This is a genomic window from Chryseobacterium carnipullorum (genome assembly GCF_900142785.1).
GTDB classification, from domain to species: Bacteria; Bacteroidota; Bacteroidia; order Flavobacteriales; family Weeksellaceae; genus Chryseobacterium; species Chryseobacterium carnipullorum.
On record NZ_FRCD01000004.1, the window covers coordinates 173,014 to 288,356 of the forward strand.

Genomic DNA, 115,343 nt, shown 5'->3' on the forward strand with positions numbered 1-115,343 from the left:
CAGTAGGCTTTATCAATATATTTCAATTTATCCTGAAAAAAGTCTCTTCTTTCCTGTTCCAAAAACATGCTTCCCTGAGCCGGGAGATGGAATATCATGCGGATGCCGTTTCTACTTTTCTTACCAACCCTGAGGAGCAGATCTCTTCTTTATTAAGGATAGCATTAAGTGATTCGGCTTTTTATTATTCCTTTAATTTTTATACTCAAAGTGAGCAGAAATACCTTCCTCAAAATCTTTATAAAAATCATGCTTCTTTACTGAAAATTTTCAGTGAAAGAAACAATCATCCTTATGTTAACGGACTTCCAAAAGTAGATGAAGGGGATCTGACCCGTTATAATAAAACAAAAATTGAAATCCAGGACCAGTGGGCTTCTCATCCTGACACAGCAAAAAGAATTGAAAGAATCAGAAATAACCAGACCAGAAACATTCCGGAAAATCACGAACTGGCAAAAAATATCATCAGAGGATATGATGAGATCTGTGAGGTGATGACCCGAAAATATCTGACCCTGCATCAGGTGAAAAATGTAGGTGAAGTTATAGACGATGAAAAATTCATCGAACTTTATATCGAAAAATATCCCTATCAGTATTTAAGTTCAAATTTTAACGGATACTATGAAGCTCACAATCCATTATTAGAGAATATCGAAACTATTATAGCAGGTTCCGATACCGTTATAGACGATGAAGATCTGTTCAGTGACACCAAAGTTTCTTTAATTTATGAAAAAGCAGGAATTGAAAGTGATCTGCAAACCCTTGCTTATTTAAAAGCTAACCCTAAAGAAATTAAAACATTCAGGTACGGAGAAAATCTGTACAAGGCTAAAGATGCCACCAAACTGATTCCTGAGCTTGAAAGTGAGCTTTTAAAAGTAAAAACAGAGCTTATGAAAAATGATGAAGACATCTTCCGCTATTATTTCAGCAAGGCTGATCAATACAATCAATCGATCTTATTGGGGAAATATAAAAAATTTGGAGTTATAGACAAAGAGTTTGACAGATTTCAGGAAGCACTTACTGAGTTTGTTGGATACCTTCAGTTTATGACTGTTACTTTGCCTTTTGAAGAAATCCGTAAGCACAGAGCCAAACTTTTAAAAGCGGAAGCCACTTTCAAAAAAAATCTGAATGATTTTATAGAAAACTCAAGTTATAAAGAATCATTGACAGAAGAAAGCAGATCTATCCTGAAATCATATGCAGACGCTTCGTACATTTACTTTAATCATGACAAATACCTTGAAAATGAAGTTGGATCCGTATTTGCTGTGGTTAATGAATTCCAGAAAACCCTCAATGAATATTATCTTGAACTAAAAAAGGATTTATTAGGTTTTCAGGCAGACTTAGACAAAGCATCTTAATCTGCTCCCGGGAAATCATAGGTTTTTGTAGGATGGTCCGTACCGTCGATATTGATGTTTAAGGCCAGATAGATAAAGTGAAGGTTTTTATTACCTTTAGCTTCAAATTCACGCTGCCACAGATAGCCCGTCAGGATTCCGAAATGGTCATCGATCTGATATCCGAAACCTCCGTATACCCTGTTTCTTGCGAAAGTAGGCTTCATCGGACTTACCAAAAAGATCTCGTCATAAGCATTGGCGAAGACCGTTCCTTTTTTGACTGTTTTTGCATTCAGGGGAACGCTGATGTTCAGACGGTATCTGTAACGCATTCTCTGGGAAGCTTTATCGGTTGCAGGTTCATAGAACCAGCTTTTCTCTGCACGGAAACGGTTTTCAAACTTCACGATTCCTTTTTTCAGATCGATCACGTCCTGAAGCCACACCCTGAATTCTTCTCTGCTCAGGCTGTGTTCTTTATAGTTCACATACCTCCCAAGACCTACGAAAGGTTTGTGATTTTTGGTCAGATTGTAACCTACCCCTCCTTTGATCTCGTAATAATCAGGGTAAGTATAATCTTCGTTACCTCTGAGCTGTCCTTCAGCATAAAGAAAAAATTTCGGATGAAACTTATAGGTTAGAGTCACTGCATTGAAGCTGGAAATGTGTTCCTGTGCTTTTAAAAAGGTTATACTCAAAAGTAAACTCAGACTTAAAAAAAGTTTCATAAAAAATTTTTGCAAAAATAAATTATTTAACAATTTGTTAATATTAACTTTCATTCATTTCGAATTAACATTTACTTAATATTGATCGTATACGAGAAGCCTAAATGGAACCATCGCTGAGGCATTTCGACCCCAAAAGCTTCGGTATATTTTGTATTGGTCACATTGTTAATCAGGACATATACAGAGAAATCTTTTTTGGCAAAACTCAGTTTCTCATCCAGTAAATTATACGTCCCCAGATTCATCCTTTCATTATACCTGTATACCAATTCATTCGTGAAATATTTCAGGAATCTGGTTTCAAGTTTGGCCACAACCTGATGCTTCAGATTGTCCAGGATATACCTTGAAACAAAATCATCAGATTCTTTTATTTTACTGTCCAGATACGTGTATCCTGCGGTATATTTCAGCCAGTCAAAGACTCTGTGGCTCAGCTCTACTTCAATTCCTTTTGTGTCGATTTTACCTACATTCTGGGCATACCACACCGGATCAGTCAGGCTTTTTTTAACCCAGTCGATAGAATTATTGGAATTTCTCATAAACCCGCTCACTTTTGCCAGAATTCTGCTGTTCTGGTACTGATAGCCCACTTCTGAAGAAACTGCATTTTCAGGAAGCAGATCAGGATTTCCCTGCTCCGTTTTGCTTACATAATAAAGATCTGTAAATGTCGGAACTCTATGAACTCGCGCAATGTTTCCATAAATTTTATTATTCTGATTGAAATTGTATCCAACGTCCAAACCAGGATAGAAAAAGTTCCCCTCCTTGGAATAATTGGCCCATGAAATGCCCGGACTGATGTTTAGTTTTTTATCCAGTAATGAAAAATGATGCTCAAAGAAAACCTGCGAAACAAAACGGTTTCGCTCGCCTAAATTATTACTCGCAAGAAACTCCTTTCTCAGCTCCACACCTACACCTGTAGTCCCCAATCCCCATTGATAGCTTGAATTCACTTCTCCACCCACATTATTCCCGATATGCATATTTCTGTAAAAACCAGGATTGCTTCTTGTATAAACATACATATCTTCACCTCTTCTCCAGTATACATTAGAACTTAGTTTTAGAGCCCCAAAGGTCTGCTGATGTGCCAGACTTACAATAGAAGCCTGTGTTTCCTCATATTGTTCCTTTGCATCTTTAGACGCATAAAAGCCATTGGCTCCGAATTTCTTTTCAGAAAAACCGGCCTGCAGTTTAAGATCCCCGTTTTTAATATTCAGTTTGCTCTGGTAGAAAACATTTCGGATCTCATAGTCTGTATTGTACATATACCCTTGTGACGAAGCAGAATTAGCCTGAAGAGCATTAGAGAATTTTTCATTTCCCAGCTGCGCATTGAAACCGAATCCGTAGGTTTCAAAATCTCCGCCTTCCGCACTTATTTTTACCCGTTTTCCTGGTGTTGTTTTTGTAATAATATTAATGACTCCTGCATAGGCATTCTGACCAAACCTTCTGGCAGCAGGACCTTTGATGATTTCTATTCTCTCCACATCATCCATATCTACAGGTATATTCATAGAATTGTGTCCCGTTTGCGAATCATTCATTCTGATTCCGTTCAGCAGCAACAATACCTGTTCAAAAGAACTTCCTCTGAAACCAATATCACTCTGCACCCCATTGGCTCCTCTCCTTCTGATATCCATCCCGGGAACCTGCTGAAGAACCTCATCAATGCTTTTTGCAGGAGAATGGGCAATATCTTCCTTGGTAATCACTGTAATATTCTGATTGGCATTTTTATATGGCGTGGAGATAAATTTACCCTGAAATTCAATGCTTTCAATATCCGTTGTCTTTTCCTGGGCATAGGCGCAGAGCATGGATCCCAATAAAAATATGCTTCCAACCTTCTTGATCATAGTAGTCCGAGTTTTGTTCTAAATCAGTTTCTTTAATAATGGACCCAAAAGTAAGGGAGTTCCTGAACACAGGCAAATGATAGTTATCATAAAAAAAAGATGCAGTATTGAACTATACTGCATCTCTCATGGGAAGTAACCTTTTATCTTTTTCTCATTAAATGTGTAACAAGATCTCTGAATAACTTTCTCATTTCTTTATTACCTATTTATGAATACAATTTTAAATAATTTTAAAATACAAAACAAGTGGAAAAATTAAAAATATAATAAAAATCATAAATTGATTTAAAAAACAATACTGATCTGACATTAATATAATCTTATAGTTAGCAATCATCTACTTCTCATTGATGCCTGAGTTCAGATCTATAAGTCTTCTTTTTTGAGTGTGATCCGTGAGAATATATTTGTCGTGAGTAAATATATTAAACGTATTATTTTCACCAAAAATTCGTAATTTTGTGGGTCTTAATTTTTTAAGATGCGAACAATCTTTTTCAAAGATAAAACATGGCTAAAACAATAGAAATAGATATAAAAAAACAGATCTTCGTTAAGAATGCACATCTTAACAATCTGAAGCATATAGACGTTCTGATCCCGAAAAATAAACTGATCGTGATCACGGGAGTTTCCGGAAGCGGAAAATCTTCCCTGGCATTCGATACTATTTATGCAGAAGGACAGCGAAGATATGTAGAGAGTTTGAGTTCCTATGCCCGTCAGTTTTTGGGTAAATTAGAAAAACCAAAGGTAGACGATATCAAAGGACTTGCACCCTCTATTGCTATTCAGCAGAAAGTAATTTCTTCCAATCCACGTTCTACCGTAGGAACTTCTACAGAGATCTATGATTATATGAAACTTCTTTTTGCAAGAATCGGGAAAACCTATTCTCCGGTTTCTGGCGAAGAAGTGAAGAAAGATTCTGTTTCCGATGTAATTGATTTTATCAAAGCTTCCAAAAAGGATACTTCATTTTTACTGACGGCTCCACTGGAATATGATGCAGATAATTTCAAGGAAGCACTGAACGTTTTAAAACTGGCTGGTTTCACGAGACTTGAAATAAACAGTAATGTAGCAGGCATTGAAGACCTGGAAAGCTTCGGTTTTACTCCTGAAAAAGGAATGATCATCAATCTTGTCATCGACCGTTTCTCTTATGAAGAAGATGAAAGTTTCCTTCAGAGATTGGCAGACTCTATTCAAATGGCATTTTATGAAGGCCACGGATACTGTGCATTGAAGAATGCGGATACCGGAAAAGTAAAAGAATTCTCCAATAAATTTGAACTGGACGGCATGGAGTTCCTTGAACCGAATGTGCATTTTTTCAGTTTCAACAATCCTTACGGAGCATGTCCTGCCTGTGAAGGTTATGGAAAAGTAATTGGCATCGATGAAGATCTTGTTGTTCCCAATAAGACCTTATCTGTTTACGAAGATGCCATTGTTTCATGGAGAGGAGAAACCATGAGTGAATGGAAAAAGTCATTCATCAAAAAAGCAGAAGACTTCCCTATCCACAAGCCTTATCATCAGCTGACCAAAGAACAGAAAAATTTCCTTTGGAAAGGAGACGGAAAAAGCAGCTTCCCTTCGATCAATAATTTCTTCAAAATGCTTGAAGAAAACCTATACAAAATTCAGTACCGCGTTATGCTTTCCAGATACAGAGGAAAAACACTCTGTTCCACCTGTGAAGGCCTGAGGCTTCGTGAAGAAACAACCTGGGTAAAGATAGACGGGCATAATATACAGTCCATGATCGAACTTCCTCTGGATGAATTATATCCTTTAATAGAGGGACTGAAACTTTCTGAACATGATCAGGATATTGCCAAAAGATTGTTATACGAGATCAAAACCCGAATTCAGTTTTTATTGAAAGTAGGTTTAGGCTATTTAACCGTCAACAGAACCTCCAACACCCTTTCCGGTGGTGAAAGTCAGAGAATCAACCTTGCGACAAGTTTGGGAAGTTCACTGGTAGGATCTATTTATATTCTGGATGAACCTTCTATTGGTCTTCACTCAAGAGATACGGAAAACCTGATCGGAGTTTTAAAGAATCTCCGTGATCTCGGAAATACGGTCATTGTCGTTGAGCACGACGAAGATGTGATGAAAGCTGCGGATTATATTATTGATATCGGTCCTGAAGCCGGTTATCTGGGTGGTGAACTGGTATTTGCAGGGGATTATCATGATCTTAAAAATGCAGATACGCTGACCTCAAAATATTTGACCGGAAGAATGGAAATTGAAGTTCCTAAAAAGCGAAGAAAAGCGAAGGAATGGATCCATATTAAAGGAGCAAGGCAAAATAATCTTAAAAATATAGACGTAGATGTTCCTTTGGAAAGCCTAACGGTAATTTCTGGAGTTTCCGGAAGCGGAAAGTCGACGCTAATGAAGGAAATTTTAACCAATGATATCCAGATCCAGCTTGGAATGGGTGGTAAAAAAGGCGATTATGACTCTGTAGAATTTCCCAAAAAACTCATTAAGAATATCGAGCTGATCGACCAGAATCCGATTGGAAAGTCCTCCCGATCCAATCCGGTTACTTATCTGAAAGCATATGATGATATCAGGGATCTTTTTGCCAAACAGAAAGTATCAAAAATGATGGGCTATAAGCCGAAACATTTTTCTTTCAACGTAGATGGCGGAAGATGTGACGAATGCAAAGGTGAAGGAGTGATCAATGTTTCCATGCAGTTTATGGCAGATATCGAGCTGGAATGCGAAGTGTGCAAAGGTACCCGTTTCAAAAGTGAGATTCTGGAAGTAAAATTCGATGAGAAAAGCATTTCCGACATCCTTCATATGACAGTTGATGAATCTTTAGAATTCTTTAGAGACAATAACGAAGAAAAAATAGTTACCAAACTGAGACCGCTTCAGGAGGTTGGACTAGGATACTTACAGCTGGGACAAAGCTCTTCTACCCTTTCCGGAGGTGAAGCACAGCGTGTGAAACTGGCTTCATTCCTTGTTAAAGGAGTTACGACAGACAAAACACTATTTATCTTTGATGAACCCTCTACAGGACTTCATTTCCATGACATTCAGAAATTACTGAAATCATTGCAGGCTTTGATTGATCTCGGACATTCGGTAATTGTTATTGAACATCAGCCGGATATTATTAAAAGTGCGGACTACATTATAGACATTGGCCCTGAAGCCGGAAAATATGGTGGAGAAGTGGTTTTTGCCGGAACACCGGAAGACCTGGCGAAAAACAAAAAATCGCATACCGCAAAATACATCAAGGAAAAACTTGAAAACTAGATACCAATAGAGAGCCCAATGGCTCTCTGTTTTTTTATTAAAAAAAATAAATCCGGGCATTATATAAAAACGGACTCTGCTTACTGTAGGTTTAAAAGGTAATCAATATATTTAAACAAAAGTAGATAACTCAACCGCATCTTTAAACTCTTTTTTTTATCTTCGAAAAACAATCATTCCCATCACCTTCATACCACTCTATCTTTTTAACATCTAAAATCATGAACTGTAAATTTCTATTCACTTCCTTTACTATTGTATTACTCTGTAACTGCACATCCAGAAAGATCACAAGTTCAGAAAAAACATTCAACGTTAAACTTGATACTCTTACCCTGTTTGATCAAAGTAGAAATCGTAAAATTCCGGTGGCTTTTTACAGTCCGAAAACCAGTCAAAAAGTGTCAGGGCAACAGGTCGTTATCTTCAGTCATGGCTACGGAGCCAATAAAGGAGGTGATTATTTAGTGTATTCTTATCTCACCGAAATGCTGGCTTCAAGAGGATATTTCACCGTAAGCATCCAGCACGAACTTCCGACTGATGAACTGATTCCTATGGAGGGAAAGCCGCAAATTGTAAGAATGCCGTTCTGGGAACGGGGTACAGAGAACATTTTATTTGTCTTGAATGAACTTAAAAAGACCAGACCAGATCTAGACTATAACCATCTGACACTGATCGGACATTCCAACGGTGGAGATATGACCGCTTTGTTTGCTGCCAAATATCCAGATCTTGTCTATAAGATTATTACCCTCGATAACCGGAGAATGTATCTTTCCAGAACCTCAATGCCTAAAATATATACCCTACGCTCCAATGATTATCCGGCTGATGAAGGAGTACTTCCGTCGTTTGAAGAGCAGAAAAAATACCATATTACTGTACAGTCTACTTCTATCAATCACGGACATATGGATAACAAAGGAAATGATGACGAACATAAAATCCTGAAAAATTACATACTTAAATACATTGATAAACAATAGCTTACAAACTTATCCACATTAAATTGTGGATAACTTGTGAATTTTAACATTAAATTCATGTTTCGTATTAAAAATAGTACTACATTTACTATGTAATACAACTGAAATGAAATCATTTTTTGCTTTTTTCAGCTTTGAAATTGCAATTAAATTTGAAATAAAAATTTAAGCACAGCATTGTCGGCTGTGCTTTTTATTGTTGTCTAATTAAAAAAATGAGATGTTTTTATCTACTGGATCCGCTCCTAAAGAGCGGATTCTTTTATGCACCACTCCACACAGTTCAATATCTTGTTTCTCTGTTTACTTTGCCTTCTATATTTTAATCACAAATTAATCCAAGAAAAAACTATAGTAAGCACGGTCTTTCTGGCAGCCGGAACTTTACCCAGGCCTAATTACAAAATCCTGATTTGAACAAACTAAAAATAATCTTCCTTCAGCAAGAAATCTGCTTTTAGCCGTTTCTTATGAAATGGACAGAACAGGAAAAGAATATAAAGAAAAAATCCAGCCTGATATTTCTGTGACACCTTCCGAAAACACTAGTATTGACGCTGAATTGGCTGCGGCTATCCAATGGATCAAGGAATAGTTTCTTCTACTTCATCAGATCCCTGAACCAGATATAAGTATCGGTCTCATTTGGAATGTTAAGTTTCTTTCGGAGACGATACTTTTTGGTTTGGACCGTCCGTACCGATGTATAGGTGTAGGCTGCAATATCTTTTGTAGAGAAATTAAGATACAGAAAGGCACAAAATGCAATTTCCGAATTTTTAAGGTCGGCCGCCTTCACCAGTTTTTCTGAGAAACCTGGACAATAATCATTAAAACGGGTTAAAAACTCAGGACTGTTTTCTTTGGCCAGCGTAGTAACCTGTTCAAAGAGATCGTTGTTCCGTACGGGAACAATTTCTGTTGGTACAACATTGATAGATTTTCTTTTCTTGAAATAAAAAAAGTAGAGAACAATGAAAGCCATACTCAGCAGCAGAGCAACACAGAGATAAATCAACTTATTCTTTTCCTCTGTTTTCCCACGTTCTTCCGCCGCCTGTTTTTCATCTAACAGATCTCTCTGGACTTTATTTTGAGCATCATTGATACTTTGCACCGTAAGTAACTGTCTGGAATAATAGTCTGCACTGTCTTTCTCTCCCATTTTCTCATACAGATTGATCAAGTCACCGATCACTGCTTTCTGATAATTTTCACTTTTATAATAATGAACTGCTATACTTTTACAGATCCACAGGTGATGCTGTGCTTTTATCAGGTCGTTGGCTTTGAAATAATATTTGGCCGCATAGATAGAGGTAATATACTGAATTCCTTTTTCGTCTATCTTTTTGCCATTGCGCAACGCCTCTTCTATATAGATCCTGGCAGAATCCATCTTTCCCATTTCCAGATACATTCCGGAGAGATAAGCTGTGGGCTTATAACTGTTGGCTAATTTATTTTTGCTCTTTTCAGATTCACTATGGTAATTTTCTCGATATTTTTTTGATTCCAGGTAGGCTTTTTTATAGGCCTCTAGTGCTTTATCTTTTTCATTCATTTCGTTGTAAATCCCTGCATACTGCCATTCAAGCAAATATTCAAAATAGGGCTTACCTTTGGCCCGGACCGCAACTTCATCCAGCAGTTTGAGAGCCTTGATTCGCTCTCCCAATTTCTGATGCAAAAGAGAGCGGATGGTGTGAAAATAAAAAACAGCTTCAAAATCGGTATCTGAAGTGATCAGCTTTTTCTTTTCAACAAGATCAGTATAATAAAAAGCTTTTTTTATATCATTGTTCTTATTGTAAATATTGGCAATTTTAAGATATCCGAATACTTCACAATCTTTGTAATTTTCTCTATGGCATATGGAAATAATACGGTCTATCTTTTTAATTTCATTGCTGCCGGCTGTAGAAAAACCGATATCAAAAATGATATTTTTAAGGCTTTGCTCTGTGGGTTGCTGAGAAAATGAATAAAAAAACAGAGAAAAGAAAAACAAACAAGAAAGGAATTTTGTAATCATAATATTCTTTGGGTATTCTAAAACCTTAATCGGGTTACTATGTTTGACATCTACAGAATAAAAGCTACGTATTAGATACTACTCTTTGCCTGACAGTACTTTTAATCGGTTACGGAAGCAAAATAATTGCTAATTTCGAAAATCTTTACAAAAAACAACATGATCACACCATTAATATATTCTTTGCAATATTAACAATATTTCACTACTTTTTATATAACTTTCCACACAGATATAAATTTTATCAATTAAATATTTTTTTATGGAGAAAAACTACCTTTTATTATTACAGGCATCTGTCCTGTTGATTTATTCAGAATATGAAAATGTATTCTCAATCGGAATAGCCAAAACGAAACATTCATACTAGTTATTACAGTTCCATGGATCTGCTTTTTTGCAGTCCATGGTTTTTAACTGATTTAAAAATTAATTTTAATGAATACTATGATTAAAAGTATACTGACTCTGATCCTGATTACCCTTTCTACTCTGCTTTTCGCACAGTCTGATCCTGTTTTGTTTATTGGTAACAGCATGACCTATTTCAATGATATGCCTGTTCTTTTTAAGGACCTGGCCGCTTCCAAAGGAAAGAATGTTGAAGTGACTTCCTACACTGTAGGGGGTGCGGGATTTGTAAATCATGCCAATGATAATGTTCTCTATCAGACCATAAGATCAAAAAACTACAAATATGTGGTAATGCAGCCGGGAACTGCCGAATCTGCAGGATACTCATTCCCGGTTTCCGTAACCGCTGAAAGAGGTAAAAAGCTCAGAGATTCTATCAGAAAATACAGTCCGTGCGCAAAGATTTTCCTGTACGAAATTCCCTATGGAGTTCCTTCTCAAAATGAGTATGCAACCTATTTCAATTTACAGAAGACCATTAAAGATTCTATCACAAAGATGTCAACTCTGATGCAGACTGAAATGATTCCAGCGGGAGAATCTGCAAGAGCTCATTATACAGCAACACCGGATCTTGCCTTGCACAGTACGTATAACGATATTCATCCGGGGCCTCAGGGCAGTTATCTTGTCGCAGCTTCAGTGTATGCAGCTCTTTTTCAGGACAGGATTTTTCCGTCTTCATTCTACAGCGGTATGACACAGAATAAAGCCGAATATTATCAGCAGCTGGCAGACGGAACCTTTTTTAATAATCCCGCACAGTGGAACTCGAATGTTTTTCATATCCACTCCGGCTTTTCTGTAACAGGGAACGGCCAGAACATTTCTTTTTCCAATTTATCAACAAATTATGATATGGTTTTATGGACATTCGGAGACGGAACGACTTCAAGTTCGGTGGATCCTGTTCACTTTTATGCTACATCAGGAACTTACACCGTAAGTCTTACCGTAACCAGGAATTCCTGCTCCGAAACCTTCACAAAAACAGTAAATACCAGCCAGCTTTCAGTATCCGAAAATGTTGTGAAAAGTTTTCAGTTTTACCCCAATCCTGTTTCGCATCAAGGTTTTCTAAAAACAGGAAAACAATTTAAAGAACTTGAAATTTATACTGTTGACGGCCGAAAAATTCAGACCTTATCCAATTTGTCAACCTATGATACAACCATTGATTTTTCAGCTTACATCAAAGGAACTTATGTGATAAGAATTCATTTTGAAGATGGCAGTTTTGAAAAAGTAAAAATAATGAAAGACTAAACCGGAAATGTCACATTGGTTTATAAAATGAAAAGACTTTGCAGCAGCAAAGTCTTTTTTTTATTTCAATAAATTAGTATTTTTATTCCTTTTAAGGCCTCATAGTTCAATGGATAGAATAGAAGTTTCCTAAACTTTAGATCCAGGTTCGATCCCTGGTGAGGTCACAATTGATCTTGGATCATTATTAAAATTTTAAAAAAAATGGTCTCATTATACTACCCTTTCATTTTCAGAGGATTAATTAAATAACTGTCTGTAGCTTAAAGGCGTTTCATCCGTTTTCTTTTTAAACAATTTATTAAAAGACTGTGGATGCTCAAAACCTAAAGCATAAGCCACTTCTGATACCGAAAAATTGGTAGCCGTAAGATATTCTTTAGCCTTTTCAATGAGTTTCTCATGAATGTGCTGCTGTGCATTCTGTCCGGTAAGATTCCGGAGCATATCACTTAGATAATGAGGAGACAGATGAAGTTGAAAAGCCAGAAACTCCACTGTGGGAATACCACTTTTTAAGGTCTGCTCCTGATTAAAATAATCTTCAAGTACAGTATCCATTTTAGACAGCAGATCACTGTTGACCGCTTTTCTTGTGATAAACTGTCTTTTATAAAAACGATTGCTATAGTTCAGCAAAACGTCGATATAAGAAACAATAACATCCTGACTCACCTCATCGATGGCTGTATTCAGTTCATTTTTGATATTGTCCAACAGTCCCGTGATGACCGTTTTCTCGTGATCAGACAAATGCAGCGCTTCATTGGTATCATAGGAAAAGAACCCAAATTTCTTAATATTTTTTGCTAAAGGATAACTCCGTATAAAATCGGGATGTACCAGCAGTGAATATCCGCAGTATTCTGCATCCGCGTCTGTAGAAAGAATCTGCCCCGGAGAGGTAAACATCATTCCACCTTCATTAAAGTCATAATAGCCCTGCCCGTAGCCCATTTTTCCATGCTCAGAAAATTTATAGGAGATCTTATAAAAATTGAGATGAAAACTTCTGTTCAGCAGCTCTTTATTAACAATCATTTTGGTATTATCCACCAGGCTCACCAGAGGATGAAGCGGTTTAGGGAGCTTCAGCAGATTGTGAAGTTCCGATATGGACGAAATTTTCATAGGGGTGGTATCTTTCTTTTCCATACTATAAATGTATTGAATATTTAGATTAAAAGACAGCATCAATAAAATCTACTTATGCTGCCTTTATATTTCAATAGCTTAGATAAACTGTTTTCCAAACTGTTCTCTGAAAAGTTCATCGCCTAACTCAAGACGCTGTGCATACAATGCTCTGGCATCTTCTCCCGCTACATATCTTAATTGCTTTTTACCATCGGTAGCAGCTTCATAGACTACTTCAGCAATCTGTACCGGTTCTGAAGCAGCTTCCATCATTCCTTCCATTTTGGAGAACAAAGAATTGGTCATTTCTTCATAAGCGGGGCTTGTGGCAGCATCTAAGGAACGGCTTACAAAATCTGTTTTAATGCCTCCCGGAGACACTGTTTTAACGTCAATTCCGAATGGGTTCAACTCATAAGCCAGGCTTTCACTCCAGCCTTCCAGTGCCCACTTGGTCGCATGGTAAGTAGAGCCCAAAGGAAATGCAATTAATCCTCCAATGGATGTGGTAGAAATAAACATTCCGCTTTTTCGTTCTCTGAAATACGGGATAAATGCCTTTGTGACCCGAATCACTCCTAAAAGGTTTGTATCCAGCTGTTTTAGGATCTGCTCATCTGCCAAAGCTTCCAAAGGTCCGATAAGACCGTATCCTGCATTATTAAAAACGACATCAATACTCCCTAATTCAAGGGCTTTGCTGACTGTTGATCTGATCTGTTCGAGATTGGTTACATCCAATGGAAGAAGGGTAACGTTATCTAAACCGTTGAGTTCTGTATCTGCTTCCGGGTTTCTCATGGTCGCAATAACTTTCCATCCTCTGCTTTGAAATAATTGGGCAGTCGCTTTTCCTAGTCCTGTTGAAGCGCCTGTTATAAAAATTGTTTTCATTTTGTTCTGTATTAAATTAACAGGACAAAGGTGAGCATTAGAAAAAAAGCTGGAGTTGCCAAATTGGACTATCGTGTAGCCAAAACGGATTTGAATCTATAAATATGTAAATAAAAAAGGCTCAGATCATAACAATCTGAGCCCTTTTCTATAGAAGAGAAGTTAAGGTGAACACTGAGAGCACCACCCTCGTTTCTTATATTATGAGTTAAAATTTATAAACAAATGAATTGATATTCATCCCTGCCCCTACAGAGGCAAATAAAACAACATCCCCTTTTTTTATTTCGTGGGAAGGCAGTTCGCCATCTAAAATCATCGTAAGCAAAGTAGGAATTGTCGCTACACTGCTGTTTCCCAATTTAGAAATGACCATCGGCATAATATTTTCCGGCATTGGAAGATCGTACAGCTGATAAAAGCGTTTTACGATCGCCTCATCCATCTTTTCATTAGCCTGGTGGATAATAATTTTGTCAAGCTGATCAATAGTATATCCGCTCGCATCAATACATTTCTTCATTGCATCGGCTACATTCACCAGCGCAAATTCATAGATCTTACGGCCATCCATCTTGATGTATTTGGTATCAGGACAGCTTTCGTTGTTGTATGACTTTCCAAAAAACAGAAAGTCTTTTTCGTTTAAAGTATAAGAGGCTGATAAATGGGACTGTATTCCACTGTCGTCATCACTGGCTTCCAGAATGGCAGCTCCTGCTCCATCGGCATAGATCATACTGTCTCTGTCGTGGATATCCACAACTCTTGAAAGTGTCTCTGCTCCAATCACAAGACAACGCTTTGCAATACCTGATCTGATGAATGCATTGGCCTGGATCACTCCTTCAATCCATCCGGGACATCCAAACAGAACATCATAGGCCACACAGAAATTATTTTTGATCTTCAACAGATGTTTTACCCTTGAGGCAAGACTTGGAACGCTGTCCGACTGAACAGTTCCGGAGCGTACGTCCCCAAAATTGTGGGCAAATATAATATAATCCAGTGTTTCAGGATCTATTTTAGAATTTTCTATTGCTCTCTGTGCTGCGATCAGTCCCAGATCTGAAGTCACCTGATTTTCAGACGCGTACCTTCTTTCTTCGATGCCGGTAATTTCTTTGAGCTTTCTGGCAATAATATCATTCGGTTCCTTTAATGACTCTCCGTTTTTATTAATAAAATGATGCTGGTCAAAAAATAAATTTGTAATTGTCTCCGGCGGAATATAATTGCCGACTCCTATAATCTTGCTTGTCATTAAAAAAAAATTATAATCTTCTTAAATTCATTTTGTATTTTTTCGTGAATTCAAATATTCTACAATAATAACGATAAAATATCTATTAATCGTATGATAAAATAGAATTGAATATTTATATTGGTATTCAGAGCATACAATAAGCCTTTAACATCTATTGAAACGCGCTCTACCATTGGTTTTCCAGTTCATCCTCAATACCTTTGATTTTTGTCATGGTTTTTCGTAAATTCGCCTGCTTATGGCAGCATATATTCTTGAAAATAAAAGCATCACGACGCTTTCTGTTTATGATCTTTTAAAACACACCTCAGGGAGTGCATTTCTGGAGATCAGAGATTTTCATGAAATTTATCCTACTGCCATTGAAAACAATAATGCGGTTTTCACAAAAAGCTCTCCTTTAAAGGATTTTCCAGATGTTTCGGTAAGCCAGATCGGCAGTTCTATAGTAAGTACCTGCAGCTGCAACAGCGCCAAAGACCAACTTTGTGAGCATCAGACAGAAATTATCCATTGTATTCTGGAAAATAAAAATTTCAGGACTTTTTTTGATCCGTTTCTTCGCAAAAAGCTGTTGATGGCTAAAGCCAAAAGTTATGGCTTAGAAAATGAGCCGGATCTTGACATGTATTTCGAACTCGAATATGCTGACGGTAAAGTTGAAGTACGTTCTAAGATCAAGGAAATGCTACCGATAGATGAGGAAGTTTTAAAACAGCAGCTTCTTCCCCAGCGCTCTTCAGTGATTGAAGAACTGGCGCTACTGGAAACCGGAAAAAGAAAAATACTGGTTATCGGAAGGCACCGGTATTACAGTCACCTGAACTTTTCGCTGATGGAAGCTGATGCCACCCAAGCCGGAAAGATCAAGAATCCGGTCACTCCAGTTGATGCCATGCAGCTGATCTGGAAAGCGGAAGAACCACAGCATATTAAATTCTACACGGCCGTTTCTGCTTTTCAGAATAATTATAATGAAGAATACAATACAGCAGAACTTGAGGCCATGAAGCTGATTGTGCAAAACCCTCTCGGTCTCAAAACATACTACCATGACCGGGAATTATCAGAAACCGTTTCGGCGAAATCTCTTGTCCCCGTAAACCTTGAAATTTTACAGGCTGAAATACGGCTTTCTGTATTTAAAAAAGATCCATTTTACGAAATAACGGGCGAACTTGAATTCAATGATATATCTGTTCCTTTTAAAAATGTGGTCATCAGGAATGAGTACTTTATCTACAGCCGGAATACCTTCAGTTTTGCAGATGATCCTGATATGCTGCGGGTCATTAAATTTTTCAAAGCCAATAACGAAATTCTGCTTGTGCATTCCTCAAAATATGAAGCATTTATGCAGAATATTTTAACTTCACTTGAACATCGTATCCAAATTAATTACAACTATATAGAAACTGCAACTCCAGTACAGCTTGAAGAAGAAACACACAGAAATGAGAGAATCATTTACCTGCGGCAGCAGGGAAATTATATTGCCGTAACTCCGGTTATGAAGTATGGGCAGGCGGAGGTTCCTGTCTATTCCCGAAAGCAGCTTTTGGGTACAGATCACAATGGAAATGTATTTAAAATTGACAGAAGTGATGCTGAGGAAGCGCGTTTTACCTCTCTTATAATGAAGCAGCATCCCGACTTTGAAGCACAGATGGACGGCTATGATTATTTTTATCTTCACAAAGATAAATTTCTGGACGAAGACTGGTTTCTTCACGCTTTTGAAATGTGGAGAAATGAAGGCGTTATCATTCTGGGATTCAATGAACTTAAAAATAATAAACTCAATGGGCACCGGGCTAAGATCAATATACAGATTACCAGCGGCCTCGACTGGTTCAATGCTAAACTGAAGGTGAGTTTCGGACAGAAAGATGCTGCTTTGAAACAGCTTCACCGGGCTATCCGTAACAGGAGTAAATTTGTACAGCTGGACGATGGTACCCTTGGTGTTCTTCCGGAAGAATGGATCGACAGAATGAATGAGTTTTTCCGGATCGGCGAAATTGATGCAGAAGATCTTAAAATTCCGAAGATCAATTTTACTGAAGTCTCCACTTTGTTTGAAAAAGAAATTTTAAGTGAGGAAATGCAGGAAGAGCTTTCTTCCTACTCTGTTCAGTTTTCATCTGTTAAAGATATTCCTCAAATCAATATTCCCACCGGATTAAATGCAGTATTGAGGGATTATCAGCATGACGGACTGAACTGGCTGGACTTTTTAGATGGTTTCAATTTCGGGGGCTGTCTGGCCGATGATATGGGACTTGGAAAAACGCTTCAGGTTATTGCTTTTATTCTATCTCAAAGGGAAAAACGGGGACCTGCGACCAATCTTGTGGTAGTTCCGACTTCCCTTCTCTTCAACTGGCAGGAAGAAATTGCCAAATTTGCGCCTTCTCTAAAGGTGATGACACATTATGGAGCAGACCGGTTGAAGGATTCAGCGCATATGTCTGAGTATGAAATAGTGCTTACCAGCTATGGAATGCTTCTTTCGGATATTCGTTTTCTGAAAAACTTCCGTTTCAATTATGTCTTCCTGGATGAGTCGCAAACAATAAAAAATCCTAATTCGGAAAGGTATAAAGCCGCTAGCCTGTTACAGTCGAGAAACAGGATCGTTCTTACCGGAACTCCTATTGAAAATAATACGTTTGATCTTTACAGCCAGCTTTCTTTTGCGTGTCCCGGGCTTTTGGGGAGCAAACAGTATTTTAAAGACATTTATGCGGTTCCTATTGATAAATTTGAATATGGTAAACGGGCTCAGGAACTCCAGCAGAAAATAAAGCCTTTTATTCTCCGCAGAACCAAGAAACAGGTGGCCAAAGAGCTGCCTGACAAAACAGAGATGGTGATCTACTGCGAAATGGATGGGGAACAACGTAAAATTTATGATGCTTATGAAAAGGAACTCCGTGAATTTATAGCCGCCAATGATGACGATGACCTGAATAAAAACAGTATGCACGTCCTCACGGGTCTTACCCGACTCAGACAGATCTGCAATTCTCCGGTCCTTTTAAAAGAGGGATATTCCAATGAGCATGCCGTGAAAATAGAGATACTGATGGAACAGATTCAAAGTAAAGCTAAAGATCATAAAATCCTGGTCTTCTCGCAATTTGTAGAGATGCTGGACTTACTTAAAGCTGAATTTGAACGTAAAAAGATTCCTTTTGAATACCTTACCGGACAAACCAAAAACAGAGGCAAAACCGTCAAAAATTTTCAGGAAAATGAGGAGGTCCGTGTATTTCTGATCAGTTTAAAAGCCGGCGGTGTGGGGCTCAACCTTACGCAGGCTGACTATATTTATCTTGTAGATCCATGGTGGAATCCTGCTGCCGAAAATCAGGCTATCGACCGAAGCTACCGGATCGGACAAACTAAAAATGTGATTGCTGTCCGGCTGATCTGTTCGAATACTGTGGAAGAAAAGATTTTAAGTCTTCAGAAAAGGAAAAACGAATTGGCTCAAAATCTGCTCCAGACCGACGGAACAGGTATTCAGAAGCTTTCAAAAAATGATTTACTGGGCTTATTGGAATCCAAACCATCATAAAAGTCTATTCCTTTCAAAAAAAGAAAGAAGCCGTCTCATTTTCCTTGAGGCGGTTTTTGTTTATAAACTGTCAATATTATTTTTTTAGGATGATTTTTTTGATTTGGAGTACCTTTTTATGCCACTTTCTTTCTTAAGTTGTGTGCTAAAGCATGTAAACCGAACTCAATTTCTACTTTTTTCAGTGATTTTAGCATAAATCGCTTAAAATGGTGATTGTGTTTGAGGTTGGCAAACACAGGCTCTACATCGTAACATCTTTTTTTACGTTTTTCTATCCCTTCTTCACTTTTCAGTCGCTTTCGTGTGAGTTCTTTATGACGTTCCAGATTGTGATTTCTCTCTATGCTTCGGTTTTCTTTGGATTGATGGCACATGCTTCTTAATGGGCACCCTTGGCAGTTTTTGACCTTGTAATGCGATAAGGTCTGCTCAAAACCGGTCTTGGTAGTTTTGTTGCTTTCGTGGGTTTTTTCCATCCGTTGTCCCATTGGACAAACGTAAAAGTCTTTCTCCTGGTTGTAGTGCAAATGCTCTTTGCTAAAGGTTTTGTTTTTACTCTGATAGTTTTCGTCCTGTTCTTTATCAAACGTATTGTACTTTACAAAAGCCTCTATTTCAAGTTTCTCTAAAAGCTCATAATTCTCTTCACTTCCGTAACCTGCATCGGCGGTAAGGGATTCTATTTCGTAGAATTTTTCCTGGCCTATGTTGTCTTTAAAATTTTCCAGATGGGAAGCTAAAGTATTAGTATCGGCAGGGGTTTGATGAAGCGTATAATTCAGAATAAACTGGTTCTCGGTGGAGATTTGCGTATTGTAAGCAGGCTTGAGCTGTCCGTTCTTCATGTGATCTTCCTTCATCCGCATAAAAGTAGCATCTGTATCGGTTTTGCTGTAAGAGCCACGCTCTGCGAGAATCTCTTCCTGCTGCTGGTATTTATCAAGATTCTTTTCAAAATTATTCCTGATGTAGTTCAGCTTGGCTTTAGCTTTAGCTCCCCCTTTCTTATCAGCGATTTTACTTCCTTTCAGTTTCTGGTTGATGCTTTCTACCGTTTTTTGGATTTTCTCTTTGTTGATTTCTCTGAACTCCGGAGGTTCGGGATCTTTATCTTCATCCGAAGCGATGCTTTGGGCATACTTCCATAACTCTTCCAGCTGCTTTAGCATTTTTTCTTTGTTGGTTTTGATCGATTTCCCCCACACAAAGGTATAGCGCCCTGCCTGCGCTTCAATCTTAGTTCCGTCGGTATAGATTTGCTTTAAAGTTATCAAACCTTCTTCCGCCAACAGCAAAACCACTTGTGTAAAGACATCCTTAAATGCAGTTTGCAGTTTCTGGCTCCGAAAACGGGCAATGGTATTATGATCGGCAATATTCATATTGGAAAGCCACATGAACAAAACATTTTCCCGCATGGCCTTTTCTATCTTACGGGAGGAATAAATATTTTCCATATATGCAAAAACCATCACTTTGAGCATCATCAAGGGATGATAGCTAGGGTTGCCTTCTTTGCGGTATGCATCTAATAAGGTGCTGATGTTGATCTTATCTAAAACTTCATTTACAATCCGTACAGGATGATCCATAGGAATCAGATCGTCAAAAGTATGCGGAAATAAAACCAGCTGATTTTGATTATAATGCTTAAAAGCCATACATATAATTGATTACCAAATAAATATACAAAAAAAACAAATCAAAATATATAAAAATTATTTACTTTTTAAAAAGAAAAAAACCGCCTCAGTTGTGAGACGGCTTCCTAAAAAAAACAAAAATTGATATGGATATGATTAGATAAGTGTTCTTATTTTTTAATGATCTTTTCGGTGGTGATTTTTTGATCTCTGGTGTGAAGCTTAATCAGGTAAGTTCCGGACGCCAGACTTTGCATATTAATAACATCCGACGTTCCTTCTGCAAGTTTTTGTCCTGCCAAATTATAAATCTCATATTTTTCCAATCCAGCCTCCGTCTTCACATATACAGAATCTGATGTAGGATTAGGATATATTCTGGAAGAAGATCTTTTTACCACTTCCGATGTCGCCAGATTTGAAGCTTTTACATTTAAAGTATAATCTTCAACCTGTCCAATGAACCATCCTGAAGGGCATGGACGATTTTCGAGAGTTCCCATCCATGAACTGGATTCATAGGCTTTGACAATTCTGAAGCGGGTCTCTCCAAGCATAGCATCGGCAGGAATTTCAATCGTTCCGGACGTTACTCCGGACTGTCTGCCTGGAATAGGGTCAGAATTATCCAGATAGCCTAAATTAAATACTTCATTCACATCAAAAATATTATTGTGATTAAGATCTATGTAAGCATAAGCAGAAACGGTGGTTTGCCCCTGAGTTCCTCCTGTAATAGTTATCGGATAAGAATTTCCTCTGTTCACATTGAAAACAGTACCTGTAAAATTCTCGATCGCGTCTGAGTTTCCGTCGATAGTACTTTCTCTGGAAATTCCTGCAAACTCTACCTTTGTTATTTCACTGACAGTAAGGGTGGTCACATTTTCAGGTCCACAATAGGGCGACGGAAAAACTACATTATTACCCGTAATATTAACCGTATAATCTTCTGCCTGTCCTGCTCTTAAACCAGTATCACAAGCTGTATTGATAGAATTGGCGGCATTTGGATCAGAATAAGCAGCGGTATTGGTATTTTTGAATACTCTCATTCTGGTGGCACCGGATGCTGCATTGGCAGGAATTGCTATCATTCCGGTAATCGTCATTGCATTGAAAGGATTAGCGGCTCCCAGCCTTCCTATATTGAAACGTTCTCCCGCATCATCAAAATTCCCGTTTTTATTAAAATCAATAAAAACAACAACATCACTTGGAAAAGTACTGGATGGACCTTTTACAGAAATCTGATAACTGTTACCAGCCTGAAGATCTGTAGACATCGACGTGAAATTTTCGTATATCTGGGTGCTTCCGGACTGAGAAGATGATGTATTATTGATCGTTCCTAAACTGACATTAGTGATCATATTGCTGTCGGCTCCATATTGAAATGCCGGATTACAATACTGCCCATTCATCATCATGTAGAATACAACAGCAGATAGAGTAGATAATTTCTTCATTTATTCCTTATTTTCTTGAGACAAATTTATATTTATTTAGAATTAATAAAAATAAGAAACGAATGATATTTGTCACTTTTTGAAGAATAACACAAAAATAAAATAATCAATATGGGATAATACACTGATAATACGTCAATTGAATCCGCGATATCAAAATGAAATTACCTACAGTATTGAGATTGTTATACCGGATGTATAAAAAAAATTATGCTCTGGAAAGCTGATCGAGTTTTTTCAGAAGGTTTGGTATGCGGTACAAACCAGCCATTTGTTCTACTTTATGGAGTATTTCATCAACCTCTGCGCCTTTTGCCGTAAGAAACAGCGGTGTTTTGCTTTCTCCCCTCAAAATACTTCTTCTTTGGGAATCCGGTGATGCAAATTTGTTCTTGGCAATCCCTATTATCGGATATTTCTGATCCAAAGCTTCATATAAATAGCCTCCAAGTCCCATTTTCCCGTCGTTGTCAAGAGTAACATAGCCATCTACTATAATAAGATCTTCTTCTTTTAGTTCGATCTTCTTCAGCAGGCTTAAAATGCAGGGTAATTCCCTTTTATAGAATGTACCACTCTCATAGTCAGAGGTGATGTCTGTTTTTTCAATAAAAATTTCAGATTCTTTTTCGGAACTCCAGTCCTGAAATGCGATACACGCGGTATTCGCATAATCCTCGTAATAATAGGTGTCAAAAGCGTAAATCATCTCTATTTGTCATTAAAAAAATTCTCCGAAATGCCATAAAATTCCGGACGGATCATGGACAAAACATTCCTTTCCCCACTCCATTGTCCTTACAGGGGTCAACCTTACCCCTTTATATTTTTCAGGAAGCTGTAACGTCTGAAGTTCGTTCCAGAAATCATCCGTATCGTCTACTTCCATAAAGATCATCGTATTGTCAATCCAATCTTTAGCATAGTAATCCTGAAGATAAAACCCTGTTTCCTGTCTTCTAAATAATGACAATTTAGGTTCAAGAATAACTTCCTCAAATCCCAGGTCTTTGTAAAAACTTCTGCTTATCTCGAAATTTTCGGCTCCGATAAACGGTCTGATCGATTTTACGTTTTGTTGCATGATTTGATATGTTTCCAGTGATTAAAAGTCATTTCAAACCTGATCTCTTTTCCATGCTTCCCGGTTTCCTCCCAGCCGGATTTTTGATAGAAGATTGCGGCTCTTGTTCCCGGCGCAGTTCCCAGCCACACCTTTTCTGTAGTCTGTTCAAAGTACCAATCCAGCATGATATCATGAAGCTTTCTTCCTATTCCGAGTTTTTCAAAATCAGGATGTAAAAAAAGGGCCCAGATGTTATGTTCTTTAAGGTCTGCAATAGAGAAACCTACCATCCGTGATTCTATTTCGCATACCCACCCTTTTCCTCTTTTAAAAAGGAATTCTTCACAATCTGCATCAGTTACCAGTGCAGGATCAGAAAGTGTATTTTCTTTCACGGAATTTCTGACTACCTGAATTTGCGGAATATCTTCCTTTCTGGCTTCACGGATGATAATGTTCATTGATGTCTTGGATTAGAACCGTATGTTTTTGGTTGTTTTTTTATACAATGGGCTAAAGTCTGTTTATTCTGAATATATAGGTTGGTGAATGCAAAGACGGATTTTATCTCTGAAAAAAAATCAAGTAAAAAAAACAATCAATTGATTTTAAAATCATTATGACTTATTATTTAAAGTAATTTTCTCTACACCTTTGCATTAACCAACACCATACATTATTTCTTGTCTACCACAATTCTCTCTGCTCTGTTGGCAATTTCCCATGCCGTCGCAAAAACAAGCTGTGTCCTTTTCTCTAATAACGGATAATCTATTTTCTCAGGATCATCTGTCGGCTTGTGGTAATCTTCATGGATCCCATCGAAGAAAAAGGCTACCGGAACATTATTTTTCGCAAAATTATAATGATCTGAACGGTAATACAGCTGCTCGGGATCTGCAGGATCATCATATTTGTAGTTTAATTCCAGATTGTTCGTTTTCTTATTGGCTGCCTCATTGATGACTTTAAGCTGTGAGCTCAACATTTCGGAACCGATGACATAAACGTACTGCTTTCCTCTGTTTTCGGCATCATCACGGCCAATCATGTCAATATTCAGATCAACCACGGTGTTCGCAAGTGGAAATACAGGATTACTGGTATAGTATTCGGAACCAAACAGGCCATGTTCTTCTCCTGTTACATGAAGGAATAAAATTGATCTTTTCGGTCCTTTTCCTGCCTTTTTAGCTTCCTGAAAAGCTTTTGCGATCTGCATAACCGCCACAGTTCCACTTCCATCATCATCAGCTCCATTGTACACTACTCCATTTTTGGTTCCCACATGATCGTAATGGGCAGAAACTACTACTATTTCTTCAGGTTTTTCGCTTCCTTCGATAAAAGCCAGTATATTTTCAGAATCAGGAAGGTTTCCACCCCCTCTTTTTTTCATAAATTCAGCGGGAACCTTCTGGTAATAGGATCCTAATGCCTTTGGTGGAGTAATTCCCAGGCTTTTATAATAATTAATCATATACTCACCCGCTCTCTTCTGTCCCGGGCTTCCTGTATCTCTTCCTTCCATATCATCAGCAGCAATGACATATAAGTTTTTCTTTAACTCATCTGCCTTAATCGTCTTATAGGCAGACAGAAAAGCTTTGTCAGCTTTTGCTACGGATGATGACTGGGCTGAAGCTCCTTCGGAAGTTTTCGCTGTTCCGCAACTGACCAGTACAGTCAGGCCCAACAACGGGATCAGTATTTTTTTCATATGATAATAATTTGCTTAAAAATAACAAATTTTATTGAATTCGACATGCAATATTACACTGGCTCATTGCAATTGATGGTTTTTCAAAGCCTAGTCTGAAAATAAAAAAATCCTAACTCTATCCAGTCAGGATTATAAAATTGTAGACTTTTAAATAATCAGGTTAAATTATACTGTTTTGATTTCAAGTTGTCTCAAAGATTTTGTTCAGCGTTTTTCAAAATTTTTATCAGTTCTTTCATTTCATCTTTACTAAATTCATTTAAACTCTGATTATATGGAGCGGAAGGTATTTTTATATAATTGATCCAGCTTTTTTGCTTTTCACTGTAAATACCTCCAAATTCAATATTACTCATTGTCAGAAATTTATATTTTGTTTCCTGATCCAATTTAGTTTCATTTTCCTTTTGTTCTAAAGTTTGAAGAGATTGGATTAATTTGGATAATTCGGACTTTTCGATGGTTAATGTTTTTTTTGAAACCGTATCAAAGGTTTCGTATTCATACATTATTCCAAGAACACTTTCTGCAGAACTATCGGACATATCCTTTGTTACGATTTTTTGAATATTCAAATTTTTGAATTTAGCCAGATCAAAAATTCGCTTTTCAATGAGTGTTCCTCTTCTTGAATTGATTTTCAAGCCATTGGTTGTGGTTAACGGATTTTTAATTATTGGAGGGGAAGTCTGTGCATTTATTAAGGTGCAAAAACCGAAAGAAAATAAAAGAATGTTTTTTTTCATTTGTATGATCGTTTGTATAGCATTTAAATCATTGGTAAAGATAAAAAATTTCAATATTTAACAAAGTAAAAACGTATTGAAATCAGGATTCGTTAAACGAAATAATATATTTTCAGATAATAATTTAACGAATGTCTAATTTTATTATATTTGATATAATTGCAAAATAGATGGAAAAAATTTACGGATTTACACATTATTCCTTTTTCACGGAAATGTCTGAACTTGCCACAAAACATCATAGCTTCGATCTTTCGCTGGGACTTCCCGATTTTGATATTGACAGGCGTCTTACTTCATTTTTAAAAGAAGCTGCAGATCATCCATGTCATCAATATGAACCACTTGCAGGAAATCCTTTGCTGATCAAAAATATCATGGGATACAATGCCAAAAGAGTTAATGGTATAAAGCTCCAGGAAAATGAAGTCACCATTATTCCATGTGCAACTTTTGCTTTATATACGGCCCTTAAATCTATTTTAAATCAAGGAGATGAAGTTATTATTATTCAACCTTCCTACTACACTTATGGGCCTTCTGTTGTTTTAAATGGGGGCACTCCTGTATATTATGACCTTGAACATGATTTCACCATCAACTGGGAAAAGTTTCAAAATTGTATCTCTGAAAAAACAAAAGCCGTTATCGTCAATTCACCCCAAAATCCTACCGGAACGATTCTTACGCGAAGTGACTGGCAACAGCTGTATGAATTGATACAACATCAGGAAATTTATCTGATTTCTGAGGAGATCTATGATACGTATTGCTATGACGGACTTGAACATTACAGTTCTTTTCTACATCCTGAACTGAAAAACAGAACTTTCTGTATTTTCTCTTTTGGAAAAATGTTCCATACATCCGGCTGGAAAGTCAGCTATCTTCTTGCTTCAGAAACTCTGACTGCAAAATTCAGATGTCATCAGCAGTATATTTCTTACAGTGCGAATGCACCTGCCCAATATGCTCTGGCCAGATATCTGGAAGTTTTTGATCCCTTTGAAAACAGGGATATCATGGAGCGGAAAAGAGATCTATTTAATGAAATGATTGCCTTCACGCCACTGGAAGCAACAAAAAAAGCAGAAGGAAGTGTATTTCAAATCGTTAATTTCAGAAATGTTTCTAAAACAATGACCGATGTAGAGTTTTCAAAATGGCTTACAGTAGAGAAAAAAACGGCTTGCCTTCCCCTTTCTGCATTCTATAACTCCCGGCAAAATTCTGATTATATCCGTTTCAGCTTTGCTAAAAAAGATGATCTGATCATCCATGCTCTTGAACATCTGCAAAAAAATCTGTAGGCGTGAAAAACAATCTATTCATCCTACAAATTTTAAAGATAATCCCTATTAATTCTAATTTATTAAACCGAAAAAAGTTGATATTTATAAAAAAGCACCGCCTGAGGCGGTGCTTTGAATATCTTACAAACTGATTTGGTTTTAAAGAGTCAGGACTCTTACATCAATTCTTCTGTTTTTTGCTTTACACTCATCGGTATCATTGGCTTCACACACCGGATGCTGCGAGCCGTAGCCTTCGGCTTCTACCCGGTCTGATGAAATTCCTAATTCAAGAAGTTTCAGTTTGGCGGTCTGAGCTCTTAGGTTTGATAATTTCTGATTGCTTTCTTCATTACCGGTATTATCGGTATAACCACCTAATTTTATTTTTAAATCAGGATACGCATTTAAAATTTCGGCAAGATTATTCAGCTGTAATTCAGAACCTGCTTTCAGATCACTTGATCCTGTCTGAAAATAAAGGTTTTCCAGCGTATACCAGTTATTCGGATCAATTATGCTTTTATCTTTTTGATTCACCGCATTGTACAATTGGAACAATCTGCTTCCTTCACCCAATGTGATGGTTTTTCCTCCTTTCAGTTTTATTTCCTGAATAGCCCCGGTCTCATAGACAAAATCTCCGTTTTCATTGAGCTGTCCTTTAATCTCTTTTGTAGAAACGGGAGTTGCCTGAACTCCTGCATACGCTTTAGATGAACTGGCATTATAAGCTTTTGTGAGGCTTTCCAGTTTAGCCTTTCTATTGGCTTCAATTTTATCTTTATGGATCACTGCCAATGTGGGTGCAATGACTAATGAAACAATAGACATTAGTTTGATCAAAATATTCATTGACGGTCCTGAAGTATCTTTAAACGGATCTCCCACTGTATCTCCCGTTACGGAAGCTTTATGAGGCTCAGACCCTTTGTAATACGTCTGACCATTGATGTCAACGCCTTTTTCAAATGACTTTTTAGCATTATCCCAGGCACCTCCGGCATTATTCTGAAACATTCCCATCAGAACGCCACATACGGTTGCTCCTGCCAGAAATCCTCCCAAAACTTCAGGTCCAAAAATAAAACCGACTAAAATTGGGGAAATAATGGTGATCGCTCCGGGAAGCATCATTTTTCTGATGGAAGCATCGGTGGATATGGCAACGCACTTTTCATATTCAGGCTGTGCTTTTCCTTCCAAGATCCCCGGAATTTCGCGGAACTGCCTTCTTACTTCTTCTACCATCGCCATCGCTGCCTGTCCTACTGCTGTAATGGCCAGTGACGAGAATATGAATGGAATCATTCCGCCTACAAACAATCCTGCCAGAACATCTGCTCTGTAAATATCAATACCGTCAATCCCTGCAATGCCTACAAAAGCAGCAAATAAAGCCAATGCTGTCAACGCAGCAGAAGCGATGGCAAATCCTTTTCCACTGGCTGCTGTAGTATTTCCAACGGCATCCAGGATATCTGTTTTTTCACGGACTTCTTTTGGAAGCTCACTCATTTCAGCAATTCCTCCGGCATTATCTGCAATAGGTCCGAAAGCATCAATCGCGAGCTGCATGGCAGTGGTAGCCATCATTCCGGCTGCGGCAATGGCCACTCCGTAAAGTCCGGCACATAAATAAGATCCATAGATACCCCCTGCTAATACGAGGATCGGAAGCAATGTAGATTCCATCCCTACTGCAAGACCCCCGATAATATTCGTTGCATGTCCTGTAGAAGACTGTCTTACAATGCTGGAAACAGGTCTTTTACCCATGGCTGTATAATATTCCGTGATGATGCTCATCAAGGTTCCTACCACCAATCCTACCATTATCGCTCCGAAAACTCCCATTTTAGTAAATTCATGTCCTCTGAGTGTCATTTTCTCCGGAAGAAGATAGTTGACCAGGAAATATGAAGATATGGCTGTAATCACGATACTTCCCCAGTTCCCCAGATTCAGGGCGTTCTGTACGCTGGAAGTAGATGAGCCTTCATTATCATTAATTCTTACAAATAAAGTTCCTATCATAGAGAAAATAATCCCTGTCCCGGCGATAAGCATCGGAAGGAGAATAGGAGCAAATCCTCCGAAAGAATCATCAGACATCGTTTCTCTGCCCAAAACCATTGTGGCCAACACCGTGGCAACATATGAACCAAACAAATCGGCTCCCATACCTGCCACATCTCCTACATTATCTCCTACGTTATCGGCAATTGTAGCAGGGTTTCTCGGATCATCTTCAGGAATTCCTGCTTCCACTTTTCCAACCAGGTCAGCGCCAACATCGGCCGCTTTGGTATAGATCCCTCCACCTACTCTTGCAAAAAGGGCAATGGATTCGGCACCCAAAGAGAACCCGGTGAGAATTTCAATCGTTTTTTCCATTTCATGGGAATCTACTGTAGCGTCGGGAGCAAAGATCTGTTTAATGATCAGAAAGAGAGATCCCAAACCAAGAACGGCCAGTCCGGCAACCCCCATTCCCATCACGGAACCTCCGGTAAAGGAAACTTTCAAAGCCCTGGACAATGAAGTTCTTGCAGCTTCTGCGGTTCTCACATTGGCTTTTGTCGCGATTTTCATTCCTATAAAACCTGCCAGAGCTGAAAATACGGCTCCCACGGCAAAAGCAAGACCAATACTCCAGTGAGAATTGGAATTGCTGGATCCCATCACTGCAAGCAGGATAGACACTACGACCACGAAATAGGTTAAAATCTTGTACTCAGCCTTCAGAAAGGCCATGGCACCGTCAGCGATATGTCCGCTGATTATTTTCATTTTCTCATTTCCGGCATTCTGCTTACTTACCCAGTTACTCTGCAGGAAAGTATATACTAAGGCGATGACGCCAAAAACCGGAATTAAATAGAACAAATCCATAGTTTATTATTTTTATATTAATAAATAGTAATTAGTTTTATAAATATAATAAAAATTCCATGGTTTTATTAAGCCTTGTGTTATAATATCTTTTTTCGTAAATTTAAAGAACACCACAAAACAGAATATAGTATGAGAGTATTAATTTATTTAGTCTTTTCAGCATTTCTTATGGTCAACTGTCAAAACAGAATGCCTAAAGAAAAAGCAGATGTTCTTTATTTCGGAGGAACTATTTTAACCATGGAAGATGCAACACCTGAAGTAGAGGCGATTGCTTTAAAAAATGGCAAAATACTTTTTGCAGGAACTCAGGCAGAAGCAGATCGTTATAAAGGCGATCAAACAAAGGTCTTTGATCTTAAAGGTAAAGTTTTACTTCCCGGTTTTATTGACGTTCATGGACACTTGACTTCACGGGCAGGAATGATGCAGGCTATAGACCTGTTTCCGGAACCTTACGGGACCGTCAATTCCATTCAGGACCTTCAGATGACCATTAAAAAATACATTAAAGATCATTCAACCCCGAAAACCCAGCCGATTATAGGGAATGGCTATGATGATGCGATTATGACGGAACATCGGCATCCTACCAAAGATGAGCTGGATGCGATAAGTATGACTAATCCAATTATAGTTATTCATACTTCCGGACATGCCAGTGTAGCAAATACCGCCATGCTAAAGCTTTTGGGAATATCTGACTCTTCAAAGGATCCTGAAGGCGGACATTACGGAAGAGATAAAAAAACAGGGAAACTCAATGGTAAATTAGAAGAAAATGCCAGTTTTAAAGCCCTTCTTGCGCTCACAGAAAAGATGAGTAAAGAGGCAGGTAATTCGCAGGATCAAGCCATTAAGAATCTCATGAAAGCTCAGGATGAATGGTTGAGTTACGGCCAGACTACAATCTGTGACGGTAGGACAATGGGAGAAAGTGTAGGTCTGCTGGAAAAAGCTGCTTCTGAACATCTTTTTAAAGCCGACATTGTCTATTTCCCGGATTATGAATACTTCAAAAAGGATCTGAATATTTTTAAGCCCAAGTATATGAAGTACAACAATCATCTAAAACTTGGAGGCTTCAAATTTTCGGACGACGGCTCTCCTCAGGGTAAAACCGCATGGCTCACAAAACCTTATCTTGTGCCACCTGAAGGTCAGTCTGCAGATTACAAAGGCTTTCCTATCTTTTCTGATCAGGTTTTATATGATGATCTGAAGACTTTGTTTCAGAACCATATTACGGCACAGCTTCATGTGAATGGTGATGCTGCGATTGATCAGGCATTACGGGTGATTGGAAAACTAAAAGAAGAAAACATTTACAAACCTGAACTGAGGGCTACTCTTATTCATGTTCAGAACAGCCGCCCGGATCATATTCAAAAGATTAAAGATATCGGTCTCATCCCATCTTATTTTTCTACTCATGTTTATTTATGGGGTGACTGGCATTACTCCAGTGTTTTCGGACCGGAAAGGGCTTCATTTATCAGCCCCGCCAATTCTGCATTGAAGGCAGGAATTATTTTCACGATGCATCATGATGCTCCGGTAACTCCTCCTGATCTGATTACAGCTATGTATTCGGCAGTCAACAGGAAAACGCGTTCGGGAAGAATTCTCGGACCAGATGAAAGAATCACCCCTCTTCAGGCATTAAAAGCAATCACCATCAATGCAGCTTATCAACTTCAGGAAGAGGAAACAAAAGGCTCCATTAAATCAGGGAAACTCGCGGATCTTGTCATCCTTGATCAAAATTCGCTGACTATTAATCCGGAACAAATCCGAAGTATCAAGGTATTAGAAACTATCAAAGAAGGAGTTTCTGTTTATCAAAGGAAATAAAATTATTTTCTGTTTTTAGGATGACTCTTATGCTTTCATAACTGAAAATGATCGTTGTACCGTCTATATCTTAATCATTGGCCAATAAAAAGGCAGATGAAAATTCATCTGCCTTTTATAATTATTTAGGAATGCTGTTTCTTAGCCTCCGAATTTTTCTGCGTAATCTTTTTGAGAAGCTACAATCACTTTTCTGGCGTGCTCAGCTCCGTATACCTCGTGAATTCTGCATTTTGCAGGCTCATCCGGTAAATTTTTATAAGTTAGGAAGTAGTGCATTAATCTTTTAACCTCTGCTTCAGGAAGCTCAGCGATATCTCTGAAATGTCCGAATGCGTGGTCACCGATCATTACTGCAACGATTTTATCATCAGCTTCCCCACCATCAATCATTTTGAATCCACCGATTGGAATCGCTTCCATTAATAATCCTCCGGAATGGATATTGTGAGAGCTTAATACACAAATATCAAGCGGATCATGATCTCCTTCCGTTACATCATCAGCTCCAGCTTCAACAGCCAGTTTCATTACTTCATTGTGGCAATAGGTTCTTGGAACAAATCCATATAAAGCGGGGATGATATTGGAAAATTTCTGAGGTCTGTCTACCTTTAAAAATCCTGTTTCTTTATCTACTTCATATTTAATGGTATCTGAAGGAACGATTTCCACGAATACGTTGACAACATTTGGCGCATCTTCTCCTGCAGAAACCCCATGCCATGGATGTGCTTTAAAATTTGGAATCATTATTTATCTGTTATTTTTTAAGTTATAATTAAAATTTCTCTTCTAAGGTCTTCTATTGTGGCAGCAATATAGTCATCGCTTTCCATATAATTCATGATGAAAATGGTTTTGAATTCTTCAAGATCGGCATTTCCATTCAGTCCGTCATAAGTTTTGTGAAGTAGGTCTATTAAAGCATTCTTAGAATCCACAATGTTTTTCCATGAAGCTTTTGTAATATACAGCTGTTGTGAAGAATTGTATTCAAACTCATCATTGATAGTCTTTTCGGTCAGAAAGATGAATTCATGAGCTGCAAGATCTTTATCAAACTTCTGAATAATATTTGACGGTTTTATTCTTTCTAAAAAGAGCGTCATCCTTTCATAGGAATGGGCCTTATTTTCAGCATTGGATTTTACAGAAAGAAGCTTGATCTCCTGATTTTTAAGGGTAATGTAAGAATGTACAAATTGTCTGAGCAAAACCAGAAAAGGTATTGCGATAATCAATGCAAAAGCATACGGTAAATATCCTGAAAAACTAGTCATAATTTTAGACCGCAAAATTACTAATTATTTTCCGGCTTCTAAAGAGTTTTTAAATATATCGGTCTTAGAATTCTGAATGTAGATGAGAGACAGTATAATGATGAGATAAAAACCAATCATCATCCTGTTCGCCAAACTGGGAAAAACAAGGAATCTTAGAAATACAGAGGCATAAATGGCACCGAAAAACAGACATTGCGCCCAGCTTTTTTTACTGCTCACTGAAAATTTATTAGCTAAAATAACGACAATGAATAATAGCAGTAACGGAAAATAGGAACCATTGAAGTCAAGCATTATAGTCTTCTTGATAAAATTGAAATAGTCCGGAAAATAAAATGGATCGGGATTCGATATTGGATAAATCTGAACTTTTGTAAACTGATTCATAAATAAAGTGGACCAGGAAATCTGGTTGAAATACTGGATCAGAAAGAAGGAAAGAAAAACATAACCATAAGATAGAAATAGTTTTACCGTTGTAATCTGAAGGCTGTTTTTAAAAAAATAAGCCAGGATATAAAAAAATGAGTATAAAATGAAATATTCAGGTCTTGTTAAAATACACAGCATGGCAAAAACCGTAGCAGCAAGATGATTCTTTCTGACCATAAACACATATAAGCTTAGTAACAATAATAAACAGGATAAACTGTCTGCCGAAGCATGCCTGCTGGCTTCCAGAAGAGGTTTGAACAGGGAAATTAAGATCGTTATGATGAATGCTAAAGGATAATTTTTTATCGTTTTAATCAGGTAACAGAATACTAAAATCAGGATCAGAACATAAGAAACAATTGAGGTTAAAAATACGGAAGTTGTAATTTTAAAACCTAATTTAAAGAACATCAGATTAACAAAATTATAAAAAGGTTTTACAGAAAACAGCTGCAGTTCTTCTCCGTAAGCTTTTGGATTTTCTGAAAGAACTTTATAATAGGTATTCTCGCCTTTTGCAATTTCTTCATCCTGAGGAGTGATGCCGAAAAGTTTGGGATTGGTTCCTTTCAGTTCATTATATACCTTTTTGTGGATATCCTCTATTTTCATATCGGGATATTCTGCTTTATAGATTAGACCTGCATAAGCCTCAAGATCTACATTGTAATACTGATGGGTATACAAATACCACGACATCACACATAAATAGATTGAAAAAATAAAAACAAGAATATTTCTGTTTTTCATTTGCATTTTTGTTTTGTTCTGTAAGAATGCAAAAGTAAAAAAACTATTTGTTCAGCCGTTATTATTATTCAACTTATTATTTTGCGAGAAAAAGACAGGCATTATAACTGGAATAATGCAGGTCGCTGAGTCACTTCATGATAACATACACTGTTTTCATCAAAAAAGTGATATACCAGACTTTTCCTTGTTTTGTTTTTATCTGTATGAGGCTCGCCACCGTGAAGGATATTGGCGTGCCATATGAGCATATCTCCTTTTTTAGCCCTGAAAATCTCTTTTTTTAAACCCAGTTCCTTTACCTTACCATCTAAAAATTCTTCATAAGCCCGATAGCTCTTTTTTCCAATCCTCAATGCGTCCCCTTCATTCTCATAATCAGAATTCAGAAAATAAGGAAGTTTATGACTTCCTGGTATATAGTGAAGTGCACCATTGGTCTCATCCACATCTTCCAAAGCAATCCATACTCCCAGAAGTCCGCCAAGCGGATAGGTGGTCATATGAATACTGTCTGAATGTGTTTTTTGCTGGCTTCCGTTGATAAAATTAATACTTTGAAAAAGCTTCGCCTGACCATCCAATAGTACGGAAAGAAAGTCCAGAAGGTTTTTATTGTTTCCTATATTTTTAATAATCTCAGAATGATGGATGGCAAACATGAGTTTTCCGCCATAAATAAATTTCAGCGTCCCATTTTGCATAAGCTTTTCAATTTCATTATTGATCTTATCTGCATCATCTGTACTGATAAAATTCCTTAAGATCATATATCCGTTATCATCGTAGTGTAAGGCACTTTCTTTATTTTCAGCAGTTAAACCTTTGAAAAATTCGGTATTAACCATTTTTTCATGAGTAATGGTTCTTTCGGAAGCCGGAAGATGCGCAAAATCAGAACTGGAAATACTGGAAAAGTATTTTTTGTTGACTCCATATTTTTTGTATAAAGGAATATTATGCTGTAACTTTTTCTTGTTAAAAAAATTATAAATGATATAGGGCAGTTTATAATGACGGATCTGCTTTAGCATGGCTGAAATGTTAGTATTAAATACTTGATAAAGGTAACAAATATTATTTAATTAAAACCATTCTAAATAACGGTTTACATATGATAATAATCCTAAAAAAACTTTCCTCTCATCATAAGTGATGCAAAATTTTTGACAAGAGCCTTTTTTGAGTTATCAATTACCGCATAGGGCTTCAATTCTGGTCTGAAACCTCTAAAAAACTCTTCAATACTTGGAAGATTTCCTCCTTCAAAATCAAAAATATAGTTTTCTATATTTTCTTTGATGACATGGTCTATCAGTGTAGATGCCCCTGCCATCTTAATATATTTTTTATCATTAAATGTTCCTAAGAGAGCAATCGTATCATAATCTGAATAGGTGGCGATCATATTCGTAATTTCATTGTGAAAATAAAAAGCAAAGAATTTCAGATATTTTAATGAATAGAATGCCTCCAACGTTTTCAGTAAAGCGACTGAATCATGTTCCTTATCCAGTCCTACTACATTTTCCCTTATAAACTTTTCTGCTTTCGGATAGCTTATCTCTTTTATTGCTGAATTTTCCAGTACTTCATCATCCAAGCGTAATTTTCTTTTTCTTTTTGGCGAATACTTAGCAAAAACTTCAGTATAATTACCCGGATATAAAAGAAAATTTTTCTTGGTGTCTAATTTGGATTCAAAGCTGTTGGTTTCGTTAAAATAGTAAACTTTGACGAGATAGTTTTTTTGAAGAAAGTGAAGGAACCTCTCATTCATCTTCTGATCATCTTTTGCTGAAAAGACCCCAAGTTGCTGGCACATCAGAGGATTGTGGACTATTTTGATCCTTTTTTTGGAGATAAAAGGAACAGGCATTACCGCTTCATAGTCCTTGTATACTAAAACATCCCATTGTTTATTGGCTGTCACATCTAAGAAATCTTTTGATGCTGAGTATTTTCTTTGTTCTGAATTTTCGAGACAGTCAGCATATTTCTTAAAATCGATCTCTTTATATTTCAATCTTCTAATCATAATAATCCTTCATCTGAGAAACTAAAATAGGTGTCGTGCGTAACAATCACATGATCCAGAAGCTGGATGCTTAATGTTTTTCCGGCTTCTTTTATTTTTTGGGTAATTCCCATATCTTCTTTGCTGGGTTTCAAACTTCCTGAAGGATGATTGTGGGCAATGATAATTCCAGTAGAGAAATGATCCAGAGCAGTTTTAAATAAAACTCTCACATCTACTACAGACTGGCTGATCCCGCCTTGTGTCAACTGTGAGACATGAATCACTTTATTGCTCTGATTCAGAAACATCGCCCAAAACTCTTCGGTCCTTAAGTCTGAAAGTTTATTTTTAAGGATAAAATAAACATCCTTGCTGTTGGAAATAACGGGTTTCTCAGGGATTTCCTGAACAGCTCTCCTTTTTCCTATTTCTAATGCTGCAATAATAGAAAGAGCTTTTACTTCTCCTATTCCTTTGAATTTCATCAGTTCTTTACTGGAAAGAAGGCTCAGCTGATGCCAACTGTTATTTACTGATGATAGAATTTTTCTTGCCAGCTCCAATGCACTCTCCTCTCTGCTTCCGCTTCCCATAATAATTGCCAGAAGTTCAGAATCAGAAAGTGAACTTTTACCTTTCTGTAAAAATTTCTCTCGGGGTCTGTCGTCTTTAGCAAGTAATTTTATGGTCATCTTTTGGAGATTAGAGATTAAGTTACAATTATATAGATTTTAAATCATTTGGATAAATTTAATAAAATGCATACATGATAACAGGCTGTTTTGAATGGTCCAGGTATTGAGCCGTTTGAATCAGTGCATTATGAGAAAGCATAGGACATCCTAAACTCAAACATGCAGGATTTCGTGATTCCTGATCCGGAACACATCCTAATGAATGCAACACGATGGCACGCTCCATAGCATTACTGTTCCCGGTATCCAGCCCCCTGAGCCTGTAAGCTTTTCCGAATTTCCCGTTATAACTATTCAGAATTTCATACTTTCCCAATGAAGACTGATAGGAGCCTTCTGTATTACTGAACTGAAGAGCATCTGAATTCTTAATCACCGAACCTGAACCATGAGAAACAATTGCCTTTTGTAATAGTTTATTATTTTTCAGATCATACACAAAGTATCTGTATTTTCCAGAATATATTTTAAAATTAATAAAAACAGCGATATCCTGATTGTAATTTTTACCTTTTAAAAAATGTTTAAGTTCCAAAACTTTTACGGCCGGAAGAATCTCAGACAAACTGTTTTCCTGGGACTCAGCTTTAGAGCAGGAAATAATAAAAAGGAACAGGAAAATAAACTTTTTCATTAAGGTTAACAGGGATTTATTCGATGATCATTCCATCTTTCATCACTAGTTTTCTGTCCGTGATTTCTGCAAGGTTCGGGTTGTGTGTTACAATGACAAACGTCTGGTTATATTTATCTCTCAGATCAAAAAATAATCTGTGAAGATCATCCGCATTCTTTGAGTCTAAGTTTCCCGTAGGCTCATCCGCAAAAATAATTTTTGGAGAATTGATCAAAGCTCTTGCTACTGCTACCCTTTGCGCTTCCCCTCCTGATAACTGGTTGGGTTTATGGTTCAGTCTCTGCTCTATTTTAAGGTCTTCAAATAAAGCATAGGCTTTCTCTAAGGCCTCTTTTTCATTCGCTCCTCCTATTTTGGTAGGAAGCAATACATTTTCTAAAGCGGTAAACTCAGGAAGAAGCTGATGAAACTGAAATACGAAACCAATATTGTGGTTTCTGAATTTTGAGAGCTCCTTATCATTCATATTAATGAAAGATTCTCCTGCAATGCTAATTTCCGTATTATACTTACTGGAATTGCTTGGATGATCCAAAGTTCCTAAAATCTGAAGCAATGTAGACTTTCCTGCTCCAGATTCGCCTACAATAGAAACCACTTCACCTGTTTTAATGTGAATATCAACTCCCTTCAGTACTTCTAAATTTCCATAAGATTTATGGATATTACTTGCTTTAATCATGATTCAAAAATAGTAATTTGATTTTAAAATTCAGTCATAAAACTGATATGTTGGCAATATTTTTAAGCAGCATAAAACTACACAAAGAGGGTATTTTAAAAGGAGTAATGTTTAGATAGATTTGAATATCGTTATAACGGAAGTACAAAATTTTACATTCCAACTAAAAAACAGAAAATAAAATGCTAAAAACAAATTTCGAAACAAAAATTGATTTTACGGAAAGAAAAATTCAAGAGTTTCTTTTTGACAAAAACCAACAGAATTACCAGAGGAGTCCAACTGCTAAAAGCGGATTTTTTTATTCCAATGATAAGGTTGCCAATGATCATACGATTAATGCATCCTATAAACAGAAAGTAAAATATTCTGTACGGGAATTCTGGTGTGTTATACAAAATAATATATCGGTACAAAATAATCCGATCACTATTGTATACGAGCAGGAAGTAGATATTAATCCTGAATATCTGATCTATTTTAAAGAAGGAATGAGCGATGAATCCATTGCTTATGCCAAAAACATTATCAGTCAGTATCGTTTTGATACCGGAATTGACGTTGAAGAATGGATAGAATCGAAGCTAAATATTTTATTAACAGAGGATATGTTCTATATAGAAACCTCATTAAATATCACAAAAACAGGAGATAGAATAGAGTTTAATACTGATCAGCGCTATGCATTTTTACGGGTATATCATCTCATTGATGAAGATCTTGAAAAGCAGAAACCTGTAAAAAGTCAGGTTCATATCATCGATGACGGAGATCTTTCACACTGGCAAAAAGAATCTAAAACAAGGCTTGAAAAATTAAAATATGAAGAATTAATATTAGGTATTATTGAACCTAAGCAAGATCCTGCCATAAAAGAATACCCTGTAAATACTGCTATTCCTGAAGCGCAAAAAATTACTGACGTACTCTCTGCTATTTCAAGTTCACTGATTCCTTCAGATTGTGGAGTGATGAATTTTAAGACCATAAAATTATTGACTCTCTTTAATTTTCCTGAATTTAAAGTTGAAATGATCGACCATAGAATTAGAATCGGATGTTCGGATATTATTATAAGTCTGCCTGTGCTAAGGATAAGAAATGCCCAGATTGTTTTTTACATCTATTATTCGGTTCCTGATGATATCACCCAGGTTTTATTAAAAATAATGACTGTCTGTGCAACAAGAGCTGCCCTTGAAGCTGCTGTTTTAGGTGTTATAACCAGCAATCCTGCGGTGGCCATTGCTGTATTTAATAATCAATTTAAAAACTGTATTCAGCAGGAAGCCCTAAAATGTATAAATCCTGGGATTATGACATTGAAAGAAACCGACGAATGGCATTAAGCCATCATAATCATTATATTTTTCAACACAAAAAAACCTCTCAAAATGAGAGGTTTTACTATTTGTATAATCCAGATTGTTACAGCAACAAAGTTAATGGACTTTCCAGATATGTTTTTAAAGTCTGTAAGAACTGAGCTCCGGTAGCACCGTCTACCACTCTGTGGTCACATGCTAATGAAAGCTTCATGATATTTCCTACTACGATCTGACCGTCTTTAACAATCGGTTTTTCAATGATTGCTCCTACTGAAAGGATCGCAGAGTTCGGCTGGTTGATGATACTTGTAAATGTTTCGATTCCGAACATACCCAGGTTTGAAACCGAGAATGTAGAACCTTCCATTTCATTGGCTTTAAGACCTTTATTTTTCGCTCTTGTCGCCATATCTTTTACCGCTGCAGAAATCTGAGTGTAGTTCATCTGATCTGTATTTTTAAGTACAGGAACTACTAATCCGTCAGGAATAGCTACTGCGACACCTACATTAATATTTCCTCTGTGGATCACCTTATCTCCTGCCCAGCTTGAATTCACCTGTGGATGTTTTCTTAAAGCCACTGCAGTCGCCTTAATGATCATATCATTGAAAGAGATTTTAGTATCCGGTAAAGAATTGATTTCTTTTCTGGCCTCAATCGCTTTATCCATATTGATCTCTACCATCAGATAATAGTGAGGAGCAGAGAATTTACTTTCAGCAAGACGTTTTGCAATAATATTTCTTACCTGAGAGTTTGGTGTTTCTGTATCTTCACCCTGAACAAAACTCAATGCCACCTGAGCTGCTGCCGGAGCAGAAGCTGCTGGCTGAGCCTGTGCCTGAGAAGGTTGATAGTTTTCAATATCTTTTTTAACGATTCTTCCGTTTTCTCCTGATCCATTCACGCTGTTGATATCAACACCTTTGTCCTGAGCCATTTTTTTAGCCAATGGAGAAATAGCTACTCTGTCTGAAGATGAAGAACTTACAGCAGGAGCTGCCTTTTCTTCTGCTTTAGCTTCGGTTTTCTGTTCTGCAGGCTTTTCAGTAGACTGAGCCGCTGCTTTTGGAGCACCTACCGCAGAAACATCTGTTCCTTCCGGACCGATAATCGCCAACACTGAATCTACAGGAGCCGCACCACCTTCTTCTACCCCTTGCTTCAATAGGATTCCATTGAATTCAGATTCGAAATCCTGAACTGCTTTATCTGTTTCGATTTCAGCAAGAAGATCACCTTCTTTTACAGTATCGCCAACATTTTTATGCCATTTCGCCACTTTACCTTCTGTCATTGTATCAGAAAGTCTTGGCATGGTAATAATTTCTACACCTGCAGGAACTTCTGCACTAGTCTGCTCAACACTGGTAGCGTTATTTTCTGTTTTCGATTCTTCTTCAGATTTTTTTTCTTCAGAACCTCCGGTAGCAGGAGCAGCAGCCCCACCGGTTAATCCTGAAATATCTTCCCCTTCATTTCCGATAATCGCTAAAACAGAGTCTACAGCAGCAGCAGATCCTTCTTCTACACCAATGTATAAAAGAGTTCCGTTTATCTCAGATTCGAAATCCTGAACAGCTTTATCTGTTTCAATTTCGGCTAAAATATCTCCTTCTTTTACTTTATCTCCTACGTTTTTATGCCATTTCGCCACTTTACCTTCCGTCATAGTGTCGGAAAGGCGGGGCATCGTAATTACTTCTGCCATAATTTATTGTATTAATTTGTTAATGTGATGATGTGATGATAAGAACAGTGAACATTGAGTTAACACATCATCTATCATCGAATCAGCAAATTATTTTAGTTTTCTAATTGATCTAAGAACGGGTAATTTTCCTGAGCATAAACATATTCATAGATTTTGTCTGTATCCGGATACGGAGAGTTTTCCATGAATTCAATACACTCATCTACAAAATCTCTTGATTTGTTGTCGATAGCTTCCAATTCAGTTTCGGTAGCCCATCCGTTTTCAAGGATTCTATGTTTTACCAGTTCCATTGGGTCATCATTCTTATGAATGGCTACTTCTTCCTTGCTTCTGTAAGGTTCAGCGTCAGACATAGAGTGCCCTCTGTAACGGTATGTTCTTGCTTCAATGAAGGTTGGTCCGTCTCCTCTTCTTGCTCTTTCAATTGCTTCGTAAGCTGCCTCAGCAACTTTCTCGGGATCCATTGCATCTACAGCAAGGCAAGGCATTTCATATCCTAAACCTAATTTGTAAATATCTTCGTGGTTAGCGGTTCTTTTCACAGAAGTTCCCATGGCATACTGGTTGTTTTCAACCACAAATACGACAGGAAGTTTCCAGTTCATCGCCATATTGAATGTTTCATGAAGCGATCCCTGTCTTGCAGCTCCGTCTCCGAAGAAACAGATGTTTACTGCTTTTCTGTCAAAATACTTATCTGCAAAAGCAATTCCAGCTCCCAAAGGAATCTGTCCTCCTACGATACCGTGTCCACCATAGAAACGGTGTTCTTTGCTGAAAATGTGCATAGATCCACCCATGCCTCCGGAAGTTCCGGTAGCTTTACCGCAAAGTTCAGCCATGATTCTCTTAGGATCTACTCCCATCGCCATTGGATGGATGTGGCATCTGTAAGCAGTAATCATACTGTCTTTTGTTAAATCCATTGCATGCGTGAAGCCGGCAGGAATAGCCTCCTGACCGTTATACAAATGTAAAAAACCTCTGATCTTTTGTTTTAGATAAAGAGAACGGCATTTGTCTTCAAACCTTCTCCACATTGTCATATCTTCATACCACTTCAGGTATACCTCTTTAGAAAATTCTTTCATGTGCTAGCTCTTGCTTTTTTATGATGAATATTTGAGCAAAATTATAAAAAAAACTTTGTTTTTATCGTATACATACTAATTGTTTTTTTGCTTATAGTGTTATATTTGAATTTTAAACTTGAACATGGAAGAAAAACAGCCTTCAATGGTACATAAAATTTCAAGAATCATCTCAGATTTTTTCAATCCACTTGTTTCTTTATTTATTTTTTTCGTTTACATGAGTATAAGAGAAAACTCATATAAAAACTCTATCCTTTACTTTGCCCCTATATTATTGATAATTATTGCTCCGGTAGTGATCTGGCTGGTATGGAATGTAAAAACCGGAAGATATACCAATATGGATGTTTCTGATCGTGTTCAGAGAAAAAGTCTGTATCTCTTTATTGCTGCCTGCGTGATCACTTACCTGATTTTTAATTATGTCAGGAACGGATATATTGATCTGGTGATGCTCTTTATTCTGATTTTGGTTTTCACAATGCAAATCAGTAATTTTTTCATCAAAAGTTCGATGCATACAGCCTTTAATATTTTTGTGGCAGCCTTATTTTTCACCCTGAACTGGAAAGCAGGGCTGATCTGGCTGGGAATTGCTGCTTTAGTGGGAATTACAAGAATTATTTTAAAAAGACATACGGTAAAGGAAGTATTTATGGGTGCCGGAATAGCATTTATGGTATCTTTTATTTATCTTTATTGCAATATACAATTTCAACATTAAGAATTCTATGAAAATAAATCATCTTACCGCTGCTGAGGAAAATTTTATGAAGCTGTTCTGGAAGCTTGAATCTTTTTATCTGAAAGACATCATGGAGCAGCATCCTGAGCCGAAGCCGCATCAGAATACCGTTTCTACCTATTTAAAAATATTAGTGGAAAAAGGCTATATCACGACTCAAAAAGAAGGCAGAATCTTTAAATATACTGTAGTTGTTCCCTCTGAAGAGTACAGAAAATTTTTATTAAAAGAGCTTTCTCATAATTTTTTCAATGATTCAGGGAAGGAAATTCTGGACTTTTTATTGAACGAAAAATTAATATCTCAGGATGATCTGAAAAATTATTTTGATCTTAAAATCGAGACTGTTCCTTCGAAAATTGAAGAACCGAAGTTTGAATATGCAGAAGAAGTCTTAAATCCTAAGAAAATTAAAAAAGTCAAAACAAAAGAAAAGGATAAGGAAAAAGATAAAGACAAGAAGAAAAAGAAGAAAAAAGATTAAACATATCCATTCAAGTAGATGGAAAGCTATAGAGTATTATATTGTCATATATAAAGGATCATTCTCTTCTATCCAAAGTATCTGTACATCATCTAACAAGTAAACCTGACCGCTTATCCATTGTATTCTGATTTCCTCAAATCTCAGTTTTATCCAGTAATAAGCTGCTGTTCTATAATAAAATATCCCTTTTTAAAAAACTGAAAAACCTTCAGTCTGTTTAAAAAGGGATATATAGTGCATAAAAAAAGCGGCTAAAAAGCCGCCTTATATTTTTACCAACGATTTCCGCCGCCGTTACCACCACGGTTGTTTCCACCACCGTAGCCGCTACCGCCGCCTCTATTGTTGTTTCCTCCGTAACCACCTCCTCTGTTGTTGTCAAAGCTTCTTCTTGGCTTTTCTTCTCTTGGCTTAGCTTCAGATACGTTTAACTCTTTTCCGTTAAATTCTTTCTGATTAAGAGCTTCGATAGCTTGCTTTCCTTCTTCATCTCCCATTTCTACAAAACCGAAACCTCTTGAACGGCCAGTTTCTCTGTCTGTAACGATTTTAGCTGATGATACATCACCAAATTCTGCGAATAGATCGTGCAACTCATATTCTTTAGTTGCGTAATTGATGTTTGAAACAAAAATGTTCATTTTAAATAAAAATTAAAAATTAATAAAAATTTGGTATATAAAAGAAAAGCAACATAAATTAATGAACAAATATTGATTCCAAATATAAACGTATGCAAGATACAATTTAAAATTTTAAATCAAAGCTTTTTTTAAAGTATTTATCACTGTCGTAAGATGTCAGAGTCATATATTATCGATTAACAATAAATAAATATTGTTTATTATAAAATTTTTACTGAAATTCGCTTAAAGTTAAAATTAGTTAACATAAAAAATCACCCAAATAAGCCTGCACAGAGGCGACAAAAAGACAACTATAACACTATGCCTATTATAATAAACCTTGACGTGATGATGGCCAAAAGGAAAATGTCTTTGAACGAGCTCTCAGAAAAGATAAATTTGACATTATCCAATGTATCCAACCTGAAAACGGGGAAAGCAAAAGCGATCCGGTTCAGTACGCTTGATGCCCTGTGCAAAGCACTGGAATGTCAGCCCGGAGATATTCTGGAGTATCGCGAATCATAGGACATGAAAAATTCACTGATTATCTTTAAATGTTCAATATTCTTCACGTAATATATATATATGATACACACCACCAATTACATCAACACTTTTATTGAGATTGCCGATGACTGCACCATTTCACATGCAAAGACGCCACCTGAAAAGAAAACAAAAACACTGGCAAGTCTTCAGTATGAGCAGATTAAAAAAAATCCTTATCTCTATCCTTCCGATGACATTATATTTGAATGTTATGCGATCAAAAATAATATTTCTGAAAGTGAAAAGCAGCAGGAAAAAATACAGTTTTTTTCTAAAGGACAACCCTGCCTCCGATCGTCTCCTTTAGCCAAACGCTACAGATTTGAGATCCATCATAATAAGGAAGGAAAAGTGGCTATTTTCGCGGTTGACAGCAAAGAATACCAAAACTTTTTAAGTGATGACACGATAAAAAAGGTAAAAGCGATGCGCTCCAAGAAAAAGTGATTGAGAAAATGAATCATTTCCTTCAGATCAGTAAATACCGTTTCCTTGATAAACCCAGTTTTTAACACTAAATTTGTGAAACAAATTATTAAAACATGAACTACCATACGAGAAAATGGGTAAAGCCCGAAGATCTGAATCCTAACCACTCTCTTTTTGGAGGAAGACTTTTACAGTGGATCGATGAGGAGGCAGCTCTTTATGCCATCATTCAGCTTGAAAACACAAAAGTGGTGACGAAATTTATTTCTGAAATTAATTTTGTAAGCTCAGCCAAACAGGGTGATATTATAGAAATAGGGATTGAGGCATCACATTTCGGATCATCATCCATTACCTTGAAATGCAATGTACGAAACAAGATGACTCACCAGACCATTATCACCGTTGATAAAATTGTAATGGTCAATCTGGACAGTGAAGGAAATCCTGCACCACACGGAAAAACACAAATTGAATTTGTAAAAGACAGACTGAACCAACCATGAAAATTTTTGTAAAAAACATGGTGTGTAACCGCTGCATTTCCGCAGTGGAAAAAATATTCAATGAGGTGGGTGTAATGATACATTCTGTCTCTTTGGGCGAAGTAGTAACTGAAACTGATGTTCCGGCTGAAAAAATGCTGGCGATAGAAAAAAAATTTCGAGAAACAGGCTTTGAAAGAATTATGGATTCTACCCATCAGCTTGTTGACAAGATTAAAAATAAGATCATCATTAAGATCAGTGAACTCGATATTGATGAAAATTTTCTTCTTTCTGAGTTTTTAAGTTCAGAGATTCACAAAGACTACAGTTCTCTTTCCAAAACCTTTTCTCAAAACGAAAATATTACACTGGAACAGTTTTTTATCCTGCATAAAATTGAAAAGGTAAAAGAACTGCTGCTTTATAATGAATTCACCCTTACGGAAATTGCTGGAAAGCTTGGCTATAAAAGCGTTCAGCACCTCTCATCCCAATTCAGGAATATTACCGGATTTACTCCCACAGAATTCAAGAAACTGAAAGACCATCAAAGGAAGACACTGGATAGCTTATGAGTTGGAGAGTTTGAGTATGGAGGGGCTTGAGTATAAACGCGTGCTAAACTATTCAAATATGTTAATAGGATAATCAAAAATCCCCATTCTTAAAATCTTCACCTTATACACCCACTTCTACTCTACAACTCTCCAATCCTCTCATACTCCTACCAAAAAAACTCTAACACCTACATCCCAAATTCTGTAACTATTATCCCTAAATTTATAACAGCCTTTCCAATTGATTTTGGACATTTGCAGTATAAATTCAAGGATCATGCAAAGACAATACAATATACTCGGAATGACCTGCTCCGGATGTCAGAAGAAAATTTCTGAAAAACTCAACAGCGTTGAGGGAGTTACAGCCGATGTCAATCTGGAAAACAATACAGCAACCATCACTTCCGATCAGGAAATTGAACTTTCGGTTTTAAATAATGCATTGGGAGAGAAATATAAACTGGAAGACCCTAAAAAACCTGATACTGCATTTGTAAAACCTCAGGACAGAGTTTCCCCTTCTTCAGTCTATTATTGCCCGATGGAATGTGAAGGAGACAAAGTCTATTTCAAACAGGGTGAAAGATGTCCGGACTGTAATATGTATCTTGTTCCTATTGAGGAAAAGCATGCTAAAGATCCCAATCACAAACCCACCTACTCCGCTTCCAATCTTCCTTCAAATTTCAAAGACAGTGTAGGAAAACACTACTGTCCGATGTTCTGTGAAGGAGATAAAGTCTATGATGAAAAAGGTGACTGCCCTGTTTGCCATATGCACCTGGAAGAAATTACAGAAGATCTTGCCAAAAATGCACCTTCTCACAATCATCAGCATTCTCATTCCCCTACTCATGACCACAGCCATCATGAAGCTCCGAAAGTGACCGATGATATGGCTGGAAAATATTACTGCCCGATGTACTGCGAAGGAGATAAAACCTACGACTCTAATGTAGGATGTCCTGTATGCGGAATGGATCTGGTAAAATACCCCGAAAAGAAAACGGCAAAATATACCTGCCCGATGCATCCGGAAGTTATTCGTGATGAGCCCGGAGACTGCCCGATATGCGGAATGGATCTGGTAAGAATGCCAGATAGTAACGAGGATGAAGAAGATGAAACCTATCACATTCTGAAAAAGAAATTCTTTATTTCCCTTGCCTTCACGATTCCGGTTTTTATTCTTTCAATGGGTGGGATGATGATTAATTTCCCTTTTTCTCACAAAATACAGGGATTTATTGAACTCGCACTTACTCTTCCGGTGCTGTTTTATTCCGGGTGGTTCCTGCTCAAAAGAGGCTGGGTTTCGTTCAAAACATGGAATTTAAATATGTTCAGTCTGATTGCTTTAGGCGTTGCAGCTGCTTTTATTTTCAGCATTGTAGCTTTGGCTTTTCCAGATATCATTCCTCACGAAATCAGAGGTCACAATCACGAGATTCCATTGTATTTTGAAGCGGTCTGTGTGATTTTGACGCTTGTCATCTTAGGACAACTGATGGAAGCTGCTGCTCATAAAAAAACGGGAAATGCCATCAAGGAACTGATGAATCTTTCTCCTGATGAAGCTAATCTCATCGTGAATGGAGAAGAAAAAAGAGTCTTGCTTTCTCAGGTGAAAATCGGAGATCTGCTGAAAGTAAAACCAGGCGAAAAAATCCCTGTTGACGGAAAGATCACCGAAGGAACTTCTTTGGTGGATGAAAGTATGATCACAGGAGAACCCGTACCAGTAGAGAAAAGTATTGATGACAAGGTTTCTTCAGGAACGATCAACGGGAATAAAGTTTTCATCATGAAAGCTGAAAAAGTAGGTGATGAAACTCTTCTTTCACAGATCATTAAAATGGTAAATGAAGCCAGCCGAAGCAGAGCACCAATACAGAAACTGACGGACAAGGTGGCCAAAGTATTTGTTCCGGTGGTGATTCTTATTGCTGTTCTTACTTTTGTTTTATGGCAGTTTTTCGGACCGGAAGGAAAAAGAAGTCTATTTGCTTTCGTAAATGCAGTTGCCGTCTTAATTGTTGCCTGTCCATGTGCATTGGGTCTTGCTACTCCAATGTCTCTGATGGTAGGAATCGGGAAAGGGGCTAAAAGTGGTATTCTGATCAAAAATGCAGAAGCACTGGAACAAATGCATAAAGTGAACGTTCTGATCACGGACAAAACAGGAACTTTAACGGAAGGAAAACCCTCTGTAGAATACATTGAAACTTCAGGAATCGGAGATAAAAACGAAATTTTAAAACTTGCTTTTTCCCTTAATCAAAACTCGGAACATCCGCTATCCAATGCGGTGATCAAAAAAGCGAAGGAAAAGAATTTAACGGTAGAAAAAGTGAATGAATTTGAAAATATTTCTGGAAAAGGAGTTCAGGGAAATATCAATGGAAAAATAGTTTACTTGGGGAACGAAAGCCTTCTAGCCTCCAACAACCTATCTGTTCCACAGGCGTTAAAAGATAAAGCTATTGAGGTACAATCCAAGGCCCATACCATCTCTTATGTAGCACAGGATAAGACCGTATTAGGTTTCATCAGTTTTACAGATAAAATTAAAAACACTTCCAAAAAAGCGGTTCAACGTCTGATGAGTGAAGGAATTGAGGTGATCATGATGACCGGAGACAATGAACATACGGCAAAAGCAGTTGCTGATGAATTGGGAATCAAACATTATAAAGCAGGCTGCCTTCCGGAAGATAAATTGAACGAGGTTAAAAAACTTCAGCAACAAGGAAAGATTGTCGCGATGACGGGAGACGGCATCAATGACTCCCCTGCCCTCGCCCAGTCTAATGTGGGAATTGCAATGGGAACCGGAACTGATGTCGCGATGGAAAGTGCTGAAATTACTTTATTAAAAGGTGATATTTTAGGCGTGGCAAAAGCCAAATTACTGAGCGAAAAACTGCTTAAGAACATCAAAGAAAACCTTTTTTTTGCATTTATCTATAATGTTTTGGGTATTCCGGTAGCGGCAGGATTATTGTATCCTTTCTTTGGAATATTATTATCACCCATGATCGCAGCCGCTGCAATGAGCGTCAGTTCACTGTCTGTCATTCTGAATTCATTGCGCTTAAACTCTGTAGATCTGGATGCAGACATAAAATAAAAATCATGAAAAAAGGAAGTCTTTACATTGGATGTTCGGGATTTTATAATAACGACTGGAAAGGGTCACTATATCCTGAAAATGCCCAAAGTAAAGACTTTCTTGCCTTATATTCCCTAGCTTTCAATACAGTCGAGATCAATTCTACCTTTTACAGAAAACCTACCGCCAAAACGCTTTTAAAATGGCATGATGAAACGCCTGACGATTTTAAATTCTTCATTAAAATTCCGAAAGCCATTTCCCATGAAAAACGTCTGAAAGAATCTAAAAAAGACATTTCAGAATTCTGTACGCATATCCAAACCCATTTAAAAGAAAAGCTTGCCGGGTTCCTGTATCAGTTTCCACCATCTTTCAAAAAATCACAGGAAAATATAGATCTGATTTTGGCCAACCTCAATTTTATTTATCCCAACGTCATTGAATTTCGTCATGAATCCTGGTGGACAGAGGAAGTTTTCAGTCTTTTAAAAGAAAACAACATTGTGTTTTCAGGAGTAAGCTTTCCGGGAAATCTTCCTGAGGATGTGATCATCAATCATCCTGATATTTTGTACTTCAGGCTCCATGGAAAACCTGTTCTTTATAAATCTGAGTACAGTTCAGAGTTTATAGATACTCTAGCGGAAAAAATCAAACATTCAGAAAGAAAAGCCTTTATATTTTTCAATAATACTTGGGGAACTGCTGCGATTAAAAATGCACTGTATCTCAAGAAAATTTTAGATTAAGGATTTACTTCTCTACTAAAACATCCACATTTATAGAAGGTTCTCCTGCCGAGAACTTTTTCCATTCTCCAAAATAATTTCTGTAATAGGTGTTTTTAGAAAACGCAAAAATATTTCCTCCTAAAAAAAGTTTCCCTTTAAAATCTTCAGAAGCCCTCACGGAAACAAAGAAATCCCCATTCAGCCAGATACTTTTATCATTCACATCAAGAGAGATCGTATTATCCCGGATATCTTCTTTTGCTATCGTAAGTTTCAGGGTTTCATTCACAACCGATTCTCCCGGAAAATCGCCTGCAGATTGCTGAATATCAAAAATCAGAGTAACAGGCTTCTCAATGGCGAAAAAGGAAAGATTAAGATTGATCTTTTTTAATTTTACTTTCCTGCTGTTTTTAATCTTAATTGCGTATTCCCTGAATATTTTCTTCAGATCTTCAGAATCATATCCACAATACCCTCTTTTTGAATTTGTGGTTCCAAAGTTTTTTGAAACATATTTCTTTGGAATAATATTTACATTTTGAATTTCAATCAGTTTTTTATTGAGTGAAATATCATATTGATGTAATGCTTCAAAATCTGCAACCTTCATCTGAAATGACTCATATCCGTTTACATCTACTTTCAATATCCTGTTTTTATCTAATCCCGTAATATCAATGAGATACTTCCCTTCCTTATCTGTTATATTACCAATGTCTTCATTCTCGATTCCAATTCTCGCATCCGCAACAGGCAGATGTTTTTCAGAGAAAATGGTTCCGGAAATCCGTTGTCCTGATAAATTGGCGGCAGTGAGAAGAATAAATAGATATTTAAGATTCATCAAATTAAAATAATTCCCGAATATAGGAAGAATAAGGAAATTTCAATACAAATAAGAAAAGTAAAAAGATTCCACATGAATAAATGTTAAAATTAAAGAATACGAAAACATAATCTACAGACCTTCATTCTATTCAAAATATACTTTAAAATAAAGTCCTTAAAATAAAATTAAAAAGTAAAAATTTAACAAATCATGGCATATAATTTGTTAACATTTTAGCAATATTTTAACGATTTTTAACTCTTTAAATCTCCATTATCTTTATGAAAAAAAAATTTGGGGGGAAGTCAAGAAACATGACTTTTCTTGGGATGACTGCATTGATGAGTGCGGCCTCAATTGTATTCAACAGCTGTAATGGCAAAACCGATGTGAAAGAATTTGAAAAAATAACCTCACAGGAACATCCCACCACACAAATGGTCCCCAAAATAGATGATGAGAGCGTAGAAACCGATAAAAGAATTATCTATCTTACTTTTGACGACGGCCCTAATCAGGGAACTGAAAATCTTCTTAAAATTTTAAACAAAAGAAACGTTTGCGCCACGGCATTTCTGGTAGGAAAACACGCCTATGGAAGCAAAAGACAGAAAGATGATCTGGAACTTTTAAAAAGCAACCCACTGATCGAACTGGCCAATCATAGTTTTACGCATGCACATAATAAATACACAGATTTCTATAAAAGTGCTGATGCCGTAGTCCGTGATTTTGATATTGCCAAAGACAGCCTTAAACTTTATGACAAGATCGCAAGAACTCCGGGCAGAAATATCTGGAGACTGAATAATATTAACGTCACCGACATTAAAAGTTCCACCGACGCAGCCAATGGTCTTAAAAAAGCAGGCTATAAAGTCATCGGATGGGATCTAGAATGGAGACCTTCGCAAAAAATGACCCTGAAAGGCAGCCACGAAGCCATGATTAAAAAGGTAGACAGTATTTTTCTGAATGATCTTGAAAAGACCTCGAGACACCTTGTTTTCCTTACCCATGACCAATATCTGAGAGATGCAGATTCTATCAATGAGCTGGACATGTTTATTGAAAAACTGCAGAAAAGCAACAAGTTTGTGTTCAGAAAGATTTCTCAGTATCCGAAGATTAATGATATTCTGAATTAATGTAACAATGTAATAATCTAACAGTGTAACAATGGTATCAGTGTAACAATCTATCAGTTTAAAAATCTAAAAGTGTAATAATTTAACAATTTAATGAGGCAGGGAATAAATTATATTGCGGATACACTGGCAACAAACATACACAAGCAACCATCAACAAGAATTTTACAGATTCATTAGTTTTTTACTTTTATAATTCAGAAATTTGCATTTATGGATCTTAAAGAAAATTATACAGCGATAAAAAATCAGCTTCCATCAGGCGTTCAGCTGGTGGCCGTTTCAAAAACACATCCGGTTGAAGCTGTTCAGGAAGTTTATGATCTGGGGCAAAAAGTCTTTGGTGAAAACAAAGTTCAGGAGCTTATGGAAAAATACCCTCTCCTGCCCAAAGATATAGAATGGCACCTGATCGGGCATTTACAAACGAATAAGGTTAAATATATCGCGCCGTTTATTGATACCATCCAAAGTGTAGACTCTGAAAAACTTCTTGCAGAGATCAGTAAAGAAGCGGGCAAGAACAGCAGAACGATCAAAGTACTGCTTCAGGTCAAAATTGCTGCGGAGGAAAGTAAATTCGGGCTTGAGATTGATGAGGCAAAACTGTTATTCCAAAAATACATTGACGGTGGATTTCCGAATATTGAAATTACCGGACTGATGGGAATGGCTACTTTTACGGAGGATGAAGAGCAGGTAAGAGGAGAATTTTCCTTTTTGAAAGGGCTTTTTGATGAATTGACTCAATTAAAAACACTGGAAACTTTATCGATGGGAATGAGTGATGATTTCCCCGCTGCCATTGAATGTGGTGCCAATTCCGTAAGGGTTGGATCTGCTATTTTCGGCAGAAGAGATTACTCAAAATAGTATATTTAGGTATAGTTTTTGCTAATAATTGAATCAAAAAATCTAAATTTGCAACTATGCAAAAAATCCTTATTGTAGAAGACGAAAAAGCAATCTCGGGAGTATTACACAGTATCCTTTCTGATGAACTTACCGAATACGAATTTGTTATCGCTGAAGATGGCCTTGAAGGCTACAAACAGATAGAAAAAGAAGATTTCGCATTGGTGATCTCTGATATCAAGATGCCTAAGCTTTCAGGAACAGAGCTTTTAAAGCAAAGCATGATGTTGAAACCTGAAAGCACATTTATTATGATCTCAGGTCACGCGGATATTGATTCTGCTGTTTCCTGTTTAAAGGAAGGTGCATACGACTTTATTTCCAAACCTATCGACATCAACAGACTGATCACCAGTGTAAAAAATGCTTTAGCCAAAGAAAGTCTGAAAAAGGAAAATAAAAATCTTCAAACTGAAAATAAGACCTTAAAAAGAAAGGTCAACAAAAAATACCAGATGATCGGTGATTCTCCTGCTTTGAAAAAAATTCAGGATATGATCGAAAAAGTAGCCGTTTCCGACGCCCGGGTTTTAATTACAGGACCGAACGGGGCGGGAAAAGAATTGGTAGCTCATGCAATTCACAACCAAAGTGAGCGCGCAAGAGGTCCGATGATTGAGGTGAACTGTGCGGCTATTCCGTCTGAACTTATTGAATCTGAACTTTTCGGACACGTAAAGGGTTCTTTCACCGGAGCGATCAAGGATAAGCAGGGGAAATTTGAGCAGGCTACCGGAGGTACTATCTTTTTGGATGAGATCGGAGATATGAGTCTTATTGCTCAGGCTAAAGTCTTGAGAGCGTTGCAGGAAAGCAAAGTTTCTCCTGTGGGAAGTGATAAAGAAATAAAAGTTGATGTAAGAGTAATTGCAGCAACCAATAAAAACATGCAGAAGGAGATTGAGGAAGGAAAATTCAGGGAAGACCTTTACCACAGGCTTTCTGTGATTGAAATCTATGTTCCGCCATTGGATGACAGAAAAGATGACATCAAATTATTAGTGGATCATTTTTCCGGTATGATTGCCGATGAGCACGGTACTGCTGTGAAAAAATTTGATGATAAAGCGATTGATGCGCTTAAAGTTCTTTCATGGACTGGAAATATCAGAGAACTGAGAAACGTGGTGGAAAGATTAATTATTCTTGGCGGAAATACTGTTTCCGAGGAGGATGTTGCAAGTTTTGTAAGGAAATAATTTAATTGAACATTAAATATATGATAACAATTTGCAGTAGCCTTACTGCAAATTTTTTTTTGCTCTATTTTTAAATATTAAACTCTATATGAATCATAAACGATTATGAACTTTTTAAACAAAAACTATACGAAAGAATGCCTGACGCTGGCTCTTCCTGTAATGCTTACGCAGGTTGGGCAGGTCTCGGTGAATCTCTTCGACAATATTATTGTCGGAAAACTTTTAGGTGCGGATGCTCTTGCTTCCGTCTCATTGGGAAATGCAGTATTTTTCTCAGTGTTTGTATTGGCGCTGGGATTTTCATTTGCGATTCCACCGCTGGTTTCTGAAGCTCACTCCAAGCAGGATCACGGAACGATCAATTCTGTTTTCAGCCATGGATTTGTCATCAATATGTCTGTAGGTATTATTTTAATGGCGCTCTTGCTTTTAGGGATGCCTCTGCTCTATCATTCCGGACAGCCGGCGAAAATCATTCCCAATACGGTAGATTTTCTGGGTATTATGGCCATCAGTATGATTCCGTTTATGGCTTTTCAGACGCTTCGTGAGGTTTCTGAAGGTCTTTCCTATACTATAGGCGTTACCAAAGCTACAATCATTGCGAATATTATCAATATTGTCCTGAACTATGTTCTGATCAAAGGAATCTGGATCTTCCCTGAGATGGGCGTAAAAGGATCTGCTTTAGCCACACTGATCTCCAGAATATTCATGGTCGTATTCCTGTATGTTGTATTGGTAAAAGAGAAAAAAACAAGAAGATATATTAAAGACTTTTCTTTAAAAATCCAGGTGTTTTCCAGAAATATGTTCGATAAAATGGTGAAACTCGGACTGCCTACCGCTTTACAGATGTTCTTTGAAGTAACGGCTTTCGCTGGAGCAGCATTTATTTGTGGGCTGATCTCTGCTCATGATATTGCGTCTCACCAGATTGCCCTGAGTATGGCTTCATTTACCTTCAACCTGTGTGTAGGATTCAGTGTGGCTTCAACGGTGATGATCGGAAGAAAGCTGGGTGAACAGAACTTTGTTGAACTAAGAAAAGTGGGAATTAATAATCTGAAAATAGCTTTTATTTTCATGTGTATCTGTGGATTGGTCTTTATTCTGGGAAGAAATATACTCCCGACTTTCTTTACTAAAAAAGAGGAGGTTGAAGTGATTATGCTGGCTTCAAAATTAATGATCATTGCTGCTTTATTCCAGCTTTCAGATGGGGTTCAGGTAACGGCTTTAGGAATGCTGAGAGGTCTTCAGGATGTAAAAATACCATCCATCTATACCTTTATCGCTTATTGGGTGATTACCATTCCTTTAGGGTATTTCCTGTGTGTCACTATGGAAATGGGCGCTCTCGGAATGTGGATTGCTCTGGGATTAGGACTTACCATCTCTGCGGTTTTCCTGGTGAAACGATTTTTAAATATGTCTGCGAAAAGAATTACGCAGAAACCTTAATTAAATAATAAAAATTTGGCAAAAAACTGCGCGAAGTCTTCGACTTCGCGCAGTTTTTTTTTATTTTTGGTCCCGCTATCAACAGAATCAATAAAAAACATGAAAAAAATTATATGCCTGCTCGCTTTGTATGCAGGTTCATTTTATCAATCTCAGACCAACCAATTTGTTTATGAACTTCAGTACCGGAAAGATGCTTCGGATGAATACAGAAAAGATCTTATGAATCTTGACATCAGCCCAAAATCTATAAAGTTTTATGATAGAAAATTTGCGGAATATGATTCTATCAATAAAAGCGCAAACAGATCTGTTTCCAGATACAGTACAAAAACAGATCAAGTTATTGAAAGAGCACCCAATTCATTTAAAAATAAATGGTACAGAGATTTTTTTGAGTATTTTGTAGTGAATACCAATGACGAAATGACATGGAAACTACTTCAGGAAACGCAGCAATACAATGGTTATAAGCTTCAGAAAGCGACTACCGATTTCGGAGGAAGAACATGGAATGCATGGTTTTGTAATGACGTGAATATTAAAGAAGGTCCGTATAAATTCAGAGGACTTCCAGGTCTGATCTTTATTCTGGAAGACACGGATAAAAATTTCATCTATAAACTGATCAGCAATAAAAAGCTGGACACAGAATATGATACCAGAGAATTCGTAGAAACTCATTATGGAAAGTCTGCTATTCCTATTTCCAATGAGAAATTCAACAAGTATATAGAAGAATTTTACGAAAACCCGACAAGGACGTTAGCAGAAAGCATAAAAAACGGCCAGAAAACCTCTTTTAAGAACGAAAGTATAGAATCTGTTGAAGAACTTAATAAAAAGAAATCAATGCTCCAAAACGGCATAAAAAGTCGTTATATCTACATTGAAAAGGATAAGGAGCCTTCTTTTAAAAGTAATTAATACCGAAAGCAGAACTGCAGGACAGTTTTTATTAATTTTTCGCTCCCCTAATAAACTATCCCGAGGCAAAGTATCCGGGAAATATCCTTATCAAGATTTAAAATCTTGACAAGGATAAAAGTAGTTACGAACCTTCCTCTTCGAGCGATCTAATGTTAAAATGTAAATTATCCAGAATAGATCTATTCCTTACAAATTCGGCGAAGTCTTCGACTTCGCCGAATTTAATTTATATCAATTACCCAACTCTTTTCCCTAAAATACTCAAACTCCTTTCTATTCCATCCAGAACCGCTACATCAGGCAAAACTCCCCATTCTTCAAATCCGAAATTCCTGAAAAGTTTTAGGCTGGCTTCATTATGAGAAAAGATAAATCCGAGAAGCGTTTTAATTCCTAAGCCGGATGCACGATCGATACAGTATTCCATTACTTTCTTTCCATATCCTTTTCCTCTGCAGGATTCATCCAGATAGATACTCATTTCAACCGTTCCATTGTACGCAGGTCTTCCATAAAATGAAGAAAAACTTACCCATCCAATAGTTTCATGATCATTTTCAATGATCCAAAGTGGTCTTGTTTCAGGATTGTGTTCTCCAAACCATTCTTTTCTGCTTTCTACAGAGACATTTTCTGTATCTGCGGTTACCATTCTTGATGGGATAGTAGAATTGTAGATCTCAACTATCTTTTCTAAATCTTTCAGATCAGCGTTTCTGAATTGTAAGTCTTGCATTTTTATTAGCTCGGTTTTATTTTGTGCAAAAATAAGAAGTAAAAAACTTTTAAGTATAGAGATTTAATCAATAATTGCAATTATTGTCGGGATGGAAGCTGGAAGAGGAAGGATGGAAGTTACTATTCGGGTTTTATATAGCCTTGTCAAGGTTTTGAACCTTGACAAGGCTATTACTCGAAATTTTTACGGTAAAAAGAAGCAGTCCAACTGTTTTTGTTTGAAAATGTAGCAGCTATCTTTTCACATTCAATGACTCCCCTCTTCCATCCTCCATCTTCCCTACTTTATTTCCCCAGATTCTTCAGTGTTCTGTTCAGACTTCTCACCGTAATTCCCAGGTAAGCCGCCATATCTTCTTTTGACATCTGAATATCCTGCTGTACCTGCAGTTCAAGAAGCTGTGTCAAAGTATGTTCTGCGGCATACAACTGCTGATAAGAGGCTCTTCTGGAGGTATTGACAATACGTTCAGCAAAGACCTCCAGCAGATGATTATTCAATGAAAGATCATTTTTGATCAATGATTTGAAATACGGTATAGCCACAGCATAAACCGTGACTTCCGTTACTGCCTCAATACTGCAAAGACAGGAAATACTCCGGATCAGTTCTATTTCTCCGATGATTTCCCCTTTCCCCAGAAACTCAACAATGTATTCTTTATCATTTTCTTCAACAAAAAAACATTTGGTAATGCCTTCTTTAATCAACATTACTTTAGATGGGGTGGCATTCTGGGTTAATATTCTTTCTCCTTTGGAAAATGATCTTATGATGATATCTTCTTTACGTTCCTGCTTTTCGTAAAGATCTTCTAAATAGTTTAAAAACAACTGATTGGTCCGTAACATATCTTATCCGGGACAAATGTCCTTTGGTGATTGAATTTTTATCCTGAATTTTGTCGGGAGAAAAATACAAAAGTAAAATGAATAATCACATAACGACGATCGCCTTTGATGCAGATGATACGCTTTGGATCAACGAGCCCTATTTTCAGGAAGCGGAGAAAGAATTCTGTGTGCTTCTGGAAGATTATCTGCCACAGCATTCTGTATCTCAGGAATTATTTAAAACCGAAATGCAGAACCTACATCTGTACGGTTACGGTGTAAAAGGGTTTATGCTATGTATGATCGAAACGGTGAGCAGGGTTTCAGGCGGTACAGCATCGATGCAGCTGATCAACCGGACTATTGAAATCGGCCAGGAACTTCTTCAGAAACCGATAGAATTGCTTGATGGAGTTACCGAAACCCTGGATGCTTTAAAAGGAAAATACCGACTGGTAGTTGCCACAAAAGGAGATCTGCTGGATCAGGAACGTAAGCTTAAAAACTCAGGATTGCAGGAATATTTTCACCATATAGAAATTATGAGTGATAAGAAAGAAAACGATTATCAAAAGCTGTTGAAACATCTGGATTGTCGACCTGAACACTTCCTGATGCTTGGAAATTCTATCAAATCAGATATTCTGCCTGTACTGGAAATCGGAGGTTTTGCCGCACATATTCCTTACCATGTGACGTGGAGCCATGAACAGCATGAGTCTAATTTGGAGCATGAAAATTTTATGGAACTGAAGAGTATTGATGAAGTGTTGAAGTACTTATAAAAATGCCTGCTCAAATGAGCGGGTTTTGTTTTACTCTTTAGTATAGGTTTTCTACTTCAATATTATTTTTCCATCCTCCGGATTTATACATTGAGATAATAATCATTTTTTCAAATTCAGCTAATGTTCGCGAACCGCCATTTACCGTTGCTCCTTTCCACGGAATCTCGTTGTCCGGAATTACATACTCGATCCTGTATTCACCATAATAGCTAGACTTAAACGCATTGATAACTATATAATAATCTGAATCCTCATGATCGTTATTAAATAAAAGCAATGATGCATGAGAAGTTAATCCATATAAAACAGTTTCCTTAAACATGGTATTGATGGATTCCAGAACTTCCAGCATTGGAGTTCCGCCATCTCCTATTTGATCTTCAGGTTTTGGGATAAGCTCTTTGTAAAACTCTTCCAGTGTTAACTTTTTTTGTTCAGAACGTCTAACTATTGGCATGGTAAAAATTATTGGCGGGAAATTAAAAAATTATAGCATTATTTTCATCAGACTATTGACCGCTAAACTTCAAGTATTTCTTTATCTCTTCAGAATTATACTTTTTTTCGAAGTAAGCCAGTTTATCATGATATTCCGGATGTTTTCTTTTTATGAAAAAATAGGACTCAGTAATCAGTTCTACCAAATTCTGTGGTGAAGACGGATTATCAAGTACTATCCTGTCAAATTTTATTAAAACTGAATCAATTTCCTTCATGGTCCATTTTGATTCCTTAGCATCAAATAGCTGGATGAAATTTGAAAGCTCATGCTCAGTTTTAATACTGGCTTTATGCTTCCTGTAAACCTCTGTCGCTTTTATATTATCTTTTTCCCAAAAAACCATCTTATAAAGTTCATCTGCTAAATGTGAATTTGATCCTACACAACCTTGAATGATACTAATGGGTTCATTATTTTTCAGATAAGAGTCAAACAGTTGATCCAATATTTTAAGCTTTCTATTAAAAACAGAATATGAACCATACGTCTTAGCTACAGGATTTCCATTAAAAGCAATATATTCCACTTCTTTATCTGAGGCCTTTTTATCAATCTCAACAAACAATTTATAGACTTCGCTTTCAGATCCTCCATACCCAATGGCAGCCGATTCAACCCGCTTACTTTTTGATAATTCGTCATACAATTTGTTGATTTCAGGAGATAATTGCCCAAAACAAAAAGCAGGAATAAAAAATAATAGACCGGTTATTTTCATCATGGTTATTATAGAAAAGGAATTAAAAAGCCCGTTCCAATCATGAACGGGCTTTCTATAAAATTATTTTATTTCTTCAGACACTTCTCAAGGAACTGATCCTGTTCCCATAAAAGGTGTAGAATATTTTCTTTAGCTACATAGCCATGGGCTTCTTTTGGAAGAAGAACCATTTTCACAGGAGCTCCCAGGTTTTTCAGAGCCTGGAAATATCTTTCGGTCTGCAAAGTGAAGGTTCCCGGGTTGTTATCGGCATCACCATGAACCAAAAGCATTGGCGTTTTCATTTTGTCCGCATTCATAAATGGAGACATCTTGTTATAGATTTCCGGAATATCCCAGTAATTTCTCTGCTCGCTCTGGAACCCAAATGGAGTCAGCGTTCTGTTGTATGCCCCACTTCTTGCGATACCACATGCGAAAAGATTAGAATGGGTCAATAGATTAGCGGTCATAAAAGCACCATAAGAATGTCCTCCTACAGCTACTTTCTTTTTGTCGATATATCCTAACTGGTCAACTGCATTGATCGCCGCTTCAGCATTTGCTACCAACTGTGGAATAAAAGTATCGTTCGGCTCTGTTTTTCCTTCTCCAATGATCGGGAATGCAGCGTCATCCAGTACCGCATATCCTTTTGTTGTCCAGTATACGAAAGATCCGTAGTATGGGAACGTAAAGTCATTCGGGTTCTGAGTATTTTGTCCTGCTGTATTTTTATCCTTATATTCTGTAGGGTACGCCCAGATCAGTAAAGGAAGTTTTTCTTTTTTAGCTTTCCTGTCGTAGTTGGCAGGCAGATAAAGCGTTCCTGTTAAAGTAACTCCGTCATTTCTTTTATACGTAATTACTTCTTTGTAAACATCTTTAATGCTTTCAAAAGGGTTCGCAAATTGGGTTACGGCTTCTGCTTTATTAGATTTAATATTCTTTTTAAAATAGTTCGGATAAAGGCTTGGAGACTGTTGAGTCGTTAAGATTTCACCTTTCGAAGCATTTAAGATATCAATAATCTCTTCTTTACCATTCTTAACGTTGGAAGTGTAGAGTCTTTTCTTTTTAAGTGACTTTACATCCATTTCGTCGATGAAAGGATGCTGTCCATCTTTTGTAAATCCGTCTCCGATCAGGTAGGTCTTCCCTCCTTTCATATCGATAACATATCTTCCATACTGGTTTTTAGCAGTATTGAAATTCCCCGGATCACTGTATACATCCTGATAATTTCTGTCATCAATCACTTTTGAATCCCCATTATTAAGATCCACCAAATATGATTTTGTATTCCTTGTGTCGTACCAACCTTCAGAAACTACAGCATAATGATCATTGGTCCAGCTTACACCTTCATATCTCTGTTTTGTTTTAAAGAATGACTTTGGAGCGGCCGTAAAAGGAGCTTCCCACGTAAAGATCTCATCTCTGTATTCTGCGGTTTTAGACTGATCTCCTCCATCCAATGCTTCAGCAAACAACAAAGTTGCCGGTGCATCACTTCTCCATCCCATACTTCTTTTTCCTTCTCTTACCGATGAAAATCCTTTCGGCATGATTTCATTCAAAGGAACATCGTTCACTACTTTTACCGCATTTCCTTTCATATCATAAACAGTAGCTGTCAGCGGGAATCTGCTTAACGGAACGATATATGAGAACGGTTTCCTGATCACTGTAGTCATTAAATAATTTCCGTCCGGAGAAAAGCTAAGACCGGAATACATATCCTGATCTTTTACTTTTTTAAGAGTTCCGTTCAGGTCTACATTATAAATTTCAGAAGCGGTAAGAACCTCAAAGTTCTTTTCATCCTGAGGATTTTTTAAAAGATCCTGGTAAGTTCTGTTTTGAGAAACTTTACCGTCAGCTGTAGAAACAATAGGACCCGTTGGAAGGTCTTTGCTGGCGTCAATCAGCGCAGGTCTGTTCTGAGGAAGTTTTCTGATCAACAAGCTTTGTGAATCGTTGTACCATACGTAAGGTGTTCCCAGGTTGGCATTCAGGTTATCTTCAGTAATTTTTTTGGCGGTTGCCGTTTCCATATCCACCAACCAAAGTTCTACTCCCTTGCTGGTTGTATTGGTAAATACCAGTTTCTTTTCGTCCGGTGAAAATGAAATGTAGGTAATTTTAGCATTCGCAGGCAGATTTTTAACCTGTATCTCATTTTTATCATTGATCTTTCTGATCTTCAGATTATTGGAATAAGTGACGCTGCTTGAAATATTAGTAACCGGATTGATTCTTAATCCTGCCAGTTTCATTTCCTGCTGATTAAGATCTTCCAGTGTTTTATATGTAGGACGGTAAGTAAAAACCACCCAGTCTTTTTTGCTGTTCATCAGAACGCTTGGAGGTCTTTCATAATCTGCCAGTTTTAGGATTTCTGCAGATGGCTTCTGATAAGTAATATTCTCCTGTGCATCATAGAAATTGAGAAATGCCAAAAGGCAAATGGTCAGTTTTATCTTCATATAAATTCATTTTCTACGAAAGTAGTGATTTTTGTGATATAACTAAAACAGTTAATTTTAATACCCGTTACTGTGATATAAATTAAAAATTCTATATTCGTATAGATCAAATTAATTCAATATTCATTATGAAAAATTTAAAGAAATTATCCAAGAGAGATCTTAAAACGATCATTGGAGGGCAGGTACCTTCATGTCCTACAGGATACAAGCCATGCGTGGCCGGAGTAGATGAAAACGATATCATTACATGGACCTGTGTTTGGTCTTCGCTGCCTTGTAAACCTTAATAAAAAACAAAAAAGAGCATTAGTTGTCTAATGCTCTTTTTTTATATTTTCTTGACTGATTTACCAGTCTGAAGCTCTTTTTCGCTTTTCTATCATATGATCTACAGATACTTTACCTGCGCCAAAAGCCATCAGGAGAAGATATACTGAAAGATAGATGAGACTCATTTCTCTTTTCTCAAACGGATCTGCTCCGTGAACTACAAAAGCAGCGATGATCATGGTAAAGATCAGAAAACCTAACGAAATCCTGGTAAACAATCCTAAAATAAGAAGTATTGAACATACAAATTCAGCAATAACAGTAAGAACAAGAGATACTAAAGGCCCTAATCCTATAAAGTCAAAAAACTCAATTTTACCGCCCTCCAAAAGCATCTGAAGTTTTGGAAAACCGTGAGAGAGCATAGCAAAACCTATAAATACTCTCACAACGAATAAAATAATATCTTTAGGTACTGAGCTTGAATTTGAATTGAAATAGTTCATTTACTAAAAATTTAAATTAAAGGTAATAAAAATCTTTTAATAGAACGGAATCACGAGCGTTTTTAGTCTATCTGTACCCGAAATTTTTCAAATCTCTGTCGTTTTTACGCCAGTCTTTTTTCACTTTCACAAAAAGGTTCAAGTGAATTTTCTTGGAAAAGAATTTTTCCAGATCGATCCTGGCTTCTGTTCCTACTTTTTTGATGGCATCTCCTTTATGACCAATGATAATTCCTTTCTGGGTATCTCTTTCCACATAAATAATAGAATCGATGAAAATGATCCCTTCTTTTTCTTTAAACTGCTCGGTTACGACCTCTACGGAATAAGGAATTTCTTTCTCATAGTTTAAGAGGATCTTTTCACGGATCGCTTCGTTCACGAAAAATCTTTCAGGCTTATCTGTGTACTGCTCCTTATCATAATAAGCAGGACTCTCCGGCAACAGAGATCTTAATTTGGGCAGAATGATATCTGTATTGAAAGCATTCAAGGCAGAAATAGGAAGGATCTCCGCTTTTGGAATCCTGTTGTGCCATTCTTCTACCAGTTTTTCAAGTCCTTCCTGAGTGGTCTGGTCTACTTTATTCAGTAAAAGTAAAACCGGAACCGGAATCTTGTTCAGTTTATCTATTAAAAATTCTGAAGGTTCAGCTTTATCCGTGACGTCTACGATGAATAAAAATACATCGGCATCCTGTAAAGAATCCTTTACAAAATCCATCATTTTCTCCTGAAGGCCATATTTCGCATCCAATACTCCGGGAGTATCTGAAAATACGATCTGTAGGTCTTCCTCATTATAAATTCCAAAAATTCTGTGGCGGGTTGTCTGTGCCTTCTGCGTTACAATAGCTAGTTTTTCTCCCATTAATTGATTTAATAAGGTAGATTTTCCAGCATTGGGCTTTCCGACTATGTTTACAAATCCAGCTTTATGCATATAAATAGTATTACGAACTGCAAAGTTAGTAAAACAAAACTGGTCTTCAAGGTTTAAGTCTACTTTTAGAAAATAAAAAAGCTTAATTGCTTTAAAAAAATAGAATGCTCCTCTTTAATTCAATCATTGATCTGTCTATTTATCTTCTTACTTTTGAAAATTAAACGAAATACAGTTGTATTGCATCCCATAAAACCAATACTTTTGACCTTATTAATTGACCTTATGGATATAAATCAGATCCTTGACCGTATAGATGTACTTCCTGATGCCTCTAAAGCTTCATTGAAAAAACATATCACGGAAGTATCCCACCCCAAATACTTCTGTCTTATGGAATCGGATAAGATCATTCCCCATATTTATTTTATAAAAAAAGGGATTGTACGGGCTTATGCTTCTACCGCCGATAATGATATTACGTTCTGGTTCGGGAGCGAAGGGGAAACTATTGTTTCCATGAAGAGTTACGTAGAAGATCGGCCAGGCTATGAAAGCATAGAACTTCTGGAAGACTGTGATCTTTACATTCTGGAAACGGAAAGTCTCAGAAAACTCTTCAATGAGGACATCCACATCGCGAACTGGGGAAGAAAATTTGCAGAAAAAGAACTGGTAAAAACAGAAGAGCTTATTATTTCAAGGCAGTTTAAAACATCTTTGGAACGATATAAAGATCTGATGACCAATAAATCAGATCTGCTAAAAAGGGTTCAGCTGGGTCATATTGCTTCTTATCTGGGCATTACACAGGTAAGTTTGAGCAGGATCAGGGCAGAGATAAAATAAGAAGGCTGGAAGCTTCTAATGGTCATTCACTTTAATAGTTTCTTTAAATAAATAATGTTTGACTGTCATTGAACTTGTGGTTCCCTGTAATTTATCTTTCCAATCTTTAAATTTCCCAACCTTATAAATATTCATTTTTTAACAAATGTAAAATCGTTTCTCCTTTCAAATCCTGAAATTTGCAGAAGAGAAAATTATTAAAAATGAATTGGATTATTTTAATCATCGCCGGATTATTTGAGGTGGCTTTTGCCTCGTGTTTAGGAAAAGCCAAAGAAACGTCCGGTTCTGAGATGTATTACTGGTATGCCGGCTTTCTGGTGACCATGACGATCAGTATGCTGCTGCTGATCAAAGCTACGCAAACCCTACCTATCGGAACGGCTTATGCAGTATGGACAGGAATAGGAGCTGTAGGAACTGCTCTGATGGGAATGTTCTTTTTTAAAGATCCTGTAAGCTTCTGGAGAATATTTTTCATCTCCACTTTGATTGGTTCAGTAGTTGGGCTGAAATCTGTTTCTCACTAAAATCAACAACAATTTCTATCTATAGTAAAACAAACCCGTCTTCGAATCTGAAGACGGGTTTGATGTTGCTTTTATTTTTTGAAAACTACAGGCAGGATCTCATTTTGTCTCAAACCGTATTTTCTGATTTCTTCTTCTGAAAAATTCTGGGAATAGAAGTTAGGTTCTGTTTCAAAACCGGCTTTCCTTAGTCGGTCAAAATAATCCAGTCCGTACCAGCGAACGTGGTCATACTGGCCGAAGTGTTTCTGGCGTTCTTTTGGATCTTTGATGGAAAAATCTTCATACGTTTTCTCCAGAGCATTTCTCATCGGAACCTGAAAAATCCCCCAGCCTCCGGGTCTCATGACTCTGTAAAGTTCGCTTATGGCTTTTGCATCATCTTCTATATGTTCCAGAACATGGTTACAAAAAACAATATCAAAACTTTCATCCGCAAAAGGTAAATCCAGAATATCCGCTTTCACATCCACGATGGGAGAAAAAAGATCTGCGGAAATATAATCCAGATTTTTCATCATTTTAAACTTTCTCAGAAATTCCTGTTCAGGAGCGATATGAAGAACTTTAGCATTTTTAATGAAAAAATCGGTTTCATTTTGAAGATACAACCACATCTGGCGGTGTCTCTCCAAGCTCAATGTTCCCGGAGAAAGAGCATTTTCACGCTGCTTTCCATACCCGTAAGGAAGAAATTTCCGGTAGGATTTTCCGTCGATAGGGTCATAAAACTGGTCTCCCTTGAATAACTGGTAAATCAGTGGTCTCGCCCAGATACTCATTTTAATAAGCATCGGACGTGGTAATGTATTGAGTAAAAGTTTAGCTACTTTTTTCATTAAAAATCCAATTGGAATGGCTTCTCTTCATCGCTTACAATGCCTAAAGCTTCGTAAACGTATTTGAAGGTGGAAAGCAATACCGGTTTACCATTAATAACGGCTACATCATGCTCAAAGTGAGCAGAAGGCAGATTATCAAGGGTGGTAACTGTCCAGCCGTCATTATGGAATTTTACTTTTTCAGTCCCCATATTAACCATTGGTTCAATAGCGATCGCCAGACCGTCTTTGATCACCTTTCCGCTTCCCTGTTTTCCGTAATTCGGAACCTGCGGATCTTCATGCATCTTTCTTCCAAGACCGTGTCCCACAAGCTCTTTTACTACGCCGTATCCTTCTTTTTCACAATGGGTCTGGATGGCATGAGAAATATCCCCTATCCTTTTTCCTCTTATACACTGTGCAATTCCCTTGTAAAGTGATTCTTTGGTAACCTGCAACAGTTTTTTAACCTCAGGTTTTACTTCACCGATCTCAAATGTATAGGCATGATCTCCTACAAAACCGTTCAGAATAACGCCACAGTCTACCGACAGAACGTCTCCTTCCTGTATAATATCATTATTGGGAAAACCGTGAACTACCTGATCATTTGGAGAAATACATAAAGAATTCGGAAAACCGCCATATCCTAAGAAAGCTGGTTCAGCCCCGTGATCTTTAATAAAATCATGGGCCAGTTGATCAAGATATAAAGTATTAATTCCCGGTTTTATTTCTTTAGCAAGCATTCCCAGTGTTTTAGACACCAGATGTGCACTCTCCTTCATGAGGCGGAGTTCCTCTATTGTTTTTAATTGAATCATTGTATTAATTTACCAATGTATTAATGTACCAGTGTAACAATTTCACTAACGGTTTATTGCTACATTGTTATACTATTAAATTGTTGTATTATATATTTTACCAGAAAAGTCCTTTTTTCTTTTCTTTTTTAAGTTTTGAGTAGGCAAGAACTTCTTTTCCTTCTACACGGAATTCTATTCTGTCCTGGATAATATTGTAAATTTCGCCCCATCCAGGAAATCCCCCTAAATTTCTGTCATCGATGAACCAGTCTGCATCCAGTTTTCTGGATTGATTTTCAGAATCGAAAACTTCACCTTCAAAGCTGGAATTGATGGCGTAAAATTCAATGCCGTTTTTCTTGCAGAATTCCACTGCTTCATCTAAAGTCTTTCCATGTCTGTAAGTCCATAGGATCAACCTGTACCCTTCTGCCTGAAGTCTTCTTAATGTTTCGAAAGCAAAAATTTTCGCTTTTCCAATTGCAGGATAGGCATCATCAACGATCGTTCCGTCGAAATCCACAGCAATTTTTTTATTATTTAACATTGTGTACCATTTTTTAGCTTTGCAAAGATAAGAAATAAAAAGAGTGCCTAAAACGATGGCACTCTTAAGTTTTTATAATTTAATGATAATCTGTTATTAACTCTTCACCCATTTAAACTCGAACTGAAGATCCGGTGTAGAAATCCGGTCTGTAATTTTCTGAAGTCTCGAAGGAAGTTTCATTAAATATTCCTGCGCTTTTTCAGCTTTCTCAGTAAGTCCTTTTACATGTTCAATCTTCCATTCATCCAACAGGTCTGATAAAATATTGATATAATCATTTCCTGTATACACCATACATCTCTGGGCTGCATCTGAGAAATGTCCCCAAAGTTCACCTGCCTTCTGACCAGACTGTCTCATCATGTGAGCAGGCATTACGATCTTCTTACGCATCATATCCTCAAAAGCAAGGATCATTTCTGATGGATCTATTTCTAAAATTTTAGCAACGAAATGCTTATAAGCTTTGGCATGTCTGGCTTCGTCTGCGGCAATAACCCCACACATTTTAGCCAGTTTTCCGTTTCCGGACTGTTTTGCCAATGTTCCTACTCTACGGTGAGAAATGTTGGTAGCCGTTTCCTGAAAACTTGTATAAATAAAGTTTCTGTAAGGATCCATACTTGTACCCAGATCAAAACCGTCATTAATTAAATATTGAGTGGTAACTTCCAGCTCTCTCATGTTCACTCTTCCACACAAATAAAGATATTTGCTTAAAAGATCTCCATGTCTGTTTTCTTCACCGGTCCATGCTCTTATCCAGTTGGCCCAGCCCACTTCATTCTTCTCCTGATCAATTCCGTCTACTCCCATCAACCATGACTCATATGAAGGCAGAGCTTCTTCTGTGATACAGTCTCCGATCAGCGTTACAAAAAGGTCATAAGGCATTTCACGGGCAAAAGTCTGAATTTCTTCAAGATCATATTTAAAATCAGAGCTTGATGGATCCGGAAGATAATCAGAAGGCTGCCAAATCTTTTCAATTGGCGTTAAAAATTTATCCAGAAAAGAACCTACCTCCTTTTCCAATATTCCCATTACTTCTTTTCTAACAAGCTTTTGATACATTTTCTTATATGGATTTAATTTACAAAGATATGATTTATTTATTATTTGTCGCATAATAACATATGCAACCCATACCATGACTGACATAAATCATACAAAAATGCCGCCATCTATACTATAACGGCATTTTTATGACATTATTATTGAATTTTAGCTAACTAAAATATCTCCTGTCATTATTTCCGGAATTTCCACTCCCATTACTTTTAAAATAGTTGGGGCTACATCTCCCAGTTTTCCAGGTTTCAGATTCCATGTATGGTCCTTATCCATTACAATAAATGGCACAAGGTTCGTAGAATGCTGTGTATTTGGGGTACCATCCGGATTGATCATGACATCTGAGTTTCCATGGTCTGCCAGAATGAATACGGCATATCCGTTCTCATAAGCGGCAGTGGCAACTTTTTCAATGCACTGATCTACTGTTTCAGCGGCTTTTACAGCGGCTTCAAAAACGCCGGTATGGCCTACCATATCTGTATTGGCAAAGTTCAGACAGACAAAATCAGCCGTTCCGTTTTCCAATTCCGGTACGATGACATTCGTGATGTCATAGGCAGACATTTCGGGCTTAAGATCATAAGTAGGAACATCTTTCGGACTTGGACAAAGAAGTCTTCGTTCACCATTGAACTCCTCTTCTCTACCTCCGGAAAAGAAGAAAGTGACGTGAGGGTATTTTTCTGTTTCAGCAATTCTTATCTGCGTCTTACCATTTCTTTCAAGAATTTCTCCCATGGTTTCCTTCAGTACTTCTTCATCAAATACAACCTGTACATTCTGATAGGTCTTATCATAATTGGTTAACGTGATGTAGTGAAGGTTAAGTTTACGCATAAAGAACTCAGGAAAATCTTTCTGGGTAAGAACTTCTGTGATCTCACGTCCTCTGTCGGTACGGAAGTTGAAACAAATGACCACATCACCGTCTATAATTTTGGCTACCGGTACTACATTTCCTGTTTCAGTGGTCTTCACCAGAATAACGGGCTTTAAGAACTCATCGGTTACGTTATTATCATAAGAAGATTTAATAGCAGCCAGAGCATCTGTTGTTTGCAGTCCTACTCCTTCTACCATAGCATCGTATGCCAGTTTTACACGCTCCCATCTTTTGTCACGGTCCATTGCATAATATCTTCCAATTACCGTTGCAAGCTTACCTACTGTAGTTTCCATGTGACCCTGAAGCTCCTCTATAAATCCAAGTCCTGAATGCGGATCACAGTCTCTTCCGTCTGTAAAGGCATGAACAAAAACATTTTCATGAAGTCCGAACTCCTGAGCGGCAGTTAATAAACCTTTTAAATGATTGATATGTGAGTGTACTCCTCCATTGGAAACCAATCCGATGAAGTGTAGTTTTTTATTTTCTCTTTTAGCATAATCGAAGGCATCCTGGATGATCTGCTGCTGTCCCAAAGTTCCGTTCTCAACGGCCATATTCAGTTTCACAAGATTCTGATAGACCACTCTTCCAGCGCCTAAATTCATGTGCCCAACTTCAGAATTCCCCATTTGTCCTACAGGAAGTCCTACAGCCAGACCACTGGCTTCAAGTGTTGTATGTGGAAATTTTTGATAACAGCTGTCTATAAATGGAGTGTTTGCTTTTTCCAGGGCAGATACCTCTGGATTTGTTCCCAGTCCCCATCCGTCAAGGATTGCTAATATTGCTTTTTTTGACATTTCTATAACTTTTTGTTACACAAATTTACCTAATTTCCGATGAATAGAAGAATTTGAAAGGTTTATTTTAAAAACATTCTGGTAAAAATAGTACATATTATTAGTATAGAATCTACGAATGATTTGCTTTTCTGTTCTCGCGCGGATTTCGCTGATGGGGCAGATTTTTAAATTTTATTCGGTTCGAATGATTCTGGTTATTGGTGGAAATTATTTGTACGCTGTAACTAAGTTTTGTTTTTTTTGCCACAGATTGCAGAGATTTTCACGGATGATTTAGATTGTTGATGTGAATGATTGGTGCTATTTGTGAAAAATTATTTGTGATATTTGTGTTTAAACATTTAATTTTGCTTTATGGATTTACGAGATCAGTTAAAGAACCTTTTTCCTGAACATGAGGAAAAGGATTTTGAAATGCCTAAGGAAGAATTTAAGCAGCAGGAACCGTTGGTGTGCAAATTTGAAAAGAAGGGCAGAAACGGAAAGCCTGTAACGATTGTGGAAGGCTGGGAAGGAAGTGAAGATGATTTAAAGAAAATTTCAAAAAAAATAAAAACCACCTTAGGAATAGGCGGTTCAGAGAAAGATGGAACGATCATTATTCAGGGCGATAATCGTGATAAAATAATGAATATCCTTAAAGAAATGGGATATAAAACCAAAAGAGTCGGCGGATAAATCTAGAAATAGATCTGGGTGTCCGGCATCAGGTTTTTTAATCGTTCAATCTTAGTTTTTTCAATTGGATTTCCTGTAAGAATAAGGGTTTTCAGGTTTTTAAGCTGTGCTATTTCTGCAGGAAGATCTTTTAGGTCATTGTTCGCAAGATTCATACTGACGATATTTTTGAGCCCTTTTATTCCGGACGATATTTCTGTAATGTGATTGTCGCTTGCGTTTAAAAATTCAAGATTTTTAGCTTTAAACAAGTTTTCAGGAAGTTTTACAATAGTATTCTGCTGCAATTCCAGATATTTCAATTGTTTAGGGAAAGATAGATTTCCCAGATCACTGATCTGATTTTCAGATAAATTGAGGAATTTTAAATTTTTGATTCTGTCTAACCGGTCCGCAATGATGCTGATCTGGTTTCCCTGAAGGTTAATTTCTTCCAAAGCAGGAATTTCCATTAATGCTTCCGGAAACACATTCAGGTTGTTGGCATCCAAATGAACTGCTTTTAAATGTTGAAGCAGAGCAACATTCGGATTGATGCTCGTGAGTCCGTTAAGGTTTATTGAAAATGTGTGCAGCTTTTTCAGATTTCCTATTTCATCAGGAATGTATTTTATACTGTTTTCATTAACATTTAAAATCTCCAGTTCAGTAAGGGTAAAAATCTCCTGGTCCATTTTTTCAAGTTTATTTCCCATAATGTTCAGAAAAAACAGAGCATTCAGTTTCGAGATTTGTGGTGGCAGATTAAAAAGCCCTTTTTCCCTGAAACTCATGCTGTAAACAGTCTTCTTACTGCTCAATGCTTCGTCTATATTGGTAAACGTAGGATATTTTACGGGATCGATCTGTGCTTTCGCGTGACAGATCGACAAAATAGAAATCAATAGGACAAGTTTTTTCATAGTGATAAATTTCGGGCGGCGGCAAAGCCGCCGCCCGAAATTGGATATTAATAATTTACTTTTTTAATAATTTCACAGTCTTCTGGAAACCACCTTCTGCTTCGATATTCAGAACCAGAATACGCGATGTTTCCAGCTGGTGAGTGAAATCAAGATCCAATGACCTGTTCACACCGCTGAATCTTTTCGTATAAACAATCTTTCCATCCATGCTGTAGGCGGTTACTGAAATATCTTTCAATCCTTTTGGCGAATTGATTTTAACCATTCCTGAAGTAGGATTCGGAGCGACCTCAACGGTATTTTCTGCATTGTGACTGTCAACAGTTCCCAAGGCTCCGGCTGTTCCTAAGTTTTGCTTTAAAGCAATAACAATCGTAGCTGATTTTCCTCTGTAGTCGATTGTGTTTCCTGTAGCATCAATATCCGTGGAAATCGTAGAATCAGGATGCTGAATAGAGAAGAAACCAAATTTATGATCCGGGGTAAATGTCAGTCCCGTAGGTTCTGATCCTGCCGGCATAGAAGCGAAAAGTCTCACTTTAGGATTAGCCTGCGTATGATCCGGAGCAATTACCCAGATGTAATTTTTTCCACCATCCTGAAGAACCCAAAGGTTTCCAAGTTCATCAAACGTAAGGTTGTCATTTCCATCACCCCAAGCTTCAGTTTTCATTCCCTGTGGGGTATTGAAAGAATAAGAAGTAGAAGCCCCTCCTACAAAAGTTTCTACCTGAGAAGCTGTTGTTCCGTTATCCTGAAGACGGTATACTTTGTCTAATCCTTTTGCGGTAAAGTAGATCTTTCCGTCCAAAGGACTGATGTCTACGTCTTCTACTCCATTAAATCTTGTTCCTCCTAATGACTGGGCAAGAGCGGTTGTATTATTCTGGTCTGCCTTTACTTTGTTCGGAACCTGAATCCAGGTTGCGGTGGTTCCTACAGGATCCCCGGAAGTACTTAATCCCTGATCAAGTTTTAGCACATAAAGATTTCCTGAAGCCAAGTTGTTCGGTGTATCCATTACATATTTATATACCATGTGAGTTCCACCATCTTCTCCGTAATAGGCTGTGGTTCCTGCATTATTTACCACCACATTTTCGTGATTCATGATTCCCATCTGCCAAAGCTTTCCTTTGGATCCGTCTGTATTTTTGGAAACGACCTGCGCAGTCGCTGGATCAATCTCTACCAGCCATCCGTAATCTTTATAACCATCACTGTTGACATCATTGGAGGTAACAGATTCTTCCGCTGTCACAACAGTTCCCCAAGGCGTAACTCCACCCGAACAGTTTCTGATCGTTTGAACCAAACTTGGATCTGAGAAACTTACTGCTCTCGATCTTGTCAGCTGCCATAGTTTTGTAGAAGAATTGTAAGTAACCTCAGCCATTGTAACACCTCCGGGATTGGTTTCATGGTTTACCGAAAGATATCCGTTGGTACTGCTACCTGTTTTGGGAACATAGGCTGTAAAATCATTCTGACCTCCTACCATTCCACCTCCTTCGGTGTAGTTGTCGCCTTCTTTTAAAATAAGCTGATATTTATGCTCTGCCGGAATGATCAGTTTATTGGTTTGGGCAGTAGGAACAATGGAAGTAAAACAACTGATGTGTGTTCCTGTACATGCTGCAGGAGGCGTAACAGTAGTTGTTGTCTTTAAATAAGCATCGATTCTGAGGTCTGAGCTGGTTCCGGTTCTGTTGTGAAGTTCTACAGAAATCCTGTTCGTTCCGTTTACAAATTGAGACTTGGGAATAGAGAAAATATTATAAACACTTTCCGCAGCACCATCAATCGTTGTACTGGAAGGTGTATTGAAAGCAATAGTTCCCGCAGGCATATTATCTCTCACCACCTCAATTCCGTTAAGGTAAACAACAATTCCGTCATCTCTCATCACTCCCAGTTCCATATTATCTGAAAGGGTTGATAAGTCTACCGTAAAATCTTTAGCAAAATATGCTGCGGTAAGACCTGAGCTGATGGTAGTGGTGACAGGGTCTCCATATCCCAGAGGCCCGTTTCCAACTGCCCATGTTGAAATATCAAATGTCTGACCTTTCCATGGATCTGCCAGGGCCTGATTGTTGTCTTTATATCTCCACGACGAGTTTTTGTTGAATAAAAAGGTCTGCGCTTTCACACTAAACCCAGCGGCCATTGCCAGCGCCGCAATTGTAAGTAATTTTTTCTTCATTTTTTATTGATTTATTAGACCCTGCAAAACTATTTTTTTGACGCTGAACCTCTGTTAATAGGACTTTAAATATAGATCCGGGAATATTAATTAATCTGAAACCTAATGTTAAGGGAATTAAATAATTGTTAAATAATGAATGATACCATCAATGATAGATAGATAGATAGATAGATAGATAGATAGATAGATAGATAGATAGATAGATAGATAGATAGATCGTACTATACGATTCACCATTTCAGCAAAACATTGCCTTGAACCTGTCATCTTAAAAACTATTTTTACATTCAAAAATTCGAAACCCTTAACGCTTCTTACTTCGCTTTGCTAATGTCCGTCAGTGAATTCAGGAATGCGATAACCTGTTTGATCTCCGTTTTTGTCAATTCCAGTTTATCCGGTGGCAAGGTTTGGTTTTTCACCTTTAGCCCCAGACCTTCTCCTCCACCTTCATTGTAAAAATCCATTACTTCTTCCAGCGTGTTGAAAGCTCCGTTATGGAAATAAGGCTTTGTAAGGGCAATATTTCTTACCGTAACCGTTTTGAAGGAGTAATCATAGATCCATGATTTTTCTTTTTTCACAGGACTGTTGGCTCTTCCCAGATCGGAATCTAACTCCACAGGAAGCTGGCTGACAGGTTTCTTCGTTATTCCTAAAACTTCAGATTCATTTTCATTAAAAAACGGAGGTACCAAACCTGAGAAATGAGGGGCAAAATGGCATGTGGCACAGTTGGCTTTGCCCATAAATAAATTATAGCCTTTCTTAACATCATCTGAAACATCTTTCTCATTTCTCATAAAACGGTCAAAATCACTATCAAAAGAATACAGGGAAGCTACATAAGAGCTAAGGGCTTTGGAAAAATTTTCTTTGTTTATTTTGCCATCTCCAAAAGCTGTACGAAAGGCTTTTTTATACTCAGGTTTTGTTTTTAATTTTTTGATGATGTCTTCATAGCTGGTATTGAACTCATCATTATTGTAGATCACATGTTCAGCCTGCTGTTCCAGGTAAAAAGCACGAAGGTCATAGAAAAATCTTTTGGCAAAGACTGCATTATAAAGAGAGGGTGAATTCCTTAGTACTGTTTTTCCCTCCACATTGCTCGGCGATTTTGCTTTAAGATCCGTAAAAGCATTTTCCTGAAGATGGCAGGCTGCACAACTCACTTTACCGTTTTGACTTAAATTCTGATCATAGAAAATAGATTTTCCGAGATTCCGGAGATCTTCATTATCTTCCGGAGATTTGAGCAGAGTATAAAAATAAGGATCTAGAAAATCACTGCTGAATAGATTCTTACTCTTTATATTCCAGCCGGAAAACTCTTTAAGATCATCTTCTCTTCCGTCCCACTTTCCGAATTCTTCATACAAAGGCTGAATATATTTTTTATAAAATTCAATTCTGTCAAAAGTTGCAAAATCTTTATTGGTTGCAAGATAACTGATCCCTTCAGTAAGAATCTGATTGGCTTTCTGCACATTATAGTTTTTAAAATAGGAATCGCTATTGAGGTATTTTTTAATTCCTGTAAACGCATGTCCGGCTTCCTCAGAACTATTCAGGGAACCGGGTGTGTCAAAACCTGTTACTCCAAGAGTGTAGATTCTTATTAACTCGACTCTTAGAGGCAGTGTCTTGTTATTTCCGCGGCTTAAACCATTCTTTACAGCACTCAGGTAAAAACTTGAATAAGAATTGTACAGAAAGTCTGTAATAGTCTTGATCTTTTCTTTTTCGTCTCCGGCCTCATCTGAAAATATCAGTTCATCTAAAACCTGAAGTCCCTCCGGTGGCAAAGTGTAAGAGGACGTTCCTGCTGCTTCTATATGAAAAAGCGGAGCCGCATTAAGATGGGTTTTTGTAAATTCCGGATAATGGTAAGCAATATAGAATTCGACTTCTTTAAATGAATTTCTCGTAGTGCTTAGGGAATTTCTGAGTTCTTCAACAGTAATCTTATCTTCTGAGAATTGATAGACGTCTGATTTCAGCTGTTCAAGCCTGTTTTTAAAATCGGACAACCCTTTATTGACAAAAGTATTTTCATTTTCTCCTCCTTTATCAATGGGGTTAAAAGACATGACAGCAAAACCTATCAACACAATCACAGCTAGCAACGGATACAATCTCATGAATTTTTAGCGGCAAAAGTAGCGTTCCCATGTTATGTTAAGTTTAAGGCCAGATTAAAAAATGTTTATATTTTACAGTAAAATAGAGGCTGGAACTTATTTTAGACGGGAATTTATTGAAGTCAACGTAAAATTTGATAAAACGAGCACTGAAAGAAGAAAAAATTCCGTGACCCGCTCTGCTTTTGGCTTCCATCATTTTCAACGACGATCTTCATGCTGTCATCCATAACAATTAGAAATATTTTTATTAATTTTAAACCCCGAAATCAAATTCATTATACCTAAAGAGGACTGACTTCTTCATGCCGGTTAAAAAAATGATGACGAAAGATATTGGGAGAGGATTTTTTTTAACATCAATTTCAGCAGATTAAAACAAAATATTAATATGAAAACAAAAGTATTATTTGCTTTTGCGGCAGGTTTTCTTTCCATCTGTGCCTATTCGCAGAAAAAAGAAATGGCTGTATATGCAGAAAAGAAAGGTAATGATTATTACCTGATACGGCTTGAACAGGATCAACCAATCCCCAACGTTTACGTCTATTCCAACGGAGTGACAAAACCCTATAAAAAATATACAGATCTGAAAGACGTTGTAATGGACTTTCCGGGTATGATGGATTCCAACAATTCCACGAAAGAAGAAATGGTTTCTGTCCTTAAAAAAGGAGACAAGTTTTACGAAATCACCACCCAGAGGAAAGATCCTAAAAATTTCGAAAAGACGATGATTACGGTCTATGAAATATTTCAGGGACAAAAAAGAATTGTAGAGGAATATGACACCATCTATGAATTGGCCGGGTCACCTTATAAAGACGCTATTTTCATTAATTAAACAAAAAAAAATATAAGTTATGCTAAATAAACTTGCTGCCTCAGAACTGGTTCTGAATGATGACGGAAGTGTATACCATTTAAATCTTCTGCCTGAAGATATTGCTGATAAGATCATCCTTGTGGGAGATCCGGACAGAGTGGCAAAAGTTTCAAAATATTTTGATAAAGTAGACATCAAAAAAAATAAAAGAGAATTCTATACCCACACCGGAACATTGCGTGGAGAAAGAATTACCGTAATGTCTACAGGTATCGGAACCGAAAACATCGACATTGTCATGAACGAGCTTGATGCTTTGGTCAATATCGATCTTAAAAATAAAGAATTTAAAACAGAACATAAGGCACTTGAATTGTTCCGTATGGGAACCTGTGGAAGTGTTAACCCTGACGTTCAGGTTGATAATATGCTGGTCACCCAGAATGTTGTGGGTCTTGACGGACTGATGCATTTCTATCAGGACTATAGCTTTGAAAACGAATTTTCAAAAAACTTCATGGAGAAATTCCCTTACGCAAAGATCAAGCCGATGCTTTACTTCTCAGACTGGGCAGAAGAAATGGGAGAATACTATAAAGATGCCAAATACCACGGAAATACAGCTACTTTCCCGGGATTCTATGCTCCTCAGGGAAGAGAACTTCGTTTAAAAGCATTTGATGATAAGTTTCTGGAAACATTGAATGATCTTGGGGTAACTAATTTTGAGATGGAAACCTCAGCGATCTACGCACTTTCAAAACTGTTGGGACATAAAGCTATTACGGTAAACAACGTTATTGCGAACAGAAGACGAGGAGAATTCTCCGCAGACCATCATGCTTCCGAGAAAAACCTGATCGATTGGGTATTGGACAGAATCATTAAATAAAAATTTAACCCCAACCTTACAGCTTTTAAAAATTTATAAGGTTGGGGTTTAAAAAAAGAGACGATAGATGATTCCTGAAAATTGATTCACCCCATCGATTTTCATGAATGAAATTCCCGCGGATCCGGATGTTTAAATACAAAATTTAATTCTGAAATTAATTTTGTGGGCAGTATTATTTTGCCCTCACCTACTGATTCATCAGGAGACGGCAGATTTTTCTGAGCGTTGATCACCTGGGCTTTCGACGGATGCTGTGGAGCAGTCACATTATAGAGTTTCCCTTCTGATCCTGTTTCGATCATTTTTTCAATGACGCCCGAAATATCTTCATAATGAATATGATTTACCGGAGCCTGCAGATTTGAAATGCTGTAATTTTTAAGAAGCCTGTTATCTCCCATCAGCCCGGACAACCTCAAAATATTAACCTGCGGATATCTGTTTCTGATCATTCTCTCCCCCGGAACCTCATCAGAAGAAAGACTTTCTTCACTGTATTCTCCGGCCATATCCGGATAAACACCTGTAGAGCTCATCACAAATATTTGTCCATCAAAATCACCGATAAACGAAAATAAATGCTGTACTCTATTGTACAATGAACTTGCGCAGCAGTTTTTTCCTGAAAGTGGAATGGTAATGATCAGAACATCTATATCCTTAATCTCTTTCCATTGCGCGATTTTTTCTTCTAACTGAAAATCAGGAAAACTTGCCAGGGAGGCATTGAATCCTTTTGCAGAAAGATCCTCCACTTTATCTTTTGTAGTTGCAGTAGTATATATTTGATATTGTCCCGACATCGAAGCGGCGATCCTGGATCCCAGCCAGCCGAAACCTATAATTCCAATTCTCTTCATAAATTTCAATTGTATGTTCTAATTTTCCTTCTACTATTGATCTTGAGAACCAAAGTAAATTGTTAACAAAATTAAATGAATTTACAGGGGTCACAATAATTTTATTTTTCTGACCTTCATTTTTATTAAATTAAGATCAAGAATTGGAAGATACAGGAATAAAAATCTGGCTAATATTTCTTATGACAATAACCTTTCTCCCGAATCAGCTTCCTCATTTTAATCTTTCAGCCCGATTAAAGTTTAAACTATCATACACTTTCTATACACGAAGATGAATGAATACATTATTTTCTGTCTCATTTTAAACCTAACAATTGTTAGTAGTAGAAGTACGACAAAAAGTAAAATAGTCTTTCAATTTTTTCTGATTAGGATCACAGCTTCTTATATTTGTTTCACATCGATGTGATTTTAACACCAATATTACCAACTGTATGTCAGGATGTTAAATTCACAAAAACAAAATGTTAATTATATCTTAAAATATATACAGAAAGGGATTTACCGATAAATAATGCAAAAAAAAGAAGGTTAAATTACTTACAAAAGAGATTCAATACTGACTTCAAACAGAAAGTATTTCCATCTGAAGTGAGTGATAAAAAAAGGATACAGACCGGTTAATAAGGCGAATGTTTACCTACACTAATCAGAAAAAAATATGTTATGTTTCAGGACAATCAATCATCCAAAAACCAGATTTCAAAATCTAAAAAAAATCTGGAAAGTATAGACCCTACAGACCTGGCCAGGGAAACTGTAAAAAAGGCTGATACAATAAAAAAAACAGCACAGACCGTCGGACAGACAGCTTCCTATGCTGACAATTTCATGAATAAAGTTGCCCAGAATAATACAGCACTGGTTTCAGAAAATAGAATCTGGACGGAACAACCTACCTCCAAAATCCACAATGCAAGCTCTATTCCCACAAGCGAACTTTTAGGCATCAATCGTGTTGTCAAGCTGGAAATCATTATTGAAGGCAAAATCATCAAGCATTTCAAGCATTTTAAACTGACTCAGAGTGCTGTTAAGCATCATGAATTCAATTTAACGCTTGCCCATGATACTCTGGGAGACGCAGAAAATCACAATCTTGAGCAGGCCCAGAATTTTCTAGGGAAGAGATTGACTGTAGTCTTTAAATATAAAGATGTAGAAGAAAGTCCGGAAAGAAACTTTGTAGGGGTCATTACAGAAGTAGGATTCAGTCAGGACAAAGGCAGTCTTGGAAATATTGTCCTTACGGGAAACAGCCCTACTTTGCTCCTGGATGCAGCACCGCATATCCAGAGTTTTGGAGGCAAACAGGAGATCAGCCTGAACAGTATTGCAGACTGGGTCATCAAAGAAGGCCTTGGTTCCAATAAATTCGATTTCAGAGTAGATTCCCAGCATGGCAATGTTTCCTACAGCTCGCAGTATGAAGAAACCCATTACAACTATCTCGCAAGAATTGCAGAAGCCTATGGCGAACAGTTTTATTATGATGGCGAAGTTCTTCATTTCGGAAAATTGCCACCACAGGAAAAACCTGTACAGCTGGTGTATGGAAGCAGCGTTCATGATATTAAAATTAAAATGAAAGCGCAGCATGTCAATCCAAGCTTTTACGGCTACAACAGCAGTAAAAATGAAAAACTCACGACAGGAAGTTCAAAAATAAACCATTCATCAGATATTGCGAAAAGGGCTTATGAAATATCCCAAAAGACATTTACCACACCTTCTTTAAGGATTGCCCCAATCAAGGCATCCACCTTTATGGATATCGATGCCTCACAGAAAGGGACAGCAGGAAGTAAGGCGGTGAATGTATTTATCACTTCGGGAACAACCAGCGTTCCATTCTTATACCCGGGATGTACCGCAGATGTAGAAATGCGAAAGTCTGAAACCAATCAGACGGCTTATTTCACCAAGCTTATGATTACGGAGGTGAGTCACGAGGTGGATGGAAGAGGCTATTATACCGGGAACTTTGAAGCCATCGCCGCAGATACAGGATTTATGCCCCGTCCTGAATTTGAAATGCCAAAAGCAGATCCTCAGTTTGCTAAAGTTATTTCAAATACCGATCCTTTAAATCAGGGGCGTGTACAGGTTCAGTTTGACTGGCAAAACGGACCGGATACTACAGAATTTATCCGGGTCATGACTCCTGATGCAGGCGGAAGCGATAAAGTAAGTAAAAACCGTGGTTTTATGGCTATTCCTGAAATTGGAGATCAGGTAGTTGTCAATTTTGTACACCAGCATCCGGACCGGCCCTTTGTAATGGGAGGAATGTTTCATGGTGGAGTTGGCGGTGGCGGCGGACAAAACAATAACGTTAAAAGTTTAAGCAGCCGAAGCGGTAATAAACTGGAATTAGATGACGGTGCAGGATCTGTATTCCTGACCGATCAGGGAGGAGCGAATATGAAGTTTGACGGAGCAGGAAATGCAACAACCAACGCCAATAATAATAAAACAGTCACAGTAGGAAATAATAACACGGTCAATGTGGGCAGCGTAAGTGCCATTAACGTAGGCGGAAAAGAAGGTGGAGGGGCTAATTCTATGCTTAAAATGGACAGTTCCGGAAACATCACGCTGGAATGTGACACTACCATCACCATTAAAACAGGGAGCAGTTCCATCACCATGACCACAGGAGGAGATATTACAATAGAAGGACTGAATGTGAAAGTTGTTGGTAAAACGACAACCGAACTTGGAAAAGCCGCTGCCAATCCCGGAATTAAGATCGATAGTGATATTAATATCAATGCAGCAAAAATTAATACTTCATCTTCAGGACCTACCAATATCAAAGGGGCAGATGTAGAAATCAATAAAGGATAATGATGCAGACTACTAAAGAAAACAGAGGAGAACATCGAAAATATACTTTTCTCAGAGAAGAAAGGTATCAGTTTCAGGGGCTCAGAAATGAGAACTTTATTGAAGCTGAACTCAAGGTCACCCTAACTTCTCTAGATTATGAAAAGCCTGTTTTTACAGTTGAAATGCCATTTTATAAACAATCCAATAAAGAGGGAATGTACAAATGGATCGGAGACCTGCATCAGCTTAGAGAAAAGATTGTCTGCACTCTGGATGAAAACGGACAGCTTGGAACGATTATCAACCTGGATGATATCCGGAACCAATGGAAAGAATTAAAGCCCAAAATAATTCTAAGACACAGGAATGAACACTATCGTGAGATTTTTATTAAGGGTGTAGAAGAACTTTTGGAAGATGGTGAACGCCTTGCGCAAGCCTTACGCTTTGCAATGCCTTACCAGCTGCTTTTCCCCGGCATTCATTTCAGGGAGTTTAAAAAGAATGAGATCACTAAAGGATATCGTGAACTTCCCAACTTTATTGCCGCTAAAAGTGTTCCTATTACTACAGAAGAGAGAATTTCAAAATTGGAAGACGGAAGATACCAGATCGATGTGAAAGGAAGTATTGATGAAAACAATTTTGCACAGGATAAAGTAACGGCGATGATCCGTATTTTAAAGAATCGTCCCCGGGTTCCAACTCTCCTGCAGCTTAATTACATAGAACGTTATCTTCTGGAAGAATGGCCCTGGTCTGAACAAAGCATGTGTATGAGCCTGGCGCAGATTCCCGGCACATTGTATCGTGAGGAAAAAAACATCTTAAAAGCGATAGCTCATGACCATTCCCTTGCTTGATATTGTATTCCAGAACGACCGGTATTACCTTCTTTTTGATGACGAGAGGATTCTGGAGACTTCGGTTTCCAAAGAATGGTACCTGTATGCGGACGGAAACTACGTATGCTCTATCGATAATTGTAAAGTTTCGGAACTATTGAAAGTTCCGGGTAAGATTTTTCTGGAAACCCGGGAAAACCTTAATCAACTGGAAAATAGTTTCAGAAGATTGAAAAATGTAATGCTAAGCTCAGATAAAATTAACCTCTAAACCATCGCATTATGGCAAAAAAATACGTACCCGAAGGTGCCTTTTTAGCTTGCGACAAAGGAACAAGCCCCTCTACCTTGAGGGTAAGCAACAATAAAAACACGACCATATACAGTGTTCCTATGGCATCGGAACTGGATTTTCTTCCCTTTTTCAATATTAAACCGATGGGACTTTGCACCAATCCTTTGAAATGGGCAACAGGCGCTTCCTGCCTACCAACCATTGTTACCGGATGGCAGGAACCAAAAGATGGAGTAAAGATCAATGGCAGCCGCATGCTGTTGGAAGATTCTTTTTGTAATTGTATATTTGGTGGAAAGATCAATATCTTCTTTGACAGAGCTGCTGCTGTATCCTATGGCGTTGGAGAAGGAAAAATGCCTTCCGACTATATCAAGGAAGGATTTGACTGGATTGCCGAGCAAAACAAAAAAAACCGTGACATGCGTGATCAGATGCTTCCGGACTGGATGAAACCGGTAACAGGTGTAGGAGATTGGTTCAATGACCTGGGGGCTGGGCTGGTAGAAGGAGCTGTAAACGGTGTCGTGGGGCTAGGCGAAACACTTTATCAGGTGGGTCAGGACCCCGTGGGTACTGCTGAAGCATTGGGTGGAATGGTAAGTGATGGATGGAATGCAGCTACCGAAGGTGTTGGAAATGCCTGGGACTGGGCCAGCAAGGGAGACAACTGGAGCAATGCGGCAGAAGGAGCCTGGAACTGGGCCAGTGACGGACAAAACTGGGCAGATGCCGGAAGCGCCGCCTGGGAAGGAACCAAAGATGCTGCAAGCTGGGTTGCTGAAAACCCCAGAACCATAGGTACTACTGTTGGGGAATTTATTCCTGATGCCGCTGCTGCTGTTTATACCGGGGGAACCTCATTGGCTGCTACAGCCGGAAAGACCGTTTTAAAAGAAGGAGCTGAGGCAGTGGTAGAAAAAACAGTTAAAGAAACTGTAGGGGAAGCTGTAGAACAAGGTGTGAAAAAAGGTGCAGATGATGTGGCAGAAGCAGGAGCCAAAAGAGGGATTGCAGAGACCATGGAACAGCTCGCCAAAAAAGAGGGGGGAAATATTGCTAAGGTTACAGATGGAAGTATAGATGAAATAGCTGAACAAGTAGTAAAAAAACCTACATATAGAATTGGAGAAAGTGATGGTGGTCCTGGAACGTGGGAAAATAGACACTCCCCCCAAAAGGGAGCAGACTATCAGAAAAAAACTACTGGAGCACCAGATAATACAGAATATGTAGTCAAAACCGACAAAATGAAAAGTGGAGAGAAAAAATTTGACGGATATGATCCTGAAACAAATACTCTTCAAGATTCTAAAGATTGGGATAAATGGCCACCTAAAGGAGATAGCGACTGGGCCAGAAGGAGAAGACAGCAAATGTTAGATTCTGCCAGAAAAGATGCTGAAATTGCTCAAGAAGCAGGCTCAAAACTTGAATGGCATGTTCCTACCCAAGCAAAAGCAGATGAACTAGCAGACTTATTTGACGATGCTAATATAGATATTGATGTTATTGTTGTACCAAAATAAATTAAATATGGAAAAAATCAAAGTAATTACCCGTTTGACCAATAGAGAAATGTCTGCTCATGACTTTATCAATTATTGCAAAAACATTGTTGTCAACCTAAAAAACATATTCAGTGATCTGAAAATGGTTTCAATATGGGATGACAGCACCAATTCCAAATTTTATTTTGAAAATAACCTCGCTAACTTCAGTGTCCAAAATCTTGATAAAATATTAATATATAACCCGGAAGAGGACGTTTTTCAGAATGATAATGAACAGGATGAAAATTTATATGAAAATTCAAAAAGTTGGATAGGATTTAACACGCTACTCTACCTGAGTAAAGATAAAAGTGAAGCAAGTGATCTTTCTATCAACATCACTCAAGGAGCATCTGAAAAAAATAAAACGGCATTAATTAATATTGAATTTTCTGATGAATTTCTTAAAACGCTCACAAAAGATTTTTCTATAAAACTAATAGAATCTTTAGAAAAGTCTGGAGATTTAGTCTACGCGGTCGTTATTTCAAACGAGTTCAGAAGAAAAGTTAAGACAAGCGGACAAAATTTATGGATTGGTTACCTGACCTATTTTCAAGATAAAAATATAAAAATTCATCTTCCTGATAGCGTCAATAGTATTAATTATGATAAAGGAATATTAATAGATTTAGGGGAGAAAATTGAAATCTCAGACGAGGCCGTAAACAAAGCGGTGACCATAAGAAATATCCTGGGAGATGAAGCACTCAACTACTCTTCTTAAAAAATTTTAAATAGGTAAGATTAAAAGCAGGTCCCATCTTTGACAAGATAGGACCTTAATTTTTATACATTCATTGTTTTCACCTGTCAACTGTAGATAGCACAACATACATTATTAATAAAATCTGTGGGACAAACGGAGAAAACTGATGTTAGAGATAGATTTGATGAACATTTAAAATCTGAAAATACCAAAAAAATAGATAGAGCAGAGTGGAACAAACATTATGATATTCGGGAAGTCCATTCCGGAAATTGGGATCCCTATGAAGCTTCTGTTTGGGAACAGCATTATATGGAGAAAAACGGTGGTAAACCTAACTTAGAAAATGGGCGAAATGAGATTACAAAAGCCAAATTTGATAAATATAAAAATTTACATAATCCTTGTTAAACAATGAAAAAAGACATTAAAGTAGGCGATATTTTCGCTATTAAAATTGAAAATTCAACCGAGTATTATTTTGGAAGAGTATTATTTGACGTAAAAAACCAGTATAATGGAAGTGGACAAATGCATAATTATTTAGATTGGCACAAGGAAAGTGTATTGATAGAAACATACAAATATATTTCTAGTGAATTAGTTATCAATAATTATGAAACCGCAATACGTTCAACCTTTATTTCAAAAAGAGATTTGTTAAAACAAGATATACAAATTATTGATAATATTTTGGTTAACCCTGAAAAAGTCTCTTTTCCGGAGACTTTAAAAAACTTTGAAAGTACTTGTTTTTTCACAGTTGGGGAATTAGCTATTAAAACCAACTTATCTACAGAATATGCTTACGATAAAATTAAAATTTTTCCAACTTTGGGGAAAATTTACTATTTAGAAATAGCAACCTTAGACATTTCTAACAGAAAAGATTTAATATCAGATAAAGATGATATAATGGATAATTATTTCAAATTCTCAGATATTAGAAGTTTACCGCTGTTACAGAAAGAAATTTATCAGACAATTGATGAAAATCCAGATGTATCTTATTATGAATTAGCATTAAAGTATGGCTTTGATTTAAAACGTTTTTATAAGTAATTTATGGAATATCAAAACAAAATTTCACAAAATATACTTTGGAATTTTGGTAAGCAAAAATTCTTAACAATTGAAAATTTCAGATTAGCTTTAAAAAATTACAATGAGGAAATAAGAGGAGAATTTTTTTCTGAAGATTTAGATTTACCAATTCTTAAAGCCAATAAAGTTGCGATACAATACGAATATTGGGACCAAAGTATTGAAGATATCGTAGAACCTGATTTTCTTTTAAATGCAGATAACGGACAATTTTTCACAACTGCTGAACTCTTGTTTAAAATTCATAATCAGGTCCATGAAAAATTGAAAGATGACGACCATCAATTTTTTGAAGGATTAGAGTTATGGACGGGAGAAAACCCCAATTATCCTGACACTCCGTTATATTTTTTACAGCAAGGGAGCTAGTATGAGATTATACTCAAACCAAAATAACGTCTTAACTGGTAATTTAAAACTGGGATCCATTATTCAGTAGGATGATTAATGCTTTGGGTGCTTTCATTAAGGGTTTTATTGGAAATATCAAAAGATGCAGTGTTTAAGAACGGTTTAAATAACATTTAGAATGAAGAAAGAGATACAAAGCCTGAGAGGCTGTAAGTAGATATTGGAAACATTATGAAACACCTGTCCGGGAACAATATTATTGATAAAATAGAAATTAAATATTGAAGGTGTAGGAAAAGGTGTTGTAAGCTACAATGGAGAATATTTTACGGATAATAATGAAACAAAAAACATATCCGTAAGAAATATTTCCAGAGAGATTCGAAATTGGATTAGAGAATTACATGATATTACAACAGAAGGAGATAGTAATAAATAGAATAAAGCCATTTTTAATTTAAATGCTCAAGGCAAATTCAATATGGAATTTATCTGGGATCAGGAGCATCATGATGAAGTAGTAAAATTATCAAAAGAAAAAAGGTTTCAAATTGAAACCCTTTTAAGTTTAGCAAATAATTACTGGAAGCCTAAACAAAAAAGGTAGTAAAAACCTCACTGCAAATTATACTTCTTTAAAAAATTTAAACATTATGACATTTGGGAAATCCATTCCGGAAATTGGGATCCCTATGAAGCTTCTGTTTGGGAACAGCATTATATGGAGAAAAATGGCCATAAACCAATAAAAAAATATGAGAACTAGATTTAAGAGCACTGAGTATTTTGAAAACTATATCACATTAAATAATGAAGATATTGAATTTTATGAAGATGGATTAAAATCCGGAGCCACTAAAGCAGATAGAGTCCTCGCTGTAGACAGACAAATCTTTACGACAAGTATTCATACTATCATTGCAAAATATTCTGCCGGAGCTCCTATTCAGGAAATGCAGAATGACTTCTTAAAAGTTATTGATAATTTAAAAACCGGGTGGCAGAGTGATACTCCTACTATTCAGTTTGATGATTATATATTAATGCTTTGGATGCTTTCATTAGGTATTTTACTGGACATTTCGGAAGATGACTACAAAAAAATAATAATGGTTCTGGATAATAGTAATCACAGAGATTATATATATGATATAATGATTTCGTCCAAAATATCCGACAGAAATATAGATTCAAATATGTATTATCCTGACGAATTTGGTTTTTTAAAAAATCTTTATAAAGAAAAAAATATTGCCATATTAAAAGATTATTTAGATGATAGCTGGTACAAAAAAATGAAATCTACCTATTGGTATGATAATGATAAAAACAAAAACGATGTTTTCTTTGGATACTGGAGCTTTGAAAGTGGAGCTTTTGTGAAAATCTTAGGATTGGATGATTCATCTTTGAAAGAACAGCACTATTACCCGTACGATCTGGTTCATTGGAAATGATAATATATGGAAAAATATGTAGAAATTATTAAACTCCTTGTTTCAAACAGAGACGAAATGAATTCTATTATTGATGGGCTTATTGAAATTAAAAGTAACCCTTCATTGTATGAAGATACTTTCTTCAGAATGCCGGATGATAGTCAAGATATAACGTGGCTGGCAATGGTAGATATACTTATTGAAAGCGGATATGCATTTGAGATCGATTGGAAAGAGGATTACAGCACAGCTAAAAACCAGACAGAAATACTATTAAAAAATAAAAGTGTATCCATAGACATTGAAAAAGATCAGGATCTCTACCATTTGGAAGCCGGATCCTTTTTCCCCCTTCTTAATGAAAAAATAGAAAAATCCGGTTATCAGCTTTTAAACTTAGATATTGACAGCGACAGTTATGTTAGCATATTAGTCAATAATGAAAATATCAATAAACTTTTATCTTTAGATGACCGAATAAAGGAATATCGATGAGATTTACCATACTATTTACATCAAAAGGTTTCAGATTGAGACCTTTTAATTTTGACATACACAGACAATCATCCTGAAGGCTCAACACTGGAATGACCTATGTCTATACCCAAGCAAAAGCAGATGAACTAGCAGATTTATTTGATGATGCTAATATAGATATTGATGTTATTGTTGTACCTAAATAAATTAAATATGGAAAAAATCAAAGTAATTACCCGTTTGACCAATAGAGAAATGTCTGCCCATGACTTTATCAAATATTGCAAAAACATTGTTGTCAACCTAAAAAACATATTCAGTGATCTGAAAATGGTTTCAATATGGGATGACAGCACCAATTCCAAATTTTATTTTGAAAATAACCTCGCTAACTTCAGTGTCCAAAATCTTGATAAAATATTAATATATAACCCGGAAGAGGACGTTTTTCAGAATGATAATGAACAGGATAAAAATTTATATGAAAATTCAAAAAGTTGGATAGGATTTAACACGCTACTCTACCTGAGTAAAGATAAAAGTGAAACAAGTGATCTTTCTATCAACATCACTCAAGGAGCATCTGAAAAAAATAAAACGGCATTAATTAATATTGAATTTTCTGATGAATTTCTTAAAACGCTCACAAAAGATTTTTCTATAAAACTAATAGAATCTTTAGAAAAGTCTGTAGATTTAGTCTACGCCGTCGTTATTTCAAACGAATTCAGAAGAAAAGTTAAGACAAGCGGACAAAATTTATGGATTGGTTACCTGACCTATTTTCAAGATAAAAATATAAAAATTCATCTTCCTGATAGCGTCAATAGTATTAATTATGATAAAGGAATATTAATAGATTTAGGGGAGAAAATTGAAATCTCAGACGAAACCGTAAACAAAGCGGTAACCATAAGAAATATCCTGGGAGATGAAGCACTCAACTACTCTTCTTAAAAAAATTTAAATAGGTAAGATTAAAAGCAGGTCCCATCTTTGACAAGATAGGACCTTAATTTTTATACATTCATTGTTTTCACCTGTCAACTGTAGATATCAAAACGTATCTTATTAATAAAATCTGTGGGAAAATTAAAACGCATCAATGAATCTCAAAGGAAAAATTCATCATGCACATTCATCCATTTCAATGGATTGTGTAAATCTCATATTTTTCTGCTAGAACTCATTAATCATCACATAAAAATGTCCCGAGTACAGGCTTTCCGTATTTCCAGAGATATTGGTAAGATTGATGGTCACACTTGAAGTAGACGTCATCCTTGGATTGGATATCGAAAAAGAAGTATTTCCTGCAAAATCTCCTGCCGGAGAAACCACGATCGCAGCTCTTGCAGAACCAGGCTGCAGATTAGCCGGAATAGCAATCTCCAGGGTTACAGATTTTCCAGCAGCTAAGTTGTTTACAGAAACCGACGGCCATGCTTCAAAGCTGATCTGGTTTTTTTGTACACTCCCCTTTTCACCCAGTTTATATTGTCCGTTGACATCTATTTTTGCTGAAGTATTAGGTATTGCGGTCCCAATTCCCACGTTGGCATTATTATTTCCAATAACAATTGCATTGGCCTGTGAAGTGACAGCTCCGTACCCTACTGCTGTCGAAAACTGGCCCAGAGCATTCGCTCCCGATCCTACTGCCGTTGAATTCTGGTTGTTCGTTACTGTATTATATCCTACGGCTGTTTCACTGTTTGTATTCGTCTTTGCATTATATCCTACGGCTGTGGACTGAAATCCTGATGCTGTTGAGTTTTTCCCTATAGAAGTGGCGTCATTGGTCGTTGTCTTAGCATTATATCCCAATGCCAGAGACTGGAATCCAGAGGCATCTGCATTATTTCCTACAGCTGTGGCTTCATTCACCGTTACTTTCGCATTATAACCTACTGCTGTTGACTGGTATCCTGAAATTTTAGAATTAGCTCCCAGCGCTACTGATTCATTGGCGGTAACCGAAGTATTGGTCCCGATCGCAATTCCCTGATAAGCACTGCTCGAATTCCCTAAAGCAATACCATTCTGTGCCGCATTCGCTGCTGTTCCAAAGCTTATAGAATTATTTACCCCTAATCTTCCTACCGATGTAGAGTTAACTTTAAAAACAAGGTCATCAGACGTGTTGGTTCCCAAAGACAGATTGGTATTCACTCCTCCGGAATTTCCGCTATTGGTGGCTGAACTATTCCAAACCGACATTGGACTTACTCCCCCATTGGTTCCGTTACCACTATTGGATGCAGTAGTAGAAATCATATTCCATTTTGATTTGCTCCAGTAGTAAAAACCCGTTTCTGCTAAAGTTCCCGATCCATTGTTCCAAACAATCAATCCTTCCGCCGGATTTTGAACAGTTATCTGATCTGTGGATGATACTAAGGCAACACTGGGAAGAAGCATTCCTTTATTTTTTGAATTGATTTGTAACATAGCCGATGGATCGGGGTTAGGAGTACCAATCCCAACCTGTGCGTGAATTAAAATAGTAAATCCTGAAAGAAGAAGAATGAGTTGAGCTTTAATTTGTCTTAATAACATGGTATTGTTGATAGTCTATTTTTAGAGGGTGCAAATATACGAATTTTTAACAAAACACCCTATTTTTTTATCATATCCATAAATAAATACACTTAATAGTGATTAAACAAGCCTTTAGTCACTATTAAATGAAACATTTTTCCTCTATTAACTAAATATTAAGTCCCTCCCATAGCGGTATTGCGCGTATTCAAATGAGTAAGTCGTAAGTTACAATTACACTATTTTTAAAAAACATCACTTAAAATTGAATAAAAAATAATTTATAAAGGATCTGGCGAAAAAGGTTTTGACATGATCATTAGCTATTATAAAGGCTAGCAGAGATGAGTAAAATTATGGCAGATGGCATGAATCAAAAAAAAAATTCCATATCTATATGATAAAGCATGTGAACTATTTGTATTGAGCCTTTCAGGACCCTTTTACTTCAAAATAGTTTATTTATAATATCTAATTCCTGAACTGTTTTTACTAATCCTTCTGTACAATTCTTCACTTCCTGATCATCTCTGTCTTATTTCCTGATCATACTATACTTATGTACAATGAAATTGTGATTTAGAAAATTATAACAAAATATTAAGAAAAATTTAACAGTAGGCTTTTATTTTAGGAATGGTTCTTGTTTATTTACTGGTATACAAACAATAAAATATTATTATTATGAACAATTCAGAATACAACAAAGCGGAAGATGCAGTAAACAACACAGAGAATTCTTTAAAGAATGCAGCAGAAAATGCAAAGTGGAAAATAGAAGATCTTGCAGACAAAGCTAAAGATTATATCAATGAAAAAAGAGATAATGATCAGGAGGCAAGTCAGGAAGATTGGTTTGATAAAGTAAAAAACAATGCTTCTGATGCATGGGATGACATTAAAGATAAAGCTAATGATGCATGGGAAAAAACAAAGGATGCAGCAGAAGATGTAAAAGCAGAATGGAATAAGAAAACGAATTAAAATTTCAGTCATATAAATATTTTCAAAAAAAAGGAGCCTTAAATCAATTAGGCTCCTTTTTTATTATGACGCAAACACAAATTATTGCTACATTTGTATTTAATAAACATTAAAAAATTATGTCATACGGTCTACTTAAAGGCAAAAAGGGAATTATTTTTGGAGCCCTTAATGAGCAATCTATCGCGTGGAAAGTTGCAGAAAGATGTCATGAAGAAGGTGCTGAATTTATCTTATCAAACGCTCCTATTGCATTAAGAATGGGAGAACTTAATGGTTTAGCAGAAAAAACAGGTTCTGAGGTGATAGGTGCAGATGCTACTTCTGTGGAAGATCTTGAAAAACTTTTTGATGCCGCTATTGCAAAATATGGTAAAATAGATTTTATCCTTCATTCAATAGGCATGTCCGTAAATGTAAGAAAAGGAAAGCATTATACTGAAATGAATTACGACTGGTTGGAAAAAGGCTGGGATATTTCCGCTGTTTCTTTCCACAAAGTAATGCGTGTTGCATGGGAAAAAGACTGTATGAATGAGTGGGGAAGCATCCTTGCCCTTACTTATATCGCAGCTCAGAGAACGTTCCCGGATTATAATGATATGGCAGACAACAAAGCATATCTGGAGAGCATCACAAGATCTTTCGGAAATTATTGGGGCGCAAGAAAAGTACGTGTCAACACCATCTCTCAATCTCCTACTCCTACTACGGCAGGAAGTGGCGTGAAAGGTTTCGGAGGTTTCTTAGGATATGCCGATGATATGTCTCCGCTAGGAAATGCTACTGCTCTTGACTGTGCCAACTATTGTGTGAGTATGTTCTCTGATCTTACTCAAAAAGTAACGATGCAGAATCTTTTCCATGACGGAGGTTTCAGCAATACAGGGGTATCTCAGAAAGTTGTAGACAAATATGACGCTGAAAGTAAATAATCATTCTGATGTATTGATATCAAATATAAACCGGCGGCCTCTACGAGGCCGCCGGTTCTATAAAAAATAATCAATATGAAGCTATAAAATAACGGTCTGTATAGAATGGGCAGGTGCCGATAGCTTGGCAGACATTCCTTCAATCCACAGATTCGTTTCAATATCATTTTCGGAATCATTCATGATAACCGTCACCAACTGACCATTTTCATTCATGAAAGTAGTGGAGGTAAGAGCTGCTCTGTTAGAAGAACTTCCGATTCTCTGAGCATTGGGCTTAATATATTTTGAAATGTGACCTACATAGTAATATTCGTACGTGTAATGAACTTCTCCTGTTGAGGTATCTGCAATGATAGGGGCAAAACAGAAGTTTCCGACATGGTTGGGGCCTCCGGTTTGATCCAGAAGGACATTCCAGTCTGTCCATAAAGCGGTTCCTTTGTTGAAATCATTAAGCATATTTTTTCCATACAATTCTCCCAGACTTACATCATAAATTCCGGACATCTTGAACTGTTCTTTACATCCTTCTGTAAACGCCAGGAATTTATCAGGAAAAGCTCTTTGTGTTTCTGCTAAATTATCGAAAAGCTGTGTTTTGTTGTTCCACGTTTCATACCAGTGGTACCCGATTCCGTGGGCATATTTCGAAGTTTCAGGATCGCTTAAAGTCGTTGTTGCTCTCTGGTAAATCAGGTCTCTGTTGTGATCCCAGATCATTACTTTTTTGTCTTTATAACCGTTTTTCCAAAGTGTTGGCCCTAAATTATTTTTAAGAAATTCACCTTCTTCTTCCGCAGAATAGATACATGACTCCCAGCTTTGTGTCGCCATCGGCTCATTTTGTACCGTCAATCCCCAGATATTGATTCCTCTTTTTTCGTATTCTTTAATGAATTTAATATAATAATCTGCCCAGGTCTGGTAATACTGATTCTCCAGTCTTCCTCCTTTGTACAGGCTTTTATTGGATTTCATCCATGCTGGTGGACTCCAAGGAGAGAAGTAAAAAGTGAAATCTTTTCCTATCGCTTTCTGAGCCTCTTTGATCATCGGGATCTTATACTTTTCGTCATGGGCAACATTGAAGGTCTTTAAAGCCATATCATTGTCTTCCACATAAGTATAAGAATCACTGGAGAAGTCGCATGAATTCATATTGGTACGGACTACCGTGTAACCCAGTCCGTTTTTTCCGAAGTAAGCCTCCAGAATTTCTTTCTGCTTATTCTTTGGCATTTTATAAAAGGTTTCAGCAGATGCATCCGTGATGGCACCGCCTATTCCAATCAGTTTCTGGTATTTGAAATCCGGATCCACAAATATACAGGCATCTGTTTCTTTAGGCTGACCAAATTTTTCAAATTTAACCACTCCTTTATCCGCCATCTTTTCGTTGGTTTTAGAATTGGTTAAAATGACTTTTGCCGTTTTACCTGCATTCTTCTTCCAGTAGTTCTGTGCATTGATATTTAATAATGCTCCCACTGTAAGACAGCTCACAATTAGTTTTTTCATAATCTTTTTCTTTCTGTTTTTGGACTCACCTGCCCTCGCTTCATTATTTATTTTGATAAACTCTTACATAATCTATATAATACTTCTGTGGAAAAATACGATCATCGATTCCTTCTTTTCCACCCCAGAAACCGCCTACCGCCAGATTTAAAATAAGAAAATACGGTTGATCGAAAGGCCAGGCTTCATAGGTTTTTTCCTTATTTTCGTAGGTAAAGAACTTCTGCCCATCGATAAATACCTCTATTTTTTCCGGAGTCCAGTTTGCTTTATACACATGAAATTTTTCACTCACATCCTTCATCATCAGAGTATCCGTTTTCTGCGTCCCCTGAATATGATTGTATTTTTTGGTATGCACCGAAGCATGAACATACCCCTGATGAAAGCCCACATGTTCCATAATATCCAGTTCACCATCGTCCGGCCATTCTTTCATATTTTCGCTCATCATCCAGATGGCGGGCCATGTTCCCCGGCCTTTGGGAAGTTTTGCCCTCACTTCTACTGTTCCATACTGGAATGAGAATTTTCCTTTGGTTAAAAGCCTTGCGGAAGTATATGCATTCTTTCCCCAGGTTTCTTTTCTGGCTTCAATCACCAGTTTGCCGCCTTCCATTCTGGCATTCTCCAGCCTGTTTTTGGTATAAAACTGATCTTCATTGTTTCCATAGCCGTCTCCTCCTACATCGTAGTTCCATTTTAATGAGTCTGGAAGCCCTTTTCCATTAAATTCATCACTCCATACCAGTTTTTTCCGGGCATCTGTCTTGTTTGAAACACAACTGACAAAGGAAAATACGAATAGTCCTGTTGTACAAAGCTGAATAATATTTCTGAATTTGATTTTCATACATCAGGATTTGCTAAACCTGTACTATTTTTAATAAATTTTGCTAAAACTCTTTTCTGCAGAATTTCTATTTCGTCCAGTTAATTCTTTTCGTTTGTCCATTTTGAGAACTGGTTCCGACCATAATATCGAATTCTCCACTTTCCCAGTCAAAATTCAGTTCATCATCAAAAAACTTCAGATCTTCCGGAGTCAGCTTAAAATCTACTTTTCTGCTTTCTCCTTTTTTAATGAATACCTTCTGGAAACCTTTCAGTTCTTTCACTGGTCTTACTACTTTCCCAAAAAGATCTCTGATATACAACTGTACTACTTCTTCTCCATCATATTTTCCTGTATTGGAAACCGTCACACTAACCGTCAATGTCTGATTTCCTTTAAGGTTCACTGAACTTAAAACCATATCATCATATTTAAAATCTGTATAACTTAATCCGTAACCAAAAGGAAACTTAGGATCATTATCAAGATCAATATACGCTGAAACGTAATTTCTGTCTGTATTGTTTTTTGCAGGTCTTCCGGTATTGTAATGATTGTAATAAACAGGAATCTGACCTTCTGCTCTCGGGAAGCTCATCGGAAGTTTCCCGCCGGGATTCACAGCTCCGAAAAGAACATCAGCAATAGAGTTACCTGCTTCGGTTCCCAGCCACCAGTTATAAGTGATGGCCGGAATATGATCAGCAGCCCAGTTGAAGATTAGAGGTCTTCCGGCATTGATCATTAAAACGATTGGTTTTCCGGTCTTGGCAATTTCTTTAAGCAAGTCTTCCTGAACTCCGGTAAAACCAATGCTGCTTCGGCTTTTTGCTTCTCCGCTCATCGCATGACCTTCCCCTAATGTCATGATCACTACATCTGCCTTTTTTGCCGTTTCCACTGCTTCTGCAAACATAGATTTATCCTGATCATCTACATTACAGCCTTTTGCATATAATAAGGTTGAGTTTTTATCAAGCTGGTTTTTAATGCCGTCAAACGGCGAAACAATTCTTTGGTTGTCATCTTTAAATGCAATAGACCAAAAACCGTGATTTGCCACTGTTTCTTTTCCGAAAGGTCCGATCAAGGCAACGGTCTTCACGGTCTTAGAAAGCGGTAGAATATTTCCCTGGTTTTTAAGAAGAACAATACTTTTGGAACCAAATTCTCTTCCAAACTTTCTATTTTCAGGATTATTGGTCTGCTCTTTCTGTCTCTTTTCATTGCTGAACCTGTAGGGATCATCGAAGAGCCCCATCTCGAATTTTTTGGCTAAAATTCTTCCCGCCGCATCATCTACAAATTTTATATCTACTTTTCCCTCTTTAACCAGTTTTGGAAGCTCCGTCATATAAACGCGGCTTTCCATATCCATGTCACTCCCGCCAAGAATGGCTCTTTCAGCAGCTTCATTGGCATCTTTAGCATAACCGTGAGGAATCATTTCTCCGATGCTTCCCCAGTCTGAAACCACAAAACCTTTATAATTCCACTTTCCTTTTAACAATTCTCGCTGAATGTATTGGTTGGCTGTGGCTGGAATTCCGTTGATATCATTAAAACAATTCATAAATGTCGCTACTCCGGCATTTGCTGCTGCTTTGAATGGCGGTAAATAGATTTCATGAAGTTGTCTTAAACTCATATCGACAGCGTTGTAATCTCTTCCGCCGACTGCCGCACCGTACGCAGCAAAATGTTTGGCACAAGCCATTACCGCATCAAGACTTCCTAAACCTCTTCCCTGAAATCCTTTGATTCTTGCCAAACCAATCTGTGTTCCCAGGTACGTATCTTCCCCTGAACCTTCCATCACTCTTCCCCATCTCGGATCCCTGGCAATATCTACCATAGGCGCAAAAGTCCAGTGAATCCCATAAGCCGCAGCTTCAGTAGCCGCAATTCTTTCTGACTTTTCTATCATCCCAAGATCCCAGCTTGCCGCCTGACCTAAGTTGACAGGAAAAGTTGTACGATAACCGTGAATAACATCCTGCCCGAACAGCAAAGGTATTTTTAACCTTGATTGCTGGGCTAACTTCTGAAAAGATCTCGTTTCTTCTGCTCCCGCCACATTCAGCATAGAGCCTACTTTGCCTTTCTTTATTTCTTCCAAAACTGCTGCGGAATTAGACTGCTGAGGTCCTGTGGCATATTCAAATCCGCTGTATTGGACCATTTGCCCTACCTTTTCTTCCAGGGTCATTTTAGACAGCAGTTCTGCTACCTTCTGATCAACCGTTTTCTGCCCGTAAGCATTCATTCCCAATGCTGAAAATGCCAGTAAGAAATAAACTCTTTTCATGATATTAAATTAAAAAACATAAGTCGCTGCCGAATTTCCTGAAAGGATAACGGGAGCAGTCTTTCCGTTATATTTGATATTAAAACTTTCATCCGTACTGTTTCCGTTCTGGATAATCAATACTGTTTTTCCGGCCGGAGTTTTAAATGCCGCCGTAGAAAGTGTTTCTGTCTGTGTGGAAGCAATACGCTGAGAACCTGCAGGAACAAATTTGGAAGCGTGCGCAATGATGTAATAGGAAACGTTTCTGGTGAAATTTTCACTGTCAGAAACTGTTATGGCTCCTTTACATTCCGTACATCCTCCGTCTGTGTGAGGTTGATACTGAGGATCATTCGCTACATTCCATTCCAAAGCGATACGGCTCCAGTTTCTCATTGAACCGATCACTACGTTTTTGACGTGCCAGTTCAGATCTTCGTTAAAAGTCCCTTTCGATCCCGTCCACTGCTCTGTAAAATACAAATTTTTATCGGGAAACGCGTTGTGCACCGTGCTTAAAGCGGAAATATCACCTTCATATAAATGGAAGGCTGAACCGTCTATATATTGATAGGCTTCCGGATCTTTCAGAATATCAAGGGCATATTCCGGTTTATTACAATTGTGATCGTAGACTACAATTTTTGTTTTGATATTATGGGATTTAAAAACAGGACCTAAGTGACCTTTGATAAAATCTCTCTGCTGATCAGAGGGCATAAAAAGGCTAGGATTATTTCCCGGATGAAGCGGTTCGTTTTGGGGTGTTACGGCATCAATGGTAATTCCCTCTTTTTTCATTCCAAGAATATATTTTGCAAAATAATCTGCATAAACTCTGTAAAAATCACGTTTGAGGCTTCCTCCTTTTGATTTTCCATTGTCTTTCATCCAAACCGGAGGTGACCACGGCGCTGCGATGATTTTTATTTTGGGGTTAATCGCCAGAATCTCTTTCAGCATCGCGATCAGATCTTTATCATTAGCCAGGCTGAATTTTGAAAGTGAAGGATCTGTCTGTCCTTCCGGAAGATCATCATAAGAGAAAACCCTTCCGTCCAGATCAGAAGCCCCGATGCTTAACCGCAGATAACTAATTGAAATAGAATTTTTATCATTCCCGAAAAGTTCATGAAGCAAAGCTTTTCTTTTTGAGGGAGAAAGACGGTTGATTACTTCAACACTTCCTCCTGTTAATGTATATCCAAAACCGTCAACATATTGAAACTTTTGAGTATCATCAATTTCAATATTCTGCCAGTTGTTGGCATTTTTCACAAATCTGACCGGAGTCTGCTGCTTTAATTTAATACTTTCATCGCCCATTGTAAGCCATGACTGAACTTCACTTTCTTTACCTGATCCAACGGATGCACAGGATAAAGGAAAAAGTACCACGCCGCAAAGCAGCGCGGTACCTTTAAAAAAGAAACTATATAAGTTGTGAAACTTCATATTTTAATAACCTGGGTTTTGGGTTAAATTCTGATTGTTATCTCTCTGTCCTTGCGGAATAGGCCAAAGCAGCCTGTTTTGATTGATGCTTGCGGCATACGGAAGTATATTTCCGTTTCCATCTCTCTGCTGGGAAAGAATAGCAACCGCTGTTCCTGTTCTTTTCAGGTCAAACCATCGCTGTCCTTCAAAAGCCAGTTCAAGTTTTCTTTCCGCCATTACTTTAGCAATTCCGTCCGTTTCAGAAGTTACCGCTACAGAAGACAAACCTGCTCTGGTTCTTACCTGATTGATGTATCCTGCTGCTGCCGTAAAATCTGCCGTTCTTACAGCTGCCTCTGCCTTTAACAGAAGAATATCTGCATACCTCATGATGTAGAAATTCTGTGTCCCATCCATCTTCCTCATTTTGTACATGAAAGGATAGCTGGTGCTTGGCCAGTATTTATCTGACCATGCTACCGGAGAAAATTTAATCGAGCTATTCATCCTTTGAGTATCTCCTGCATCTGAAAAAGTTTTAACCAGATCGTTGGAAGGAATGTTGAATTTTTTCCAGTCGGTTCCTAAGAACATGGAAGAACCCCAGGCCCATACACTCCCAGCATTCCCGTTGGCTTCGAAAATAGATTCTGAATTTCCTTCATGCAGACCGTCAAAAAGCTGATCATAGACCGGAAGTAGGTTTACCCCTGAAATATTGGATGCATACTGTTTTACTTTTGCCCAGTCCGGATTTGGTTTAGATGCATTAGCTTTGGCCAACAATCCGTAAGCAAGGTTTTTATTGGCTCTGTATTTTTCACTTCCTGCCGGAGCATTGGCAAGGGCACCTTCAAGATCTGCAATAATCATATCATAGGCTTCCTGAACTGTTTTTCTTGCCGGATAAACCTGGCTGTACACTTCATCAAAATTGCCGGAATTCACTCCTATTACAGCTTTTGTCACCAAAGGAATATCTCCCCATAGCTGTACGGCATGGAAATAATATAATGCTCTCATTATCGCAGCTTCGGATTTCATTTCGGTTTTTCTTGCCGTTGTGAGTGCCGGATCATTGATTTGATCTACATAATTCAGGATCATATTACAATCATTGATAAAACCGTATAAGTATTTCCAGTCTCTTTCTACGTTGGAATTGGTCGCAATGATGCGGTATTCATCCTGTTGAAAGCTTTGTACGTTATCCGCTCCCGCGTAAGCATTATCGGTCTGTGCATCACCATTCATTGCATAATCAAGCTGCCAGTATTCATTACCAAATGCTGAATAAATAGTATTCATCCTGTTTTCTGCATCTCCGGCTGTTTTCAAAGGATTATCAATTGAAATCCCCTGCTCTGTTATTGGCTCTGTATCAAGAAAGTCATTACATGAAACGGCTGTCACAAGAACTGACGCTCCGAATAGATAATATATTGCTTTATTAATTTTCATTGTAAATAATTTAGAAATTAGCTTTTAATCCTATAATAAAGGTTCTTACCTGTGGATAAGTTCCGTAATCTATCCCAAAAGCGGATTTCTCTGCTCCTGTCGTATTTCTGTTGGGACTGAAGGCATTCACTTCGGGATCCATCCCTGAATAATCTGTAATGGTGAAAATATTCTGTCCGGTTACATAAATATTAAGCTTATTTACTCCTTTAAAAGGTTGATTAAAATTATACCCTAAAGTCACAGCTTTTAACTTTACATATGAACCGTCTTCCACAAATCTGTCAGAAATTGCCTGTGCAGAAGTAGAATTCGCTCTCGGCACATCTGTGATTTGTCCAACGGTTGTCCAACGATTCAATACTGCGGTTGACTGATTTTTATAATCATTCATCATTTCCAAGTCAAATCTTGTTGCATTGAAAACATCATTTCCTACAGATCCGGTGATTAACATATCGAGATACCAGTTTTTGAATGTAAAATTATTGCTGAAACCGAATGTATATTTTGGATTTGGGTTTCCAATAGTCGTCCTGTCATCTACATCTAAATATCCGTTACCATTTAAATCTTTATAAATCAGATCTCCCGTATTAGGGTCTACTTTGTCTACTTTATATCCATAAAATGCACTTATGGACTGCCCTGGCTGTAAACGGATAATTTGACCATATCCGTCTATATTCGCAACTGGTAGTGATTTAAGATACTGAGAGCTAAGTTCGGTAATTTTATTTTCAGCAAATGAAATATTAAATGAACTGTTCCATGTGAAATTTTCTTTTTTAATATTGACTGTATTTAAAGAAAATTCAAGACCTTTATTTTCCATACTTCCAAAGTTTCTGTAGATGGGAGCAGTAGTGGAACCGAGGGTAAACGGAAACACAAGATCTTTTGTGGTTCTTTTGTATGCATCAACTGCTAACCTGATCCGGTTACTGAAAAAACCAAAATCAACACCTACGTTAGCATCAGTTGTGGTTTCCCAGGTGAGATCACTGCTGTCATACTGCTTAACGCTGTACACGGCATCTCCATTGGTAAAGTACGGATCAAATATATTAAAATGCGAATATGCCGGTACTCCGGAAACATTTCCAGTCTGTCCCCATCCTCCTCTAAGCTTTAGTTCGCTGATGATTTTACTGTCTGCGAGGAAATCTTCTTTAGATACCAGCCATGAAGCGGATACTCCAGGGAAGAACCCCCATTTCCTTTCCGGAGCTAAACCGGAAAAGCCATTGTACCTGAAAACTCCCATTAAAGTATATTTCCCATCATAAGTGTACAATGCACGCCCAAAAAAGGAAGCATTTCTTAAAACTTCTTTATGATTATCATATCCTTTCGTTTCTGCAAGATCATAATTAAACAATGTTGTTCCTTCAACAAATTTCTCACCCGCAAAGTAACGGTTTTCAAAACTTTTCTGATTGATCTGAACACCCCCTAATAATGACAAGTCATGAGCTGACTTTTTTAAAGTATAAGTCAACGTGTTTTCAAAATTATATTCCTGAGACAGATAATATTCTTCAGAACCTATCCCCATTTTTGATCTCCCGTAACTGGTTTGATATCCATCTGTAAATTTAATATTTCTGGAATCTGTCATATCGAATGATATACTAGGTTTCCAGACAAGGTTTTTTAAAAGCTTTACATCCAAGCCCAGATTGCTCAAAAACCGCTGGGTTTGTGTTTTATCTTTTCTGGATTGATAAGCTACCGGATTTTCCCATGACGACTGATAAGGATTGGGAGCAAACTGTCCAGGTTTATACCCGTCATTAATCTGTCCCGTAGTCTGATTATAAACAATTGGATCTGAAGGATCAAGATTGACTTGTGTTCCGTACACCGGTAAAAATCTAGGGGTATTGAAAGCACTTAGAACGACTCCACCTCTTGCAGTACTCAAATTATCATTCGTATTAGTTAATGAGGTAAAGAAGTAATTGACTGAAGAGTTAAGCTTCAACCACGGAGCAAGTACGGCATCCAAATTAACTTTGGCTGAAGTACGCTGAAATTTCGAAGGACTGATGATTCCCGCAATATCCTGATACCCCAAAGCTGTGTACGCTTTTACTTTTTCATTTCCAAAAGCATAGTTTACATTATAATTCTGATCAAATCCTGTCTGGAAAACTTCTTTCCCCCAATCTGTATTGATCCTCTTGTATCTGGCATCATTAACAGTGGAAAGATAATCAGATCCACCATTAGCCTTTATATCAGCCAGCAATGATTTGTATTGGTCCAGATTAAGAACATCTATATTTTTTATGGCTTTGGAAACACCCCAGTAAGCGTTAAAATTAAGCTGTGGTTTTCCCTGCTTTCCCCTTTTAGTGGTAATAATAACAACCCCAGAAGAGCCATTAACTCCGTAGATAGCTGTGGAAGAGGCGTCTTTAAGAACGGTCATGTCCAGAATATCATCTGTATTGATTCCGGTGATATCATTGGTCTGAATACCATCCACTACATAGAGTGGGCTTACTGATGAAGAAATTGAGTTATTTCCTCTGATTTTAACATCAAGTCCTGCTCCTGGTTTTCCTGAAGCCTGAATAACATTCACCCCCGCTGCCTGGCCCTGAAGTGCCTGTCCTACATTATACAAAGGGCGATCATCAAAAGCATCAGATTTTACCGATGAGACTGCACTTGTTAAATTCTGCTTTTTTACACCTCCGTAACCGATCATGACGATCTCATCAATCTTATTTTCTTTCGGAACGGAATCTTTCACCTTGGTCTGCGCACTGAAATTCGCTGTAAAATACAGCACAGCAACCACCCCGAGGCTTCTTGATATTCTTAGATTCATATACAGTTAGTTTTTAATTCTCAAATTGAGACAATAAAAATATATTTTTTTTTAATTAATTAACATTGTATTCATAATTATTTTAATTTTTCGTTTATTTTTGGGAGTTCAAAGGCATACATCCGCTTCATAATTCATAAAATTATCCTAAAAAACGAATAAAAAAATCCCCAAAATGACAGCCAAGCTTTCCCGAATCTCTCTTCCCTTAAAACTGACCTTTCTTATTTTCTCTATGGTCCTGAACTGCATGGGCATTGTGATTCTTCAACTTTCGGAAGCAAAAATCACCTACGAAAAGTTAGGCTTTCTGGAATCATTCAAAGATCTTCCCATTGCATTTATTTCACTTTTTGCAGTAAATTTCATCAGTAAAACAGGGACTAAAAGCGCCCTTATTTCTGCTCTTGTTATCGTTGGAATCTGCTCTTGTCTGCTTCCTTTTGTAGAAGATTTTTGGTTTTATAAGGTTTGGTTTGCGATTATAGGCACCTGTTTCGCCGTTGGAAAAATCTGTGTCTTCGGAATTATCCGGAATAATATTTCGGATGAAAAGTCTCTGGCCAAAATGATGAACAGTGTGGAAGCTACATTTATGGCGGGAATTTTTGTAGTCAATACAGGTTTTGGCTGGCTGATTTCGAGTCGCTATTCTGAATTCTGGAAATTTGGATTCCTTTCTATAGCAGTGCTTTGCGCAGTGACGATATTTTTATTTTCAAGATTAACTATTTCAGAAGCTAAAAAAACAGAGAATAAGAGTCTCATTTCTGAACTTTCGGTATTTGCAAAGCCGGCAACAATTGCATTTCTTTCGGTAGTTTTCTTTATTGTGTTTGTAGAGCAGGGGTTCAATTCATGGCTTCCCTCCTTTTATAAAAACCATCTGAACGTCAATTCATTCTTTGCTTTGCAGGCCACTTCTTTCCTTGCTCTTTTTTCGTATGCAGGTAGAACAGTCACCGCTAATATTATCCAGAGATTCTCATTATCAAGATATTATGTTTTGTGTGTTTCTTTAATTATAGCCGTGCTTCTGGCTATCTTGGGAATCCAGTATTTTGATTCTGTCAATTCAAGTATCATTTTGTTTTTATTTCCTGTCATTGGTCTTTTTCTGTCACCCCTCTACCCTGTTATCAATTCAAAAATGATTGCAAAAGTTGACAAAGAGAAAATCAACCTTTTTACTTCCCTGATTGTGATTTTTTCATCACTGGGCAGCTCTGTCAGTTCTATTATTATGTCTGTCCTGTTCGGAAAACAGCTGTTAAACTATTATCCGCTGTATATATTACTTGCTGTCTCTGTGCTTTTTACGGTGAGTTTAATATATTTTAGGTTCGCAGGAAAGAAATTATAGAAAATAATTTTATTTTTACTCCCATGAAAATCAAAGACACAAAAAATAAAGAAACCCTTCAGGAACTTATTGATACAAAAGATTTTGTAGCACACGTATCTGTTGACTGCACGATATTTGGTTTTCACAATAATATTTTGAAGGTTTTGCTTTTAAAGTATCACGATCTGGATCTGTGGTCGCTTCCGGGAGGTTTTGTTTTCAATGATGAAGATCTTCGCGAAGCTGCTGCGAGAGTGTTGTATGAAAGAACCCATCTTCAGGATCTTTTCTTAAAACAGTTCCATACGTTTGGGAGAATAGACCGTACAGAGAATAACGTCCATCAGATTCTTCTCAATAATAAAGGAATTGAGGTTCCTAAAGACCACTGGATTTTCCAGCGGTTTATTACGGTAGGCTACTGCAGCCTTATCGACTTCTCTATTGCCAATACTTTTCCGGATGCTTTCAACGAAAGTTGTGAATGGTTTGAGGTAGATAATCTTCCGAAAATGGCTTTTGATCATGACAGAGTCATAGAAACAGGGCTGGAATATCTTCGTATGAATATCAATACAGAGGTGGCAGCCAGCAATCTTCTTCCTGAGAAGTTCACCATGAAAGATCTTCAGTCTCTGTATGAAACTATTCTGGGTCAGAAATTCAGAAGAAATAATTTTCAGCGCAAGATATTAAGTTTAAACATACTGGACAGGTTAGAGAAATTGTATGACGGATCTGCCAACAAGGCTCCTTATCTGTATAAGTTCAAAAGCAAGGTACACAATGCTGCGAATCAGTATCCTATCTCCAATGATGAGGAATCTTAGGAAGCAATATTTTTGCTGAAACACTTATGATACAGTTTTATCTTGTTGAAAATCAAAGACAATAAAGATTTTCAAAAAAATTTTTCAAACCACACGAAAAGTCTTACTTTTAGGCAAATCAAAAAATCATGTCATATTATCCTCTTACAAGCATTCCAGACTACTACGGAATTGATGCTTTACTTACTGAAGAACACAAACTGATCCGTCAATCGGTAAGAGATTGGGTGGAGAGTTTTGTAATGCCGCAAATTGACCAGGCCGCGCAAAATCATACTGATATTCCGGGCTTAATGAAAGAATTGGGGAAAATCGGGGCTTTAGGTCCATATATTCCTGTTGAATACGGTGGTTCAGGGTTAGATCAGATTTCTTACGGTCTGATTATGCAGGAACTGGAAAGAGGTGATTCTGCAGTACGTTCTGCTGCTTCAGTACAGAGCTCGCTGGTAATGTTCCCTATCAATGAATTTGGTTCTGAGGAGCAAAAGAAAAAGTATCTTCCTCAGCTTGCTGCAGGAGAAATGATCGGTTCATTTGGATTAACGGAGCCTAACCACGGTTCTGATCCAAGTTCAATGGAAACGTATTTCAAAGATATGGGTGACCACTATCTTCTGAACGGCGCCAAAATGTGGATCACCAATTCTCCGGTATGCGACATTGCGGTAGTGTGGGCAAAAAATGAAGAAGGAAAAGTACAGGGACTGATCGTTGAAAGAGGAATGGAAGGTTTTACTACCCCTGAAACGCATAATAAATGGAGCTTAAGAGCATCGAAAACCGGAGAACTGGTATTCAATGATGTAAAAGTTCCTAAAGAAAACTTACTTCCGGGAGTAACCGGGTTGAAAGGACCTTTATCTTGTCTGAATTCTGCAAGATATGGAATCTCATGGGGTGTCATTGGCGCCGCGATTGACTGTTACTGTACAGCGGTTCAGTATTCTAAGGAAAGAAGACAGTTTGGAAAACCAATCGGTTCTTTCCAGCTTCAGCAGAAAAAACTGGCAGAATTCTTAACAGAGATCACAAAAGCACAATTGTTATGTCTTCAGTTGGGAAATCTTAAAAATGACCACAAAGCAAGTCCTGCACAAATTTCTATGGCTAAGCGTAACAACGTAAAAATGGCTATCGATATCGCAAGAGAATCCAGACAAATTCTGGGTGGTATGGGAATCATGGGAGAATTCCCGATGATGAGACACGCCGCCAACCTTGAATCCGTGATCACTTACGAAGGAACACATGACGTACACTTATTGATTACCGGTTTAGATATTACAGGAATCAACGCTTTCTAATTAAAAGCCCAAAATATACAGAACAGGAGTCCGGCCGAATGGCCGGACTCCTTCTTTTACTCACTTTCCGGGGAACTTATATTCAATGAATAATTATTGATCCATTAATATTATTATAGTTTTATTAAAAACATCTACTTTAATATCACTAAAAAATATTGATATGAAAAAAATCTCGATGCTTTTATTTGGTTTAACAGCACCGTTCTTTTTAGCCCAACAGGCAGGAGATCTTGTAAACGTTGAACAGAAACTGGATTTAACCCCACAGGGCGTTGCTAATTTCATAGCTAACAGTCTCGGGGAGCAGAACGCTCCGGACTTCGTTAGTTATCTCAATGGGTTCAATGTAGGTCTTAAAGGATACAAAATTACTTACTATACTAAGAATGAAAAAAATGTTTTGGTAAAAGCAACAGGACTCCTGATGTACCCTAACGTGAATTTTAAGCTCTCTACAGTCGTATCTGATCACGGAACTACAGACAGCAGGGATAATGTCCCTTCTAACTTTAAAGGAGCTTTAACAGCCGGATTTGTCGTCGAACTTTCTTATGTACTCAATGGCTATATTCTGATGGCTCCTGATTATGTAGGAATGGGGACTGGAGATGGAGTTCATCCCTATGTAGATTACGCTACTGAAGCCGGAGCAACAATAGATTTCGTCACAGCTGCCAATAAGGTTCTTGCCCAACAAGGAATAAAACGGTACGATGAATACTTTCTGGCAGGCTATTCTCAAGGCGCGCACGCGGCCATGTCCACTTTAAAAATGCTGAATGTTTCCAATCCCGCCAATTTGAAATTCAAGTATGCTTATATGGGAGACGGACCTTATGATTTTTCAGGGGTTACTTTAAACAAAGGCGTTTTGGAAAAAGATTTCTATCCGTTCACCTCTTTCCTTGCCAATGTACTCCATACCTGTAACAATACAGGCTATAAAACCTATAACACAAGCATTTCAGAGGTCATTTCACCGGAATATCTTGATAAATACAATTACCACGTCGTTCAGGATAACGGAGGTCTTCTTTGGGGTCCGGTGATCTGGCGGAATCTTTTCACCCAGAGTTTCGTCAACGATGTCACCAATAATCCGAACAATAATCTCAGACGATGCATGAAACCAAAGGATGTTTATGACTGGTACAACAAAACGCCTATGACATTGGGACATTCTACGGTAGACTTAGCTATTCCACCGGAAAACACCTCTAAAACAATTGATGTACAGCGTGGCTATTACGCCTGGTGGAATCTGAACAAATATAAACTGGATTCTTTTTACTGGGGACCTTTAGGCCATGTGGGAGGCATTGTTCCTTTTACTCTGGCATCCAATGCGAAATTCAATACCCTTAGAAGCGGTGGTCTTTTGAATCAATGGGCTATATTGTCTTCAAAACAACAGGAAAATAAGCCGGCAGAAACTGTTTCACTCTATTCTTCCCAGCTGAAACCGGATCTTGGAAATATGCAGCTGGTTGGAATTACAGATTTCAATCAGGAGAAAGCAGCTAATAAATCAGGGACAGAAAGCAGTCTATCGACATTAAAAGATGGTGTTTATCTTTTAAAAGTACAGGAAAATAATAATCAGAAATTAATTCCTTATGTTAAGAACACCCCGATAGAAGTTCCTGAAAATGAGATCATACAATCCGAAAATAACGGGATTTTAAAACTGAAACTTCCTCAGGAAGAATTGATCGCTGTCAATATTTTTGATGCCAATAAAAATTTGCTTAAAACAGTTTCTCAGGAACAGTATGCAGCTCATGGAGGAATCGAGACAAAAGACATTGACAATCAAAACAATACCTTTGAAATCGTAACTCAATATTACAATCTACAGTTTAAAAAATCACAAGACGACCGATCATTAGCCAATAAAAATGAGATATTCACTAAAAATCGTCAGATTGTAGCCAGAACAGATCATGGTATTAAAAACATCAGCATTTACAGTATTTCCGGAGCATTGATCCTTCAGCAGGAAGTTAATCAACCTGAATTTGAATCTAATAGTCTGGAATCAGGAATTTATATCGTTCAGATGATGGATACTGACGGAAAAACAGTCAACAAAAAAGTAAAACTATAATACGATAACACTAGTATATTCTTCATTTCAAATTGAGTGCATCCCAGCAATGGGGTGCATTTTTAATTGGAATACGATTTAATATTCTCAATAAAGCTAAGATCGGGATTCAGGATTTCAAGGATAAGATTTTTTACAGACATCATCGCATCATCAATAGTTCCTTTATCAAACTGAAGCGAAACCACTCCCTTTTTAGCCTCTGCAAAACTCCATATTCCTGTTTCAATGGGAAGTCCCCAGAACTCGGGAAGATTCTGTACCACATAATGGTAAATACACAACTGAAGCGCCTGCTTTCTTTCACTGTTATGAAAATAATCCGTCACGTTGTTCTCATCAATTTTTACCGTAAGATTTTTAATTTTTGCCGTTTTATAATCAATGATTCTTAAAGTCCCGTTCAGGCGGTCTATCCTGTCAATAAATCCTAAAAACGAAATTTTGTCATTCCCATCGAGATAAAAGTCTACATTTTCAAATCTCTTCTCTATGTCTAAAACCTCAAGTGTATTGCCACTTCTCACCAATTCAAGATCATGCCTCAACACATTTTCAATTACTTTTTTAGCAATCGCTCTGTGGATGAAATTCATTCCTTTTTCATAGAACTCAGGCTGATGCTTTAGCTTTTCGATAGCTACATTAATATATTGATCTATATCTTTAATTGAATTCTGTAAATCCTTTTCCTTTAAAATTTTACCTTTAAGTATCTCATATACTTCTTGAAGTGAATAATGAACTAAATTTCCGTAGTTTTTCACCGACAATTCTTCTTCTATTTCATCCGTTTCAGAGGTTTTTAATATCTTGGAAAGATAAAAATCGATCGGGTTATAAAGGTAGCTGGTAAGGTGTGAAGCGGATACTTTCTCTTTCCATTTCTGAAGCCTTTCCATGACAATTTCCGTCTTCGGTATTTCTATCGGCATTGAAGCGATCGGCTCGGAAGAATTTTCAATAATGAGGTGTTCAATCGGATGTGAGCTCTCCATTTCGATCTGAGTAATGAAACGGCTCTTTTCTCCGGTATTCACTCCTGAACTGAGTGCATTGTACAGCAGATGAACATTCTGAGAATCCTGAATCAGCCTGTAAAAGTGATAGGCATAAATACTATCATTTTCCAGAAACGTATGCAGATCAAAATACCTTCGGATATCAAATGGGATATAGGTATTCTGTGAATTTCCCAAAGGCAGTTTCCCTTCATTCACAGACAGCATAATAACATTTTCAAAATTCAAAAGACGGGTTTCCAGAAGTCCCATGATCTGAAGACCTCGGAGGGGTTCTCCCTGAAAATCAATACTTTCAGAATTGACATGCTGATTGATCAGGATTTCCAGGGTTTCCATTTTAATTTCAAAGTGATAAGGACTCAGCTGGTTTTTAATAATCCTGAATGCATTCTCAAAGTGAGAAACATTTTCGTACTGGATATCGTCTATTTTAAGCCATTTGATATCACGACAGAAGCTGATCAGCATATCCAGATACACACCCGTGTGGTCAGCTTTTTTAAGAAGATTATAATAGGAAAGCCCGCTCAGAAGTTCTTCTAAAAGCTTTCTTGAGATATAAACAATATTCCTTTCTTCTATTTTTGTCCTGAAATTACTGATAATCAATTCATCCTCAGCTGATTTCGGAAGCTCTTCAAGGATCGGAAAAATATCTCGGTAGTAATAAGAAGATTTGTTTTTCTCCAGCTGCTTCTGAAGATAGAAAAGCTGTTTTACGGCATTGGAAAAAGAAAGATTTTTCAGAGGGAAACCCATGGTAATATTCAGGTTATCAACACCGTACATTACATCCAAACTGGCAGGAAGAAGATTTTCATCCAGTAATACTACCGCCGTATTGGAATAGGTTTTATTTTCAATTTCCTTAAAAATTTCGGGCAACACTTTAGTCTGCGTCACATTTCCCGAAACTTCGTATACTTTTATATTTTTTGGCTGGTTAAAATCGTCTTCTATCCAATGAAAAGCCCTTGTATCGTCAAATTCTTTCCATGTTTTATGATTTCTGAGGAATTTTCCTGCTTCCTGTCTTTCGTCATCAAAATAATAGCGGTCTGCCTGAAAGAAGCACTGCGCCTTATTCCACTGTAGCAGGCTTCTAACCAGCTTTTCTTCCACAGGCGTAAAGGCATTGAAGCCACAAAAGACAAAATGTTCTGAAGTATTTTTGGCAAAATCTACAATCTTTGCTTTAGCAGTTTCGTGGATCATTCCGGAAGTTGCCCAGTTTTTCTCCTGTAATTTCTTCTTTAAAACGGGAAGAAAAATATTCATGTTCTGCCAGAAGTTCAGGAATTTTTTCCTGGGAACATCATCATCTTCTCCCAAATCCTGAGCCCATTCCTTGATACGTTCTTCATCAAACATATATTGCAGCACCGCTTCATCACTATCAGAGAATTTCAGGATATCATCCCAGTCCTTCTGAAGGGTCGGAAACCACTTTAAAAAGTCGGCAAAATCATCCTTCGGGATAAGACCCAGGTTACGGTAGACATCATAGGCAAAAAGCCATAAAGAGATCCCCTGAACCGGCTGTTTATCTGCAATCCTGTCAATCAGTTCTTCTACGGTAAAAAAATTGGGAAGAAATCCTGAATAATTATTCTCTTCCAGAATCTGCCTGATGAATACGATGGGACGCTTTCCGGGCAGAACAATATTAAAGTCCGAGAGGTCCGGATTTTGAGCGAGGAGCTCGTGGATGATCTTATTGAGGAATTTCAAGAGGTTTTGTAACTTTTTAAGTGGTCTATTTCTTCAGTGATGAGGGCATTGTATTCTGCCTGCTTTTCTTTATTCATCCCATGTTCTGTAATTTTGTCATAGGACATCTGAAAGTTTTTATAATCTTTTGTGATTGTACTGTAAATTGCTTTAAAATTTTTATCGTAATCACCGGAGGTTTTGATCTTCTCTTCTACTTCTTTTCTGAATTTTCTGGCAAATAGCTCCGCGATATCGAAATGTTTTTGCTCGTGCAGCAGAATATAATCGTTGATTCTTTTCGTATCTTTCCACGATTTGTCTTCGTTAAAAATAGTGGTGATTACAATTTTAACCGGAGACTTCGGATTACTGGATTTTACTACAGAGTATTCCCAGCCGCAATGGGTATAGGCGACCACATCGGGATTACCTTTCCGGTTGACCGGGCTTTTAAAATTATCCCAGACAAGCTTCCGGTCTTCCTGCCAGATGATCTTCTGTCCAGATAAGACATTCAATGCAAGCAGACAGAAAAGTGAAATCAGTTTCATTATTAATTATTCAACTACAATTGTTTTGGTGATCCAGTTGTTGCCACCATTCCAGAACTTAAAAGTATACGATCCTTTCTGGCGCGGGCTGAAATTGATCTGGCTTGTTCCCACATGAGCTTTCTGTACACATTGACCTTCAATAGAGTATTTATAAGCGGTAACAGACCTTTCCAGACTACTGGAAGGAATATAATCATATCCGTAGAACCCTTCACATTCGGACAGATAAGTAGAATACGTTTTAATGCTCTGTATTGAATTGACATCCATTGTATCCTGCATGATCTTCACACTGTCGATCTTAATTTTACCGATGGACTGTACGGTCTGGTAATCATCATCCTCACAGGAGATGAACACCAATCCTGAAAACAATACAGACAATCCAATATTTAAAAGATTTTTCATACCCTCTAATTTACTGATTATTAATAAAAATTCAGTAAAATTTACCCTTAATTTACTTAAAATTAAGAATTAAAATTACCTTTTGATACATAAATCACTTTTTTAGTATCGAAAAATTCTTCATCAAAATAGTTTTTAAGGTTGAAGATTTCACATTTAATTCCAGCCAGTTCTTCAGCAAGATCACCGCCTTTTAAATATAAAACTCCGTTATGCTTGGGATTAATCTGTTCTTTCTCAAATTTTCCTTTCAGCCATCTGAGGAATTCCGGCATCTGCGTTACCGCACGGCTTACCACAAAATGGAACTTTTCTTTTACCTTTTCGGCTCTTCCGTGGATCGCCGTTAAGTTCGTCAGTCCTACTCCTTCTGCGACTGCATTCACTACAGTAATCTTTTTTCCAATAGAGTCGACCAGAGTAAATTGGGTCTCCGGAAAAAGGATGGCCAGTGGAATTCCGGGAAAACCGCCGCCTGTTCCGATGTCCAGAACTTTTGTGCCGGGTGCAAATTCCATTATTTTCGCAATTCCCAAAGAATGCAGAACGTGTTTTTCATACAGCGATTCCATATCTTTTCTGGAAATCACATTGATTTTTTCATTCCATTCATTGTACAGTTTCTCCAACTGGGTAAACTGCTTGATCTGCTTCTCTGTAAGATCCGGAAAGTATTTTAATAGTAACGATATTGCCATATGAATTATTATAATCTGCAAAAATAAGTTTTATTTCTATTGTATTCAAATCGAGTGTTCAGTTCTGGCTTTATTCACTCTTGCAATAACACCCGATCATTTGGCAATACCGGGAATAACGGCAACACTTAAATTCCCGCTCTTATCTACTGCCTGAACAGCAAAAATATAGTTGTCCTTTGACAGGGGAATTTTAATAGAACGTTCTTTGGTAAATATCTTTTTCTGCCATACAGGACTATCGGTCTCCCGGGCGAGGACAAAATATCCTGCAGGCATTCCTGACTTGGGCTTCTCCCATTGTAAACTGGTAGAATTGGTAAGTTCCTTAACTTTCATTTCTACCCGTTCAGGTTTTGAGGGAGCTTTGGCAAGGCTTGCCAGTACGGCAATATTGGCCGCTACATTTTTTTTCAGATAATTGTAATCTATAAACTCAGGAAGATCTCCGTACTGCTTATTATTTTCCACTCTTATATCCTGATGCTGATGATCATAATTTTCATAATATTCGGTGAGCCTCACAGAGGGAAATCCCTGATTGACAAAGCTGGAATGATCTCCTCCACGAAGAAATCTGTCGTTTCTGTAAATCATTTTTATATCAAGTCCTTTCACATATTTCTCTGCAATTTCTTTAATATACCGCGCTAACTGTCTGGATTCGCTGTCATTTTCAAGTCCCAGATTCCTGATATTCATTGCTTTTTTATCCAGTTCGGCGTATGACAGCCCTTCACTGAAAACCCGGAGCGTACGGGTATTGACTTCACCCGTTTCTCCTGCTTCAGGATTTCCGATCATATCGTTGTTCAGGACGGCCTCTATCTGCCAATTTTCTTTTTTGGCTTTATCCGCAAAAAGTTTTGACCCCAGCAACGACTGTTCTTCACCTGAAAAAGCAACAAAAATGACCGATGCAGGAAATGAAGACCTGCTTAAAATTCTTGCAGATTCTATGACTGCACTTACGCCACTGCCATCATCATTTGCACCCGGAGCAAATGAAACCCTGTTCATCACATCTGTTACCCGCGAATCCAAATGGGCAGAAATCAGAAAAATTCTTTGATCATTCGGATCTGTTCCCTTTAGAAATGCTACAGGATTTCCGAGGTTGACAGCCTTATCTATTCTCTTTCCATCCGGCTGAATATCTTCCTGCTGGATGTATACCTCCATTCTTCCTCCGGAATTTTTTGCATAGTCTCTAAATTTTCCCAGCACCCAATTTCTTGCTGCTCCTATTCCCTGATCTTTACCATCAACAGAGCTTAAAGTATGTCTGGTATGAAAACCTACAAGGGTATTGATATAAGATTTTAAAGAATCTGAACGCACTTCAGAGACATATTTCTTTATTTCATCATCTTTTGAGCGGGTTTGTGAAAATCCGACAAAAGGAATCAACAGGGCAAGAAGAGTATATTTCATAGGATTAATCTAAGATGAATTAAAGATACAAAACATAGGCCTTAAGAACCTTTTTTCAATCCATATTTTGCAAAGATTACGTTTTAGAATACGATTTAACAGGAGACAAAAGACTTGTAAATATATCGTTTGAGATAAAAAAAGACCGCTTTCGGCAGTCTTCATTTCTTTATTTATTCTTTTTCAATGGGATTGTCGGAGAACCGAAGCTTTCTGGCAAGCAAAGCATGCTGGCTCCGCTTTTTTTAAGCTCATTGTAATCCAGCTGGGCAACATAACCGTCTTTAAGATGCATTTCCATTTTCCCTGCTTTGGAATCTCCATTCATCACCGCCCCATCTTTTTCCGGAAGAAAATACGGTTGAAGCATTCAGAAGCATACTATTTCCAATTCTAATGATTAAATTAAAACCTGACAAAAATCTTTTTTCTGGTACCACTTTTATTTCTGGGCACAACGTTTTTAT

The 115,343-nt window shown here is 37.4% G+C and carries 100 protein-coding genes and 1 tRNA gene (1 of these 101 running past the window's edge); 46 read left to right on the forward strand and 55 right to left on the reverse strand.

What is annotated here, in order from left to right; all coding sequences use genetic code 11:
- On the forward strand, nt 1–1,382 hold the 3' portion of the coding sequence (locus BUC06_RS06225) for a M48 family metalloprotease (RefSeq protein ID WP_073331238.1). 667 nt of this gene lie to the left of the window's left edge; 1,382 of the gene's 2,049 nt are visible here — the last part of the coding sequence; the start codon falls outside the window, past its left edge; its stop codon occupies nt 1,380–1,382.
- On the opposite strand, the gene BUC06_RS06230 is transcribed toward BUC06_RS06225, so the two are convergent.
- Nucleotides 1,379–2,095, reverse strand: a complete 717-nt coding sequence (locus BUC06_RS06230; protein WP_073331242.1) for a DUF2490 domain-containing protein — start codon at nt 2,093–2,095, stop codon at nt 1,379–1,381. The genes BUC06_RS06225 and BUC06_RS06230 overlap by 4 nt on opposite strands.
- A gap of 71 nt (nt 2,096–2,166) precedes the next feature.
- A complete protein-coding gene (locus tag BUC06_RS06235; RefSeq protein ID WP_073331245.1) occupies nt 2,167–3,978 on the reverse strand; it encodes a TonB-dependent receptor plug domain-containing protein in 1,812 nt (603 codons plus the stop codon).
- 513 nt (nt 3,979–4,491) lie between these two features.
- On the opposite strand from BUC06_RS06235, the gene uvrA reads away from it, so the two are divergent.
- The gene (gene uvrA / locus BUC06_RS06240) at nt 4,492–7,284 is read left to right on the forward strand and encodes an excinuclease ABC subunit UvrA (protein ID WP_073331248.1); all 2,793 of its coding nucleotides are present in this window, start codon (nt 4,492–4,494) and stop codon (nt 7,282–7,284) included.
- Between the two features lie 221 nt (nt 7,285–7,505).
- Entirely contained in the window at nt 7,506–8,276 is a 771-nt protein-coding gene (locus BUC06_RS06245; protein WP_073331251.1) for an alpha/beta hydrolase family protein, read from the forward strand.
- A gap of 601 nt (nt 8,277–8,877) precedes the next feature.
- Here the strand turns inward: BUC06_RS06245 and BUC06_RS06250 are convergent.
- Nucleotides 8,878–10,311 carry a tetratricopeptide repeat protein gene (locus BUC06_RS06250; protein ID WP_073331254.1) on the reverse strand — a complete coding sequence of 478 codons (1,434 nt, stop codon included), beginning with the start codon at nt 10,309–10,311 and terminating at the stop codon, nt 8,878–8,880.
- Nucleotides 10,312–10,749: 438 nt separating this feature from the next.
- Here BUC06_RS06250 and BUC06_RS06255 point away from each other — a divergent pair, with 438 nt between their 5' ends.
- Entirely contained in the window at nt 10,750–11,991 is a 1,242-nt protein-coding gene (locus BUC06_RS06255) for a PKD domain-containing protein (RefSeq protein ID WP_073331257.1), read from the forward strand.
- A gap of 95 nt (nt 11,992–12,086) precedes the next feature.
- Nucleotides 12,087–12,158 (forward strand) — tRNA-Arg (locus BUC06_RS06260).
- A gap of 73 nt (nt 12,159–12,231) precedes the next feature.
- On the opposite strand, the gene BUC06_RS06265 is transcribed toward BUC06_RS06260, so the two are convergent.
- The 3 genes from BUC06_RS06265 to BUC06_RS06275 all read right to left on the reverse strand — a co-directional run bounded on the left by BUC06_RS06265 (nt 12,232) and on the right by BUC06_RS06275 (nt 15,289).
- Nucleotides 12,232–13,146, reverse strand: coding sequence for a helix-turn-helix domain-containing protein (locus tag BUC06_RS06265; protein ID WP_073331260.1), 915 nt, complete (start codon nt 13,144–13,146; stop codon nt 12,232–12,234).
- Between the two features lie 78 nt (nt 13,147–13,224).
- A complete protein-coding gene (locus BUC06_RS06270) occupies nt 13,225–14,022 on the reverse strand; it encodes an SDR family oxidoreductase (RefSeq protein WP_073331262.1) in 798 nt (265 codons plus the stop codon).
- Nucleotides 14,023–14,230: 208 nt separating this feature from the next.
- Entirely contained in the window at nt 14,231–15,289 is a 1,059-nt protein-coding gene (locus BUC06_RS06275) for a 3-oxoacyl-ACP synthase III family protein (RefSeq protein ID WP_073331265.1), read from the reverse strand.
- Nucleotides 15,290–15,530: 241 nt separating this feature from the next.
- Between BUC06_RS06275 and BUC06_RS06280 the strand changes: the two genes are divergently transcribed.
- A complete protein-coding gene (locus tag BUC06_RS06280; RefSeq protein ID WP_073331269.1) occupies nt 15,531–18,875 on the forward strand; it encodes a DEAD/DEAH box helicase in 3,345 nt (1,114 codons plus the stop codon).
- Nucleotides 18,876–18,991: 116 nt separating this feature from the next.
- Here the strand turns inward: BUC06_RS06280 and BUC06_RS06285 are convergent, their stop codons facing one another.
- From BUC06_RS06285 to BUC06_RS06315, 7 genes are all read right to left on the reverse strand, one after another.
- A complete protein-coding gene (locus tag BUC06_RS06285) occupies nt 18,992–20,539 on the reverse strand; it encodes an IS1182 family transposase (RefSeq protein WP_073331272.1) in 1,548 nt (515 codons plus the stop codon).
- A 152-nt stretch (nt 20,540–20,691) separates the two neighbouring features.
- Nucleotides 20,692–21,990 (reverse strand): T9SS type A sorting domain-containing protein, encoded by a 1,299-nt coding sequence (locus tag BUC06_RS06290; RefSeq protein WP_073331275.1) that lies wholly within the window; start codon nt 21,988–21,990, stop codon nt 20,692–20,694.
- A gap of 208 nt (nt 21,991–22,198) precedes the next feature.
- On the reverse strand, nt 22,199–22,699 hold the full coding sequence (locus tag BUC06_RS06295) for an endonuclease V (protein WP_073331278.1): 501 nt from the start codon (nt 22,697–22,699) through the stop codon (nt 22,199–22,201).
- A 12-nt stretch (nt 22,700–22,711) separates the two neighbouring features.
- Nucleotides 22,712–23,074, reverse strand: coding sequence for a VOC family protein (locus BUC06_RS06300; RefSeq protein WP_073331281.1), 363 nt, complete (start codon nt 23,072–23,074; stop codon nt 22,712–22,714).
- The gene (locus BUC06_RS06305) at nt 23,059–23,517 is read right to left on the reverse strand and encodes a GNAT family N-acetyltransferase (protein WP_073331284.1); all 459 of its coding nucleotides are present in this window, start codon (nt 23,515–23,517) and stop codon (nt 23,059–23,061) included. The genes BUC06_RS06300 and BUC06_RS06305 overlap by 16 nt, the downstream gene beginning before the upstream one ends.
- Nucleotides 23,518–23,732: 215 nt before the next feature.
- The gene (locus BUC06_RS06310; RefSeq protein ID WP_073331287.1) at nt 23,733–24,776 is read right to left on the reverse strand and encodes a M28 family metallopeptidase; all 1,044 of its coding nucleotides are present in this window, start codon (nt 24,774–24,776) and stop codon (nt 23,733–23,735) included.
- 194 nt (nt 24,777–24,970) lie between these two features.
- On the reverse strand, nt 24,971–25,525 hold the full coding sequence (locus tag BUC06_RS06315) for a hypothetical protein (protein WP_073331290.1): 555 nt from the start codon (nt 25,523–25,525) through the stop codon (nt 24,971–24,973).
- 170 nt (nt 25,526–25,695) lie between these two features.
- Between BUC06_RS06315 and BUC06_RS06320 the strand changes: the two genes are divergently transcribed.
- Entirely contained in the window at nt 25,696–26,835 is a 1,140-nt protein-coding gene (locus BUC06_RS06320) for an aminotransferase class I/II-fold pyridoxal phosphate-dependent enzyme (RefSeq protein ID WP_073331293.1), read from the forward strand.
- Nucleotides 26,836–26,976: 141 nt separating this feature from the next.
- Here the strand turns inward: BUC06_RS06320 and BUC06_RS06325 are convergent, their stop codons facing one another.
- A complete protein-coding gene (locus tag BUC06_RS06325; RefSeq protein ID WP_073331296.1) occupies nt 26,977–29,712 on the reverse strand; it encodes a sodium-translocating pyrophosphatase in 2,736 nt (911 codons plus the stop codon).
- A gap of 132 nt (nt 29,713–29,844) precedes the next feature.
- Between BUC06_RS06325 and BUC06_RS06330 the strand changes: the two genes are divergently transcribed.
- On the forward strand, nt 29,845–31,569 hold the full coding sequence (locus tag BUC06_RS06330) for an amidohydrolase (RefSeq protein ID WP_073331299.1): 1,725 nt from the start codon (nt 29,845–29,847) through the stop codon (nt 31,567–31,569).
- A 141-nt stretch (nt 31,570–31,710) separates the two neighbouring features.
- Here the strand turns inward: BUC06_RS06330 and BUC06_RS06335 are convergent, their stop codons facing one another.
- The 8 genes from BUC06_RS06335 to BUC06_RS06370 form a co-directional block, all read right to left on the reverse strand.
- A complete protein-coding gene (locus BUC06_RS06335) occupies nt 31,711–32,322 on the reverse strand; it encodes an inorganic pyrophosphatase (RefSeq protein ID WP_073331303.1) in 612 nt (203 codons plus the stop codon).
- Nucleotides 32,323–32,339: 17 nt separating this feature from the next.
- Nucleotides 32,340–32,852, reverse strand: coding sequence for a DUF7935 family protein (locus BUC06_RS06340; protein WP_073331306.1), 513 nt, complete (start codon nt 32,850–32,852; stop codon nt 32,340–32,342).
- A gap of 24 nt (nt 32,853–32,876) precedes the next feature.
- Entirely contained in the window at nt 32,877–34,040 is a 1,164-nt protein-coding gene (locus BUC06_RS06345; RefSeq protein ID WP_073331309.1) for a hypothetical protein, read from the reverse strand.
- Between the two features lie 101 nt (nt 34,041–34,141).
- Nucleotides 34,142–35,074 (reverse strand): phytanoyl-CoA dioxygenase family protein, encoded by a 933-nt coding sequence (locus tag BUC06_RS06350; protein WP_073331312.1) that lies wholly within the window; start codon nt 35,072–35,074, stop codon nt 34,142–34,144.
- A gap of 92 nt (nt 35,075–35,166) precedes the next feature.
- The gene (locus BUC06_RS06355; protein ID WP_083563998.1) at nt 35,167–36,078 is read right to left on the reverse strand and encodes a hypothetical protein; all 912 of its coding nucleotides are present in this window, start codon (nt 36,076–36,078) and stop codon (nt 35,167–35,169) included.
- Nucleotides 36,075–36,752 carry a RadC family protein gene (gene radC / locus BUC06_RS06360; RefSeq protein ID WP_073331317.1) on the reverse strand — a complete coding sequence of 226 codons (678 nt, stop codon included), beginning with the start codon at nt 36,750–36,752 and terminating at the stop codon, nt 36,075–36,077. The genes BUC06_RS06355 and radC overlap by 4 nt, the downstream gene beginning before the upstream one ends.
- A gap of 58 nt (nt 36,753–36,810) precedes the next feature.
- Entirely contained in the window at nt 36,811–37,389 is a 579-nt protein-coding gene (locus BUC06_RS06365; protein WP_073331320.1) for a murein L,D-transpeptidase catalytic domain-containing protein, read from the reverse strand.
- 16 nt (nt 37,390–37,405) lie between these two features.
- Nucleotides 37,406–38,074 (reverse strand): ABC transporter ATP-binding protein, encoded by a 669-nt coding sequence (locus tag BUC06_RS06370; protein WP_073331323.1) that lies wholly within the window; start codon nt 38,072–38,074, stop codon nt 37,406–37,408.
- Nucleotides 38,075–38,256: 182 nt separating this feature from the next.
- Between BUC06_RS06370 and BUC06_RS06375 the strand changes: the two genes are divergently transcribed.
- Entirely contained in the window at nt 38,257–39,423 is a 1,167-nt protein-coding gene (locus BUC06_RS06375; RefSeq protein ID WP_073331326.1) for a hypothetical protein, read from the forward strand.
- Between the two features lie 79 nt (nt 39,424–39,502).
- Here BUC06_RS06375 and BUC06_RS06380 read toward each other — a convergent pair whose 3' ends face one another.
- A complete protein-coding gene (locus tag BUC06_RS06380) occupies nt 39,503–41,116 on the reverse strand; it encodes a 2-oxo acid dehydrogenase subunit E2 (protein WP_073331329.1) in 1,614 nt (537 codons plus the stop codon).
- Between the two features lie 95 nt (nt 41,117–41,211).
- On the reverse strand, nt 41,212–42,213 hold the full coding sequence (gene pdhA / locus BUC06_RS06385) for a pyruvate dehydrogenase (acetyl-transferring) E1 component subunit alpha (RefSeq protein WP_073331332.1): 1,002 nt from the start codon (nt 42,211–42,213) through the stop codon (nt 41,212–41,214).
- A 124-nt stretch (nt 42,214–42,337) separates the two neighbouring features.
- On the opposite strand from pdhA, the gene BUC06_RS06390 reads away from it, so the two are divergent.
- Both BUC06_RS06390 and BUC06_RS06395 read left to right on the forward strand, forming a co-directional pair.
- Nucleotides 42,338–42,940, forward strand: a complete 603-nt coding sequence (locus BUC06_RS06390) for a phosphatase PAP2 family protein (RefSeq protein WP_083564000.1) — start codon at nt 42,338–42,340, stop codon at nt 42,938–42,940.
- Nucleotides 42,941–42,947: 7 nt separating this feature from the next.
- On the forward strand, nt 42,948–43,445 hold the full coding sequence (locus BUC06_RS06395; RefSeq protein WP_073331335.1) for a BlaI/MecI/CopY family transcriptional regulator: 498 nt from the start codon (nt 42,948–42,950) through the stop codon (nt 43,443–43,445).
- A gap of 275 nt (nt 43,446–43,720) precedes the next feature.
- Here BUC06_RS06395 and BUC06_RS06400 read toward each other — a convergent pair whose 3' ends face one another.
- Nucleotides 43,721–44,089, reverse strand: a complete 369-nt coding sequence (locus BUC06_RS06400; protein WP_034727704.1) for an RNA recognition motif domain-containing protein — start codon at nt 44,087–44,089, stop codon at nt 43,721–43,723.
- Nucleotides 44,090–44,395: 306 nt separating this feature from the next.
- On the opposite strand from BUC06_RS06400, the gene BUC06_RS06405 reads away from it, so the two are divergent.
- The 6 genes from BUC06_RS06405 (at nt 44,396) to BUC06_RS06430 (ending at nt 49,967) form a co-directional block, all read left to right on the forward strand.
- Nucleotides 44,396–44,602 (forward strand): helix-turn-helix domain-containing protein, encoded by a 207-nt coding sequence (locus tag BUC06_RS06405; protein WP_073331339.1) that lies wholly within the window; start codon nt 44,396–44,398, stop codon nt 44,600–44,602.
- Nucleotides 44,603–44,662: 60 nt separating this feature from the next.
- Nucleotides 44,663–45,073, forward strand: a complete 411-nt coding sequence (locus BUC06_RS06410) for a DUF6157 family protein (RefSeq protein WP_073331342.1) — start codon at nt 44,663–44,665, stop codon at nt 45,071–45,073.
- A gap of 95 nt (nt 45,074–45,168) precedes the next feature.
- Nucleotides 45,169–45,561 carry an acyl-CoA thioesterase gene (locus BUC06_RS06415; protein ID WP_073331345.1) on the forward strand — a complete coding sequence of 131 codons (393 nt, stop codon included), beginning with the start codon at nt 45,169–45,171 and terminating at the stop codon, nt 45,559–45,561.
- Nucleotides 45,558–46,118, forward strand: a complete 561-nt coding sequence (locus BUC06_RS06420) for a helix-turn-helix domain-containing protein (RefSeq protein ID WP_073331348.1) — start codon at nt 45,558–45,560, stop codon at nt 46,116–46,118. The genes BUC06_RS06415 and BUC06_RS06420 overlap by 4 nt, the downstream gene beginning before the upstream one ends.
- Before the next feature lie 259 nt (nt 46,119–46,377).
- A complete protein-coding gene (locus tag BUC06_RS06425) occupies nt 46,378–49,233 on the forward strand; it encodes a heavy metal translocating P-type ATPase (protein ID WP_073331351.1) in 2,856 nt (951 codons plus the stop codon).
- Between the two features lie 5 nt (nt 49,234–49,238).
- Complete coding sequence (locus BUC06_RS06430; RefSeq protein WP_073331354.1) at nt 49,239–49,967, forward strand: DUF72 domain-containing protein; 729 nt, start codon at nt 49,239–49,241, stop codon at nt 49,965–49,967.
- A gap of 4 nt (nt 49,968–49,971) precedes the next feature.
- Here the strand turns inward: BUC06_RS06430 and BUC06_RS06435 are convergent, their stop codons facing one another.
- Entirely contained in the window at nt 49,972–50,796 is an 825-nt protein-coding gene (locus BUC06_RS06435; protein WP_083564003.1) for a hypothetical protein, read from the reverse strand.
- A gap of 266 nt (nt 50,797–51,062) precedes the next feature.
- On the opposite strand from BUC06_RS06435, the gene BUC06_RS06440 reads away from it, so the two are divergent.
- The 5 genes from BUC06_RS06440 (at nt 51,063) to BUC06_RS06460 (ending at nt 56,437) form a co-directional block, all read left to right on the forward strand.
- Nucleotides 51,063–51,929 (forward strand): polysaccharide deacetylase family protein, encoded by an 867-nt coding sequence (locus BUC06_RS06440; protein ID WP_073331357.1) that lies wholly within the window; start codon nt 51,063–51,065, stop codon nt 51,927–51,929.
- A gap of 213 nt (nt 51,930–52,142) precedes the next feature.
- Nucleotides 52,143–52,802 (forward strand): YggS family pyridoxal phosphate-dependent enzyme, encoded by a 660-nt coding sequence (locus BUC06_RS06445; RefSeq protein WP_073331360.1) that lies wholly within the window; start codon nt 52,143–52,145, stop codon nt 52,800–52,802.
- 56 nt (nt 52,803–52,858) lie between these two features.
- Nucleotides 52,859–54,043, forward strand: coding sequence for a sigma-54-dependent transcriptional regulator (locus tag BUC06_RS06450; protein ID WP_073331363.1), 1,185 nt, complete (start codon nt 52,859–52,861; stop codon nt 54,041–54,043).
- A 105-nt stretch (nt 54,044–54,148) separates the two neighbouring features.
- Nucleotides 54,149–55,510 carry an MATE family efflux transporter gene (locus BUC06_RS06455; protein ID WP_073331367.1) on the forward strand — a complete coding sequence of 454 codons (1,362 nt, stop codon included), beginning with the start codon at nt 54,149–54,151 and terminating at the stop codon, nt 55,508–55,510.
- Between the two features lie 99 nt (nt 55,511–55,609).
- On the forward strand, nt 55,610–56,437 hold the full coding sequence (locus BUC06_RS06460; RefSeq protein ID WP_073331370.1) for a GLPGLI family protein: 828 nt from the start codon (nt 55,610–55,612) through the stop codon (nt 56,435–56,437).
- 238 nt (nt 56,438–56,675) lie between these two features.
- On the opposite strand, the gene BUC06_RS06465 is transcribed toward BUC06_RS06460, so the two are convergent.
- Nucleotides 56,676–57,176 (reverse strand): GNAT family N-acetyltransferase, encoded by a 501-nt coding sequence (locus BUC06_RS06465; RefSeq protein ID WP_073331373.1) that lies wholly within the window; start codon nt 57,174–57,176, stop codon nt 56,676–56,678.
- Nucleotides 57,177–57,463: 287 nt separating this feature from the next.
- Nucleotides 57,464–58,030 carry a Crp/Fnr family transcriptional regulator gene (locus BUC06_RS06470; RefSeq protein ID WP_073331376.1) on the reverse strand — a complete coding sequence of 189 codons (567 nt, stop codon included), beginning with the start codon at nt 58,028–58,030 and terminating at the stop codon, nt 57,464–57,466.
- 77 nt (nt 58,031–58,107) lie between these two features.
- On the opposite strand from BUC06_RS06470, the gene BUC06_RS06475 reads away from it, so the two are divergent.
- Nucleotides 58,108–58,797 (forward strand): HAD family hydrolase, encoded by a 690-nt coding sequence (locus BUC06_RS06475; RefSeq protein WP_073331379.1) that lies wholly within the window; start codon nt 58,108–58,110, stop codon nt 58,795–58,797.
- A gap of 37 nt (nt 58,798–58,834) precedes the next feature.
- Here the strand turns inward: BUC06_RS06475 and BUC06_RS06480 are convergent, their stop codons facing one another.
- The 3 genes from BUC06_RS06480 to BUC06_RS06490 form a co-directional block, all read right to left on the reverse strand.
- On the reverse strand, nt 58,835–59,257 hold the full coding sequence (locus BUC06_RS06480) for a hypothetical protein (RefSeq protein ID WP_073331382.1): 423 nt from the start codon (nt 59,255–59,257) through the stop codon (nt 58,835–58,837).
- Between the two features lie 52 nt (nt 59,258–59,309).
- Entirely contained in the window at nt 59,310–60,023 is a 714-nt protein-coding gene (locus BUC06_RS06485) for a hypothetical protein (protein ID WP_073331385.1), read from the reverse strand.
- A 65-nt stretch (nt 60,024–60,088) separates the two neighbouring features.
- Nucleotides 60,089–62,491: an alpha/beta hydrolase family protein gene (locus BUC06_RS06490; RefSeq protein ID WP_073331388.1), complete on the reverse strand. Its 2,403-nt coding sequence runs from the start codon at nt 62,489–62,491 to the stop codon at nt 60,089–60,091.
- A gap of 128 nt (nt 62,492–62,619) precedes the next feature.
- Between BUC06_RS06490 and BUC06_RS23745 the strand changes: the two genes are divergently transcribed.
- Entirely contained in the window at nt 62,620–62,781 is a 162-nt protein-coding gene (locus tag BUC06_RS23745) for a bacteriocin-like protein (protein WP_164466248.1), read from the forward strand.
- A gap of 60 nt (nt 62,782–62,841) precedes the next feature.
- On the opposite strand, the gene BUC06_RS06495 is transcribed toward BUC06_RS23745, so the two are convergent.
- On the reverse strand, nt 62,842–63,270 hold the full coding sequence (locus BUC06_RS06495) for a DoxX family protein (protein WP_073331391.1): 429 nt from the start codon (nt 63,268–63,270) through the stop codon (nt 62,842–62,844).
- Nucleotides 63,271–63,337: 67 nt separating this feature from the next.
- Nucleotides 63,338–64,213 (reverse strand): GTPase Era, encoded by an 876-nt coding sequence (gene era, locus BUC06_RS06500; RefSeq protein WP_073331394.1) that lies wholly within the window; start codon nt 64,211–64,213, stop codon nt 63,338–63,340.
- A 225-nt stretch (nt 64,214–64,438) separates the two neighbouring features.
- On the opposite strand from era, the gene BUC06_RS06505 reads away from it, so the two are divergent.
- Nucleotides 64,439–65,002, forward strand: coding sequence for a Crp/Fnr family transcriptional regulator (locus tag BUC06_RS06505; RefSeq protein ID WP_073331397.1), 564 nt, complete (start codon nt 64,439–64,441; stop codon nt 65,000–65,002).
- Nucleotides 65,003–65,205: 203 nt separating this feature from the next.
- Nucleotides 65,206–65,532 carry a DMT family transporter gene (locus BUC06_RS06510; protein ID WP_073331400.1) on the forward strand — a complete coding sequence of 109 codons (327 nt, stop codon included), beginning with the start codon at nt 65,206–65,208 and terminating at the stop codon, nt 65,530–65,532.
- 71 nt (nt 65,533–65,603) lie between these two features.
- Here the strand turns inward: BUC06_RS06510 and BUC06_RS06515 are convergent, their stop codons facing one another.
- The 5 genes from BUC06_RS06515 to gpmI all read right to left on the reverse strand — a co-directional run bounded on the left by BUC06_RS06515 (nt 65,604) and on the right by gpmI (nt 70,478).
- A complete protein-coding gene (locus tag BUC06_RS06515; RefSeq protein WP_073331403.1) occupies nt 65,604–66,371 on the reverse strand; it encodes a class I SAM-dependent methyltransferase in 768 nt (255 codons plus the stop codon).
- On the reverse strand, nt 66,371–67,180 hold the full coding sequence (map, locus tag BUC06_RS06520) for a type I methionyl aminopeptidase (protein ID WP_073331408.1): 810 nt from the start codon (nt 67,178–67,180) through the stop codon (nt 66,371–66,373). Before map ends, BUC06_RS06515 begins: the two co-directional genes overlap by 1 nt.
- A gap of 97 nt (nt 67,181–67,277) precedes the next feature.
- Nucleotides 67,278–67,709, reverse strand: a complete 432-nt coding sequence (locus BUC06_RS06525; RefSeq protein WP_073331411.1) for a BT0820 family HAD-type phosphatase — start codon at nt 67,707–67,709, stop codon at nt 67,278–67,280.
- A 96-nt stretch (nt 67,710–67,805) separates the two neighbouring features.
- The gene (locus BUC06_RS06530) at nt 67,806–68,786 is read right to left on the reverse strand and encodes an acyl-ACP desaturase (RefSeq protein WP_073331414.1); all 981 of its coding nucleotides are present in this window, start codon (nt 68,784–68,786) and stop codon (nt 67,806–67,808) included.
- Between the two features lie 150 nt (nt 68,787–68,936).
- Nucleotides 68,937–70,478, reverse strand: a complete 1,542-nt coding sequence (gpmI, locus tag BUC06_RS06535) for a 2,3-bisphosphoglycerate-independent phosphoglycerate mutase (protein ID WP_073331418.1) — start codon at nt 70,476–70,478, stop codon at nt 68,937–68,939.
- Nucleotides 70,479–70,835: 357 nt separating this feature from the next.
- On the opposite strand from gpmI, the gene BUC06_RS06540 reads away from it, so the two are divergent.
- Nucleotides 70,836–71,159, forward strand: coding sequence for a translation initiation factor (locus BUC06_RS06540; RefSeq protein ID WP_073331421.1), 324 nt, complete (start codon nt 70,836–70,838; stop codon nt 71,157–71,159).
- Nucleotides 71,160–71,161: 2 nt separating this feature from the next.
- Here BUC06_RS06540 and BUC06_RS06545 read toward each other — a convergent pair whose 3' ends face one another.
- The 3 genes from BUC06_RS06545 to BUC06_RS06555 form a co-directional block, all read right to left on the reverse strand.
- Nucleotides 71,162–72,061 (reverse strand): leucine-rich repeat domain-containing protein, encoded by a 900-nt coding sequence (locus tag BUC06_RS06545; protein WP_073331424.1) that lies wholly within the window; start codon nt 72,059–72,061, stop codon nt 71,162–71,164.
- Nucleotides 72,062–72,116: 55 nt separating this feature from the next.
- Nucleotides 72,117–74,270, reverse strand: a complete 2,154-nt coding sequence (locus BUC06_RS06550) for an alkaline phosphatase PhoX (RefSeq protein WP_073331426.1) — start codon at nt 74,268–74,270, stop codon at nt 72,117–72,119.
- A 317-nt stretch (nt 74,271–74,587) separates the two neighbouring features.
- Nucleotides 74,588–76,417 carry a cytochrome-c peroxidase gene (locus BUC06_RS06555; RefSeq protein ID WP_073331428.1) on the reverse strand — a complete coding sequence of 610 codons (1,830 nt, stop codon included), beginning with the start codon at nt 76,415–76,417 and terminating at the stop codon, nt 74,588–74,590.
- 391 nt (nt 76,418–76,808) lie between these two features.
- Between BUC06_RS06555 and BUC06_RS06560 the strand changes: the two genes are divergently transcribed.
- Nucleotides 76,809–77,261: a hypothetical protein gene (locus BUC06_RS06560; RefSeq protein ID WP_073331430.1), complete on the forward strand. Its 453-nt coding sequence runs from the start codon at nt 76,809–76,811 to the stop codon at nt 77,259–77,261.
- Between the two features lie 19 nt (nt 77,262–77,280).
- Complete coding sequence (locus BUC06_RS06565) at nt 77,281–78,135, forward strand: nucleoside phosphorylase (protein ID WP_073331432.1); 855 nt, start codon at nt 77,281–77,283, stop codon at nt 78,133–78,135.
- Between the two features lie 101 nt (nt 78,136–78,236).
- Here the strand turns inward: BUC06_RS06565 and BUC06_RS06570 are convergent, their stop codons facing one another.
- On the reverse strand, nt 78,237–78,998 hold the full coding sequence (locus BUC06_RS06570; RefSeq protein WP_073331434.1) for a Rossmann-fold NAD(P)-binding domain-containing protein: 762 nt from the start codon (nt 78,996–78,998) through the stop codon (nt 78,237–78,239).
- A 669-nt stretch (nt 78,999–79,667) separates the two neighbouring features.
- On the opposite strand from BUC06_RS06570, the gene BUC06_RS06575 reads away from it, so the two are divergent.
- The 11 genes from BUC06_RS06575 (at nt 79,668) to BUC06_RS06625 (ending at nt 89,563) form a co-directional block, all read left to right on the forward strand.
- Nucleotides 79,668–81,851, forward strand: a complete 2,184-nt coding sequence (locus BUC06_RS06575; protein WP_083564005.1) for a type VI secretion system Vgr family protein — start codon at nt 79,668–79,670, stop codon at nt 81,849–81,851.
- Nucleotides 81,851–82,696: a hypothetical protein gene (locus tag BUC06_RS06580; RefSeq protein ID WP_073331436.1), complete on the forward strand. Its 846-nt coding sequence runs from the start codon at nt 81,851–81,853 to the stop codon at nt 82,694–82,696. The genes BUC06_RS06575 and BUC06_RS06580 overlap by 1 nt, the downstream gene beginning before the upstream one ends.
- The gene (locus tag BUC06_RS06585; RefSeq protein ID WP_073331438.1) at nt 82,677–82,949 is read left to right on the forward strand and encodes a hypothetical protein; all 273 of its coding nucleotides are present in this window, start codon (nt 82,677–82,679) and stop codon (nt 82,947–82,949) included. Before BUC06_RS06580 ends, BUC06_RS06585 begins: the two co-directional genes overlap by 20 nt.
- 11 nt (nt 82,950–82,960) lie before the next feature.
- Nucleotides 82,961–84,502, forward strand: coding sequence for a PAAR-like protein (locus BUC06_RS06590; protein ID WP_073331441.1), 1,542 nt, complete (start codon nt 82,961–82,963; stop codon nt 84,500–84,502).
- A 7-nt stretch (nt 84,503–84,509) separates the two neighbouring features.
- Nucleotides 84,510–85,253: a hypothetical protein gene (locus BUC06_RS06595; RefSeq protein WP_139263320.1), complete on the forward strand. Its 744-nt coding sequence runs from the start codon at nt 84,510–84,512 to the stop codon at nt 85,251–85,253.
- 126 nt (nt 85,254–85,379) lie between these two features.
- On the forward strand, nt 85,380–85,646 hold the full coding sequence (locus BUC06_RS06600) for a hypothetical protein (protein WP_073331446.1): 267 nt from the start codon (nt 85,380–85,382) through the stop codon (nt 85,644–85,646).
- Between the two features lie 3 nt (nt 85,647–85,649).
- Nucleotides 85,650–86,297 (forward strand): Imm26 family immunity protein, encoded by a 648-nt coding sequence (locus tag BUC06_RS06605; protein WP_073331448.1) that lies wholly within the window; start codon nt 85,650–85,652, stop codon nt 86,295–86,297.
- A gap of 3 nt (nt 86,298–86,300) precedes the next feature.
- Nucleotides 86,301–86,708: a hypothetical protein gene (locus tag BUC06_RS06610; RefSeq protein ID WP_073331449.1), complete on the forward strand. Its 408-nt coding sequence runs from the start codon at nt 86,301–86,303 to the stop codon at nt 86,706–86,708.
- 737 nt (nt 86,709–87,445) lie between these two features.
- On the forward strand, nt 87,446–88,147 hold the full coding sequence (locus BUC06_RS06615) for a PoNe immunity protein domain-containing protein (RefSeq protein WP_073331451.1): 702 nt from the start codon (nt 87,446–87,448) through the stop codon (nt 88,145–88,147).
- Between the two features lie 6 nt (nt 88,148–88,153).
- Nucleotides 88,154–88,624, forward strand: a complete 471-nt coding sequence (locus tag BUC06_RS06620; protein WP_073331454.1) for a DUF6630 family protein — start codon at nt 88,154–88,156, stop codon at nt 88,622–88,624.
- 195 nt (nt 88,625–88,819) lie between these two features.
- Nucleotides 88,820–89,563, forward strand: coding sequence for a hypothetical protein (locus BUC06_RS06625; protein ID WP_073331458.1), 744 nt, complete (start codon nt 88,820–88,822; stop codon nt 89,561–89,563).
- Between the two features lie 222 nt (nt 89,564–89,785).
- Here the strand turns inward: BUC06_RS06625 and BUC06_RS06630 are convergent, their stop codons facing one another.
- A complete protein-coding gene (locus BUC06_RS06630) occupies nt 89,786–91,165 on the reverse strand; it encodes a hypothetical protein (protein ID WP_073331461.1) in 1,380 nt (459 codons plus the stop codon).
- A gap of 666 nt (nt 91,166–91,831) precedes the next feature.
- Here BUC06_RS06630 and BUC06_RS06635 point away from each other — a divergent pair.
- Together BUC06_RS06635 and BUC06_RS06640 are read left to right on the forward strand one after the other, a co-directional pair.
- A complete protein-coding gene (locus tag BUC06_RS06635; protein ID WP_073331465.1) occupies nt 91,832–92,131 on the forward strand; it encodes a hypothetical protein in 300 nt (99 codons plus the stop codon).
- Nucleotides 92,132–92,250: 119 nt separating this feature from the next.
- The gene (locus tag BUC06_RS06640; RefSeq protein ID WP_034750924.1) at nt 92,251–93,066 is read left to right on the forward strand and encodes an enoyl-ACP reductase FabI; all 816 of its coding nucleotides are present in this window, start codon (nt 92,251–92,253) and stop codon (nt 93,064–93,066) included.
- 81 nt (nt 93,067–93,147) lie between these two features.
- On the opposite strand, the gene BUC06_RS06645 is transcribed toward BUC06_RS06640, so the two are convergent.
- From BUC06_RS06645 to BUC06_RS06670, 6 genes are all read right to left on the reverse strand, one after another.
- Nucleotides 93,148–94,587, reverse strand: a complete 1,440-nt coding sequence (locus BUC06_RS06645; RefSeq protein ID WP_073331467.1) for a glycoside hydrolase family 30 protein — start codon at nt 94,585–94,587, stop codon at nt 93,148–93,150.
- A gap of 43 nt (nt 94,588–94,630) precedes the next feature.
- Entirely contained in the window at nt 94,631–95,440 is an 810-nt protein-coding gene (locus BUC06_RS06650) for a glycoside hydrolase family 16 protein (RefSeq protein WP_073331470.1), read from the reverse strand.
- A gap of 67 nt (nt 95,441–95,507) precedes the next feature.
- Entirely contained in the window at nt 95,508–97,730 is a 2,223-nt protein-coding gene (locus tag BUC06_RS06655) for a glycoside hydrolase family 3 N-terminal domain-containing protein (protein WP_073331473.1), read from the reverse strand.
- A gap of 9 nt (nt 97,731–97,739) precedes the next feature.
- The gene (locus tag BUC06_RS06660; RefSeq protein WP_073331476.1) at nt 97,740–99,167 is read right to left on the reverse strand and encodes a glycoside hydrolase family 30 protein; all 1,428 of its coding nucleotides are present in this window, start codon (nt 99,165–99,167) and stop codon (nt 97,740–97,742) included.
- 3 nt (nt 99,168–99,170) lie between these two features.
- Nucleotides 99,171–100,610: a RagB/SusD family nutrient uptake outer membrane protein gene (locus BUC06_RS06665; protein ID WP_073331479.1), complete on the reverse strand. Its 1,440-nt coding sequence runs from the start codon at nt 100,608–100,610 to the stop codon at nt 99,171–99,173.
- 10 nt (nt 100,611–100,620) lie between these two features.
- Complete coding sequence (locus BUC06_RS06670) at nt 100,621–103,452, reverse strand: SusC/RagA family TonB-linked outer membrane protein (protein WP_073331483.1); 2,832 nt, start codon at nt 103,450–103,452, stop codon at nt 100,621–100,623.
- 175 nt (nt 103,453–103,627) lie between these two features.
- Here BUC06_RS06670 and BUC06_RS06675 point away from each other — a divergent pair, with 175 nt between their 5' ends.
- From BUC06_RS06675 to BUC06_RS06690, 4 genes are all read left to right on the forward strand, one after another.
- Nucleotides 103,628–104,815, forward strand: a complete 1,188-nt coding sequence (locus BUC06_RS06675; RefSeq protein ID WP_073331486.1) for an MFS transporter — start codon at nt 103,628–103,630, stop codon at nt 104,813–104,815.
- A 23-nt stretch (nt 104,816–104,838) separates the two neighbouring features.
- Nucleotides 104,839–105,627 carry an NUDIX hydrolase gene (locus tag BUC06_RS06680; protein WP_073331489.1) on the forward strand — a complete coding sequence of 263 codons (789 nt, stop codon included), beginning with the start codon at nt 104,839–104,841 and terminating at the stop codon, nt 105,625–105,627.
- A 128-nt stretch (nt 105,628–105,755) separates the two neighbouring features.
- Nucleotides 105,756–106,934, forward strand: coding sequence for an acyl-CoA dehydrogenase family protein (locus BUC06_RS06685; RefSeq protein ID WP_073331492.1), 1,179 nt, complete (start codon nt 105,756–105,758; stop codon nt 106,932–106,934).
- 163 nt (nt 106,935–107,097) lie between these two features.
- The gene (locus BUC06_RS06690; protein ID WP_073331495.1) at nt 107,098–109,044 is read left to right on the forward strand and encodes an alpha/beta hydrolase family protein; all 1,947 of its coding nucleotides are present in this window, start codon (nt 107,098–107,100) and stop codon (nt 109,042–109,044) included.
- 62 nt (nt 109,045–109,106) lie between these two features.
- On the opposite strand, the gene BUC06_RS06695 is transcribed toward BUC06_RS06690, so the two are convergent.
- The 6 genes from BUC06_RS06695 to BUC06_RS06720 all read right to left on the reverse strand — a co-directional run bounded on the left by BUC06_RS06695 (nt 109,107) and on the right by BUC06_RS06720 (nt 115,246).
- Complete coding sequence (locus tag BUC06_RS06695) at nt 109,107–111,800, reverse strand: PD-(D/E)XK nuclease family protein (protein ID WP_073331498.1); 2,694 nt, start codon at nt 111,798–111,800, stop codon at nt 109,107–109,109.
- Nucleotides 111,797–112,333, reverse strand: coding sequence for a DUF922 domain-containing protein (locus BUC06_RS06700; RefSeq protein ID WP_073331502.1), 537 nt, complete (start codon nt 112,331–112,333; stop codon nt 111,797–111,799). Before BUC06_RS06700 ends, BUC06_RS06695 begins: the two co-directional genes overlap by 4 nt.
- A gap of 6 nt (nt 112,334–112,339) precedes the next feature.
- Entirely contained in the window at nt 112,340–112,744 is a 405-nt protein-coding gene (locus BUC06_RS06705; protein WP_073331505.1) for a hypothetical protein, read from the reverse strand.
- Between the two features lie 62 nt (nt 112,745–112,806).
- The gene (gene rsmG / locus BUC06_RS06710; protein WP_073331508.1) at nt 112,807–113,442 is read right to left on the reverse strand and encodes a 16S rRNA (guanine(527)-N(7))-methyltransferase RsmG; all 636 of its coding nucleotides are present in this window, start codon (nt 113,440–113,442) and stop codon (nt 112,807–112,809) included.
- Between the two features lie 96 nt (nt 113,443–113,538).
- Complete coding sequence (locus tag BUC06_RS06715) at nt 113,539–114,876, reverse strand: M20/M25/M40 family metallo-hydrolase (protein WP_073331511.1); 1,338 nt, start codon at nt 114,874–114,876, stop codon at nt 113,539–113,541.
- A 169-nt stretch (nt 114,877–115,045) separates the two neighbouring features.
- Nucleotides 115,046–115,246 carry a hypothetical protein gene (locus tag BUC06_RS06720; protein ID WP_073331514.1) on the reverse strand — a complete coding sequence of 67 codons (201 nt, stop codon included), beginning with the start codon at nt 115,244–115,246 and terminating at the stop codon, nt 115,046–115,048.
- Between the last annotated feature and the right edge of the window lie 97 nt (nt 115,247–115,343).

Coding starts and splice junctions, on each gene's coding strand:
- BUC06_RS06230 (WP_073331242.1), bottom strand. CDS start 2,095: ATGAAACTTTTTTTAAGTCTGAGTTTACTTTTGAGTATAACCTTTTTA.
- BUC06_RS06235 (WP_073331245.1), bottom strand. CDS start 3,978: ATGATCAAGAAGGTTGGAAGCATATTTTTATTGGGATCCATGCTCTGC.
- uvrA (WP_073331248.1), top strand. CDS start 4,492: ATGGCTAAAACAATAGAAATAGATATAAAAAAACAGATCTTCGTTAAG.
- BUC06_RS06245 (WP_073331251.1), top strand. CDS start 7,506: ATGAACTGTAAATTTCTATTCACTTCCTTTACTATTGTATTACTCTGT.
- BUC06_RS06250 (WP_073331254.1), bottom strand. CDS start 10,311: ATGATTACAAAATTCCTTTCTTGTTTGTTTTTCTTTTCTCTGTTTTTT.
- BUC06_RS06255 (WP_073331257.1), top strand. CDS start 10,750: ATGAATACTATGATTAAAAGTATACTGACTCTGATCCTGATTACCCTT.
- BUC06_RS06265 (WP_073331260.1), bottom strand. CDS start 13,146: ATGGAAAAGAAAGATACCACCCCTATGAAAATTTCGTCCATATCGGAA.
- BUC06_RS06270 (WP_073331262.1), bottom strand. CDS start 14,022: ATGAAAACAATTTTTATAACAGGCGCTTCAACAGGACTAGGAAAAGCG.
- BUC06_RS06275 (WP_073331265.1), bottom strand. CDS start 15,289: ATGACAAGCAAGATTATAGGAGTCGGCAATTATATTCCGCCGGAGACA.
- BUC06_RS06280 (WP_073331269.1), top strand. CDS start 15,531: ATGGCAGCATATATTCTTGAAAATAAAAGCATCACGACGCTTTCTGTT.
- BUC06_RS06285 (WP_073331272.1), bottom strand. CDS start 20,539: ATGGCTTTTAAGCATTATAATCAAAATCAGCTGGTTTTATTTCCGCAT.
- BUC06_RS06290 (WP_073331275.1), bottom strand. CDS start 21,990: ATGAAGAAATTATCTACTCTATCTGCTGTTGTATTCTACATGATGATG.
- BUC06_RS06295 (WP_073331278.1), bottom strand. CDS start 22,699: ATGATTTACGCTTTTGACACCTATTATTACGAGGATTATGCGAATACC.
- BUC06_RS06300 (WP_073331281.1), bottom strand. CDS start 23,074: ATGCAACAAAACGTAAAATCGATCAGACCGTTTATCGGAGCCGAAAAT.
- BUC06_RS06305 (WP_073331284.1), bottom strand. CDS start 23,517: ATGAACATTATCATCCGTGAAGCCAGAAAGGAAGATATTCCGCAAATT.
- BUC06_RS06310 (WP_073331287.1), bottom strand. CDS start 24,776: ATGAAAAAAATACTGATCCCGTTGTTGGGCCTGACTGTACTGGTCAGT.
- BUC06_RS06315 (WP_073331290.1), bottom strand. CDS start 25,525: ATGAAAAAAAACATTCTTTTATTTTCTTTCGGTTTTTGCACCTTAATA.
- BUC06_RS06320 (WP_073331293.1), top strand. CDS start 25,696: ATGGAAAAAATTTACGGATTTACACATTATTCCTTTTTCACGGAAATG.
- BUC06_RS06325 (WP_073331296.1), bottom strand. CDS start 29,712: ATGGATTTGTTCTATTTAATTCCGGTTTTTGGCGTCATCGCCTTAGTA.
- BUC06_RS06330 (WP_073331299.1), top strand. CDS start 29,845: ATGAGAGTATTAATTTATTTAGTCTTTTCAGCATTTCTTATGGTCAAC.
- BUC06_RS06335 (WP_073331303.1), bottom strand. CDS start 32,322: ATGATTCCAAATTTTAAAGCACATCCATGGCATGGGGTTTCTGCAGGA.
- BUC06_RS06340 (WP_073331306.1), bottom strand. CDS start 32,852: ATGACTAGTTTTTCAGGATATTTACCGTATGCTTTTGCATTGATTATC.
- BUC06_RS06345 (WP_073331309.1), bottom strand. CDS start 34,040: ATGAAAAACAGAAATATTCTTGTTTTTATTTTTTCAATCTATTTATGT.
- BUC06_RS06350 (WP_073331312.1), bottom strand. CDS start 35,074: ATGCTAAAGCAGATCCGTCATTATAAACTGCCCTATATCATTTATAAT.
- BUC06_RS06355 (WP_083563998.1), bottom strand. CDS start 36,078: ATGATTAGAAGATTGAAATATAAAGAGATCGATTTTAAGAAATATGCT.
- radC (WP_073331317.1), bottom strand. CDS start 36,752: ATGACCATAAAATTACTTGCTAAAGACGACAGACCCCGAGAGAAATTT.
- BUC06_RS06365 (WP_073331320.1), bottom strand. CDS start 37,389: ATGAAAAAGTTTATTTTCCTGTTCCTTTTTATTATTTCCTGCTCTAAA.
- BUC06_RS06370 (WP_073331323.1), bottom strand. CDS start 38,074: ATGATTAAAGCAAGTAATATCCATAAATCTTATGGAAATTTAGAAGTA.
- BUC06_RS06375 (WP_073331326.1), top strand. CDS start 38,257: ATGCTAAAAACAAATTTCGAAACAAAAATTGATTTTACGGAAAGAAAA.
- BUC06_RS06380 (WP_073331329.1), bottom strand. CDS start 41,116: ATGGCAGAAGTAATTACGATGCCCCGCCTTTCCGACACTATGACGGAA.
- pdhA (WP_073331332.1), bottom strand. CDS start 42,213: ATGAAAGAATTTTCTAAAGAGGTATACCTGAAGTGGTATGAAGATATG.
- BUC06_RS06390 (WP_083564000.1), top strand. CDS start 42,338: ATGGAAGAAAAACAGCCTTCAATGGTACATAAAATTTCAAGAATCATC.
- BUC06_RS06395 (WP_073331335.1), top strand. CDS start 42,948: ATGAAAATAAATCATCTTACCGCTGCTGAGGAAAATTTTATGAAGCTG.
- BUC06_RS06400 (WP_034727704.1), bottom strand. CDS start 44,089: ATGAACATTTTTGTTTCAAACATCAATTACGCAACTAAAGAATATGAG.
- BUC06_RS06405 (WP_073331339.1), top strand. CDS start 44,396: ATGCCTATTATAATAAACCTTGACGTGATGATGGCCAAAAGGAAAATG.
- BUC06_RS06410 (WP_073331342.1), top strand. CDS start 44,663: ATGATACACACCACCAATTACATCAACACTTTTATTGAGATTGCCGAT.
- BUC06_RS06415 (WP_073331345.1), top strand. CDS start 45,169: ATGAACTACCATACGAGAAAATGGGTAAAGCCCGAAGATCTGAATCCT.
- BUC06_RS06420 (WP_073331348.1), top strand. CDS start 45,558: ATGAAAATTTTTGTAAAAAACATGGTGTGTAACCGCTGCATTTCCGCA.
- BUC06_RS06425 (WP_073331351.1), top strand. CDS start 46,378: ATGCAAAGACAATACAATATACTCGGAATGACCTGCTCCGGATGTCAG.
- BUC06_RS06430 (WP_073331354.1), top strand. CDS start 49,239: ATGAAAAAAGGAAGTCTTTACATTGGATGTTCGGGATTTTATAATAAC.
- BUC06_RS06435 (WP_083564003.1), bottom strand. CDS start 50,796: ATGAATCTTAAATATCTATTTATTCTTCTCACTGCCGCCAATTTATCA.
- BUC06_RS06440 (WP_073331357.1), top strand. CDS start 51,063: ATGAAAAAAAAATTTGGGGGGAAGTCAAGAAACATGACTTTTCTTGGG.
- BUC06_RS06445 (WP_073331360.1), top strand. CDS start 52,143: ATGGATCTTAAAGAAAATTATACAGCGATAAAAAATCAGCTTCCATCA.
- BUC06_RS06450 (WP_073331363.1), top strand. CDS start 52,859: ATGCAAAAAATCCTTATTGTAGAAGACGAAAAAGCAATCTCGGGAGTA.
- BUC06_RS06455 (WP_073331367.1), top strand. CDS start 54,149: ATGAACTTTTTAAACAAAAACTATACGAAAGAATGCCTGACGCTGGCT.
- BUC06_RS06460 (WP_073331370.1), top strand. CDS start 55,610: ATGAAAAAAATTATATGCCTGCTCGCTTTGTATGCAGGTTCATTTTAT.
- BUC06_RS06465 (WP_073331373.1), bottom strand. CDS start 57,176: ATGCAAGACTTACAATTCAGAAACGCTGATCTGAAAGATTTAGAAAAG.
- BUC06_RS06470 (WP_073331376.1), bottom strand. CDS start 58,030: ATGTTACGGACCAATCAGTTGTTTTTAAACTATTTAGAAGATCTTTAC.
- BUC06_RS06475 (WP_073331379.1), top strand. CDS start 58,108: ATGAATAATCACATAACGACGATCGCCTTTGATGCAGATGATACGCTT.
- BUC06_RS06480 (WP_073331382.1), bottom strand. CDS start 59,257: ATGCCAATAGTTAGACGTTCTGAACAAAAAAAGTTAACACTGGAAGAG.
- BUC06_RS06485 (WP_073331385.1), bottom strand. CDS start 60,023: ATGATGAAAATAACCGGTCTATTATTTTTTATTCCTGCTTTTTGTTTT.
- BUC06_RS06490 (WP_073331388.1), bottom strand. CDS start 62,491: ATGAAGATAAAACTGACCATTTGCCTTTTGGCATTTCTCAATTTCTAT.
- BUC06_RS23745 (WP_164466248.1), top strand. CDS start 62,620: ATGAAAAATTTAAAGAAATTATCCAAGAGAGATCTTAAAACGATCATT.
- BUC06_RS06495 (WP_073331391.1), bottom strand. CDS start 63,270: ATGAACTATTTCAATTCAAATTCAAGCTCAGTACCTAAAGATATTATT.
- era (WP_073331394.1), bottom strand. CDS start 64,213: ATGCATAAAGCTGGATTTGTAAACATAGTCGGAAAGCCCAATGCTGGA.
- BUC06_RS06505 (WP_073331397.1), top strand. CDS start 64,439: ATGGATATAAATCAGATCCTTGACCGTATAGATGTACTTCCTGATGCC.
- BUC06_RS06510 (WP_073331400.1), top strand. CDS start 65,206: ATGAATTGGATTATTTTAATCATCGCCGGATTATTTGAGGTGGCTTTT.
- BUC06_RS06515 (WP_073331403.1), bottom strand. CDS start 66,371: ATGAAAAAAGTAGCTAAACTTTTACTCAATACATTACCACGTCCGATG.
- map (WP_073331408.1), bottom strand. CDS start 67,180: ATGATTCAATTAAAAACAATAGAGGAACTCCGCCTCATGAAGGAGAGT.
- BUC06_RS06525 (WP_073331411.1), bottom strand. CDS start 67,709: ATGTTAAATAATAAAAAAATTGCTGTGGATTTCGACGGAACGATCGTT.
- BUC06_RS06530 (WP_073331414.1), bottom strand. CDS start 68,786: ATGTATCAAAAGCTTGTTAGAAAAGAAGTAATGGGAATATTGGAAAAG.
- gpmI (WP_073331418.1), bottom strand. CDS start 70,478: ATGTCAAAAAAAGCAATATTAGCAATCCTTGACGGATGGGGACTGGGA.
- BUC06_RS06540 (WP_073331421.1), top strand. CDS start 70,836: ATGGATTTACGAGATCAGTTAAAGAACCTTTTTCCTGAACATGAGGAA.
- BUC06_RS06545 (WP_073331424.1), bottom strand. CDS start 72,061: ATGAAAAAACTTGTCCTATTGATTTCTATTTTGTCGATCTGTCACGCG.
- BUC06_RS06550 (WP_073331426.1), bottom strand. CDS start 74,270: ATGAAGAAAAAATTACTTACAATTGCGGCGCTGGCAATGGCCGCTGGG.
- BUC06_RS06555 (WP_073331428.1), bottom strand. CDS start 76,417: ATGAGATTGTATCCGTTGCTAGCTGTGATTGTGTTGATAGGTTTTGCT.
- BUC06_RS06560 (WP_073331430.1), top strand. CDS start 76,809: ATGAAAACAAAAGTATTATTTGCTTTTGCGGCAGGTTTTCTTTCCATC.
- BUC06_RS06565 (WP_073331432.1), top strand. CDS start 77,281: ATGCTAAATAAACTTGCTGCCTCAGAACTGGTTCTGAATGATGACGGA.
- BUC06_RS06570 (WP_073331434.1), bottom strand. CDS start 78,998: ATGAAGAGAATTGGAATTATAGGTTTCGGCTGGCTGGGATCCAGGATC.
- BUC06_RS06575 (WP_083564005.1), top strand. CDS start 79,668: ATGTTTCAGGACAATCAATCATCCAAAAACCAGATTTCAAAATCTAAA.
- BUC06_RS06580 (WP_073331436.1), top strand. CDS start 81,851: ATGATGCAGACTACTAAAGAAAACAGAGGAGAACATCGAAAATATACT.
- BUC06_RS06585 (WP_073331438.1), top strand. CDS start 82,677: ATGACCATTCCCTTGCTTGATATTGTATTCCAGAACGACCGGTATTAC.
- BUC06_RS06590 (WP_073331441.1), top strand. CDS start 82,961: ATGGCAAAAAAATACGTACCCGAAGGTGCCTTTTTAGCTTGCGACAAA.
- BUC06_RS06595 (WP_139263320.1), top strand. CDS start 84,510: ATGGAAAAAATCAAAGTAATTACCCGTTTGACCAATAGAGAAATGTCT.
- BUC06_RS06605 (WP_073331448.1), top strand. CDS start 85,650: ATGAAAAAAGACATTAAAGTAGGCGATATTTTCGCTATTAAAATTGAA.
- BUC06_RS06610 (WP_073331449.1), top strand. CDS start 86,301: ATGGAATATCAAAACAAAATTTCACAAAATATACTTTGGAATTTTGGT.
- BUC06_RS06615 (WP_073331451.1), top strand. CDS start 87,446: ATGAGAACTAGATTTAAGAGCACTGAGTATTTTGAAAACTATATCACA.
- BUC06_RS06620 (WP_073331454.1), top strand. CDS start 88,154: ATGGAAAAATATGTAGAAATTATTAAACTCCTTGTTTCAAACAGAGAC.
- BUC06_RS06625 (WP_073331458.1), top strand. CDS start 88,820: ATGGAAAAAATCAAAGTAATTACCCGTTTGACCAATAGAGAAATGTCT.
- BUC06_RS06630 (WP_073331461.1), bottom strand. CDS start 91,165: ATGTTATTAAGACAAATTAAAGCTCAACTCATTCTTCTTCTTTCAGGA.
- BUC06_RS06635 (WP_073331465.1), top strand. CDS start 91,832: ATGAACAATTCAGAATACAACAAAGCGGAAGATGCAGTAAACAACACA.
- BUC06_RS06640 (WP_034750924.1), top strand. CDS start 92,251: ATGTCATACGGTCTACTTAAAGGCAAAAAGGGAATTATTTTTGGAGCC.
- BUC06_RS06645 (WP_073331467.1), bottom strand. CDS start 94,587: ATGAAAAAACTAATTGTGAGCTGTCTTACAGTGGGAGCATTATTAAAT.
- BUC06_RS06650 (WP_073331470.1), bottom strand. CDS start 95,440: ATGAAAATCAAATTCAGAAATATTATTCAGCTTTGTACAACAGGACTA.
- BUC06_RS06655 (WP_073331473.1), bottom strand. CDS start 97,730: ATGAAAAGAGTTTATTTCTTACTGGCATTTTCAGCATTGGGAATGAAT.
- BUC06_RS06660 (WP_073331476.1), bottom strand. CDS start 99,167: ATGAAGTTTCACAACTTATATAGTTTCTTTTTTAAAGGTACCGCGCTG.
- BUC06_RS06665 (WP_073331479.1), bottom strand. CDS start 100,610: ATGAAAATTAATAAAGCAATATATTATCTATTCGGAGCGTCAGTTCTT.
- BUC06_RS06670 (WP_073331483.1), bottom strand. CDS start 103,452: ATGAATCTAAGAATATCAAGAAGCCTCGGGGTGGTTGCTGTGCTGTAT.
- BUC06_RS06675 (WP_073331486.1), top strand. CDS start 103,628: ATGACAGCCAAGCTTTCCCGAATCTCTCTTCCCTTAAAACTGACCTTT.
- BUC06_RS06680 (WP_073331489.1), top strand. CDS start 104,839: ATGAAAATCAAAGACACAAAAAATAAAGAAACCCTTCAGGAACTTATT.
- BUC06_RS06685 (WP_073331492.1), top strand. CDS start 105,756: ATGTCATATTATCCTCTTACAAGCATTCCAGACTACTACGGAATTGAT.
- BUC06_RS06690 (WP_073331495.1), top strand. CDS start 107,098: ATGAAAAAAATCTCGATGCTTTTATTTGGTTTAACAGCACCGTTCTTT.
- BUC06_RS06700 (WP_073331502.1), bottom strand. CDS start 112,333: ATGAAACTGATTTCACTTTTCTGTCTGCTTGCATTGAATGTCTTATCT.
- BUC06_RS06705 (WP_073331505.1), bottom strand. CDS start 112,744: ATGAAAAATCTTTTAAATATTGGATTGTCTGTATTGTTTTCAGGATTG.
- rsmG (WP_073331508.1), bottom strand. CDS start 113,442: ATGGCAATATCGTTACTATTAAAATACTTTCCGGATCTTACAGAGAAG.
- BUC06_RS06715 (WP_073331511.1), bottom strand. CDS start 114,876: ATGAAATATACTCTTCTTGCCCTGTTGATTCCTTTTGTCGGATTTTCA.
- BUC06_RS06720 (WP_073331514.1), bottom strand. CDS start 115,246: ATGCTTCAACCGTATTTTCTTCCGGAAAAAGATGGGGCGGTGATGAAT.